Source organism: Halobacillus karajensis (genome assembly GCF_900108515.1).
Taxonomy (GTDB): Bacteria; Bacillota; Bacilli; order Bacillales; family Halobacillaceae; genus Halobacillus; species Halobacillus karajensis.
This window is the reverse complement of sequence record NZ_FNWW01000003.1, coordinates 172,006-287,348: the sequence shown is the minus strand read 5'-3', so window position 1 is coordinate 287,348 and position 115,343 is coordinate 172,006. Positions and strand designations below refer to the sequence as shown.

The following is a 115,343-nucleotide window of genomic DNA, read 5'->3' as shown; positions in this document are numbered from 1 at the left end:
TAATCCCGATTTTACATTCGTCCGGAGTAATAACTCCAGGACAGTTAGGTCCGACAAGACGAGTTTTCTTGCCTTCCATGTAACGTTTTACTTTTACCATATCGAGTACAGGAATATGCTCAGTGATACAGATGGCTAGGTCAAGTTCTGCATCCGTCGCTTCCAAAATGGCATCTGCAGCGAATGGTGCAGGCACATAAATGACTGAAGCATTGGCTCCTGTTTTCTCGACAGCTTCTGACACTGTATTGAAAACTGGGATCCCTTCTACTTCCGTACCGCCTTTACCTGGTGTTACACCACCAACGATTTGTGTACCGTATTCAATCATTTGTTTAGTATGGAACAATGCTGTAGATCCTGTAATTCCCTGTACAATGACTTTTGTATTCTTATCAATATATACACTCATCTGATTCCCCGCCTTTCTTACTTGACTAGTTCAACGATTTTTTGTGCGCCTTCTGCCATTGAATCTGCAGACGTAATATTTAAGCCCGAGTCATCAAGAATTTTCTTCCCATCGTCTACATTCGTGCCTTCAAGACGAACGACAAGTGGCAATGTCAGCCCGATTTGTTTTGTTGCTTCCACAACACCTTCAGCAATAACATCACATTTCATAATTCCACCGAAAATGTTAACGAAAATTCCTTTAACATTGTCATCGGATAGAATAATTTTGAAAGCTTCGGTAACTTTTTCCGTTGTCGCACCACCGCCGACATCAAGGAAGTTGGCAGGATCTCCATTATAATGTTTAATTGTATCCATCGTAGCCATGGCTAAGCCTGCTCCATTAACCATACAACCGATATTTCCATCAAGAGCGATATAACTAAGGTCATACTTAGAAGCTTCCACTTCTTTCGGATCTTCTTCTTCAAGATCACGAAGCTCAGCAATATCCTTCTGACGGAACAATGCGTTATCATCGAAGTTTAACTTCGAATCAAGTGCAAGCACGCCTCCATCTCCAGTTGTCACCAATGGATTAATTTCTGCTACTGAGCAATCCTTCTGTACAAAAACTTCATATAACCCAAGCATAAATTTAACTGCTTTTCCTAGGGATTCTTTCGGGATATTGATGTTAAAAGCAAGTCGACGAGCCTGGAACGGTGTGAGACCTGTTACAGGATCAATGACTTCTTTGAAGATTTTTTCGGGAGTCTTTTCAGCGACTTCCTCTATTTCTGTTCCACCTTCTTCAGATGCCATCATCGTCACACGGCTTGTTGCGCGATCGAGAACAAGACCAACATAGTATTCACTCTTAATATCGCAGCCTTCTTCAATAAGTAAGCGCTTTACTTCCTTGCCTTCTGGCCCAGTCTGATGGGTTACAAGTGTTTTTCCTAGTATTTCGTCAGCGTATGTACGCACCTCATCAAGATTTTTAGCGATCTTGACTCCACCGGCTTTCCCACGGCCGCCTGCATGGATCTGCGCTTTGACAACCGTAACATCACTACCTAATTTCTTGGCTGCTTCGACAGCTTCATCTACGGTATATGCCACGTGTCCGTTTGGCACAGATACGCCAAAATCACGCATGATTTCTTTTCCTTGATACTCGTGAATGTTCATGTTTCATCCTCCCATCAATTTTCACTGCATGTTCATTGTATAAAAAAACGCTATCAATTGTCCATACTAAGCTAGATTTCTGTCGAAAAATTCAATAGATTCACATGTATATTATTATGTAAACTAGAGTAGTAGAAGATAATATAATCCATATTTACGGTTGACTCTTCGTTAAACACTTGTTGCCATTATGTATTCAACTAATTGGCAGAAGCGTGTAAGGCCCCTTCCCAGATGTTTTATGGAACCGTTGTGCCCCTACAAAAGTAAAGTGGTCGTGCAGCGTCCTTCTCTCAAGGGAATCCCGCTGTTCCCCAATCGTGAGTGCAACCTGCCCTAAAGAGTGTAAGGATCCTTATGATAGCATGATCCGTTAAAAAAAGGCTCCCCCGTACCATAAAAAACATTCTGAGCTGGGGGCGGCTGACCCCAGCTGTGGATAAAATTTGCGGGGCGATGCCCTGATGTATGATGTTCAAGTCTCCTACACAATCCGTGAGACAAGTTCCAAATCAATGATTCTATTCCCCCTATAGTAAATCTTTAACAGGGGCAAACGACCGTCTATGGACAGGTGAAGCTCCATATCTTGCCAGAGCACTTAAGTGTTCCTTTGTTCCATATCCTTGATTGTTATGAAAATGATACATGGGATATTCAGTCGCCAGCTCTGCCATCATGCGATCTCTTGTTACTTTTGCCATAACACTCGCAGCAGCGATCGACACACTTCTTTCATCACCCTTGACAAGGCTTGTCTGAGCATACGATAGATTGTCCAGCTCCATAGCATCAATTAAAAGATGTTCCGGTTGATTGGAAAGCTGTTCAACTGCTCGTTTCATCGCCAACTTTGTAGCTTGAAAAATATTAATTTGATCGATTTCTTCATTTGTCACGATGCCAACGCCCCAATCAGCATCCCTTTTGATTCTTTCAAAATATTCTTCTCGTTTTTTAAAAGTTAATTTTTTGGAGTCGTTCAAACCTTCTAAATAATACTCGTGCGGCATGATCACAGCTCCTGCTACCACAGGCCCCGCGATGGGCCCTCTTCCCGCTTCGTCGATCCCTGCGATAGGAGAGAATCCATTCTGATATAACTCTTTTTCAAACTTCATCATTTCTTCATAGCGTTGTTTTCGTTCATATTTTAGTTGTTTCTCTTTTTCATAGCGGCGGATGAGCTGTTGAACCCCTTTTCTTTTATCTTCTTTAAACATGGATAGCTCATGCGGCGATAATGGTTCGTCAGCGTTCAGTTTTTCTTTCACTTGTGTAATGGTCAGTTGAGTCATAAAATCAAAGTACTCCGTTTCTTTCATATTCTAAATTCCAAGTGGTCTCTTATTACGCTTAACATAGTATGTTTGATCACAGAATTTTTTTAACTTTCAAGACAACAAATAAAGCGCAAGAGGCTCCTGCCACTTTGCGCTTCTAGTTACGAATCTGGGCGTTCAAGACTGATAGAACCAAGCTTCCCTGTTCGTAAATCCTGTAAAATAATATCGGCTACCTTATCAAAGTTCACTTGTCCTCCACTCTCGAGGCAGCCTCTTTTCTTACCAATGGATGCAAAGACCTCCATGATGTCATCCACATTCTGCAGTCCAAACCGTTCTTCTAACAAGTCTGGGTAAGTATGATTGAGAAAATCCAACACATAGGCAGCCACATCTTCCTTCGGCAGAATCTGATCTTTTATCGTACCGATGGAAGCCAGTCTGTAACCGACTTCTTCTTCCTCAAACTTCGGCCAAAGAATCCCGGGTGTATCAAGTAGCTCAAATTCTTTTTTTACTTTGATCCACTGCTGTTTTGTCGTGACACCTGGTTTATCACCTGTCTTCGCCATTTTCTTATTTGCCAGACGATTAATGAGTGTGGACTTCCCTACATTAGGTATTCCTATAATCATGGCTCGAGATGCTCTTGGGCGTATTCCTTTAGCTTTGAGTTTTTCTATTTTTTCTTTCCCTAGCTCTTTCGCTTTCTGAACAACTTTTTGAACATCCTGTTTCTGATTCGCTTCAATAGCCACAGCAGGTATGCCTTCGTTTTTGAAATGTTCAATCCACTCATTCGTAACCTGTGAATCAGCTAAGTCTTTTTTCATCAGTACAATTAATTTCGGTTTTTCCTGTAAAATACTCTGAAGCATAGGGTTTTGTGAAGAGCGTGGGGCCCGTGCGTCCACAAGTTCAATAACGAAGTCAACGAGCTTCAGTTTCTCCGCCACTTCCCTTTTTGCCTTGGCCATGTGGCCTGGAAACCATTGAATGGTCATTTACATCCTCCTAATTGACCAGCTGAATGCGGTTTAGCGGCCAGTAGGAAATAACCGCTTCCCCTACCATTTGGTCTTGATCGATCATGCCAAGCATCCGGCTGTCTGTCGAATTGTTCCGGTTGTCTCCCAGTACGAATAAATACCCTTCAGGAACTTCCTGATATTCTCCTGGTAATTCCTCCATTTTAAAATCTTCCGTTAATGGGCGATTGCCATTTAATTGTTGTTTTCGTTCTTCAAGAAAAGGTTCGTCAACAGCTTTCCCATTGACATAAAGCTGGTCGTCTTTGTAAGCAATATAGTCTCCGGGCAGACCGATGACTCGTTTAATATAGTCTTTGCGTTCTGTTGCGTGAAATACGACAATATCGAAACGTTCTGGTGAACCCAGCGTATAATTGAGTTTGCTGACAATTAGATGATCACCACTATGTAAAGTAGTCAACATTGAAGGGCCTTCAACTACAACTGGTGCAAACAAGAAAACCCGCACAACAATCGCGAGTACACCGGCGATAAGAAATGCCTTAATCCAGTCCAACCATTGCTGTTTCATATTTATCCTCTTCCCTTGCTTTCAAGGAGTCTGAGCGGCAAACCAGATCCCTCTCTACTTGCCTCAGGTTGTAAGAACAAGTCATAGCAGGGGCTGCTGCTGAACGGCTCACTTGTTTTCTATTTTTGTCTTAAAAGTATTAGCTATTATCTTATAATATCATAAAAAACTTCTTAAACTCAGGTTTTGTTTCATATAGATTCCTACAGAAAGAGCCGTTTAGGTGAGACCCTAAAGAGCTTTAACTCAAGGGGAAAGCGGGTCTTCCAGATAACGGCCATATCCTTTAATATTTTTCTTATCAGATCATAACATCTCATTGACCTAAAGCTTAAGTAGAAAAAAGGAGCTTGACTAGCAAGCTCCTTTCCACTGAAATTAGATAATTTCTTTAATACGTGCAGCTTTACCGCGAAGGTTACGCAAGTAGTAAAGTTTCGCACGACGTACTTTACCACGACGTGTACGCTCAATCTTAGCGATACGTGGGGAATGAACCGGGAATGTACGCTCCACACCAACACCGTAAGTAATTTTACGTACAGTGAATGTTTCGCTGATTCCGCCGTTCTGACGCTTAATGACAACACCTTCGAATACCTGAATACGCTCACGGCTGCCTTCAACAACCTTCACGTGTACTTTTACAGTATCACCAGGACGGAAGTCTGGGTGATCCGTACGAAGCTGTTCTTTTGTAATGTCATGAATCAATTGTTGCATGATTTTCACTCCTTTTTAACTAATGCTCATGTCTTCTAAGAGGCAGCGGAACATCGTTTTCCACTTAAACCGATCGTTTAAGCACAAGATTTAATATACCATATTGGTAGACAAACATCAACAGCTCTCAGCTATTTTTCCATTCTTGAACCCATGCCTCTTCCTTGGAGGACAATTTTCTCTCCTCAAGTAAATCAGGCCTTCGTTCAAACGTACGTTTTAGTGACTGATAATGTCTCCATTCATCAATTTTAGCATGATTTCCTGATAGAAGGACATTGGGGACTTTACGACCTCGGAAATCAGCTGGCCGTGTGTAATGGGGATGTTCCAATAATCCGCTTGAAAATGAATCCATCGGAGCCGACTGTTCATTCCCAAGGACTCCTGGAAGTAATCGCACCACAGAATCTATAACTACCATGGCCCCGAGTTCACCGCCAGTCAATACATAGTCACCGATTGAAATTTCATCTGTTACAAGTTCCTGTCTAATTCGTTCATCATACCCTTCATAATGGCCGCAAATGAACACAAGGTGATCTTCTTCTGCCAGCTCTTCAGCTTTTTTCTGAGAATACGGTTCCCCTTGAGGACAAAGCAATATCACACGCGGAGCTTTTTCCGCTTTTTGCTTTACTTTTTCAATACTATCGAAAATCGGTTGAGGAGACAGCACAAGCCCTGCTCCTCCCCCATATGGATAATCATCGACCTTGTTGTGTTTGTTCTCCGTAAAATCACGGAAATTGATGTATTGATAGGAGAAAGCCTTTTGATCCTGAGCCCGCTTCATAATGGAGTTTTGTAAAACGCCATCAAACATTTCTGGAAAAAGTGTCAAAATATCGATATGCATTAATCTAGCAGCCCCTCTATTGGATCGATGATGATTGCTTTTCGCTCTGTGTCTACTTCTTTCACCACAGGCTCTATATATGGAAGGAGAACATCAGACTGTTGTTTCCGCTTCACAACCCAGACATCATTGGCCCCCGGAGTAAGAATTTCTTTAACTTCTCCCAATTCTGCACCAGACTCGAGGAAAACTTTACATCCAATAATTTCATGGAAATAAAACTCATGATCATCAAGCTCTTCCTGCTCTTCTTCTGAAACCATAAGCATACCGTTTTTGTAAGGTTCCACATCATTAATGGAAGGATGTTCTTCAAAACTCACAAGATCGAACCCTTTATGCACCCTGTGTGTGCGTATGACAAGCGGCTTCGGTTTTTCCTGTTTATCATTTACCCAATACAAAAGCTGACCAGGTTCAAAGCGTTCATCAAAATCTGTGACACGATGAACTTTCACTTCTCCCTTGATTCCATGTGTGTTAATAATTTTACCGACATTGTATAACTGTTTTTCCATAAGTCCTATTACCTCGCTCGTATGACTTTTCCGTCTTTCACGACGATTTGACGATCCTGAATCGTTTGCTCCCAGTCGTCGCCTTCTTCGACTTCTATCAGCGCCTGAACCTCATCTGTTTCTAATTCACTTTCATCAGGAAGGATATCCAACTGTTGGCGTTGATATTCCAACCATCTCAACTGATCTTTGCGGCGGCTGATTTCTTTTGAAAAACGGCGTTCCACTTCTTGTTTCGAAACGCCAGGTTTGCGCTCCAGTTTCTTTTGTTCAAAAGACAGTTGGCTGCATTCCCGATCGAGTTGTTGACATCTTCGGTCAAATTTTTCTTTGATTTGCGCACGACTCGACTCTGTCAATATTTGTTTGACAGGCACTGTTCTGATGATTTGCATCTTCCGTCCGCCTCTCTTTGTCATTCATGTACATAGTAAAAAAGGGAAAAGGTTTCCCTTCTCCCTTCCTGCACCAATAAAATTAGTTCTTTACATGATATCCAAATAGATTCGTTTTTCAGAATCTGAGCCTGCCGCATAAACGACAGTTCGAATCGCTTTCGCTATCCGCCCGTTTTTTCCAATCACTTTCCCGAAATCATCCGGGTGGACGGAAAGATGATAGACCACTTTATGGCTTTCTTCCTTCACATCCACCACAATGTTGTCAGGGTGATCGACAAGCGGAGTGACGATCGTTTCGATTAAGGCTTTCATGGGATCACCACTACTTTATCATTTATTGGTTTTTCTTTTCGTGGAACTGCTTCATGATGCCTTCATTAGAGAAAAGGTTACGAACAGTGTCACTTGGCTTCGCACCGTTGGACATCCAGTCAATTGCTTTCTCAGCATCAAGCTTAACCTCTACAGGGTTAGCTACTGGGTTATATGTTCCGATTTGCTCGATGATACGTCCATCACGAGGAGAACGAGAATCAGCAACTACTACACGATAAAATGGGTTACGTTTAGATCCCATACGTTTTAGGCGAATTTTTACTGCCATTTTTAACAACCTCCAAATTTCTTTAATGTTTCACACAGATTTAGATTTTAGCAGAACTTCTAGGGTGTGTAAAGGATTTTTCCATTACATAAACGGAAATTTCATTCCTTTGCCTTTTTTCCCTTTCGTATTGCTCATTTGTTTCATCATTTTCTTCATTTCTTCAAACTGTTTTAACAATCGGTTAACCTCCGAAACAGAGGTACCTGAGCCTTTTGCGATCCGCTTCTTGCGACTCGCATTCATGACAGACGGGTCCTGGCGTTCATTCTTAGTCATCGACTGAATGATTGCTTCCACATGGACAATTTGTTTGTCATCAAACGATACGTTTTGAAGACCTTTCATCTTGTTCGCACCTGGAATCATATTTAAGATTTCATCGAGAGGCCCCATGTTTTTCACTTGCTCCATTTGTTCAAGAAAATCCTCGAATGTGAAGGAAGCATTACGCATTTTTGATTCAAGCTCTTTGGCCTGTTTTTCATCGACCTGTGTTTGAGCTTTCTCGATTAATGTCAGCATGTCTCCCATTCCAAGAATCCGCGAAGCCATACGCTCTGGGTGGAACGTTTCAAGCTGGTCAAGCTTCTCTCCCATACCAGCAAACTTAATTGGCTTGCCTGTAACGGCTTTGATCGATAAGGCGGCACCGCCACGTGTATCCCCGTCCAGTTTCGTCAAAAGAACACCAGAGATATCCAGTTGTTCATCGAAACTTTCCGCCACGTTTACAGCATCCTGACCTGTCATTGCATCGACAACCAAAAAGATTTCATCAGGATTCACTGCCTCTTTGATTTCTTGCAATTCTCCCATCAAATCTCCATCAATGTGCAAACGACCAGCGGTATCGACTAGAACATAGTCATAATGTTCCTCTTTCGCTTTAGCTACCGCATTTTTGGCAATTTCCACTGGATTCTCTTCCGTACCTTCTTCATGGACGGGCATATCCAGCTGTTTCCCGAGGGTCTGCAATTGTTGTATGGCTGCCGGGCGGTAAACATCCGCTGCAGCAAGCAACGGCTTACGGTTATAGTTTTTACGAAGCAGGTTTGCCAGTTTTCCTGTTGTCGTTGTTTTACCGGCACCTTGCAGACCGACCATCATGACGACGGTCGGAGGGCGTTTGGCCACAGCAATTTTACTTTCATCCCCGCCCATTAATTCGGTCAACTCTTCTTTAACCACTTTGATAACTTGTTGTCCTGGAGTCAGGCTTTCCATGACCTCCTGACCGATGGCCCGTTCACGGACACGCTTCACAAAATCTTTCACGACTTTAAAGTTAACATCGGCCTCGAGGAGGGCGAGACGAACCTCCCTGGTCATCTCTTTTACGTCTTGTTCGGTTACCTTCCCTTTGCCTTTGATTTTCTTGATCGTTTCCTGCAAACGGTCGGATAAACCTTCAAATGCCATCGAAGAAACCCTCCTATTCTAATTCTTGTAATTCGTAGAGCCAGCCTTCAAAAGGCTCAGGAAGCTGCCCTTTTTCATAAGCAGCTTCCATTTCCTTAATCACTTGCTGGCGTTTTTGGAACTTCTCATATAAATGAAGCTTTTTTTCATATTCTTCAAGCATCGTCTCTGTTCGGCGAATATTATCGTAAACCGCTTGACGCGAGACATCAAAGGTTTCTGATATTTCACCAAGAGAGTAATCTTCCAGGTAATACAACTCCATATAGTTTCTCTGCTTGGGAGTCAACAACGATTGATAGAAATCGAATAAATAATTGATCCGTGTTGTTTTTTCAAGCACGTTTGAAGCACTCCTTGTTAAGTGAAATACCTTTACACATAAATATTAACGGAACATGTCCCACCATGTCAAGGCTTATAAAGTTTCTTCTTCATCCTCATATTCCTCTATCATATCTGCAAACAGGCCGTAAACAAAGGCGTGGGCATCAAACGTTTCCAAATCGGTCACTTTCTCCCCAAGTCCTACAAGTTTAACAGGAATGTCCAATTCATTTCGGATGGCCAGGACGATACCGCCTTTAGCTGTACCGTCAAGTTTGGAGAGCACGATTCCAGACACATCTGTTGCCTCGGAAAACGTTTTTGCCTGACTCATAGCATTTTGGCCGGTAGTTGCGTCAAGAACAAGAAGAACCTCATGTGGAGCACCAGGGACCTCGCGCTCAATCACACGCTTCACCTTGGAAAGCTCATTCATTAAATTCACTTTGTTCTGCAGTCGCCCAGCTGTATCACAGATGAGCACATCTGCGTTTTTGGATTTAGCTGACTGGATGCCGTCATAAATTACAGCTGCAGGGTCACTGCCTTCGTTATGTTTCGTTACATTGACATCCACCCGTTTGCCCCACTCTTCCAGCTGCTCAATCGCACCTGCTCTAAATGTATCACCGGCAGCTAATGTCACATTTTTCCCTTCTGACTTCAGGCGATGGGCAAGCTTTCCGATAGTGGTTGTTTTCCCAACCCCGTTTACCCCCACGAATAAATAAATCGTGAGTCCATCCGGGTTTTCATTCAAACCTTCAATATCAGCTGCCTCATCATCCCCGTAGTAGATTTCAACAAGCTTTTCGGAAATAATTTCTTTTACTTTCTGTGGCTCCTGGACATTTCTCCGTTTCACTTCCATCTCGAGCTCTTCAATCATTTCCATCACTGTCGTAACCCCGACATCTGCAGAAATTAACACCTCTTCAAGCTCTTCAAAAAAGTCCTCGTCAACTGTTCGATACCGGGCAACCAAATCATTGATTTTACTGGAAAAAGAATCTCTCGTTTTCGCAAGGCCCATTTTGAATTTGGACGCAATCGAAACTTTCTCTTCTTCATCAGGTTCTTTTTGCAAACCTTCTAGATTTTCCTGCTCTTCTTCCCTCTCATCATCCCCAGGAATGATTTCCTTTTCTGCCTCTGATCTTTCTTCATCTACTGGCGGTTCTGCCACTTCATCAGTTCCCCATGCACCCGGTTGGTCAGTACCCGACATTTCATCTATAGGTCCTTCTGTTTCTCCATCCAAAGGCCTTTCCTCATCGGCAGACTCTCCCGCTTCCACATCTGATTGCAGGTTTTTCTGTTCTTCTTCTGACTCCTGATCTTTCACAAACTTCTCTTTCAGTTTCTTAAAAAAGCTCATCAACTCATCCTTCCTATGCTTCCAATAATTCCGGTGTTTCTTCCAGCCGTACGGAAACGAGTTTAGAAACCCCAGACTCTTGCATCGTGACACCGTAAAGAACATCCGACTCCTCCATTGTCCCTTTCCTATGAGTAATCACGATAAATTGGGTCTCCTCACTGAATTCTTTTAAGAACTTAGCAAATCGATCAACATTCGCTTCGTCCAGAGCTGCTTCCACTTCGTCCAAGACGCAGAAGGGGACCGGACGGACACGTAAGATGGAGAACAACAACGCGATAGCTGTTAACGCTCGTTCTCCCCCAGATAAGAGACTCATGTTTTGCAATTTCTTTCCTGGTGGCTGGGCTACAATATCGACTCCTGTTTCCAACATATTTCCAGGATCCGTCAATTTCAAGTCTGCTTTTCCCCCACCAAACAATGTACGGAATACCTCTCCAAATTCTGCCCGGATCTTCGTAAAGGTGTCCTCAAATTTCCGTTCCATTTCTCCATCCATCTCATTGATAACATTGTGGAGGGTTTGTTTTGCTTCAAGAAGGTCGTCCTGTTGCCCCTTCAGGAATTCGTACCGCTCTTTAATACGGTCATACTCATCAATCGCACCTAGATTAACGGTACCAAGTTCTTCGATGGATCTCTTGATCAACTTCACCTGCGTGGAAGCTTCTTCAATATCTTCCACATCAGGGTAGTCTCTTCTAGCTTTCTCAAAAGTCATCACATACTCTTCCTGCAGGTAATGGAGCATGTTTTCAAGCTCTACATCCAGACGATTGGCTTTAACTTCTTTTTGCTGCTGATCTTGAATATAATTTTGGTGTCTCCGTTTCCATTCTTTTAACGATTGTTCGGCGTGCTGAATTTTTTCACCTCGTTCCTGTCGTTCCTTTCGTTTCACTTGAATGGAGGAGGACGTTTTTTCCTTTTCCGCCTTTATAGCTTCTATTTGAGCCTGAATATCTGCTTCGGTTTGATTTGAATCTTTTACTTCCATTAACTGCTGATAAGAAGCACGATTCCCGCGCAATTCTTGCTCAATCAGATCTTTTTCCTGCTGATAACGATCCGCTTTTTCCTTTTGATTATGGACAGCTGACTCCTGCTCGGCCAGTTGGATCTGAAGCTTTTGTCTGTGTTCTTGTAAATTGGCTTCGTCTTCTTTCTGTTTCTCTTTCGTCACTGTGAGCTCTTCAATTTTAGTATTTACAGAGTCAAGCTGCTTTTCCAGTGATGCCAACGTATCATCAAGATCTTTTAATTGTTTATCTGCATGATGAGAATCTTGATCATACTGGGCTTGATCTTGATCAAATAAATGCAGCTGATCATTCAGATGATCGAGTTTCACTTGCATTTCCCGCCGATCGGATTGCTTTTCATATTCTTCTCTTTTCATTTCGGAAAGTTTAGCATTCCACTGTTCTCTTTCCTGTTCCTGCTCGGCTAAAATGTTTTTGAGCTGTTTCACTTTGCTTTCTACATCCAATGCTTTCGCATCATATTCCATGATTTTTTCACTTAATTCCTGCAGTTCTTTTTCCCTTGTGAACAAGGATTGCTTGGATTGTTTTTTCGCCCCCCCAGCCATAGATCCTCCAGGGTTAACGACATCCCCATCCAGGGTCACTATTCTGTATTTGCGGTTAAGTGCACGGGCTATCTGATTGGCACACTCTAAGTTCTCCGCTATGACGATGTGGCCAAGCAGATGCTTGATTGCTTTTGAGTGGATCTGATCATAATGAATCAAATCAGCTGCGATTCCAATATAACCGTCTTGTTGAGAAAGGGATGAGGTTCCATTTACAAAACGCGGTTGTATAGAAGTGAGCGGCAAGAATGTGGCGCGTCCTTTATTATTGTTCTTCAACCAATGGATCGCTTGCCTCCCTGTTCGCTCATCCTCCACCAAAATATGCTGTGCTTGGGCTCCGAGAGCCGTTTCAATGGCTGTAAGTAAATGTGACGGAATATCAATTAACTCAAGAACAGCCCCGTGGGTCCCGGGAATCTGCCCTTTTTGCGCTGCTTTTAATACTTCACGAACCCCTTGAAAATAACCAGAGAAATCTTCTTTCATTTCTTCGAGCATTTCTTTTTTTGAACGCATCTTTTCTAAATACTGATACCCTTTGTAAAGTTTCTCCTGCCATTCCTGATACGTTTGCTTGTTTTTTTCATATTCATCATTTAATGCTTGGGCCTGTTTTTCCAGCTCTTCGCGCTGAAGTGTAAGTTCTTCAGCTTCATGAGAGGCTTTGTTCAAATTTTCTTCTAGTTGGCTGCGTTCAACCCTTAAATCCTTGAATTTATCAATTTGACTGCCTTTTTTATAGTGCAATTGATTCAATTGTTTTTCAAGAAGCTGTTTCTCATTTCGTTTGGCTGCCTGGGCATTTAAAAGTTCAATATATTCACTCTTTAAGTCTTCGATTTTTTCTTCCATCAAGTGGATATCCTGCTTTAATGCTTGATTTGTTTGGTTAAGTTCACGTTTCGTTTGCTCTTTTTTCTCTTTTGCATCTTCTAATTTTTGGACTTCTTCTTCTGCAATGGTCTTTAAATGAAGAAGTTTTGCAGAAAGCTCTTCATAGGCTTCTTCTAATTTAGATTTATTTTCTTCAAAATGTTTATGACGTTCCTTCATAAGCTGCTTCTTCCCCTCGAGATTTTCGAGTTCGCGCGTAAGATCCAGCAATTTTGTTTGAAGATCCTCTAAGGATGCTTCCAAAGCTTCGACGTCATTCCTTTGGGCAGCTAAAGAAGATTCTTCTTTTTCTATTCTCCCTTTCACTTCCCTTTCCTGTGTTTTCACCTGCTCAAGCTCATTGAGAACGGCTTCCCATTGACTGTGGACTTGCTCAATTTGAGTGATTAATAAGGAAATTTCGATATTTTTCAGTTCATCTTTTTTCTCTAAGTAATCTTTTGCAATAGCCGCTTGTTCTTTAAGTGGCTCAAGCTGACCATCAATTTCATGTAGGATATCTTCCACACGATTTAGATTTTCCTGTGTTTCCGATAACTTGGATTCTGCTTTTTTCTTTCGTTGTTTGTATTTGAGGACACCCGCAGCTTCTTCAAAAATCGAACGCCGCTCCTCTGCTTTGGAACTAAGAATCTCCTCAACTTTTCCTTGACTTATAATAGAGAAAGCTTCTCTTCCAAGGCCGGAATCCATAAATAAATCTATGATATCTTTTAGCCGGCATGTCTGGTTATTAATATAAAATTCACTTTCCCCAGACCTGTAAACTCTCCTTGTCACACTGACTTCCTGATAATCGAGCGGCAGTGCCTGATCTGAATTATCTAAGGTTAACATTACTTCAGCCATATTCAACGGAGCGCGGCTGTCACTCCCCGCAAAGATGATATCTTCCATTTTACTTCCACGGAGCGAGCGTGCTGATTGTTCTCCCAATACCCAGCGGATGGCATCCGTTATATTACTTTTTCCACTTCCGTTAGGTCCCACTACAGATGTCACGCCTGACACAAAATCAACAGTGACCCTTTCGGCAAATGATTTAAATCCTATCGTATCTAATTGTTTGAGGAACATATTCATCCTCCTGTTTTTTCACAAATCTTTCATTCACTCAACTTGTTTATTTTATCATAAACCCTTGCCCTACGGTAGGAACGTCAGCGCTCTTTTCTTCCGACATAGGGTTTCAAAATTAGCCAAAGTCCTTTATCATATGTAATAGCCTACAAAAAGAGCCTTTGAAGGAGGATTCATTTTTGAGTTTACAAGAACCTAAACAAGAGAACCTAGAGGTCATCATTAACGACATGGCCGAGAAATTACAAGTAGTCAACCGATCTCTCATGGACCCGGAAGATTACGACCTCAATAAATATGAGGAGATCAAGTCACTCCATGACATTATTGAAATGAAAGGACAACTTAGCGTCTCTGAGATACAGGCTTTCGTTACTGAGCTCGGCCAATATAGAAAGTAACCGCTTTTATATGTTCCCTTAACAGCGACCGTTTCCAAAAAAGCAGGGAACGGTCGTTTTTTATCCGTTTTTTCATAGCAAAAGCCCAGAGTTGGACCTCTGGGCTTTTCATTATCGATGGCATTCATGTATAAAGATTGCTTTCCTCTTAGAGATGGGCCCCTTGGTTTTCTAAAGCTTGCTGGGCCGCTTTCTGCTCTGCTTCCTTTTTGGTACGGCCGATGCCAATCCCACCGATCTCATCCTGTATGAGAACATGAGCAATAAACTCGCGACTATGAGCTGGACCTCTTTCTTCAACGATTGCATATTCAATCTTACTATTCTTATCTCGCTGGATGAACTCTTGAAGTTGACTTTTGAAATCCATCGCATGAGAAAAAGCACCTTTTTTCACTTTTGGATACACATACGTTTTAAGAAACTGTATGACTGCATCATAACCCTGGTCCAGATAAAGAGCACCGATGAACGCTTCAAAAACATCAGCAAGCAAAGCTGGTCGATTGCGCCCCCCCGTTAACTCTTCTCCTTTACCGAGTAGAATCAGGTCTTGGAAATTCAACTCATTAGCAAACTCTACCAATGAGACTTCACACACGATCGAGGCCCTGAACTTTGTAAGCTCGCCTTCTGCCATATCCGGAAATTCCCGGTATAAATATTGAGAGACCCCTAGTTCTAAGACAGCATCCCCTAGAAACTCGAGTCTTTCATTATCTTCTCGATCGGTTTTCCGATGCTCATTCACATAAGATGAATGCGTGAAAGCCTGTTCCAGTAACGAGATATCATTAAACTGAACATCTATTTTTTTCTGGAAACTGGAAAAATCATCCATAAATCACCTTGTCCTTTACTATGAATTTCTTTTAAAATACAGGAAAGGCTGCCCGTAATTACGGACAGCAATCCTATCGTTTACGACTGGCTGCTTATGTAATTCACAGCGTCGCCTACTGTATTGATTTTTTCAGCTTCTTCATCAGAAATTTCCATATCAAACTCATCTTCAAGCTCCATTACAAGCTCTACTACATCAAGAGAGTCTGCTTCTAGATCTTCTTTGAAGGAAGCTTCCATAGTCACTTTAGACTCGTCAACATCTAGACGATCGACGATGATTTGTTTTACACGATCAAATGTTTCTGCCATTGGAACCTCACCTCCCTTCAGTAATTATAGTAAAAACCTTATAAAAAGCGCAATAGCTCTCATCAAAATAGAGATCTATTTCTATTCCCTTTCTTACATTACCATACCACCGTCGACATGCAAGGTCTGACCGGTCATATAAGCCGCATCTTCCGTAGCAAGAAAACGCACAACGCGTGCGACATCCGCCGCTTCTCCAAGACGCTTTAAAGGAATTAGACTGAGCATTTGCTCACGCTGTTCATCCGTCAGAGAATCTGTCATATCTGTAGAGATATACCCGGGTGCGACGGCGTTCACTTGAATATTTCGAGCGGCTAATTCTTTGGCGTTCGATTTAGTCATCCCAATGACTCCGGCTTTTGCAGCTACGTAGTTCGCCTGTCCAGGATTTCCAGAAACCCCAACGATTGACGCCACATTGATGATTCGTCCATATTTCTGCTTCATCATTTGTCGTGTTACGCCTTTAGTACAAAGGAAGACACCTTTTAAGTTCGTGTCTATGACATCATCGAACTCCTCTTCTTTCATTCTCATTAAGAGATTATCTTTAGTGATGCCGGCATTATTAACAAGAATATCTAGGCGACCAAATTCGTCGACTACTTTTTTTACCATCCTTTTTACATCAGCATCCTTAGAAACGTTGGCTTGAATTTTGATACCAACGCCCCCACGTTCTTTAATTTCTTGTACCACAGCCTCTGCTTTATCTTCACTGCCTGCATAATTAACGGCTACTTTCGCTCCCTGGGATGCCAGTTCAAGAGCAATCGCGCGACCAATGCCGCGTGAAGCTCCTGTTACGAGAGCCACTTGGTCTTGTAACATTAAGATTCCTCCTTATACCACTCAATGAACTCCTGCAGTGATTCAGGATCCTGTACACTGAAAGTTTTCATTCTACGTTTCACTTTCCTGACAAGCCCGCTTAATACTTTCCCTTGTCCGACTTCAACGATTGCATCCACCTCTTCGTCAACAAAAGCTTCTAAAATTTGCTGGAACTTTACGGGGGAGTATAATTGCTCGACTAAAAGTTTTTCGATTTCTTCTGCTTCTGTTACAGGGGAGGCAGTCACATTTGCGTAAACCGGAATCTCTGCGTCACGAATTTTTGTTTCGGCTAAATGGTTGGCAAAGTCATCACTAGCCGGTTTCATTAACCGGGAATGGAAAGGGCCGCTGACATTCAAAGGAAGCACCCGTTTGGCTCCTGCCTCAGATAATTTCTCAGAGGCCTTTTCCACCCCATCCTTTGTTCCAGATATTACAATTTGCCCAGGGCAGTTGATGTTTGCTAAATCAACTGCATAATCCCCATCAAAATCACGAAGCACTTCTTCGATCTCTTCTTGACTTAACCCTAATACAGCCGCCATTGTTCCTTTTCCTGTAGGGTACGCTTCTTCCATGAGTTTCCCTCGAACATGGACAAGTTGAACGGCTTCCATTGGATCTAAAGCACCAGAAGCCACTAAAGCACTATATTCTCCCAAGCTGTGACCGGCTGTCATTTCAGGCACAACGCCTTCTTCCTTAAGTACTTCTTGAATAGCCATACTGTTAAGAAGTAAAGCTGGCTGGGCATTTTCTGTCCTTGTCAATTCTTCAGCAGCCCCTTCAAACATAAGGGTTGTTAATGAATAACCAAGCGTTTCATCCGCAGCATCAAACAATTGTTTCACAGCAGGGTAAGCTTCATACATCCCTTTCCCCATTCCGACTTCCTGGGATCCTTGGCCAGGAAAAACACAGGCAATTCGCTTCATGATTCATCCTCCTCTTTATTCATTTCCATTAAAGTGTTCTTAATTGTGTTGGTTACATCAAGTTCTACCATCTGACACGCCTGGCGAATGGCATTCAAAACAGCACGGTCGTTCGATGAACCATGTGCTTTAATCACAGGTGCTGACAGACCAAATAGCCCGGCCCCGCCATACTCACTGTAATCTAATTGATCTTTTAATTTCCGCAGATCATTCTTTGCGAGTCCTGCGGCAATTTTCGTCTTGAAATTGCTCATGAATGTTTGCTTTATCATAGAAAACATCGTCATTGCAGTACCCTCGATTGTTTTTAAAGCTACGTTTCCAGTAAATCCATCTGTGACTACAACATCTGCCACACCTTCAAGCAAGTCACGAGCTTCTATATTTCCAACAAAATTAAGGGGTGCTTCCTGCATCATTTCAAAGGATTTCTTCGTTAGTTCGCTTCCTTTGCCGTCTTCCGTACCAACGTTTAGCAGACCGATACGTGGATTTTTGATTTGACGGACATTTTTAGCATAAATACTTCCAATTACTGCATACTGGAGAAGATGTGCTGGTTTAGCATCCACATTCGCTCCTACATCCAGCATTAGAAAGCCTTTGCCATCAGATGTTGGAAGGGTGGGGCTAAGTGCAGGTCTGTCTACCCCTTTCATCCGTCCAACCACGAACAATCCCGCGCTCATCAATGCTCCCGTATTACCAGCAGATATACAGCCATCCGCACGTCCTTCTTTCACCTCATTGGCTGTAAGCACCATGGAAGACTGTTTTTTTCTCCTAACAGCTCGAACTGGTTCATCTTCTGCTGTTATAACTTCCGTTGTATGTAAAATGGATACGTTCGACTGCCCTTTCAAATAAGGCTTAATTTTTGCCTCATCCCCTACAAGGGTGATTTCCAGTCCGTCGATGGTATCTGCGGCTTGAACAGCCCCTTTAACAATCGCTTCAGGAGCGTTGTCACCGCCCATGGCATCAATGGCTAGTTTCATACTCAATCCATCTCCTTCTATTGATTCGAGCGATACATTTCAAATGTCCCTGCGAACACTTCTTCGTTATCCACAAAACTATGTACATTCACAAGGGTACGGCCTTTTTCGTCTTGCCCTCTGACCATCGCTTTGGCTACCACACGTTCTCCAAGTTTCACAGGCCGAGTAAAAGATATGGTGGAATGGGCTGTAAGAGCAAGCTCATCGTTAATAAGAGCCACAGCTAGTGAATTAGCCTGGGCAAACAAATAATGCCCTCTTGCTATATGATTCCTTGAGAATACGTGCTCTGGCCGGATATCTAATATGGAAATCGCCCTATCATCAAGTTCCAGATCCACCACTTCCCCGATGATTTCTTCTACAGGTAAAGCTTTCACCGTCTCATTCCATTCTTGTGTGGCTACGGACTTAATACGTTCCCGTAATTCTGGAATGCCGAGCTCCATTCTGTCCAATCTTATCGTTTGAATGCTGACCCCGAATGATTTTGCTAGTTCTTCGTCTGTAATGAAGGGGGTATGGTCTATTTTCGTTTTCAGTTCCTCTTGACGTACTTTTTTAGACTTTTTCATACTGATTCCACCGTTCATTTAATCATAAGCGCTGCCTTTATGACTAGGTACTAATAGTAATATATAATACCACATTCATTTACGCAAGGATTAGCTAAAATTCTCTTCCACCATTCCTCTCCATTAGCATTCACCGAAACTCCCATAACAACAAAGAATAATCGAAAAAATAAGTGATTACCCTTAAGGAAAAGGCAAAGGCCCTCAAATAATGAGGGCCTTTGCCTTAGTAATGGTCTTGGAGATATAAAATCCAACCCAAATATTTCTATGACAAACCATCCCGATCATGCTTGGCTATACGCATGATCGGGTGAACGCAGCGCTATTATAAGCTTTTAGCCTTAATCCAACACATTTCCAAGCAAATGTTTATCCCTATATACGTATTCTCTAAGCGTTTTGTATCGTTCATCTTCCTCAAGAGTATTTTCCATAATCATCTCGGCTGCGTCTTTTCTGGCGGTTTCAAGAGCACGATAATCATGAACCATATCTCCTACTTTAAAATCCGGAAGTCCACTTTGCTTTTTCCCAAAAAAGTCTCCTGGGCCACGCAACTTCAAGTCTTGTTCCGAGAGTTCAAAACCATCATTTGTTTCTGTCATGATTCTCATCCGTTCTTTTCCAACATCACCTTGTGGGTCACCAAGCAAGATACAATAGCTTTGATCCGCTCCACGACCCACACGGCCCCTGAGCTGGTGTAACTGAGAGAGACCAAATCTTTGCGCGTCATAAATAACCATGACGGTAGCATTGGGAACATTCACTCCCACTTCTACAACGGTCGTCGAAACGAGAATATTCAGATCATTGGCGGCAAACTGCTGCATGACCTCCTCTTTTTCTTCATTAGGGAGTCGTCCATGCATGAGCCCGACGGATACTTTTGGCTCAAATACTGCGCTCAATTGATTATAGAGTTCAATTGCATTTTGAATATCCAATTGATCGGACTCTTCAATGAGTGGACAGATCACATAGGCCTGGTGTCCTTGATCAATTTCTTTTTGGATAAAACTAAGAACCCTGTTCGTCATTTCTCCTTTGACCCAATAGGTATCGACAGGTTTTCTCCCTGCCGGCATTTCATCGATGACACTTACATCCATATCCCCGAAAGCTGTAATGGCCAGTGTTCTTGGAATGGGTGTGGCTGTCATAAATAAAACATCCGGAGAAAGCCCCTTGTCTCTAAGTCCACGTCTTTGCTGAACACCAAAGCGATGCTGTTCATCGACGATGACGAACCCAAGACTTTGAAACACCACTTCATCTTGTATTAAAGCATGTGTACCGACCAAAATATCGATTTCCTTTTGCTCAACGGCTTCGAGAATTTCTCGACGGCGCTTCCCTTTAATGGAACCAGTCAATAAAGCAACATTAGCTCGTCCTTCAAACATTTCTGCCAGCGAGTGGTAATGTTGTTCGGCAAGAATTTCTGTTGGAACCATCAGCGCTCCTTGATAACCAGCCGTAATTGAGGCATAGAGGGCAATAGCAGCCACTGCGGTTTTACCTGATCCTACATCTCCTTGCAGCAAACGATTCATCCGATGCGGGCTCTTCATATCTTTCAGTATTTCTGCCAGTGAACGCTTCTGCGCAGATGTCAATTCAAAAGGTAAAGACTGGACGAAGGAAGTTAATTCATTATTATTGTATTCCTGTATATGGCCTTTTGTAGATTCACGGTTGTGTTTTCTCAACAATTGCATCTTCAATTGGAAAATCAAAAACTCTTCATATATGAACCGTCGTTTCGCATGCTTAAGCATTACCCTCGTTTCAGGGTAATGCATTTGATGTAAGGCTTGCGTCCGACCGGGGAGTTTATAGGCTAAGGCAAGGTCTTCCGGGAGAATCTCCGGGACTTCCCCGCCGAATTCCTCAAGAGCTGTTTTGATCACTTTTCTTAACGTATGAAGGTTAACCCCTTCTTTTAAAGTGTAGACAGGCTGGATAGGCTCCTGACTTTTGGACTCCCCTTTTTTAAACTGGCTGACTGTCATCTGCAGGCGTTGTTGATCCCACTTTCCAGTAACCGTTACTGTATCCCCTTGATTCAGCTGTTTTTTTGCAAACGCACGATTGAACATCACAGCTTTTACAGCAAAATGGTCGACTTGCAAGGTAAACGTTAAGCGTGATTTTTTCCTCCCATAGAAACTGAGCACTGGTTCTGATGCTACTTCCCCTTCGATGGTAGCTTTTTCATTATGTGTCAATTCTGTAAGCGGTTTGACTTCGTAGGAATCATAGCGATGTGGAAAATAAAAAAGCAAATCCTCCACGGTGAAAAGCCCAAGATCATTTAGTTGGGATTGGAGTTTCTCCCCTACTCCTTTGACATCACTGATCGATCGATGTAACACGTCATTCACTCTTTCTTTAACGAAATTCCGTACACTTTTGCTTCCAGCTCCCGGCCTGTCGGGGTAGCTGCGAGCCCGCCCTGAGCGGTTTCTCTAAAGGCAGAAGGCATGCGTTGTCCGACCTTGTACATGGCATCAATAACTTCATCACATGGAATACGGCTGGTCACTCCTGCAAGAGCCATATCTGCTGCAACAACCGCATTGGATGACCCCATGGCGTTCCTTTTCACACAAGGTACTTCGACAAGTCCAGCAACCGGATCACAAATAAGCCCGAGCATATTTTTTAGTGTAATGGCCATAGCTTCAGCCGATTGTGACGGTGTGCCCCCAGCCATTTCCACAATCGCTGCTGCGGCCATCCCTGCTGCCGAACCTACTTCAGCCTGACAGCCGCCAGCTGCCCCAGAAATGGATGCGTTATTAGCGACGACAAAACCAAATGCCCCCGAAGTGAAAAGATATCGTACCATTTGCTCCCTGGTCGGGTTCAATTGGTTTTTTACCGCAAAAAGTGTTCCAGGTACACATCCCGCGCTCCCGGCAGTCGGAGTGGCACAAATCGTCCCCATCGCTGCATTCACTTCATTGGTAGCCACAGCTTTGCTGACAGCATCCATGAGGAGATGTCCAGATAAGGGGGTGTGGTTTTTCATATAATTTTGAATAAGGACTGCGTCTCCTCCGGTCAATCCACTATGGGATTTAACCCCCTTCAATCCGTCCTCCACGGCTTTTTCCATCACATCGAGGTTCCGCTCCATTTGGGAAAAAACTTGTTCTCTCGACAGTTGTTTTACTTCCATCTCCTGACGAATCATAACTTCGGAAATTTGTATATTTTCACTTTCTGCTAATTCTACGAGTTCTGCAACATTACGAAACATGCGCTCTCTCCTTTCTTCCCATTCAATCAATCTGATATTTTTGCTACTTGAGTAATATGATCTGCACGTTCTAACTCACCCAAAATGGCGTCATCAATATTCTGATCTACTTCAATGACCATCAAGGCTTGTTCCCCTTCTGCCTTTCTGGAGACTTCCATACGCCCAATGTTAATTTGATTCTTTGCTAGAATAGCAGTCGCAGAGGCGATAGCCCCATAACGATCATTGTGGATGAGAAGAATGGCTGGATGACTTCCTGATAGCTTGAGCTCAAAGCCATTCAATTCCGTTATTTCTGCTTTTCCTCCCCCAATGGATATTCCAACGAGTTCGAGTTCCCCATTGTCATCTCCAATTTTCACCCTTGCTGTATTGGGGTGATCTGAATGGGCATCTTCTTCATGAAAACGTATTTTCATTCCATTTTCACGGGCAGTATGGAGTGATTGACTGATGCGTTCATCGTAAGTATCATAGTCCAGCAGTCCTCCGATAATCGCTACATCTGTTCCATGCCCTTTATAAGTTTTAGCAAAAGATCCATATAAATGGATATGAGCATATTTCGGTTCTCTTCCAAACAAGTGACGGGCAGCACGCCCGATCCTGGCCGCACCTGCGGTATGTGAACTTGATGGTCCTATCATGACAGGACCAATAATATCGAATACAGAACGGTATTTCATTAGGATCACCTTCCCCTTTTATCTATATATCAAGAAAGAAAACGCTTTCTATTCTATTATAATCCTATCTTATCTTAACACAAACTGTTGTTCTACACTTCATTTTATCGGAAAATTACTAGATTAACTTGATAGTTTTTTCATTTGAGAGTAAAATAAACGTTTGTGGGTTACTCGGTAACCGGGCGGGAGAGGGATAAATTTCATAGAGGAGATTAAAATGCTCAATCAGCAAAATCAAAAAGTGAGCTGGAAGAAAGAAGGGTTAGCTGGGTTGATCGGTTATTTCACGACGGTTTACATCGTTGCGGTCAACAGTCAAATTCTCGAAAGTGCCGGTCTACCGCTTGAAAGCGGGATGATCGCTACCATTCTTGCCAGTGCACTAGGCTGTTTGATCATGGCCATTTACGCAAATGCGCCTATGGTTCTCATTCCAGGCATGGGTGTGAATGCATTGTTCGCCTACTCTATCGTGGAAGGATCAGGTTTGAGCTTTCAGGAAGGATTAGCTGTCGTACTTGTGGCGTCATTGATTTTTCTAACCACTGCTTTCACGAAACTAGGAGATTGGTTAAAACATGCAATTCCATCATCCTTAAAGCACGCGATTACGGTTGGACTAGGGTTGTTTTTGACCCTCATCGGATTGGAGAAAGGCGGCCTTGTTGTCAAAGGCGAGCACTCATTGATTACACTTGGCAACCCATCTTCAGCCATTGTCATCACTAGCATCCTGACATTGTTTATTGGAATTTTCCTATTCACGAAGAATGTTCCTGGGAACTTTCTGATAACCATGATTGCCGGGACAATCATAGCTCATTTCACAGGTGTACTCGGGGAACGCGGAGATGCTCTGACTCTAAGTGAGCAGTCCTGGGTTTTCCTACCAGATTTCAGCAGTGTGACCCAATTTGGTTTTTGGATGGCTGTTTTCCCACTTGCCATTGTGCTCATTTTCGAGAATATGGGGCTTATTCATGGACAGTTGGATATGCTGGATCAACAAAGTAAATTCAAACGGTCCTATCAAGCCTCCGCATTTTCAGCCCTAACCACAGGATTCCTTGGCACATCACCAACCGTTTCCTCTGCTGAAAGTGCAGCCGTTATTGCTTCTGGCGGGAAGTCAGGAAAAGCAGCTCTTACAATGGCTGTTTTGTTTCTTGGTACCCTCTTTTTTGTCCCTTGGATCTCATTGGTCCCTTCCACAGCGATTGCACCAATCCTTATTATTGTTGGTGCCTTGATGGTTCAAAATATCAAAGAGATTCCATTGGATCAATTGTCTGAAACAATGCCGGCATTCTTGATTATTGTGATGATTCCGTTCACTTATTCCATAGCCGATGGAATGGCATTCGGATTTATCGCTTACCCGATTGTAAAGTTTGCCATTGGAAAGCAACGAGAACTATCGACGCCCGTCGTTCTTATCGCCATGGTCTTTCTCATTGAATTTATCATGCGTACGCTTGGCCATTAAATAAACGGCCCCTCTTAAAGCTCGACACTAAAAAAAGCCCCGGACATCCAAACGTCCGGGGCTTTTTTATCTCCACCTTAAAACCACTACCAATTGACAACACTCCACCTGTTCGTAAGACGAAGTGAGTTGAAGCCTTAAACGATCGGGATTATACTCTGCTTTAAAAGGGGACTCTAATCCAGTACTTTGGATTAAAGTATCGATTTTCGTTTGATCTGCTTCTTGAGCTGCCCCCATAACCTCGTTGGCAAACTCATGGGAATGGCTGATTCTTTCCACAACCTTCCGAGCATCATCCATCAAGCGTTCCATCGATGAAGCAGATTGAACAAACAGATCCTCATCCACCTCAGGATATATTCGATTATACGGCTGCGGATAAGGATGTAAGTACTGACTTGGATTTACAACAGGGATATAATAGGGCACCCATAAAACATACATTTTACCCCTCCCGGAAATTTCCCGTACAAACCCTGGGATTGAATCACCACTCTCCAGACCGTCCCCATTACACATAACTTTTACTAATATATGAGGAAAACGGTAAAAAAGAAGGACCAAACGGGAACATTACTACAAAAATCGGTCTACAGCCCTTTTCCGACCAGCCAACCTCCTTTTTACAGACAAAAAACACCCAGAGCGGATACCCTGGATGTTTTGCTAGACTATTAATGATCATCCACATCAATAACATCAATAGATGACTGGCGTTTCGGAAAGACAATGGTTAAAACATCATCGTTTAACGATGCACTACTCGCTGTGTCTGCAACAGCAAAAGGAAGTGTAAGGACTCTTTCCTTCTGACTGATTGAGTGGGAACGGTTATAGTAATGGGCTTCGTCATCCTTAACCTCATGCAGATATCGGTCTTCCACACGAATTCTTAATTGATTACCCGAGCGGTCAATCCGAATCTGCTCCCGCTTTACATTTGGAAGATAAGATTCAATCGTAACCTCTTTATCCGACTCAAATACTTCCACTGGTATAGTGGATTGTTGAAAAAAATGGTTGACTTGCTTTATGGATTCATCAAAAAAAGAATCCACAGCTTTGACCATTTCCCTAAAACGTTGATCGAACAGGTCCGGTAAATGTTTATGTTTATCATCCATTCCAATTGCACCTCTTTAGCATAAAGTCTCCATTACAACTTATGCACGGTGCCTAGTTTGGTGACACTTCAACTATGGAAGTCCTCTCCAGATTCTACAGCCTTTACATATCCTTTTCGTATCACAAAATCACCAAACTTTTCTTTCGTCTCTCTTTCCTTAGCATAATGAAGGAAAAGAGGTTTTAATTCCTGCAAGATTTCTTCTTCTCCTATGTTCTCACGATAGAGTTTATTCAATCGGTCCCCTGCAAAACCTGCTCCTAAATACATGTTGTATTTGCCGGGTGCTTTGCCTATAAAGCCGATTTCTCCCAGGGCTGGTCTTGAGCAGCTGTTTGGACAACCTGACATCCGAATAACAATTTCTTCTTCCGACAACCCTGTCTCATCAAGGATTTCCTCTATTTTATCAATCAATGAAGGAAGATAACGTTCTGATTCAGCCATCGCTAATCCGCATGTAGGAAGGGCGACACACGCCATAGAGTTTCTTCTTAATGCCGAATTATGGCGTCCATCAGTCATTCCATACGCTTCAATAATCGCCTCAACATCCGCTTTATTTTTTTCACTTACTTTTGAAATGATGACATTTTGATTCGGGGTCAGCCTGAATTCTCCTTCGTGGATTTCAGCAATTTTTCTAAGCCCTTCTTTCAAACGATAATCTTCGCTGTCTTTAATTCTCCCATTCTGAATGAAAAGGGTATGATGCCAATCGCCATCTTCACCTTTGACCCAGCCATAATGATCACCGTTGTGATCAAAAGTGAAAGGTTCCGCTTCCTCTAATGACCATCCAAGTCTTTGATTCAATTCTTGTAAAATCCAATCAGGACCTAATCGGTCCACGGTATATTTAAATCGGGCATTCTTTCGGTCAGACCTATTGCCATAATCACGTTGAATGGTCAGCACCTTTTCCGCTACTTCAGTGATCCGGTCGGCCGGACAAAAGCCAATCACACGCCCAAGTTGAGGATACGTATTGGTGTTCCCATGGGTCATCCCCATTCCCCCACCAATAGAAACGTTAAATCCGAGAAGTTCTCCCCCTTTAATAATCGCAATAAAACCAAGATCCTGAGAGAAAACATCGACATCATTGGAAGGTGGAACAGCCAAGCCGATCTTAAATTTACGTGGTAAGTAATGAGGTCCATAAATCGGCTCCTCTTCTTTCCCATCCACGATTTTTTCTTCGTCCAGCCAGATTTCATGATAAGCCCTTGTTTTCGGGAGGAGGTGTTCACTCACTCTCTTGGCCCAATCATGAACTTCTGCATGAATAGCGGATTGATCTGGATTGACATTGGACATCACGTTCCGATTCACATCACCACATGCGGCTATGGAATCCATTAACGCTTCATCCATCGCCTGGATACTTTTCTTCATATTCCACTTTAGAATACCGTGTAATTGAAATGTCTGCCGTGTTGTCAATTTTATTGTACCGTTTCCATACGCATCAGCAAGCGAATCCATTGTCAACCACTGTTCTGGGGTAGCAACCCCTCCTGGGAGACGAACGCGGACCATAAATTGATAGGCAGCTTCGAGCTTTTGTTTCTTTCTTTCTGTCCTTAAATCTCGATCATCTTGCATATAACTACCATGGAATTTTAATAGCTTGGTATCTTCTTCCGGGATACTCGCACTAATAGGGTCTTGAAAACTTTCTACAAGGGTCCCCCTCAAATAGCGACTATTTTCCTTAATTCTTTCCATTTCATCCGGTGGACCTTCCGGCCGTAATGTTTTTGGATTGCTCATCGTTTTCCCCTCCTTCGATCAATATACATCCCTTTGATATCGTTTTGTTTGGCGTAATTCCGCCACATAACTTTCGGCTTGATCAGGAGACATATTTCCTTCCTTTTCTACTATAGAGACAAGTGTCTCGTGGACATCTTTTGCCATATATTGCTCATCCCCGCAAACATATACATGCGCCCCTGATTCCATCCATTCAAAAAGCTCTTTGCTATTTTCATGAAGGCGGTGCTGCACATAAACTTTTTCTGAGGTATCTCTTGAAAAGGCGACATCCATTTTGGTCAGTACACCTTCCTTCAACCATCTCTGCCATTCTATTTGGTAAAGGAAATCTGTGACAAAGTGCTGTTCACCGAAGAAAAGCCATGCCTTTCCCGAACTCTCTGTCTCTTCCCTCTCCTCAAGAAAGGAGCGGTAAGGAGCGACACCTGTTCCGGCTCCGATCATAATAATCGGTACGGAAGGATCTTCTGGCAGCTTAAAGTTCTGATTCTTTTGGACAAACACGGAAAGCTGATCACCTATTTCTGTTCGCTCGGCACACTGTCCTGAACAGACGCCTGTTCTTTTACGTCCGTGTGAATCATATCTCACTGTACCAATCGTTAAATGAACTTCATCAGGGTTTGATTTCAGACTGCTGGCAATAGAATAAAGCCGGGCGGGAATTTTTCGCAAGGCCGCCAACAAGTCTTCCGCTCGGGCTTCCCATGGACCATAATCCCTGATTAGATCAAGCAAATCTCTCCCATATATATAGTTGCTTACTTTTTCTTTGGATTGGAGAAGGTTATGGAATTCTTGGTTTTGTGTAAAAGCAGCAAACTTCTCTAATAATGGTTTGGTCAAAACGGTGATTTCAAAATGAGAGATTAAGGCTTCTCGTAATGCACGGACTTCTCCATCTTTGTTGACGATAATAGATAAATCCGGGTCCCATCCCATCTCTTCAATAATGGCATCGACAAGAGCTTCGTCATTTTTAGGAAATACGCCTAAACTATCTCCGGGTTCGAATTTTAAGTTTGAGCCTTCAAGATCGAGTTCTATATGACGGGTTTCCTTATTGGACCCTCGGCCATTTAAATTAATGTTTTCTAAAACTTCGGCTTGAAAAGGATTCTTCTTAGAAAAAACCGGTTGATCTGTAACAGTCGCAGCCACCTGACTCAAGGCAGGTGATTCTTTTTGAGATTGATCAAGCTGATTGAACACAGCCTCCCACCATGCTTCGGCATCCTCTTCGAAATCCAAATCACAGTCCACTCGAGGATGAATGCGCTCAGCTCCAAGTTCAGCTAAACGTTCGTCTATTTCTTTACCTGTTTGACAGAAGAATTCGTAAGAACTATCCCCAAGTGCGAGAACTGAATAACGAACTCCGTCTAACTTAGGTGCGCGCTTACTGTATAGAAATTCATAAAAAGTTAAGGCATTATCGGGTGGATCTCCATCTCCATGCGTACTCGTCAAAATGATAAGATCTTCTTCATTTTTCAATGATTTTGTTTTGTAATCATCCATGTCTGATAGTTTAACCGTAAACCCTTTATCCTTTAAATGTTGGGTGAATTCTTCGGCCAACCCCTGACAATTACCCGTGTGTGACCCATATAATATGGTTACTTGCCGGGAAGCTGTGGATTTCTCCGTTGTCTGGACGGAGTTACCTGCAGGTACAGATGGCGCCTGAGCGGCTGCTAAGTAACCACTTAACCAAATTTTCTGTCGATCATCCAGGGTCAAGAGCAGCTGGTTTAATAATTCCGTTTGCTCTTGATTAAAAGGACTGTTCATCACTTGCAATTCCATTCTAAACACCTCCATGTTTTTTATTTATCACAACTGAGTAGAGGGCTGAAAGTAACGATCAAGTTCTACAACCATCGCCCCCATTTTTGACTTTGCAGGCTGGAGAACTTTTTGCACTCCTATATTTTCCAGCTCCTGAGCGGTGACTTTTCCAACAGCGACCGCTAGAACATCCTGATTAAAGGATTCTGCTAATTTTTCCTTATCGATCCCTGAATCCACCAAATTCCTTACTTGAGTTTTACTCGTGAACACGACTGCATCGAGTTGAGAAGAAACAACCTCATTGAATAAACCCTTTACAACGTCAGGTGATGGAGCATGGAAGGCATATGGATTGGAAATATAAACAGCATAGCCTTTGCGCTCGAGCAATTCTCTCAGCAGTACCTGATCTTCGTTATAGGTTTGCATAAAGACACAGGATACCCCTTGTTGTTCGGCGGGGGGCATTTGATGCAACAAGTCATCCATTGTTCCATCATCGGCCATTAAGTCTGCTTTCAGCTGATTGCCCCTCAACCAATCCATTGTTTTCGAGCCACGAACGGCAAGTTTCTCCTTCTTTAGTTTTTTTATAAAATCATTCCTCATCTCGTGGTCCAGACAAGCATTTTCCAGGGTGTTCACGCCTATGCCTGTAGTCAAAACCACCCAATCGAAAGGTTCATTTAAATAATGCGTCACATTCCTTAATGAGATATCTTCATTCAATACTTGCTTTCCTTGGATCGGAAAGGAAAATGGTTTTCCTTCCATATTTCGAATCAGTTGTGCAATCGCTTCTCCCCTGCGGTCTGCTGCAATTCCAATTCGTTTGTTTTTTAAATTTCCCACACTCTCCCACCTTCCTTATGTATTTTACAAATAATTTCACGTTGTCTTTCCGGTTGTTGGTAGGAAGGATCGAGCACTTCTTCCAAGTAAGCCTGTTTACGTTCCTTACTCATATCCGTGTGCTTGACTATTTGTCTGCACTCATATAAAAAATCAATATACTGTTCGTACTGAGAAGGAAAATATTCCTCGAACTGTTTTTTTAAGCGTGAAACAAGCTTTGGACTCGCACCGTGGGTTGTGATAGCTATCGAAAGCCTCCCTCTTGAGACTTGCGCAGGAAAATGGATATTTCCTCCCTCTCCCCCATCGGCTCTATTCACCAACGGCACATGAGAAGCACAGGCTGTAATCCGATCGTTTTCTTTTCGATTATCGGTCGCAATGACAAGAAGAAATACACCGTCTAAATCAGTTGGAACAAATTTTCGTCGAACCCAAGAAATGTGCCCTTCTTCTTTCATCTGTCTTAATTCATTCGTCAGAGTGGGGCTGATCACCGTTATATCTGCTTTTTGTTCATGTAAAACTGCTGCCCTTTTGGTCGAAACGCGACCTCCCCCGACGATCGCCACCTTTCTATCATCGAGTTGAAAAGAAAAAGGGATCATCTCCTAATCCACTCCTTCTAAATAGGAAGCTTTTCTCATACCTTCCAGCACCCGATCGGCCACCGCGTGAATCATGTTCGGATGGTCCTTTAAATAAGAGGTCAAATAAACGTTATTCCCCTGGCTGCAAGCTTCTTGAACAACGGTTTTCATCGATTCATAGAGCACACCAGTGAAAAGCAAATAGGGAACGACCAATGTTTTTTCATTTATTTTCATAGATTTCTCCAAAGCATCCTGAAAACGTGGAGATATTGCAGCTAGATAGGAAGTTTCTATTTTTTTAAAATGGAGCTTTTCTTTTAAAAGTACTGCTATCGACTCAATTGACTTTTTGGTGTCCGGGTGACGACTTCCCCTGCCGACAAGGATGATATTCACCGTCTCATCCAGCTCTTGAGGAATGGCGTCAATACGATCCACCAACACGTCAACGATCCTATCTTGGATTCCCAACGGTTGACCATAGGTAAAGGAAACATGGGGGTATTTTTCCTTCGCCTTATGAATCTCCTCAGGAATATCCTGATAGTAATGGCCCGCGCTTAAGAGTAAAACAGGAAGGATGACAATCTTTGTGGCTCCCTTTTGCACAAGCCTGTGAATGCCTTCCAAGACATCAGGATCAGCTAATTCCAGGAAACAAATCTCATACGTTTCAATAAACACGTTTTTTTGGACGTTCGTAAGGAATTGTACAGCCTCACTCTCCGTCTCCTTCCATCGACTTCCATGACTGATATATAAAACTGCTTCCATCTCGATACCTCCTATCCAACATCAGATCTTACTTCGACACATTCTTCCCTGATGGAGGATTCAAACCACTGCAGCTTATCCCTCAATTGAACGACATCTCCCACAACAATCATGGCCGGGTTTTGAATCGATTCTGCCTTTGTCATAATCGTTTCAATCGTACCGGTAACAGTCTTTTGCTGTTCCGTTGTTCCCCATTGGATCAAGGCGATTGGAGTTTTTTGTGAACGTCCATATTTAACGAGACGTTCACAAATATCAGGTAACTTCTTCACTCCCATATAGATACACAATGTATCCATACTTTTCACCACACGCTCCCAATATTCTTCTTCATCCTCCCCCTGTTTGTTCACCCCTGAAATGAAAGCAACAGAGGAGCTATAGTCTCTATGAGTGACTGGGATTCCTGCATAGGCAGGCGCTGCGATTCCTGATGTTACACCAGGAACAATTTCGAATGGAATGCTCCGTTTAGCCAATTCTTCCGCTTCTTCTCCCCCCCTGCCAAATACAAAGGGATCCCCGCCTTTCAAACGAGTCACCGTTTTACCTTGCAGGGCATATTTGCAGAGCAAGTGATTAATTGTCGTCTGGGAAAGGGCGTGATGATTCGGTTGCTTCCCACAGAACACAAGTTCCGCCCCTTCCTTCGCTTCATCCAGCAGTTCCTGATTAATTAAACGGTCATATAAAATGACGTCTGCTTCTTGGATAGCTTTTAACCCCTTGATGGTAATCAATTCATAATCTCCTGGACCAGCACCGACAATATAAACTTTTGACATCATCTATATCTCCTTTAGTCCACCCATTTTTTATCTTGTAACAGCTTTACTAACTGATCGACACAACTTGTCACTTCTAAATCGCCAGAGTTTATGACAATTTCAGGATTCTTTGGAGCCTCATACGGTGCATCAATCCCTGTAAACCCTTTAATTTCCCCATTCCGAGCTTTTTGGTATAAGCCTTTAGGGTCACGTGCTTCACATTCTTCCAAAGGACAATCCACATAAACTTCTATAAAATCTCCTTTTGGAAGGGAAGCTCTTATTTTATCCCGATCCTTCTGATAAGGAGAAATAAATGCGACAAGCACAATGGTGCCGCTATTCGCAAATAATTTTGCCGTTTCGCCTATACGACGAATGTTTTCCTCTCTATCCGCTTCAGAAAAGCCAAGGTCTGCATTCAGACCATGGCGGACATTGTCGCCATCGAGCACATATGTTTGCAAGCCTTTTTCATGCAACCGTTGATTTAAAAGATTAGCAATGCTTGATTTTCCAGATCCGGAGAGTCCTGTTAACCACAGCACCCCACTATGATGTCCATTCATTTTTCGATAATCTTCGGTTTTTACCGCTTCTTCATGCCAGGTAATATTGGTGGCCATCTCTTCATCCCCTCGCTTCTACCGGTTTTTTTTGCAAACCTTCAATTAACACCTCGACAACTTCCGGACGACTGAATGTTTTTGGTGGTTTTTCTCCATTTCGGAGCAGCTCTCTTACTTTTGTACCCGATAAAATCATGTGGTGTTCCTTATCATGAGGGCACGTTTTGTGTGACGCCATCGCTTCACATGCCTTGCAATAAAAACTGTGTTCAAAAAACATAGGGGTAATTTCAAGTTCCCCTTCTTCATAGTGACTGAAGATTTTTTGGGCATCGTAGGTTCCATAATAATCTCCTACACCGGCATGATCACGCCCAACGATGAAATGAGAACAACCAAAATTCTTTCTTACGATCGCATGAAAGATCGCTTCCCTCGGACCTGCATAACGCATAGCCGCATTGAAAACGGCCAGTGTCACCCTGTCTTTCGGATAATAGTGATCTAAAAGAACTTGGTAGCTTTTCATCCTCACATCGCTTGGGATATCATCACTTTTAGTTTCACCGACGAGTGGATTCAAGAATAAACCGTCAACGGTTTCAAGGGCTGCTTTTTGAATGTATTCATGAGCGCGATGGACAGGATTCCTCGTCTGAAAGCCCACAACCTTCTTCCATCCACGCTCTTGAAAGAGTTCCCTGGATTCAACAGGGTCTAAATAAAATTGCTTCCCGTGTTCATACGCTGGCTTTTGGTAAACTTCAATTTCTCCAGCAACATACCAATCTGGACGGTCAAACAATTTCTTGACCCCTGGATGGGCACGTTCTGTTGTTAAATACACCTTTTCGGCTTCTTTTTCTTTATCTGGTTTATAAATCTCTGTAATTTTAATCAAACCGTAGACGGTCCCATCCTTGACAAGCTGTGCTGCTTCACCGAGGGTTTGTGCCTGCTGTTCCGGCACTGGAAGGGTTATCGGAATGCTCCAGGGCGTATGATCCGCCAAACGAAGATCGTTAACCACTGACTCATAATCTTCTTTGTTTAAAAAACCTGTGAGAGGACTGTAGGCCCCATTCGCTATTAATCCAATATCGCTCAAGGCCATCGCATCCAGTTCAATTTGATCCTCTGGTAAAACTGCTGGTTGTTCATTGCTCCATCTATTAATCAACTTTCCTCCGTGTGGTGAAATGATAGTCATATCAAACGCCTCCTTAACATTATTCACTTGCAGTGTTTGTCGTGTGTAAACCACATTCGGTTTTGTTTAAACCTTTCCACCTTCCAGATCGGTCTCCATCTGCTGCCTGGGCCGTACATGGAATACAACCGACACTTGGATAATTTTGATCGTGCAATTCATTGTAATCCAAGCTATTTAGTCGGATATAAGACCATACGTCTTCCCATGTCCAGTAAATAAGAGGGCATACCTTGATGGACTTAAACCTTTCATCTTTATTAACAAAATTTGTTTTACTTCGGCTAGGCGATTGCTCTCGTCTCAAACCAGAAAGCCAAGCCGTGGATCCAGAAATAACCTCTTCGAGCGGTTTTATCTTCCGAATATAGCAACATTGATCTGGGTTCCTCTTCCAAAGAGCCGATCCATACTGCTCTGCCTGCTCTTCCACAGTGATTGGTGGTTTTTTCATTGTGATTTGTAGTTTCGGATACCTTTGTTTCACTTTTTCAATTAATTGATAGGTCTCCTCAAAGTGTAGACCTGTATCCAGAAAAACAACTCTTGCTTCCGGGGCTGCTTTTGAAATCAGATCAATGAGAACGATTCCTTCAGCACCAAAACTACAAGCATAGACGATGTCCTCATATTGTCCATAGGCCCATTGAATGACTTCCTGAGCACCCTTTGTTTCATCTTCCGGTTGAAAATCCTCAAATGGATCTTTCGTGAAACGCTCATAAGTGGGAGCTTGTTGACCCATAAGTTCCTCCTTCCTAAACAAAAATGCCTCTCTTCTGTGATAAGAAGAAAGGCATTCACTTGTTTAAAGTAAATGAACATTCTCCTTATCTTTCCAAGTGATCAACACTTGCTGGAATTGGCACAGTATCTGTTTTCATCAAACCCGTTGCCGAGGTTTCTAAGGGCCAGTCCCTCCACCTCTCTAGATAAGAAAAAGGTATAAAGTTTTTTAAAAATAGTATTGATTAAAATCTTATGCTCCTTTTTAGAATATGTCAATGCTATTTTGAAAAATTACAATTTTTCTGTTTATTTCATTTGAAAGTATTGACAAATAAGGTAGCTTCCTTTAGCTTTGAAAGTATTCTTCACACAAATTAAACATCCTTATAAAGAGACGGGGGAAGAAACTGGTCTAATGATCCCGCAGCAACCTTCCGTAAGGTGCTCAATCCAGCAGATGCAAATCTGAAAGATAAGGAGAGGACAGTGGACACCTCTTCTCTATGGAAGGGGTATTTATTTTGGAATAAAAAATTTTTGTACATAAAACCAAGTAAGTCTATATGATTAATTAAAGGCAAGGATTGAAGAGCCTTTTACAAAAAAAGGAGAGGTACCATGCAAAAATTATTAACATTCGCTTTGATTGCTTTTTTGACACAAATGATGGACGGAGCTCTCGGAATGGGATTTGGTCTGACCTCTTCCTCTATTCTACTCGCCTATGGTCTTGCGCCAGCTGTTGCATCGGCATCTATTCATATGTCACAAATCGCAACAACAGCCGCCTCAGGATATTCTCATTATAGGTTTGGAAATGTAGATTTGCGTCTTGTCGTCTTGTTGGCTGTGCCAGGAGCCCTAAGTGCTTTTTGCGGCGCTGCATTTCTTAGTCATATCTCTGGAGAAATCATCCGACCTTATATCTCTATTTTTCTCCTAGGACTAGGGGTCTATATTCTGGTACGTTTTTTAATGATGAATCAACAAACCAAAAAAACTACACCCACTCGTAAATTAAAAAAAGTTTTCTTAGTGCCACTTGGCATGATCGGAGGTTTTTTGGATAGTGTCGGCGGCGGAGGATGGGGACCTGTGAATACCCCCGTTCTTCTCTCCAGGTCGGGGATGGCTCCAAGAAAAGTAATCGGAACGGTTGATACTAGTGAATTTCTGGTAACGGTTTCAGCAACTCTCGGTTTTCTCATTTTCCTAGGATGGGAGCAGCTTAGCTGGCTTTTAGTGTGGTCCTTCATAATCGGAGGTGTAGTGGCAGCCCCCATCGCTGCCTGGCTTGTCAAACTGCTTCCTTCTACTATTCTGGGCGTGCTGGCTGGTGGCTTTATTATCCTTACGAATGCACGTACCCTTTTACATTCGCTCCATTTAGAAGATACGACGACAGCCTTGGTTTACACAGTCCTCATTAGCAGCTACATCCTTGTCATTCTGCATTCTACGAAAAAGCATTTGAAATTCAAACAAACCTTTGTGCGAAAACAAGCATAAAAAAAGCGCAGCATGGAGCTGCGCTTTTTGACATGTTATTCAATTGAAAAAATGTAGGAATAAATCGGCTGGCCACCATTATGAATTTCTACTTCTACATCCTCAAAGTTTTCTTCCATATAGGCTTCAAGATCAGCTACTTCTTTTTCATCAACCTCTTCACCTGTCAATATAGTCAGGATTTCGTCCTCATCTTCGTCGATCATTTGATCTAACAACGTTTTTGCTGTTGTCAAGACATCTTTGTCTGTTACAGAAATTTTACCATCCGCAATTCCCATAAAATGATCTTTTTCAATATTTAATCCATCAATTTGCGTATCTCTGACAGCATAGGTGATTTGACCCGTCTTTACTTCAGCCATCAGACTACCCATTTCCTGTTTATTCGTTTCAATATCCGCTTCTGGGTTGAAGCCTAACATGGCACTCATCCCTTGAGGAATAGTTTTTGAAGGAATAACCGCAACTTCTACATCTGCGATTTCAGCCGCTTGTTCCGCAGCCATGACGATATTTTTGTTATTCGGCAAAACGAGCACGCGCTTCGCGGAAGCTTCTTTAATGGCTTCAGATAAATCCTGGGTGCTAGGGTTCATTGTCTGTCCCCCCTGAATGACAACCGTGGCCCCAAGACTTTCAAACAATTTCTTAATGCCATCTCCCATGCTTACCGTAACGATTCCGTATTCTGCTTTCTTTTGAGATTGAGGCTTGGCTTTCTTTTTCTCACTGACGATGGATGTATGCTGTTCACGCATATTCTCAATCTTCATATTGACCAAACTGCCATACTTTTGGCCAAGCGTCATTGCCTCACCAGGATACTCAGCATGAACATGAACCTTAATCAACTCTTCATCCGATACCACAAGTAAAGAATCCCCGATCTGACTTAAATCACGACGGAAGGCTTCTTCATCATACGGATTCTCGGCAAGTTTCTCTTCTTCGAATTTGACCATGAATTCTGTACAGTACCCAAATTCGATGTCTTCTGTATTCATGAAATCCTGATTAAGTTTATGGTGTTCCGCATTAACCATATCATCCATAGAAACCGTCTCTTCTAAATCAGGAAGCTCTTCTCCTTTTAAATTAGCAAGAAACCCTTCATAAATAGTGACAAGGCCTTGTCCACCACTATCAACAACACCTACTTCTTTTAATACAGGCAGAAGTTCAGGCGTTCCTTTCAATGATTCTTTGGCGATCTTGACCACACCTTCCATAAATGGAAGGAAGTCAGGTTCATTCTCTGCTATTTCAACGGAAGCTTCAGCAGCTTCTCTGGCTACAGTGAGAATGGTTCCTTCTACGGGTTTCATCACAGCCTTATAAGCTGTTGTCACACCACCTTGAAGGCCTTCTGCGAAACCCTTGGTTGTCAGGACTTCTTTCTCTTCTACTGCTTTGGAGAAGCCCCGGAAAATCTGAGAAAGAATCACACCTGAATTTCCACGAGCCCCCATTAATAAACCTTTAGATAGAGACTTCGAAACAGTTCCAGCATGATTCTTATCAACCGAGCGTACCTCTTCGGCTCCAGAAGTCATGGACAAATTCATATTCGTCCCTGTATCACCATCCGGAACAGGGAAAACGTTCAAAGCGTCAATCATTTGAGAGTTCTGCTTCAGGTGCTGAGCCCCTTGCAAAATCATTTCGGCAAGCGTTTTGCCGTCTAACTTTTGTAACGTCACACTTACTTCCTCCTTTGACTACAACCGATATCTATTCAGTTGTCACACGGACTCCCTGAATAAAGATATTCACAGAGTCTACGGACAATCCGACTGTTTTGTTTAGTGTATATTTCACTTGTGATTGAACATTATGAGCCACTTCCGAAATTTTTGTTCCATAGCTCACAATAATGTACATATCTATGTGGAGGCGATCTTCATCCTGTCTCACAACGACCCCTTTAGAAAAATTCTCTTTACGGAGCATTTCAGATAAACCGTCACGGATCTGATTTTTGGATGCCATCCCGACAATCCCATAACATTCTACAGCCGCTCCTCCGGCAATCGTTGAAATGACTTCATTGCTAATAGTAATATGACCATATTGGTTATTTAAATCAACGGACATATAGATCCTCCTTTATAATCCTCATTATTCCTACCCTATTATAACACAAACTTGTTTAATGAATTTGTGTTCAAAAGCAAGAAAATGACGTGGATTTCCCTACTATACTTTGTAACAATTCATTAGTTCTGTCAAGAAAAAATTCTTGATATAATTCTTACTAGATTATTGCAAAGCATTTTTCTATATGATAAAGTTACTAAGTATCTGATGATTTATGTATGTAACAGGAGGGATTTTCATGGCACGCAGAAGTGTTTTATCTGGTAAAGGTACACGTTCAGGTAACCACCGTTCACACGCGATGAACGCTAATAAACGTAAATTCAAAGCAAATGTACAAAAAGTTCGTATCCTTGTGGATGGCAAGCCGCAAAAGGTTTACGTTACCGCACGTGAACTTAAATCCGGCAAAGTACAACGCGTATAATCGCCTTTTCGCTTAGCGGAAACGGCTCACAAAAAAAGCACCCGGGACCGGGTGCTTTTTTGTGTGTACATTAGGGAAACGGGCCATCATCGAACAGTTCCGAGGCTCAGCCCATGGTTACATCGGAACTCCTGCATTCACATACGATCTCTTCAGCTTTAGTGGCCAGCTAAAGCGATGTTCATAAGCTATCCGTCCACACAAGACACCGATAAAAAAGTCGACTTAAGCCAGCCCCACTTCCGCTATTGATCCTAATCTTTTTTAAATGTACTTATGACTGCGCGCACGAGACCCCCAACAAATCGTGGGAGTTTGATGGTATAAAATTTCAAAGAGCCCCCTCCTCCTATATGAACTAATGCGAACTCCCTTTTTCACCCTCTAATAGGCAAGTCTGTACTTCTTATTACTAAGAGTATGCCTGACTCAAATGAAAAAGTACCTGTATCTTCAATCAGTCTGTTTGAGATGCATAAGGTGGACCCAAAAGGAACATAAGCTTTTTCCAGTGGATAATAAAAGCCTTGAAGAGTGAGATCCTCTACTTCAAGTGTGACTGGTAAAAAGGAAATGTAGGGATAACGCTTATCCGATACCAGTTTATGCATGCCCGCGGATACTAATTCCACCTGATTCTGTCTGTCTATCAGTGTACTTTTTATATTCCTTTGCATGAGGGGGTATAGAAGCTGAATGTTCGCCTGGGAATGATCCATTCGTCCACCGGTCACTCCGAATAATAGAATATGCTCAGGCTGCTCTTTAAGTGCTTCATTTATGGCAAGCTCTAAGTCTGTCTCATCTTTTTCATTTGGATAAATGTGAATACGATGGGACCTATTTTTAATTTCCTTTAAAGATTCTTCTGTTACTGAATCAAAATCCCCTATGGCTATATCCGGGGTGATCCCCTGTTCCACGAGGACCTCTGCCCCTTGATCAGCTCCAATCCAAATACAGTCTGTACAAGAGAATTCCTGCAAATCAGGGATATAAGATTTTGGACCTCCACCAACAATGACAACTCTTTTCATCATCCTTCATCCTTCCTGCATAACAACTACACCATTTCTCACATTCTCTCCGCTCGATTCCCGAAAAAAGCGATTTCTAGTGGATATTTGATGCTTTTTAATGGGATGTACGCTTATTTTTAGAATAAATGAGACACTAATAAAAAAGGGACACTGCTCTTTTCTCCATCATAACGAGACAATGAAAAAGCTCAAAGGAATCTCTATCCTCTGAGCTTGCTTTCCGTTATTGCCTGATTGCATCAATGGCTTCTTTACGATCCTCTTGATTGAAGATGGCACTACCAGCGACAAGAACATCGGCTCCCGCTTCTGTACATAGCCTTGCTGTTTGTGCTTTCACACCTCCATCGACTTCGATTTCAAAGGTTAACCCTTCTTCTTTACGCCACTTATCAATCTGGCTAATTTTCGGTACGACGGAATGGATGAAGGACTGACCACCGAAGCCAGGATTCACAGTCATCAATAACACCAGATCCACATCCTTTAGAATAGGTCGAATCAATTCTGCAGGTGTGGCGGGATTAATGACGACTCCTGCTTTCACCCCATAACTTTTGATTAATTGAATGGTCCGGTGCAGATGCGGGCAGGCTTCCTGATGAACGGTAATAATATCAGATCCTGCTTTTGCAAAAGCCTCTATATATTGATCTGGGTTTTCAATCATCAAGTGAACATCTAAGGGTAAGTCTGTGATAGGGCGAATGCTATCCACAATCAATGGGCCGATCGTGATGTTCGGAACAAAATGGCCGTCCATCACATCTATATGGATATAATCGGCTCCGCCATTTTCCACGTCCTTAATTTCTTCACCTAACTTTGCAAAATCAGAAGCTAGAATAGATGGTGCAACTTTAGTCATAATTAATACCTCGGCTTTCTGTTCTGTATTTCATTTAAAAAATGTACATAATGATCATAGCGCTGTTTGGAAATTTCACCAGTATCAACCGCTGCTTTCACCGCACATTTAGGCTCTTTAAAATGAAGACACCCGCGGAATTTACAATCATTTTGTACTTCCACAAACTCAGGGAAGCATTCAGCGAGCTGGTCTGTTTCTAGTTCCCCAAACTCTAGCGAACTAAAACCAGGAGTATCCGCCACTAGGCCTTTGGAAATTTCATAAAGTTCCACATGCCTTGTTGTATGCTTCCCACGTCCTAAACTTTCGGATATTTCATCCGTATCAATGCAAAGTCTCGAATCAATGGAATTAAGCAGCGATGATTTCCCGACACCAGACTGCCCTGCAATTACCGTGGTGCGATTAGCAAGATGAGATTGGATCAATTCCATGGCTTCGGTATCGTTAACAGCTGATAAGATGACAGGATAGCCTATCCTTTCATAAAGAGTTTTGTAGTTTTCCATCATCTCCATTTGTGCATGATCCAACTGATCCATTTTGGAAATGACGATAAACGGCTCGATCCGTTTTTCTTCCACAAGTACCAGAAAACGATCCAATAATAAGGCGTTGAAGTCAGGGTGAACAGCAGAAGTGACGATCAATGCTTGGTCGACATTCGCAATCGGAGGCCTGATCAACTCGTTTTTTCGTTCATTAATCGAAAGGATATATCCTTCCTGACGGTTTTCAGCCTTAAATTCGACGATATCCCCAACGAGGGGGGTCACTTTCTTCTTGCGAAAGTTCCCGCGGCCTCTGCATTGGTACACCTCTCCGTCAGACAACACGTAATAGAAGCCGCTTAAAGATTTGATTATTTTTCCTACTGGCATTTTTTCACCTCTTAATACGATACTTCACCTTCATCAATGACTTCATCATCTTTCATCACTCTATATGTGGCCACTTCTCCAGGCTCGATAGTCATGGTTATCTCATACGTCTTCGTCTCCGTAATTGTTTCATCAATCACTGGTGTCGAATCATCTCTTTCTGCATCATTGACATAAATCAACACGTGCTGACCTTCAGGCTCTTCTGCCTCTTCTGCTCCTTGTTCTCCCTGTCCTTCATCCCTTTGTTCTTCATCCTCAGGTGCCTCGTATGGCACTTCTATCTGTACAGTTTCATCACGAGGAGGCTGAGGTTTAGGTCCTTGTGAAACGACGAGCGCCACCGTATCTCCTTCTTTTACTTCTGTAAATGCTGCGGGTTCCTGGCTAATAACATTCCCATTTTTTATCTCTGACGAATACTCATGATTTACTTCGACATGAAGTCCACGCCTTTCCAAATAGTCCGTTGCATTTTGCTGACTGACCCCTTCTAAACTACTAAGTTCGAAAGTAGGCGGGCCGCCACTGACTTGAAAGGTAACATTCGTTTCTTCGGGGATCACGCTTTCGCCTGGACTTGGAGTCACATGTTCGAGAATTTCCCCTGGTGGACGATCACTTGATTGAGTGAAAGAGCGAATTTCTCCGAATCCTTTACTTTCTAATTCTTCTTTCACTTTTTCATAATCTTCTCCCGAGTAATCCGGAAACTCTGTCCGTTCTTTCCCATTACTAAGGTAAACCGTTACTTCTGAACCTTCTTTAACTGTCATGCCTGCTTCTGGATCTGTACCAATAACGTCTCCTTCTTCCACATCCTCCGAGAAACGCGTCTCCCTCTTGACACTTAATTTTAAATCACTAAGTTCACTGTACGCTGTTTCATATTCTTCACCGGAAAGATCAGGGATTTCCACATTCGCCGGTTGTATAATGCCAGGGATAAGAAATAAAGCCGCTACCCCTCCAATGATTAAAAACAAAACGAGGGTAAGGATCCATGGCCAAACTTTTCGTTTTTTCTTTTTCTTCCCTTTTACTGGCTCGTCATTCTCAGGTTCTTGATCAGTGTTCGTTGGCGTCGATGAAGACTGATGAAGAGGCTTATGATCATTCGTGTTAATAATCGTGTCTTGATCTTTAGAATCTTCATAGGCTTCATTAGTAATGACCGGGATCGCTTTGGTCTTTTCATCATCATCGTCATCTGGAAGAGTAAAAACAGGCTCATCGGATCGGTAAGGTTCAAGACTCGTTTCGATATCATTCTCCATTTCCAATACAGAACTATATCTATGAAAAGGATCCTTGGCGGTTGATTTCAGCACAATATTCTCAACACTTTGCGGTAAATCAGCATTCCAACGCCTTAAAGAAGGAGTTTCATGCTGGAGATGCTTTAATGCAATCGACACGGGGGATTCTCCGGAAAAAGGCAACCTTCCTGTTAATAGCTCGAAAAAAACGATACCCAATGAATAAACATCGGATTTTTTCGTCGCCATTCCCCCTCTGGCCTGTTCTGGTGATAAGTAATGGACAGAACCTAAAACAGAGTTTGTTTGAGTTAAAGCTGTAGCACTCAGCGCCATAGCGATTCCAAAGTCTGTCACTTTCACATGACCATAATGATCAATTAGAATATTTTGGGGTTTAATGTCTCTATGAACAATTTCATTGTCATGGGCATGGGCAATAGCGGAAGCAATCTGTTTCATTATATCTACTGCTTCTGTTACATCTACGGGACTATGCTGCTGAATATATTGCTTCAACGTCATTCCATCGACATACTCCATGACCATAAAATAAATGTCCTCTTCTTCACCGACATCATAGATGTTCACAATATTCGGATGAGATAAACTTGTAGCTGACTGTGCCTCTCTATGAAAGCGAGCAATGAATTCTTCATCATTGCCATGCTCCAACCGCAATACCTTTATGGCGACTTCTCTATCTAAAATCGTGTCGTGAGCCAGGTAGACATTCGCCATACCGCCGCCACCGATCATCTCTTGTACACGATAACGGTCGTTAAGGAGACGGTTATTCAACATTATTCTGCACCTTCTTTCTCATCAGAAGGCAGTTGGCAATGATGGACCACAGCAAGTGTGATATTATCTTCGCCACCCCGTTCATTGGCAAGGTCTACCATTTTTTGCGTGAAGTCTGCCCAGTCCCCTTGATGGTTTTGCAGTTCACGAAGCTCTTCATCCGTGACTTTATTCGTCAGACCATCCGTACATAAAAGAAGGCGGTCATCTTCTTCAAATTCCAATGTTTTTACGTCTGCCGTCAAGTCATATTCTGTTCCAATGGCTTTCAGCAACACATTCTTCCGTGGATGGTGTTCGGCTTGTTCCTCCGTAATTTGACCTGATCGAACAAGTTCATTAACGAGAGAATGATCTTCTGTAATCGCATTAAAGCCATAAGCGTTTGCGAAATAGCAACGGCTGTCCCCAATATGACCGATCGTTGCAAACTGTTCTGTACATAAAGCGACGACAACAGTCGTCCCCATTCCAGCACATTCATCATGTTCATTTGCATACGTTTTAATTTCGTTATTCGCAGCAAGGACCGTTTCTTTGATCCATTTTTCAGCATCATCAGGGGTTTCAATTTTTTCAATCTCCTGCCATTTCGTATGTAAATGGGAAGTCGTCATCTGGCTTGCCACATCACCGGCTTGGTGCCCCCCCATCCCATCAGCTACGATAGCAAGCGTTTGACCTGCATCGTTATGAAAGACGCCACCGGCATCTTCATTATGAACCCTTACTTTTCCCTGGTCTGTCTGATAATAACCGATCATGGTCTCACCTACCTCTTTTCTTATGACACATCCCCCAACCTTGGATATGCCGTTTTTTGAGTGGCTCTATTTTTTGCCCAGCTTCAGCTCTAATTAGAAAGAAAACAGGAAGTCTGCACAAACTTCCTATAACTAAAACAGACTTCCCGGTTCCTTATAAGAACTGAGCGATCATGTGAGGATTACTTTTTTGTAAAGCGGGTCAAGAAAAAACCATCGGTATCCCATTCATGCGGAAACAATTGGAGACCCTTATCGGAAATCCCCGTCCCATTTTGAAGCGGTTCCGGCAGTTCTTTAAAGAAAGTTTCATCCACCTCAAAGTCCGGATGTTTGTTTAAAAAATGTTGGACGGCTTCTTCATTTTCGTGCTGGTCAACCGTGCATGTACTATAAACAAGTTTCCCGTTGGATTTTAATAATGGAGCTACTTCATTCAAAAGTTCATCCTGAATCTTTCTTAATGTGAAAATATCTTCTTCTTTTTTATGGTATTTAATATCTGGCTTGCCTCGTAATACGCCAAGACCAGAACAAGGAGCATCAAGCAATATTCTGTCAAAGGATCCAGTAGGATGCTTTTCGCTAAGTTCTCTAGAATCAGCCTGGTTTGCCGTAATAGAAGTCAACTGAAGTTGTTCCGCTTTCTTACTCACAAGTTTAGCCTTTTTTTCATGTAAATCATACGCAATAACTTCCCCGCGGTCTGACATTTTCTCAGCCATATGGGTCGTTTTCCCTCCCGGTGCACTGCACGCATCAAGAACCTTCATCTTTTCTTGAAGGTCCATCATCTCAGCCACCAGCATGGAACTCTGATCCTGAACGGTGAGATACCCTTCATGAAAAAGAGGATGAGCGAGCACCGCGCCTTCTAATACAATGAATCCTTGAGGAGACAGGACGCTTTCTTCTACCTTAAACCCATCCTTACGCAACTGGTTCATTGCATCCTTCCGAGTGATCCTAAGGGGCTGCACACGGAGGGACAATGGTAAATGATGATTATTCGCCTCACACATGGCTTTTGTTGTATCCACGCCATACTGCTTCACCCAGCGGTCGACCAACCACTTCGGATGACTTGTTTCTATGATCAGACGCTCAACAGGATCCTCGATTTTCTCAAGAGATTGGACCCCTTTCCGTTGTACATTACGAAGCACTCCATTAATGAAAGAGGAGATGCCTTTATGTCCACGTTTTTTGGAAATCTCTACGGCCTCATGAATAATCGCATGATCCGGAACTCTTTCAAGAAAAGTCATTTGATAAACAGACATATAGAGAAGCCAACGCACCCACGGCTTAATTTTTTTCTGTTTTGCTATATAGGGCTGAATATAGAAGTCGATGAGGTCCCTCCGTTGTAATGTCCCATATACAATTTCAGTTAGCAACGCACCGTCCTGGCGAGAGAGCTTTTGTTTTGAAATTTCACGATCAAGTAAAACATGACTGAACCCACCTTGTTCACCAATCCTGGTTAAAAGCTCTAAGGCGGCTTCTCTTAACGTATATTTAGTCATTTTTCTCCCCCAGACGGTCACCGACTTGCAAGGACTGGCCAGCTCCGTTTATAAACGACTGCCCATCCATTTTCTTTTTCCCCGAAGGCTGCAAAGATACGACCTTCACGCCCTGACGATCTCCTGTTGTTACAACGAATCCATCTTCGTCAATACGTGCGACCGTTCCCGGGGGCTCTGTAAACCATCCTTCTACCTTTTCTACCCACCAGACTTTCATAGGTTTTCCACTCCAAAATGTGTAAGCCACAGGCCACGGGTGGAGTCCACGCACATGGTTATAAACCGTTTGCTGGTCTTTATTCCAATCGATGAGTTCTTGTTCCCTTTTTATGTTAGAGGCAAATGTCACTTTAGTCTCGTCCTGAGCCTCAGGAGTAATTTCCCCAGCTAATAACCGGGGCAGGGTGTCAGCAAGCAGATCGGCCCCAGCTACGGAAAGTTTGTCATGGAGCGTCCCGACATGGTCGCTATCTTCAATGGGAACATTCACTTTGGCCAGCATATCTCCGGCGTCGAGTTGCTTGACCATATACATTATGGTGACTCCCGTTTCCTTTTTCCCTTCAAGAATGCTGTAATGAATAGGTGCTCCCCCGCGAAATTCTGGAAGCAGAGAAGCATGAACATTAATACATCCGTGTTCAGGCTCCTTTAGTAAAGCCTCCGGTAAAATTTGTCCGAACGCAGCGGTTACGATCAGATCTGGATCATAAGCAAGGACTTCTTTATATTCATCTTTGATTTTTTGTGGCTGGAATACAGGGATTCCGTGTTTTTCTGCCGCTACTTTAACAGGAGGAGGGGTCAGCGTCTTCTTTCTCCCCTTTGGTCGATCCGGCTGGGTAATAACGAGGACGACTTCATACCCCTCTTCAATAATCCGGTCAAGGACGGGCACGGCAAAATCCGGTGTACCCATGAATGCGATTCGTGTCATGACTTGTTGCTCCCTTCTTGCTTACATCAGCTGATACGGTTGAAAATCAACCGTGATCTGCAATCCATTTTCTTGTTTCATTTCATCTTCATAGTAGTGTAATATCCGTTCAACGAATGTTCGCTGCTCAGGTTCATTCTTATATTTTATCATGCATTGATAGCGATATCTATTATTGATCCGAGTTAAAGCAGAGGGGGTAGGTCCGAGCACATAGGCTTTATCGGAAAGTCTCTGCTGCATAAACATCGTTATTTTTTGAGTGACTTCCTGTACTTTTAACTGATTAGGATGAGAGATTGTAAATAATGTCAGATAAAAATAGGGAGGGTAGCGAAAGGCTTTTCTAAGTTTCATTTCTTCTTTAAAGAATTGTTCATAATCATATTGGCTGGCAAGCTCTATGCTGTAATGCTCCGGGGAATAGGTCTGTACAACCACTTCCCCTGCTTTTTCATGTCTGCCCGCCCTTCCACTGACTTGTGTTAACAATTGAAACGTTTTTTCGGAAGCACGAAAATCCGGTAAGTTAAGCAGGGCGTCAGCTGCAAGCACTCCTACCAAAGTGACATTTCCAAAGTCCAGCCCTTTCGCAATCATCTGTGTTCCAAGCAATATATCTGCTTTCCCATCACCAAACTTTTTTAAATGCTGTTCATGTGCCCCTTTACGACGAGTCGTATCTACATCCATACGGATGACCCTCGCTTCGGGTATCAATTCTTGCAAGGCTTCTTCCACTTTTTGTGTACCTGTACCGAAGTAACGGATCGTTTTACTTTCACATTCTGGACATTCGCTTGGCATTGGCTCTTCGTGTGAACAGTAATGGCATTTTAAGCGATTCTGTCTCTTATGATAAGTCAAGGCAATATCACAGTGTGGACATTCACTCACATGCCCACAGTCTCTGCACATCACAAATGTTGAATAACCGCGGCGGTTAAGAAACAGGACCACTTGTTCTCCACGGGCGATCCTTTCTTCTATCTTTTCCTTTAATACAATGGAAAACATCGAACGATTGCCGCTGTGCAACTCTTCACGCATATCGACGAGTTCAACTTCAGGCATGACGGATTCATTCATCCGCTTGCTCATCGTCAAGAGTTTATAATTCCCCTTCACAGCACGCGCATAACTCTCAAGTGCCGGGGTGGCACTCCCGAGAACCACCGGACATTGGTGAGTTTTTCCCCTCTTAATGGCTACGTCTCTGGCATGATACCTCGTTCGATCTTCTTGTTTATAACTGGTCTCATGTTCTTCATCAATAATAATTAATCCTATTCTCGTAAAGGGGGCAAAAATAGCTGATCTTGCGCCCACAACCACTTGTACTTCCCGGCGCTGAATTTTGCGCCATTCATCATACTTTTCCCCCGCAGATAAAGCACTGTGAAGCACGGCTACTTTGGAGCCAAATCTTCCCTTGAACCGTTCAACCATTTGTGGGGTAAGTGCGATTTCCGGGACGAGCATAATCGCTTCTTCCCCTTTATCAATAACTTGCTGAATCGATTGTAGATAGACTTCGGTTTTTCCACTCCCTGTAACCCCATGCAGCAGGAAGACATCATGTGTCTGATCTTCAATATTCTGAAGGATCGGTTCAATGGCTGTTTCCTGCTCGTTCGTAAGGGGGAATGGTTCTGTCCGTTCGAATTCCCGATCACCATAGGGATCTCTGAAGACTTCCTTTTTGAATTCCCGAAGGATTCCCTGATTCACTAAAGGTTTCAATGAAGCACTGGTCGTCGACAGCTCTTCCAGCAACCGTTTTTTTTCAATCGTTTCCGGGTATTCAAGGAAATATTCTATAATCTTCCGCTGTTTCTTCGCTTGGGGAGAGAGATCGACAAGCTTCTCCTCAAGTTCCATACTACTTAAAACAGGCTCGACATTGGTTACTGTCTTTTTTGTTTCCCTGCTTTTCACTTCATAGTGGACATCTAAAACTCCGTCATCCATATGTTTTCGCAGGGTGTGATAGCTGATGCCGGATTGTTCAAACTCTTCAAAGTCCACAACCGCCCGCCCATCAAAAAAAGCATCAAGCTCTGAATTTAACGGCTCTTCTGTCAACTTCCAAAGTTCTTTTCGATACTTAGCCTTCATCACTTGAGGAAGCATGACCTGCAGGCAGGAAATGTAATAGCTGAGGGTATTACGAGAAAGCCATTTACCTAACTGTAGAAGTTCGTCTGTTAACGTAGGAATAACATCCAGAACGTCCGTGATTTTTTTAACAGATGAAAAAGCACTCGTTTCTGAGAGAGTAATGACATATCCTAAAATCTTACGCGGACCAAATGGAACAATCACTCGGACACCCGGTTGAACGATCCCTTCAAATTTTTCAGGTATTTCATAATCGAACAATCGATTGGTATTTTGGGAGGGTACATCAACGATGACGTTCGCAATCAACGATTCTCACTCTCCATCTCTTGGATGGCTGCAAGTAAAATGTTTTCTGCAAGCTCCTGCTTGCTCATTAATGGATAGGCCATCTCCTGGCCTTTCTTCGTGATGAGCAAGGAAGCGTTCGTTTCTGTACCGAACCCGGAACCTTCTTCTGAAACATTATTAATAACGACAGCGTCCAGGTTCTTCTTCGCGAGTTTTTCTCTTCCGTACCTCTCCATATCCATTGTTTCCGCAGCGAAACCAATTAAGTATTGGTGTTCTTTGCGTTGCCCGAGTTCCATTAAAATATCCTTTGTCCGTTCCATTTCCACTACATACTCCCCAGGCGTTTTTTTCATCTTTTGTTCATAGGTTACTTTTGGCCGGTAATCTGCTACGGCAGCCGACTTGATGACGATATCCTGTTCCGAATACGCCCGCATCACTTCCTCGTACATTTCCTGGGCTGTTGTTATCGGGATGACATCAACACCCACCGGGGGTTCTAATGTTACCTTTCCTGAGACGAGGGTCACTTCTGCTCCCATTTGCTGAGCTTTTTGTGCTAAGGCATATCCCATCCTACCTGTCGACGGATTTGTAAAATAACGGACCGGATCGATTTTTTCGCGGGTGGGTCCTGCTGTAATCAGGACTTTTCTTCCTGTAAGGGACAAAGGACGATCCTCTTCCCCCTGGAGAACCTCTACAATCGTTTCAGGCTCTTCAAGACGTCCTTTCCCTACATAACCGCAAGCAAGATACCCCTCTCCGGGTTCAATAAACCGAAAGCCCCATTCATCCAGCTGTTTCATGTTTTTCATGACCGCTGGATGTTTGTACATATGGACGTTCATTGCTGGAGCAATATAAACCGGGGCTTCAGTGGCAAGTAATGTTGTTGATAACATATCATCAGCAAGCCCACCGGCAAGTTTCCCTATTACGTTGGCGGTCGCTGGAGCAATTAAAAACAGATCGGCCCAATCAGCAACATCAATATGTTGGATTTGTGTGGAATCCTCTTCCTCAAAAGTATCTGTATAGACTGGTTGTCTTGACAAGGCTTGAAACGTTGTCGGCGCCACAAACTTTTGGGCGCTATGTGTCATAATCACTTTGACTTCTGCTCCTGCCTGGACCAGCTTGCTGGTCAACGCAGCTGCTTTATAGGCGGCTATCCCGCCGGACACTCCGAGTACAATCTTTTTTCCATTCAACATCTGACGGACCCCTTTACTGAAAAAATGTTATCCCTAAAACACGTAGGAAAAGCCGCGCTGTTTCTATAAAGAAGCGCGGCTTTTCCTACGTCGTTTGATCTCTTATGTGGTTTCTGTTCGTTCTTGGATTTCGTCCGCTTCAATATAGGTTAATTTCCCATCGCGGATCTCCTCAAGCGCGACACCCACCTGCTGATGGGAAGTCGAGTGACTGATCATTGGTGCGCTTCCTTGTTTTAGTTCACGTGCTCTTCTTGCAGAAAGAGTCACAAGTGTATATTTGGATTTGATTTGTTTCTGCAAGGAATCAATGGATGGTTCTAACATCATGATTATTCATCCTCCAATGCTTTTTTATATTGATGGGCAACGCGCTCACGTTTGCAGTGTTCACTGGCAACGATCGCTTTCACTTTTGATACAGCGTTATCGATTTGATCGTTCACGACTACATAATCATAGGCATCCATCATATCAATTTCTTCTTTGGCTGCCTTCAGACGGTTCTTCACTTTTTCTTCTGTTTCAGTACCGCGATTTACGATACGATCCTTCAGTTCTTCCAAAGAAGGAGGAATCAAAAAGATAAATACACCTTCCGGGAAATTCTCCCTTACTTTAAGAGCCCCTTGAACTTCAATTTCTAAAAAGACATCTTTCCCTTCATTAAGCGTCTGTTCTACATATTGACGAGGCGTTCCGTAGTAATTCCCTACATATTCGGCATGTTCAATCAATTGACCTTCGCTAATCAACTTTTCGAATTCATCCCTCGATTTAAAAAAGTAATCAACACCATCCACTTCTCCTTCCCTCGGGTCACGAGTAGTCATGGATATGGAATAGCGTAAATCTGTCGATTGCTCGAATAAAGCTTTCCGTACTGTTCCTTTTCCGACACCAGATGGCCCGGAAAGAATGAATAAAATCCCTTTCTGATCAATCACTGCAAAAAGTCCTCCTAGTTTTCATCTGAGATCTCGTCATTACTAATCACACGCTGGCCGACCGTTTCCGGCTGTACAGCTGATAGGACGACATGATCACTATCTGTAATAATGACCGCACGCGTACGACGGCCATATGTAGCATCTACTAATTTATTATTGTCACGGGCGACCGTGATGATACGTTTGATCGGAGCGGATTCAGGTGAAACGATCGAAATGATCCGATTCGCAGACACGACGTTTCCAAAACCGATATTGATTAACTTCAAACTCAAAGCTGACTCCTCCTTCTTCTGACCAGACACATGAATGACTATCTCTATTATATGAAAAAACTAGGCGTAAACACAATTGTTATTCGACATTTTGCACTTGTTCTTTCATCTTTTCAACCTCACTCTTCACATTCACAACCATTTCAGTCACCTGTCCGTCATTGGATTTCGATCCGATGGTATTCACTTCACGATGCATTTCCTGTACGATGAAATCAAGCCTCCGTCCTATAGGCTCATCAAGGGTGAGCGCCTCTTCAAATTGGGATAAATGAGACTCTAATCTTGTCAACTCTTCAGTAACGTCCCCTTTTTCAGCTAGTAAAGCGACTTCCTGGAGAACTTTTATTTCATCAGGTTGGATCTGTTCTGCCGTGAATTCTTCTATTCGGGAACGAATCCTTTCTTTATACTCTTCGATCACCACAGGACGTCTCTCATGAAGGCGGCTGAGAAATGACCGGACTTGGTCGACACGCCTGACTAGATCTTCCACAAGCCCGCTTCCTTCATTTGTGCGCATATGTACAAGTTGTGTTACAGCATCTTTAACAGCCTTCAATAAAGCCATTTTTAGTGCATCAGAATCGTTTTTCATTTCTTTTTCTAAAAAAACATCATCTAACTTGGATACCATATCAATAGATATATCACCAGTCAAATCATAACGACGTTGCAAATCCTTCAATTTGTTCACGTATTGATCGACAATCTTCCAATTCACTTCAATCTTTTTATCAAAGAGATCTTCTCCATCTATGGTAACAAAAATATCGATCCGCCCGCGGGATAACTGTTCCTTCACTACCTGTTTTAATCTTTCCTCAAGAAACAATAGCGTTCGGGGAATCTTAGTGGAGATATCTAAAAAACGATGATTCACAGACCTTATCTCTACATGAATCTGTGTTTCACCAACTTCTACCGATTGCTTTCCATACCCTGTCATGCTTTTCACCATATGATCATCCACCTATATGTAAAAATGAATAACATCCTTTATTTTAGCAAAATTCCAGGGGATGATGCGAGAGATTGACTTTTCATAACTAAAATTCTTAGAAACCCCCTCGATAATCATGCTATACTTCTAACAGTAGAGAGGTGAAGACCAATGTCTTTTGACGGAATTGTAACCCGGGCGATCACAAATGAATTGAATGAAACGATCCAATCCGGGCGTATTATGAAAATTTATCAACCTACAGAAACAGAACTTGTATTGACGGTCCGTTTTCAGCGAAAAAAGCACACGCTTTTGTTATCCGCACACCCAAGCTATGCTAGGTTCCATTTGACGGACGACAACTACCATAATCCTAAGGAGCCACCGATGCTATGTATGCTGCTCAGAAAGCATTTGGTAGGAGGATTTATTGAAAATATTGAACAAGTGGGGATGGAAAGGATTGTGAAATTTCACATCCGTACACGGAACGAAGTTGGGGATGAAACGATGAAAACCCTTGTGATTGAAGTCATGGGTAAACACTCCAACATCCTGCTCATAGACGAAGAAGAAGGACACATGCTCGATAGCATCAAGCATTTACCCCCTTCCCAGAACCGCCACAGAACCATTATGCCAGGTCAACCTTATAAGCTTCCACCAGAACAAGGAAAAACCAGCCCAGTGGATTTAGATCCAGATTCATTTATTAAGAAATTGGATTTCAACGCTGGAAGGATGGATAAGCAAATTCTGAATGTTGTGATGGGCTTCTCACCATTGATGACGAAAGAAATTGTTCATCAGGCTGGTCTTGGTGGTCCGAATGCTTACAAAGAAGCTTACAAGTCGATCAGGGATCGCATTTTAAACCATCAGTATGAGCCACAAATACATCGGACGGAGAAAGAACAGTTTTATGTCCTTCCGTTACATGCATTCTCTGAGAATATAGAAACATTTGAGACCGTAAGCAGAATGCTGGATGATTACTATTCAGGAAAAGCCGAGCGTGACCGCGTCAAACAACAGGCCGGGGACCTCCACCGTTTCTTAAAAAACGAACGTGATAAAAACAAACGAAAAATTAAAAAGCATGAAGATACATTGAAAAAATCAGAAGCTGCAGACGATTATCAACGGCTCGGGGAGCTCTTAACCGCCCATATGCATATGGTGAAAACGGGAGATGAGGCTGTAACAGTTATCGATTATTATGACCCTGACCAATCTGAAGTGACGATTGAACTGAACCCTAATAAAACACCAAGCGAAAATGCCCAAAGTTTTTTCCAAACGTACACCAAGTTAAAAAAATCAAAAGAAGTGGTCCAACAAGAGATAAAAAAAGCAGAGGATGAAATCCTCTACTTTGAAAGGCTGATTCAACAAGTGGAGTCGGCACGGGAAGAGGATATTGAAGAAATCCGTGAAGAGCTTCGGGAACAAGGGTATTTAAAGAAAAAGCCCACTCCCAAAGGCAACCGCAAAAATAAAGCGAAGAAACCGACACCGGAAACCTTCGAGTCCAGTGACGGCACCTTAATTTACGTAGGTCGAAACAATAAACAGAACGAATATTTGACCAACCGGTTGGCCCACAAAATGGATGTCTGGCTTCATGCTAAAGATATCCCAGGCTCCCATGTGGTCATACGACATGATGATCCTAGCGAAGATACGCTGCTGGAAGCCGCCCAGCTTGCGGCAAACTTCAGCAAATCCAATCAGTCTTCTTCTGTGCCCGTGGACTATACACGAATCCGCCACGTAAAAAAACCATCAGGAGCAAAACCTGGCTTTGTAACCTATGATCAACAACAGACCTTATTTGTCACTCCTGATGCGAGCTTTGTAAAGAGATTAAGAAAACAGGACTGAAAGAAACATCTCCGGTCAATATTTTGGTACGGGGATGTTTACATACTCTGCTATTCAATCAGGCATAATAATGAAAACTTAATCATTTCGAGGAGGTTCTTTTATGCCGAAAAATTCCAAATCTAAGCGTAATCCTAAGAAAAGCCGTGATGCGGTTCAGCCGGCTACAGGAGAAAAGAGAACAACAATCTCCAAAGCTGGAGAAGCTCTCGATGAACCAAATCGCTAGAACTCAGAACGTCCATGCTCCACTCCCCAAAGTTAAACCAAGCAGAACATAATGCACGGGTTGAGAAGCGTTATCTGGACGATCTTCATAAATTTTGTACAAATATATCAGCGGGGACTTCTATGGAAGGTCCCGCTTTTTTTCTAGACTTATTACCTCAAGGCCCATTCTTTCGCCAAGGGCAAGTAGCGCCTGATTTATTTTCCACACATAGAACAAATGATGAACAATATCTCCCTGTTTTTCTTTATGACTCGGGGCCAATCGTTCAATGATCTCTCGCTCCTCCTGGATATTATATAATTGACTGGTTAGGCTTTTATGATGAATCACATCCATCAATGCACGAATATTATGTTGAAACATTTTTTCTGCACGTTCAATTGCTTCCTTGATTTCATCTGAATAATGGAATTCCTTCTGATAAGTGGAAGCAACTAATTGCTTGGCATAGTAGTTGATGGCTGTAAAAGTGGTAAGCAGCCGGGGAATACCGGAATACTTTCGTCCTCCAGGTCTTTGCAGGGCAGGCTTGGCTTCCTCTTCGAGCCCTTGAATCTTTTCATCCATCTGGAAAGCAAGATCTGCCATTCCTTTCATACTTTCTGAATGTTTGAACTTATGAATGTATTCGATGACGTACGCATCCAGATCTTCCAGGTATTCGATTAAATGGTCATCAATCTTGTCCATCATTTTTGTTGGAAAGATAAAAGCTGCCACCACCAGAGCAATTCCTGCACCTGCAAAAGTATCCACCACCCTCGCTAGGAGCAAAGAATAACTGATACCACCTAACATAAGGTCATACATAAAAGCGATCAACATCGTAATGAAAATACTCATGACTGTGTAGGATACGGGAAGCATGTAAAAGGCCAAAAAGATCACACCAAAGATCAACACCACTTCCAGTTCAGATTGCCCGGATACGAATCGTGCCAGTACGAATCCGATGACCGCTCCAATGACTGTTCCAACCGTTCTTTCCAAACCTTTCAAATAAGTACGCCCAACCGTACCAGTCCCTAATTGAACGATAAAGGTGGTGAGTAACACCCAGTATGGCTGAAAAGGGGAAATCATATGTCCAACAATCACTGCGATCGATCCAGCAATCACCGATTGAATCGCTTTCTTCGTTGTGGGTTCCATACCTTCTGTTTGTTGATCTTCTTGCTGATTTCCTTCATCATCTGCTGGGGATTCTAAAATGATGGGTTCGCTGCTGTGTTTAATGACTCGTGCCCCTTCCGTCACATGGGAAGCAATGGCTTCAATACGACGAAGCAGGTAAAGCCAGCCATCGGGTCTTGTTTCGTATTCTCCAAATCTCTGGTCAATCATTTTCTGTAGAGTTGCTATTACACGTTCGGCCTCACCAAGATGCTTCTCTTCCTTTTCCACTTTAAGTACTTCCATTTGCTGCAACGTCCGAATCAGAGAGGTCAATACATTCCGAAGGTCTTCTGTCTGTAACGCGCCACTCTCTTTAAGCTTTTTTAAACTATCAGAGAATGTCATGATGAACATCGCCGTGTCAAATACATAAAGCCGGAATTGTTCCTGCCGGATTCCCGGCCATACTTCTCTAATATCCTGGGCATTTAGGTCAGTAGAAACATGATTCGCATAATCCCTCAGGATCTTTACGTTATAGGTGAGCTTTTTTGAGCGAACTTGATTCATGTCCGGATCTTCAATTAATTCGATCAGTAATTGGAACGTCAGATTGGCTTGTCTGTGAAAGGATTGAACACTACGACGAAGCTGCTGTGCTGAATCCCTAAAGATCACAAAATTATATAAAAAAGCAAAACCTACGCCGATACAGATGGCCCCATAAAACCAAGGAAATTGCGGTGGTGGTAGTTTTAGAAAAGAAGAAAAATAAACCGTAATAAAACCAATCATTCCTAATGAGAAGAAACGACTTCCAAACTTCGAGAAATAAAAACTGCTGAAAATAATTAGAATCATCAATATGGAGACGAACACGGCACTCCATGATAGCAAGGAACCTAAGGTAACCCCTGAAATTCCAGATAGAGGAAGCAGCCATGTCGTTACTTTCTTCTCTTGTTTCGTCTCGTCCATCACGGCCATGATCCCAAGCAAGCCGCATACGCCTGATATTATTGATGGAAGGAGTGGTTCATGACCAAGTAAAAGCAGAAGAAACATGGTTGTAAATACGGAAGAGATTACGCTGATTGTTGCTTTACCTGCTTGCTGTAAACGTTTATGGCCTGGATCAGAAGCAAGCATTCGTCTAAGCCAATAGGATTGTGTGAAAGGAACCTTCATTTATTTATCTATCCCTCCTTTTTTTCTTATCTACTCCGTTACAAAGAACATCAGAGGATATCTTTCATGAAAGATAACTAACTTCAAGGGAAAAAGGTTTTACGTACGGCCATCTGAATGAAAGGGAGATAAGGATAAATTATAGGGGGCTCGCGGCCCCCTGTCAAAGATGAGAGCGATGGATAAGCCGAACGATAAAAATCTAATGCTGCTTTGCCCCCTCTTTAAGACAAAACTATAATTTTTTCACAGGGACACAGACTGTAAGGCCTGCCCATGATTTAAGTTTCCCTGTAGACATTGAAGTTTGACATCCCAAGACAAAAAGAAAAGCCACGAATGCATCGTGGCTTCAGGTTAGAAAATAGGCAAACACGGCTATTGAAGCTAGATAAGAAAAAACCGCTTGTGCCCAGTATCGTTTGCTTTCCCGCTTTAACATGTAGATATTCCACATCACAAAAAGCCCAAGAGAAGCGACTAAACTTACTAATGGTTCAAGCGTCCACATGGATTCCATAAAAGCAAAGGCCACCCATGTATACAAATAAACAAAACATGTCAGCAAACCAAGGGAAGCATTCATAAGAATGAAAAAAGAATGTTTTTTTGATTTCATTTTCATCACCAATACGCTTTTGATGATTTCATCCTACTAGGACACAAAAGAAATAGCAACTCTTCTAGCCGTTAAGTTTTCGTAAAAATGTAAGGATTCTCTCGCCACTCTCTTAATTTAATTTCTTCCTTTGCTTCTAATTGATGATCTTCCACCAACTGATGAATCAACTCTTCATAGCTTGTTAATGCTTGATAGGAATAATTTTTATCTCGAAATGATTCCTTTGCTTGGGAAAGGTCATAAGTGAAAATAGATATCACTTTGATAACCTCCACCCCTTCTTGCTGAAGCGCGTCTGCGGCCTCGATGGAAGATTTCCCGGTCGATATTAAATCCTCGATGACAACCGCCTTTTGCCCTTTTTCTATATGGCCTTCGATTTGGTTTCCTTTGCCATGTTTCTTAGCCGATGATCTTACATATACCATTGGCAGATTCATTAAATCTGCCACCCAGGCAGCATGGGGAATGCCTGCCGTTGCACACCCCGCAATCACATCGACCTCTTGATCAAGGGCTTCTATTCTTTTCACAAAAGCCTTAGCGATATTCTTTCGGATCGTGGGATAGGACATCGTTAAACGGTTGTCACAGTAAATAGGGGATTTCAAACCAGATGTCCATGTGTAATAGTCTTCGGTTTCAATTTTGACTGCTCCAATTTCCAGCAAATCACGAATGATGGACGGACTTTGCATGTTGGAAGGCCTCCTTTATTTGTTGATACGTCTTCTCTGGTTGCCGTGCATCTCTAATAGCACGTCCGACGACAATCGAATCACTCCCTTTTTCTTCTGCAACGGCAGGGGTAGCGACCCGTTTTTGATCATGTTTCTCTCCACCGGAAAGTCGGATGCCAGGTGTTAAAGCAGCCAGATTTGTTTCCTTCTTAATAATAGCTGCTTCACTGACCGAACAAACAACGCCATCCACTCTACACTTTTCCGCCAACTGGCCATAATGTTTGACGACATCCGATAACGAGTGGTTGACGAGCACCTCTTCGTTCAGCATTTTCTGATCGGAAGAGGTAAGAACCGTTACAGCTAATAAGAGAGGTACCTCTCCAGCTGCTCCTTCTTCTAGTCCTCTTTTGGCTGCCTGCATCATCTCAGCTCCACCTTGGGCATGAACATTTATAACCTCAATATCAAGCCCTGCAAGGCTTCTCATTGAACGGCTGACGGTTTCAGGTATATCGTGGAGCTTCAAATCGAGAAAGATCGAATGTCCGTTTTTCTTCAAAGCATGAATAATGGAAGCTCCTTCTTTGTAATATAGCTCCATCCCCACTTTTACGGGGATTCCTTCAAGGGAATGCTCATTTAAAAAGGAAAGCGCCTCTTTTCCTGATTCAAAATCAAGAGCGAAGTAAATGGGATCCAGCTTTTTCATGGTGGACACCTCCTATGGCTTGTTCAACACTTGAAAACCCGTACCGTTCCAGAGTCTTAGGCAAGTGGTCAATCACTTCTTTACAAATAAATGGATTTTTAAAATTGGCACTTCCGATCGCGACGGCACTGGCTCCAGCCAGTAAATACTCCAACACATCTTCAGCTGATTCAATCCCGCCCATACCAATGATAGGAAGGTCAACCGCCTGATAGACCTGATGAATCATTCGAATACTGATTGGTTTAATAGCTGCGCCAGACAATCCACCTGTCCCATTTGCGATCACAGGCGTACGCGTTTTGGGATCAATTTTCATTCCTGTCAACGTGTTAATCATCGATAATCCGGAAGCTCCTGCTTGTGACGCGGCTATAGCCATCTCCACGATATCAGTAACATTAGGGGAAAGCTTTACATAAACCGGAACGTGACTGACTTGAACCACCTGTTCAATCACTTCCCCTGCTAACTGTGGATGGGTCCCGAACTGGACGCCCCCTTCCTTTACATTTGGACAGGAAATATTCAGCTCGATGGCGTCGACATAGGGGGAGATTCTTTCCGTAACGCACACATACTCTTCCACTGTACGACCAGCTACGTTCGCCATAATCGGAACTCCTTTTTCTTTTAAAAAAGGAATTTCATCCCTGATGATACTTTCCACCCCAGGGTTTTGCAGCCCAATCGCGTTCAGCATACCACTCGCCGTTTCAGCCACCCGTGGTGTTCCGTTCCCGAACCGTTTTTCTTTTGTAGCTGCTTTCATAATGACAGCTCCTAATTCAGAAAGATCATAGCATTGGGAGAATTCTTTCCCAAATGCAAAGCACCCGGAAGCAGGCATGATTGGATTTTTTATACTCAATCCTGGAAGTTTAATAGAAAGATTCATAGTACCACCTCTTCTGCACGGAATACGGGTCCATCACAGCAAATTCTCTTATACCCTTTCTCATCTTTGGATGGCACCACACAGGCAAAACATGCCCCAATGCCGCATCCCATTCGCTCCTCCATCGATAAAAAACCAGGGGTATCCGGAAGATCGTTTGCCACTGCTTTCAGCATAGCGGTAGGACCGCAGGTAAAGTACATATCACAATTTCCCGCCATCTCAGAGAGTACATCGGTGACACGGCCACACCTTCCGAGTGTTCCATTTTCAGTGGTGATATGGACATCACCTAATGCTTCGAAATCTTCAAGCAAAAATGCCTCTTCTTTTGATCTGAACCCGAGAATGCTCGTTACCGAGACACCTTTCCTCCTTAATTGTTTAGCAAGGCTGTATAAAGGAGGTACCCCAACACCGCCTCCAATGAGGAGCGCATGATTGGCATGGATTTGATCGATAGGAAAACCTTGCCCCAGAGGTCCGAGGACCTCCAGGGAATGGTTCTGTTTCGTTAAGGCTTCTGTTCCATCCCCCATCACTTTATAAATAAGGGTGATCGTCTCGTTCAGAGGGTCATAATCAGAAATGGATACAGGGCGGCGTAAATAGAAACCATCCATGCGGATATGAACGAATTGTCCCGGTTCTTTAATCTCATGAACCATCTTCCCGTGTAAAACAAGACGGTACGTATCTTCAGCCAATGGTTCATGGGAAAGAATACTCATTAATTCATTGATCATTGAGGCACTCCTTCCATAGGTGTGATGGCTCGAGCGGAAAAGGACATGGCATTAATGACTTCGACAATGGTCTTAGCTGTATCCAGACTCGTTAAACAAGCAAGCCCATGTTCTACAGCTTCTCTGCGGATTCTAAAGCCATCCGATCTTGCCCGCATCCCTTTATTCAGAGTATTGACAACAAACTGAACTTCCCCATTTTGAATCAAGTCGATCACATCCCGCTGGTGAGATCCTACTTTGCCTACCGCTTCAACAGGAATGTCCGCTTCCTGGATGACCGACGCCGTTCCTTCTGTAGCAAAAAGACGGAAACCGAGTTCGAAGAAGGTTTTCGCAATTTCCACCATTTCGGATTTATCCTTATCTGCAACTGTTAACAAGACAGAGCCTTGGGTAGGGATTTTCAATCCTGCAGAAGTCATCCCTTTGTAAAGCGCCTTTTCCAATGTCTGATCATACCCGATGACTTCACCGGTTGATTTCATCTCAGGCCCAAGCGTCGTATCGACACTTCTCAGTTTTTCAAAAGAGAAGACAGGCACTTTGACATATACACCCGTTGGTTTTTCCGCAATTCCTGATGTGTACCCATGATCACTTAGACGCTCGCCTAAGAGGACATTCGTAGCAAGCCGGGCCATAGGAACCCCTGTGATTTTGCTAAGAAAAGGTACCGTACGGCTTGCCCGTGGATTCACCTCAAGCACGTAAGCTTTATCTCCAAATACGACGAACTGGATGTTGATGAGACCTTTCATATTTAATTCTCTGGCTATTTTCATGGTGGCATCAATGCATTGTTGTTCGACCTCTTTTGTCAGTCTCTGTGTTGGATAAACAGCCATGGAATCCCCTGAGTGGACACCTGCACGTTCGATGTGTTCCATAATGCCAGGAATAAAGACATCTTCCCCATCTGAAATAGCATCGACCTCAATTTCCATCCCCGTCATATATTTATCGATTAAAATCGGATGGCCATTATGCACCGTAACATTGGCTTCTAAATAGGAAGAAAGTTCTTCTTCTGAATAGACAATTGCCATAGCCCGGCCTCCCAAGACATAGGAAGGTCTGACGACAAGAGGATAACCGATTTTTTCAGCTGCCCGAAAAGCTTCTTCTTCACTTGTCACACTCTCTCCGCCAGGTTTTGCAATGTCTAAGTCGTTGAGCAGTTGTTCAAACAAATCCCGGTCTTCCGTTTTATCAATCGACTCCATTGTTGTTCCTAATATTTGAATCCCTTCCCTCGTCAACTCCTCAACAAGGTTAATCGCTGTCTGTCCCCCAAACTGCACAATGACACCTTCGGGTTGCTCGAGGTCAATGACGTTCATCACATCCTCGATCGTGAGCGGCTCAAAGTAAAGCTTGTCGGAAACGCTAAAGTCTGTAGAGACAGTTTCTGGATTGTTGTTCATGATGATGGCCTCGTAACCCATTTCCTTCAAAGCAAGTACGGAGTGAACGGTAGCGTAGTCAAATTCTACTCCCTGCCCAATCCGAATCGGGCCGGAACCGATGACAAGCACTTTTTTGTTCTTTGTTGGAATCGCTTCATTTTCATCCTCATAACTACTATAAAAATAAGGAGTTTCCGACTCAAATTCGCCAGCACATGTGTCCACCATTTTATAAACAGGAAGGAGATGATGTTGTCTGCGCATATCCCTCACATCTGCTTTGCTCTTCTCTGTTAAGCGAGCAATTTGCTGATCAGAGAAACCGAGCTTTTTACTTTTTTCCAATAAAGATAGCGAAAGAGTTTCGCTGGCCATTTCTTTTTCAAACTGGATCATTCGTTCAAGCTTATAAAGAAAGAACAAATCAATGCCGCCTGTGGTTTCATGTAAACTTTCAATCGAATACCCTCTTCGCAGAGCTTCTGCAAGTAAGAAGATTCTTTCATCATCCGCTTTGTTTAATCGCTCTGTTAATTCTTCGTCCTTCAAGCGGGCGGCATAAGATAAATACAGCTCTTCCGTATCTCCTTCCAAGGATCGTATCCCTTTAAGGAGCGATTCTTCCCAACTTCGCCCTATACTCATCACTTCTCCCGTTGCCTTCATCTGCGTACCCAGCTTTCGATTCCCTTTGGCAAATTTATCGAATGGCCAGCGTGGGATTTTCGTTACCACATAATCGAGCGCCGGTTCAAAACAGGCATAGGTGGTGCCTGTGATCGGATTTTGAATTTCATCCAATGTCATACCGATAGCAATTTTCGCTGCTAGTTTCGCTATCGGATATCCTGTTGCTTTCGATGCCAGAGCAGAAGAACGACTGACCCGAGGATTCACTTCAATGACATAGTATTGAAAGCTATCAGGATCAAGAGCGAGCTGGACATTACATCCGCCTTCGATTTGAAGCGCTTGGATAATTTCCAATGAAGCATTTCTGAGCATTTGATATTCCCGGTCGCTCAGTGTCTGAGAAGGAGCTACAACAATGGAGTCTCCTGTGTGAATGCCCACCGGATCAAAATTTTCCATGTTACAAACAACAATTTTATTGTCTGCCCCATCACGCATAACTTCATACTCGACTTCTTTAAAACCAGCGATATTTTTTTCAATTAAGCATTGCCCTACAGGGGACATGGACAGGCCATTTCTAGCCGTTTCTCTCAGCTGCCCTTCATCGTCACACATGCCTCCGCCTGCTCCTCCCATCGTATAAGCAGGACGGACGATGACAGGATAGCCTATCTCAGAAGCGAATTCCAGCGCCTCATCAACTGTACTGACAATTTCACTTTCTGGGACCGGTTGATCCAATTCATGCATCAAGGAACGAAATTTCTCACGGTCTTCTGCCCGCTGGATCGCATCAAGCGGTGTTCCTAATAACTCCACATTATAGTCTTCTAGAATCCCAGATTCGCTCAACTCCACAGCTAGATTCAAACCGGTCTGCCCTCCAAGTGTTGGAAGTATCGCGTCAGGGGTTTCTTTGCGAATGATTTTTTGTAAAAACTCAAGAGTCAATGGTTCCATATATACTTGATCAGCAAAGGTATGATCAGTCATGATTGTAGCCGGATTCGAATTGGCCAATACCACTTCATATCCTTCTTCTTTCAAAGACTGACAAGCTTGCGTGCCGGAATAATCAAATTCTGCCGCCTGACCGATCACGATCGGTCCAGACCCTATCACAAGGATTTTTGTTAAATTTGTACGCTTAGGCATTTGGAGTCCTCCTTTGTCTTCTTCTGCTCGGTGTTAATCATCGTAATGAATTCATCAAATAAATGGGATGTATCTTCTGGCCCAGGAGAACTTTCAGGGTGGTACTGAACGGAAAAAAGCGGGAATTGTGCATGCCTGACTCCTTCCACAGAATCGTCATTCAATGAGACTTGCGTGAGACGCAAATCTGTCTGTTCCAATGAATGGGTGTTGACTGCATATCCATGATTTTGCGATGTGATATAGGTTCTTCCAGTTTCCAGGTCCTTAACCGGTTGGTTGATTCCTCTGTGACCGAATTTCATTTTTGATGTATCCGCACCTGAAGCAAGTGCGATAAGCTGATGTCCGAGACAAATGCCGAACACAGGTACTTGTCCTATGAGTTTTCGAATCGTAGCAATAGCTTCAGGGACATCCTTTGGATCTCCGGGACCATTGGAAAGCATAACCCCATCCGGCTTTAATCGTAGGATTTCTTCAGCCGTCGTATGATAAGGAACTACCGTTACGTGACAATGGCGTTTCGTAAATTCTCTTAAAATCCCGTGTTTCATTCCAAAATCCATCAGTACGATCCGCTCTCCTCGTCCTGGGACGACGTATGGTTTAACGGTCGACACTTGTTGTACTTGATCTCGGGCTAACGGTGTTGATTCAAGTTCCCTTAACACGTCAGAAATCGAGCGGTCTGCTGATGTGATCATAGCTTTCATTGTTCCATGCTTTCGAATGATCTTTGTTAATTTTCTTGTGTCCACCCCGCTGATCCCAGGGATATTCTTAGCTTGCAAAAATTCATCGATGGTTTCTTCATTCCTAAAATTGGATGGGAATGTGCAGTGTTCTTTAACAATCACTCCGAGTGCAGCCGGGTTTACTGTTTCAAAATCATCACGGTTGACTCCATAATTTCCAACAAGCGGGTAGGTAAATGTAATCATCTGTCCACAATAGGATGGGTCAGAAATCACTTCCTGATATCCTGTCATTCCTGTGTTGAAAACAACCTCCCCAATGGTTTGACAATCACTCCCAAACCCTTCTCCTACAAATACGGTTCCATCTTCAAGTACGAGCTGCTTCATTTGTTTTCTCCTCCCATACGATTTTTCCTTCAACCATCGTTCGTTCCGGCCAGCCTTTTACCAGCCATCCCTGGAATGGGGTATTTTTCCCTTTGGATATAAATTGTTCTCGGTCAATTAGCTTCTCTGTATGGACATCAACGAAGGTTAGATCTGCGAAACCTCCTATTTCTAATGTTCCATATGAAAGTCCAAACGTTTCAGCTGGCTTCCTGGTCAACCATTCAATCAACTGCTCTAGGGTCTGCTCCCCTCTTTCTACCAAGTGTGTATATAAAAGCGGAAAGGCTGTTTCAAGACCAGTAATCCCAAATGGTGAATATAAGAACCCTTGCTGTTTATCCTCTTCCGTGTGAGGGGCATGATCGGTCGCAATAAAATCGATGGTTCCATCGATCAACCCTTCTATTAAAGCTTTCTGATCGGCTTCTGAACGAAGCGGCGGGTTCATTTTAAAGAACGCATCATCTTCCAAGATATCTGTTTCATTAAGGATCAAGTGGTGCGGCGTTACTTCTGCAGACACAGGAATCCCAGCCCTTTTCGCGTCACGAATGACACGAACAGATTCCTTTGTTGACACATGACATACATGATAATGGCATCCTGTGGCTTCAGCCAAAAGGACATCTCTTGCAATTTGTACAGATTCCGCTACATTTGCGATTCCAGGAAGGTTTAAACGTTCACTCACCTCTCCAAGATGGGAGACCCCTTTGTAAACAAGCGAGTTGTCTTCACAGTGGGCGACAATCGCTTTATTTAAGCGGCTGGCTTCCTTCATCGCTTCATACATCATACCAGCGGTTTGAACCCCGACCCCATCATCTGTAAAAGCAAAAGCGCCTAAAGCTGAGAGGGTTTCCATATCAACTAATTCTTTACCCAGCTGACGAGTAGTAATGGACGCATAAGGTAACACTCGTACGGAAGCCTGCTTCTTCACTTTTTCCAACAGGTGGTTCATCGTTTCTTTGGAATCTGGGACAGGCTTCGTATTCGGCATGGCACATACCGTAGTAAATCCTCCTCGCGCTGCTGCTTGTGTACCTGTTTGGATCGTTTCTTTTTCTTCATCCCCTGGCTCGCGCAAGTGGATATGGACATCTACAAACCCAGGGAGGACAAGACGGTTGTTTGCATTGATCACTTCATCTGCTTCCCCTACGTGACTGGATATATTTAAAACCTTTCCTTTTTCAATCAGGATTTCCGCTTCCTGAAAGCCATCCTTTGTGTACACGTTCCCATTAATAATTTTCGTTTTCATTTAAAGCTCCCCTTTCATTACTGCCTCAATGATAGCCATACGCATCGTTACCCCGTTCGTCATTTGCCTGAAGATCCTTGATTTGTCGCATTCAACAAGCGCACTATCGATTTCCACCCCTCGATTGACAGGGGCGGGATGAAGAATGATGCTGTGATCCATCATTCGGGCTTCCCTTTCCTGTGTCAGCCCGAACGCTTCCAGGTAGCCCCCTGTCTTCTCATACGTGCTATGTCTTTCATGCTGAATACGAAGTAGCATAAGAACATCACAACTCTCTACCGCTTCATCCATCGGGATGTAGACCCCCGCCATTGAAGTATCCTGCCACTGGGGTTTACTCACGAAAGAAACCTTTGCTCCTAGCTGCCGGAGAGCATAAGCATTCGACCTTGCAACACGGCTATGTTTAACATCACCGGCGATACATACATGCAATTCTTTAAACGTTTGAAACTGTTCATAAATGGTGTATATATCAAGCAGTGATTGAGTAGGGTGTTCTCCACACCCATCTCCGGCGTTTATAAGCTTCATGTCCAGACCATCCATACAGCCGCGTAGCCCACCTACTTGGGATTGCCGGACAACCGCAAGATCAACCCCAACCGCCGCAAGAGTTTTCAGCGTGTCCTGTAAACTTTCTCCTTTGGTTAAACTCGAATCCATTCCGGCAAGCTCTACAACATCGAAGCCAAGTTTCCTTTCAGCCATGTGGAAACTTGTTTTTGTCCGAGTGCTTGGTTCAAGAAAAAGATTAGCAGCAAAACGACCGGAGAAGGATGGCCGTTCTTCTGGAATTTCCATTCTTTTTGCCAATGAAAGCAGTTGATAAATCTGGTCATTGTTCAACTGTTGAATGGAAAGTAAGTGCTGGTTTCGTGGAATAGTTGTCATGAATCATCTCTCCGTTCTTTTTTATTCGGCACTAAAGAGAAAAAAAGCACCCCCAGGTGTCTGGGGGTGCTTGACTCGCTGCATGACAAACGAGCCAATCCCTAGTACACCTTTTCGAGCCTCTCTGGACTCATTTAAAACGTAGTATCTAGCGTTGGTTAAGCGACCTGATTATTTTTTTCATCCTCTTCAACCGCTGGCTCTTCAAACATGCGGCCGTTTCCATAACCTTTTTCCTTGCCAGGAAGAACGAGGTTCAGAAGAATTCCGACGATGGCGGCAAGGGCCATCCCTGCAATCTGCACCTCTTCCGTTACCTGAACAAAGGCTCCTCCTACACCAATGACAAGAATGACAGAGGCAATGATCAAGTTTCTCTTTTCTCCAAAGTCAATCTGGTTATCAATCAACATTCGCAATCCACTGGAAGCGATAATCCCGAACAGGAGGATAGAAACCCCTCCCATGACAGCTGTTGGAATAGAACCGATTATTGCTGTCACCATTCCAATGAACCCAAAAATGATGGCGATCACTGCCGCTCCTCCGATGACAAACACACTGAAGACCCGAGTAATAGCAAGAACCCCAATATTCTCTCCATAAGTCGTATTTGGAGGTCCGCCAAGACAGGAAGCAATAAATGTGGCAACTCCATCTCCAAGAATCGATTTATCAAGCCCTGGTTCTTTTAAGAAGTTCTTGCCTACGACCTTGGATAGTACCATTTGATCCCCTGTATGCTCCGTAATTGTGACAAGGGCAAAAGGAACCATCAGAAAGGCGATTTCCCAACTGACCACCTCCAATGGGGAGAAGTCGACAAAAGGGACAACAAATTCAGGCATTTGAAAAATGGCAGCGAGCACACCCATGAAGGATCCTGCACTTGTGATGGCCGTCCATTCTTCCTGTATCCCACTCGTGTCCACAATACCTTGAGTAAGTGCAAACACATACCCGCCAATAATCCCGAATAAGATCGGAAGCAGAGCAAAGAATCCTTTAAAATAAATCGACGCTATAATGGTAATCGCAAGCGTCACAAGTGCAACCATCAAGTGTTTTCCACTGTATATGTTTTCCTCCTGACCTGGCAAATACATGGCCATATCCACCGCTGTTGACGCAAGACCGAGGCCGATCACAATAATGACCGGGCCGACGACAATCGGTGGTAGAAGGGCCATCAGCCATTTTGTTCCAAACATAGAGATGAGCAGGGCAACGACTCCATAAACAAGCCCCGCCAAGAAACTTCCCACCATGGCACCTGCCACGCCGCTCGATTGGGATACCTCAATGATGGGAGCAATGAAAGCAAAACTTGAGCCTAGGTAAGCGGGTACTTTTCCACGTGTAATCAGCAGGTAGGCAAGCGTCCCAAAACCACTGGAAACCAGGGCGACCGATGGGGGCAATCCCGTTAAAAACGGGACAAGGATGGTTGCCCCAAACATGGCGAATAAGTGTTGCAGGCTCAAGACAAGCCATTTATTCATGGCGGGTACTTCATTAACATCTAATGCTGCTTTACGTTGTTTCATTGTGATGTCCTCCTTTGGTGTCGAAAAAACTTATCGGTAACAATGAGCCCATAAAAAAACCTCTTTGCGCTTAAAAAGTACGCAAAGAGGTAGACGTGTGGCTATCACACGTTTATCCATTACGAACCTTTTAAGCCTCACGGGACTTCCTTTAAAGGTTTCTATTCATTCACTTTTCGTAAATGTTCACTTCATCCTTTTGATCTGTTTCCGATAAAGTAACCGTAATTATTTCTTCTTGTGATGTCGGGACGTTCTTCCCAACATAATCCGCCCTAATCGGAAGTTCTCGATGCCCCCGATCCACTAAAACCGCGAGTTGTATTTCTTTCGGCCTTCCGAGATCGATCAATGCATCCATCGCGGCACGCACAGTTCGTCCGGTATAGAGCACATCATCTACTAGTATAACTTTCTTTCCATCAATATCTGCTTCTATATTCGTTTCTTTTAACTGAGGTTCGGCTCCATTATCCTGAAGAGTCAGGTCATCCCGGTAGAGGGTGATATCCAACTCGCCATCCGGCAGGTCCTCCCCTTCAATCTCCTGAATTTTTTGTTTCAAGCGCTGAGCTATTGGAACTCCACGTGTTTTTATTCCTACAAGGACCAGATCCTCGATCCCTTTATTCTTTTCAATGATTTCGTGGGAAACTCGCGTTAATGCTCTGCGAATAGCTGCCTCATCAAGCACCGTTGCTTTTGCATTCATGGATAGGTCCTCCCTTGACAAACGTTTATGGTTTACACAAAAAACCCCTTTCCCGCATAAAGGCAGAAAAGGGGTTCCTATACACATCACCTGTGTATAAACCGTCACCTTTTCAGCCTCACGGGACTGTTTTTAAAGGTCTTTATATTCTATAAGGAATTATGACAAACCCCGCGGCGTTTGTCAACCATTCTTTTGCAAGTTCAGCCTTCTCTCGTTTCCAAATAGCGTAATGTATCCGTAAATTCCTGTGGTGCTTCCACCTCGAATTTTTTCCATTCCCCTGTTCTTGGATGTTCGAAGCCAAGAGATTTAGCATGCAACGCCTGCCCTTCTAGATCCAACGTTTTGCGGGGGCCATATTTTGGATCACCCGCAAGTGGATGATCTATGTACCGCATATGAACACGGATTTGGTGGGTACGGCCTGTTTCAAGAGTACACTCCACTAATGTAAAGGCATCAAAATGGCGAAGGACACGGAAATGGGTAACCGCTTCTCTCCCGTCCTCAACAACGGCCATACGCTGCCGATCTTTTGGATCGCGCCCTATAGGTGCATCGATTGTCCCATATTCATGTGGGATTTCTCCATGAACAATAGCTTCATATTTCCGCTCGACTGTTTTTTTTGATAGCTGTTCAGCCAGGGACTTATGGGCAAGGTCATTTTTGGCAACCATTAAAAGCCCGCTTGTATCTTTATCAATCCGATGAACAATACCTGGACGTTCAACACCGTTGATTCCGGAGAGGTCTTTCACATGATATAAAAGAGCATTAACGAGAGTTCCCGAATAATGTCCGGCTGCTGGATGAATAACCATACCTGATGGTTTATTGACTACAATTACATCTTGGTCTTCGTAAACGATATCAAGATCGATGTCTTCCGGAAGAATATCCATCGGTTCTGGTTCTGGTACCCTCCATGTGATCGTTTCCCCTGCCTGAACTTTGTAATTACTTTTTACTGCTTTGCCATCGACAAGAACCACATCATCCTTCAACCACCCTTGGATTTGGGATCTAGAAGCATCTGCGATAACATCTGATAACAATTTATCAATCCGTTTTGATTGATCTTGTTCTGTTACATTATAGTGTTCACTCAAGACTCCATACTTCCTTTCTTATTCCGTTCATCGACGAAAGTAGCAATCATAACAAATATCACGCCAATGACAAGAGACGAATCGGCAACATTAAAAATTGGAAAATTATAAGAGAAAATATACGTGTTGGCAAAATCGACGACTTCTTTTCTAAAAACACGATCAATAAAATTCCCTGCGGCTCCGGCCAGGATTAACGCGAGAGCAAAACCAACGACCTTGCTTTCTTTTCCGTATTGGTGTAAGTAATAAATCACAAATCCAATGACCACCACCGTAATAATATAAAAGAACCACATTTGTCCCTGAAGAATTCCCCAAGCGGCTCCTTGATTACGATGGGAGGTTAAATAAAAAAAGTTTTCGATAATCGGGATGCTTTGCCCGATATCCATTTTTGTGACAACCAGCCATTTTGTCCATTGATCAAGAATAAGGATAACAATGGCGATCATATAATACAAAATCATAAGCGGCCTCCAAGATTCTTATTCCTAGCCTATTGTACCACAAAACCGCTTCTACCAATAAAAAATCCTTAGCCAAAGCCCTTGTACAAAAGAGGTTTTTTGCGATTGGCATGATGGAACGAAGGATCAACATTCTTTTAATGTTTCATGGTAAGAAAAAGAGCGCTATAAAAAAAGTGCCGCTCTAGTGAACGGCACCTGGGACAGGTGTATGTACAATCCAGTTTTAAGTTTGGGAACTGTACTCTTCCTCCATCTTACGCTCCACTTCTTTCTCATCATCCAATTCAGTATCGAATAAATGATCCCAATCATCATTGTCGATCATATCGATTTGAGCTTCTACAAGCATACGCAGACGGGTTTTGAATACTTTGGCCTGTTTTTTCATGTCTTCCACTTCAATATTTATTCGGCGTGACTTCTCAAGTGCTTCATTGATGATACGGTCCGCGTTTTTCTCCGCCTCTTTAATGATTAGCTTCGATTCTTTATTCGCACTGTTTTTAACATCTTCTGCCGTTTCCTGTGCGACTAGAATCGATTTGTTCAGCGTCGTTTCAATATCATTAAAATGACCGAGACGTTCATTCAGTTGACTTACTTCACGCTCAAGCTCCTTCTTTTGGCGAATGACAATCTCATAATCTTTAATCACTTGATCAAGAAATTCATTGACTTCATCTTCATCATAGCCTCTGAAACCGCGCGTAAATTCTTTATTATGAATATCCAGTGGTGTTAATGGCACACCATCCACCTCCTAAACACTTCTATATACTTTATGAATTCGACAGGAACCTACTTTATCCTGCTTCTATTATTCATTAATTTAATTTTGCTGTCATGACTTTATATTTGTCTTTCTTTGTCTGTCCAAAGATTTCATCCAGACGGCTTCTCCCTTTTCCTCTCAAAGAAATAAGGTCTCCTTCTTCCAGAGAAAAAGAAGGGTCTTCCACAGTACGGAAATTGACCTTTACATGTCCACCTTCAATAAACATGGAGGCTTTATTTCGCGACATACCGTAGATCTCTTTCACCATCACATCAAGACGTAAAGATGATACAGTAGTCTCTCGAGTGGACCATGTTTCTTTACTTTCCATTTTCAAGGAAAGAGGCTTTTCCTCAAACTGCACATTGGAACGCTTAATACCCGTGAGGTTCATTTTGATATAATCACTAATTTCTGAAGCAGCTATCATTTGTATGATTCCATCTTGAACAATTAGATCGCCTATTTTTTCCCGGCGAATCCCGAGGGACATAAAGGCTCCAAGCACGTCTCTATGTTCAAGGTTTACAAATTTCTGTGGATAAGAAGCTTCTAGTAAGGTTAATTGGTAATCATCTTTTTCAATTCTTTCATATTCAGGGGCAAGAATAGCACGTTTACGTTCACTAGCGTCCGCCCCTCCTTGAAGCCCATAGATAAGATCAGCATCGCTCCCCATAATGGCCTTCAAGATCATTTGCTCCCGAGGATCCAGAAAGTCTGTGAGTTTCCGCTGATATTTTAAAGCCACATCCTCCCGCCAAGATAGTACCTGGTCAATGAACGGCTGTTCTTCCTTACGAAAATGCTGATAAATGTCCAACTAAAAACCCTCCATAACTACCAAAGGAACAGATGTGAGAGCATACGAAGGTGCTCTATGATCTGTTCCTCGTCTTATAGTCCCATAATCATATAATATAACTCTCCTAAACCAGCACGCGCAAAATTAAGGACAAGAATGGCCACAATTGGAGAGATATCAATCATGCCAAGAGGAGGGATAATCTTTCGGAACGGCTCTAAAAATGGTTCAGCCAATCGTGAAAATACTTCCCCAAATCTGGATTCTCTTGCACCCGGGAACCAGGACATCAAGATATAAATGATGAGAATCCAACTGTAAATTTGTAAAGCTGTCATTAAAATCTGAAACAAAAACGTCATGTCTTACCACCTTCTATTCATGTCATCGTCTTCTTGTGCCATCATTTCCGATATCGAACCTGATATTTCTACATTATCCGGAGTACATAGGAAGGTTTGCGTCCCAAGCTTCTGAATATCTCCACCTATAGCATATACGGTTCCACTTAAAAAATCTACAATGCGCTTCGCCTGATGATGATCCACACGCTGTAAATTAATCACAACAGCCCTGCGGCTTACGAGCTGATCTGCGATATTTTGAGCTTCATTATAACTGCTTGGCTCACTCAGCACCATCTTAGACGAAGATTTCGCACTTTTCAGGCTCACAACGTTTCCCTGATCCTGTCTCTTCGTACTCCGTTGTCTTTGGGCCGGTTCCTCTTCCAACTCGTCCTCCACTTCTTCTTCAATATACTCATATTCATCATCTAACGTGAAAAAAGAACGAAATTTATTCTTCATGCTCATTTTCATCACCTCTGATTTTATATTTTATTCACCGACAAGACTGGAACCTAAGCGGATATGAGTCGCACCTTCTTCAATCGCCAGAACGTAGTCATTGCTCATTCCCATAGATAAATATTCACAAGGGGCATGTGGGTACCGTTTATCTCTTATTCTGTCTCTTAAGGCCCTCAGCTGACGGAAAACACCACGGAGTTTTTCCTCGTCCTCTGTATGAGGCGCCATTGTCATCAAACCCACTATTTTAACATTTTCATAGGTACTCATCATTTCTATAAAACCTTCCACTTCTGAAGCGTCCAGCCCATGTTTGGACTCTTCCTCGCTGATGTTCACCTGGACGAAACAAGGAACTGGTGAAGGGGCTCTTTTGTTAATCTCCTTTGCCAAAGACTTTCGATCAAGAGAGTGTATCATGGACACTTGTCCAACAATATCCTTCACTTTCCGGGATTGTAATGTTCCGATGAAGTGCCAATCAGCTTCAACCCCAATCGTTTCATATTTTTCAAGCAATCCCTCTTTCCGATTTTCACCTAAATGAGTAAGACCTGCCTGAACGGCTTCCTGCGCGCGTTCAGTGGATACATATTTCGTAACGGCTATGATTGTAATGTCATTTCTTGATCGTCCACTGGTTTTACAAGCTTGTTCGATTTGTTTTTCGATTTTTGCTAAATTGTCTGCAACCGACATGTCTGAACTCCTTCCCGCCTCATCAAGTACGGAGCGTAATAAAACCCAGCATCCGCCCTGTCTTCCCTTGATCGCGCCGATGGGAATAAAATAATTCATTTTCCTCGTATGTACAAAAGTCTGATCGTTGAATATTTTCTTCTTTTAACCCTTTATCTATCATTAACTGGTAGTGAAGACTTTTCAAGGCTAGTTGATATTTCCCGTTTTCGTGTTCAACCACACATTGATTTTTATAAACAGCCGGGATATGGTTGATGACATGTTCATCGACTTCATAATGATTCATCCCTATCGATGGTCCGATGACCACTTTAATATTCTCAAGCTGAGAGCCCTTTTCTTGAAGAGCTTCAATCATCTTCGGGCCCATTCCGTTCACCGTACCTCTCCAACCCGCATGAGCGATACCAATCCACTTTGTTTTCGGATCATAAAAGTATAGTGGAACACAATCAGCGAAAAAAGCACCGAGCACTAGATTGTTGTCGTTGGTAATTAAACCATCCACCCCCTGCAAGGCTGAAGCCATCGATACAGCACCTGCACCAGCATGGGTATGATCGACGGTTTCAACCTTCGTCCCGTGCACCTGTTCTCCAATTACCCACTGTTCTAAAGGAACTCCCAGTTCTTTGGCCAGTAAACGTCTATTTTGTATAACCGTATTTTTGTTATCAGATACATGGAGCCCCATATTCAATGTATCGAAAGGGGCTTCACTCTTTCCACCCTGGCGTGTCGTCAAACCAGCAGTCACTCTCAGGTGGGGATCGAAACAGGACATCTGCCTGATGGTATGCTTTATAAAAGGTTCCATTTCAACACCACCTCAATTTCCCTCCATTTTAACACATTTTTCATCTAATTTCTTGTCTTATTCGTCTGAATCTGTCTTTTGGGAGGTGGAAATCCCTTTATATGCTGATTTCTTCACAAGGATTACATCTGCCCCGATATTAATAATTTGATCCCAAGGAATGGTCATCTCTTCTTCTTTTCCAAAAAAACCCATTGCTTTTCCTTTCAACGTGAGGACGACCCCTTTTAAACGGCCTTTTTGTGTATCAATATCAAGGTCACTGATATAGCCAAGTCGCTCCCCAGTTTCCATAGCGATGACATCTTTCATTTGTAGTTCAGTGATTTTCATTTTCCTCACACTCCTTACCCCACTATATGCACAGAAACTCCATTTTAGAAAAAGCTGAATGGGAAAGCTACATTGGCCTTCAGAAAATATCCTTCTGCAACACGTCCATAGAAGGAGAGGCGATCCCCAAACTTTCGTTTCATCAAATCCTTTCTTATCCTCCTATTCCTCTGCCGTACTCTTTAGAAGACTTTGAACATAAAAAAACGCTCCTGCTAAAGCAGAAGCGCTCATCTTTTATTGGAACATCGATGAATTCATTTCTTTAATGGCTGCTTTTTCTAACCGGGACACTTGAGCCTGAGAGATCCCAATCTCTTCTGCGACTTCCATTTGCGTTTTTCCTTGGAAGAATCGCTTCGTCAAAATCATATTTTCCCGGTCGTTCAGTTTCTTCATTCCTTCTCTCAGCGATAGTTCATCTAACCAGACAGAATCCTTTTCACGATCATCCTTCAATTGGTCGACAACGAAAATAGGATCGCCGCCATCATTATAAATAGGCTCAAAAAGCGACACAGGATCCTGAATGGCATCCATCGCAAAGACTACATCTTCGTGCGGGACTCCCATACGTTCCGCAATTTCATGTGGAGCTGGATCTTTGTTTGTTTCACTGATCATCTTCTCTCGCATTTGCAAAGCCTTATAGGCCGTATCTCTTAAAGAACGTGACACTCGTATCGGATTATTATCTCTTAGGTATCTGCGGATTTCTCCAATGATCATGGGTACAGCGTAAGTAGAAAATTTCACATTATGGCTTAAATCAAAATTGTCGATGGATTTCATAAGGCCGATGCATCCCACTTGGAACAAATCATCGCCATATTCACCACGGTTGTTAAAACGCTGAATGACCGACAGGACTAAGCGGAGGTTGCCATTCACTAGTTGTTCCCTTGCCTCAATCTCACCGCTTTGCAAGCGTTCAAACAGGTCTCTCATTTCTGCATTTTTTAGTACCGGAAGTTTTGATGTATCTACGCCGCATATCTCTACTTTATGTCGTGTCAATGTAAGACCCTCCCAGGAAGCTGTAATCAGTCCTCAGTATCTCCCTGGGAGGGAAAATTATGCATTCACAATTTGTCGTCTGTTAGACCATTTTGTCGAATTCGCGTTGCAAACGACGGATGATTTTCTTTTCAAGCCTTGATATATAAGACTGTGAAATCCCCATCATGTCTGCCACATCTTTTTGTGTTTTTTCTTTTTTTCCAATCAATCCGAAACGCAGTTCCATGATTTGTTTCTCACGGTCGTTCAACTGTTCAAGGGCTGATTTGAGAAGTTTCTTATCAATTTTCTTTTCGATTCCTTTGGTAATCAAATCCTCATCCGTCCCTAGAATATCAGACAAAAGAAGTTCGTTGCCATCCCAGTCGACGTTCAAGGGTTCATCAAAAGATACTTCTGTCTTCAGCTTATTGCTTTTTCGAAGGTGCATGAGGATTTCATTTTCAATACAACGGGAAGCATAAGTTGCCAGTTTTATTTTCTTCTCTGGATCAAACGTATTCACAGCTTTAATCAGCCCGATGGTTCCGATACTGATTAAATCTTCGATATTCAACCCTGTGTTTTCAAACTTTCGGGCTATATAGACCACCAAGCGTAAATTACGCTCAATTAACATTGCCCGAGCTGCTTTATCCCCTTTAGGAAGACGCTCAAGCAATTCTCTCTCTTCTTCTCTCGACAATGGCGGAGGCAGCGCCTCACTTCCGCCAATATAATAGATTTCATCTTGTTTAATGCCGAGTTTCATAAGTAATCGATAATACCACAGCCGCGCCTTAAAGAACCATCTGAACATTGAATCCCCCTCCTGGATCAAGCTGTTTTCCCTTTTACCATCAAATGTGGATGAATAAGCATTTGATATAGACGATCCTGTGTCAAATCCTGATGCTGCACACCTAAAAGCGGTGATTTCATTTCTAAGTCCCCATTTTCAGTTTTGACCGTAATTTTGTCTACAAGGATGGTGACAAGCAGCTGACCACTGACACCAGCGGCCTGATAGGGGACCAGTCGAATAGATGACTGAACTTCATCAGGCAAATCCCCGAGCGCTGTCATAATATTATCTACATTCAATTGTTCCAGCTGTTCTTCTGAAAAAAAGTGGGCCCATACAAAAGAATCAGCGAGAAACACCATTTTGCGGCTGACTGGATCAATCAGTTGGTTTCCACTATCCACCAGCCCTTTGCAACGAGCCGTACGACCATTCCATTCCACAGTCACATCATAAATGTCCTCCAATTTCATCTTATGGACACTAACCTGGTTCAACCGCCACTTTGTGAAAAAGTAAGAACAAGGAAATCCTATAATTACAAACAACCAACTGACCGGGTCTCCATAACCTCCACTAAATGTTACGACCGAACCCCCTTGTAAGCTGATTTCTGTAGCCAGGAAATAATGAACTCCCATCATGCTTCCACCGATGGTGAAGGTGATGAAGTAAAAGCTAATCCACTGAACAAAAAAGGCACGGAGAGAGGTGTACGAAAAAGTTACCCAAATGATAAACATGGAGAAAATAATTTTGCCAAGACTCCCAACCAGCCATGAATCCGGCATATAGATGGTAATTGGCACAATTGTCGAAGCGACAAATGCTCCGGATAGCATCCTCCACTTTGATGATTTCGCTCTTGTAATCCCCTGTGTAAGCGATAAAATCATGGCATCCATCAAAAGGTTGAGCATCCAGACAGCATCAAGGTAAATGATCCTCTCTCCCCTCCCTCTATAAACTGCTGTACTGAAAGTATAAGCCCGTCCGGATGAAAAGTCTGTCACAATCTGAACTAGACATTAGCAAGTTTTGTAGAAGCGTGGAAAGAACATTTCATCTTACTTGGCAATAATGCGCCCTTATCAAAGTCTAAGTTTCGAAAAAGGAGAAGAATTCCGGTAGAGATAATGGGAGGAAACAATAAAAAACCGCCACACTTTGCGTGCGGCGGTTGGTAATAAGCCTGAATTATCGACGACGATTGCGATTACGCAAGAATGTCGGAATATCCAGTGTATCTTCTTCCTGATTCGGTTTATGTTGTGGTTGTTGTGGAGCTGGACGACGAGGAGGCTGTTCTTCTCGTACGTTGTTACGCTCCGGTTGTTGTTCCACTTGCTTTTGTGTGTTGACAGTGTTCATACTAGGACGCTTTTTCTGCTGACCTTGAGCAAGCTGGGCTTCGTCAAATCCTGTTGCGATAACTGTTACAACGATTTCGTCTTTTAAGTTTTCATTGATTACAGAACCAAAGATGACGTTTACTTCCTGATCTGCTGCAGATGTTACGATATCAGCCGCTTCCTGAACTTCATAAAGACTTAAGTTCGCTCCTCCACTGATATTCATTAGGACACCATGTGCACCGTCAATGGACGTTTCAAGAAGAGGAGAGGAAATCGCCTTTTTCGCTGCTTCAGCTGCACGATTTTCTCCTGTTGCAATTCCAATCCCCATAAGGGCAGATCCTTTATCAACCATAATCGTCTTCACGTCTGCGAAGTCTACGTTGATCAATCCTGGAACAGCAATTAGATCTGAAATACCTTGTACACCTTGTCGAAGAACATTATCCGCTTCACGGAATGCTTCAAGCATCGGCGTGTTCTTGTCAACAATCTCTAGAAGACGATCGTTAGGAATAACGATTAACGTATCGACAGCGCCTTTAAGGCTCTCTGTACCTCCACTCGCTTGTGTTGAACGTTTACGTCCCTCAAAAGTAAATGGACGAGTGACGACACCTACAGTAAGAGCTCCCAGTTCTTTTGCAACTTGAGCAATTACTGGAGCTGCTCCCGTTCCTGTTCCACCGCCCATTCCGGCAGTTACGAAAACCATATCTGCACCTTGAAGGGCTTCTTCGATTTGTTCTTTGCTCTCTTCGGCAGCTTTACGTCCGACTTCCGGATTCGCTCCTGCACCAAGTCCGCGTGTCAGTTTGCCACCGATCTGCATTTTCACTTCTGCTTTTGAAAGATTAAGAGCTTGGGCATCAGTATTGACGGCGATAAACTCTACACCCTGAACACCATGCTCAATCATACGGTTGACCGCGTTACTTCCGCCGCCACCTACTCCAATTACTTTAATAGTTGCCAATTGGTCCATGCTTGTATCAAAATCTAACATCTTACGTTCCTCCTAATACACGAGATTACAAGATTTATTGGTTCGTCCGTCCACCGACCGACTCAAACTTGTTCATTAATCAAAGAAATACTTCAAAAGGTTGCTGAAGCCTGATTCTTTTTTCTTTTCGGGCTTTTCTGTTTCTTCTTTCGGTTGCTGTTTTGTCGAACGTTTTTGTTTTTTAGGTTGAGGTTTTTCCTGAAAATCTTCTGTTACAGATGGAAAGATCTCTTTTCCTTGTATTTTCGCATTACGATAGGCGAATTGCAAGATTCCAACTCCACTCGTAAACTGTGGTTCTCTTACACCAATATAATCCGGTATGGCCAATCTTACATTTGCGTGGAAGACATCTTGCGCTAATTCAAGGACACCCGGCATATTCATTGTGCCTCCTGTGAGGACAAATCCACCAGGCAGTTCACGAACACCCATTCGCTGGATTTCCTGGGCAGCAAAGACAAAAATTTCTTCTAGTCTAGCTTCAATCATATCAGAGATTTGCAATTGATTGAATGCCTGTTGACGATTACTTCCAATAATCGTAACAGAAAAATTTTCCTCTTCATTGGCGTCATCAAAAAACGCATGTCCGTGTTCTAACTTCACCTGCTCCGCTTCTTCTGTGGACGTCCTTAGACCGATGGACAAGTCTTTGGTTAAATTGTCCCCTCCGAAAGGAACCATACTTGTCCCTTTCAAGTGGCCTTCTTCAAAGACGGAGATCGTTGTTGAGCCGCCTCCCACATCAATAAGAGCCACACCTAGATTCGTTTCATCACCAGATAACGAGACAGTCCCGGAAGCTAACGGCTGCAAGCAAACATCCAATACTTCCAAACCTGCTCGTTCTACACATTTCAATGTATTATGTAAAACGGTTTTTGCACAGGTAATAATCATGCCTTCCATTTCAAGACGGACACCGATCATTCCACGAGGATCTGTGATTTCGTCCTGGCCATCCACTATGAATTGACGTGGAATGACATCAATGATTTCACGTTCTGGAGGAATCGATACGACCTGGGCAGCATCAATGACTCGGGTAATATCTTCGTTTCCAATTTCACGGCTTTCACTGGAAACAGCTACGACCCCATGACACGGCTGCAATTGAATATGGTTTCCATTGACACCCACAACAACACGATCAATTTTCATATCGACCATCCGCTCAGCCTGTTCTACAGCAGAACGAATCGATTGAACCGTTTGATCAATGTCTACAATTGCGCCTTTCTTCATTCCGTTCGATTTTGCTGTCCCTACCCCAATGATATTGAGGTTATCATTCATAATTTCTCCTATAATCACTTTAATTCGACTTGTGCCTATATCTAAACTCACTAAAATTTCATTTTGATTCACCAGTGACGCACCTCCTGTAGCAAGCCATATAAGTAGTTCAAAGCATATCGAATTCACGCTTAAAATACAATCTTTGAAATATAAACGTAAACGAAATGATATATTCCAAGGTTACACCTAAGAAAGGAATGTGAAAAACTCTTCCTAATGTTGTTTTCCACAGTGTTTCGTGATTTTCCTCTTAAATACGCTTATTTTTTTCGGAATTTCGTTAGCAATTTCTGGTCGATGACCATTCGTCTGATCATTGCAAGGTTTCTAAACAAACGTACGCCGAAAGCAAAGACAGCCGCAAGGTAGAGGTCAACCCCTAATTGAACACCAATGAAAGCAAGCACGGCCGCCAGCGTAATGTTAAAAAAGAAACCTGTCAGAAAGACGGTATCGTCAAAGTTTTTTTCTAACTGTGCCCTAATTCCACCAAGGAGTGTATCAAAGGCGGCGAGCACAGCGATCGATAAATAATCGGAGTAAGCATCTGGGATACGGATATCAGTCAAGATGCCAAGGGTCACGCCGATGATCAGAAATAAGAGCGGCAACCACATATTAACCACCAGCTTCTTCTAAAGTTTCTAAGTGGAGAGGTTCATCGAACTTTGGAAGAACCAACTGTTCTTTTCTTTCGAATATAATCTCCATATTATCAATATTGAAAATGTCCTGAATCGGACTTGCCTCCATATAATCCTGCAACTTTTCAGCATCATTCGCAAGCACTTTGATGCTCATTGGCAAAGAACCGATGGGACGGTTATTCACATAGGTCGCCCCGTTTACATCCCTTATCGGCGATAAAGTCGTAAAACGTTCGTTGCCGATACTAACATCTTCCGCCCCGTATGTGTTCAGTTCATTTAAAAGACGACTCAACAGATGGGGAGATATTTTGGGGTATTCTTGCCCTATGGCCTCCTCATCAAAAATGGGACGGATGGTCATTTCTAACCCTTTGCCCTCTTTTTCTCTAAGACCAATTTTATTTTCAAGGGATTCAATGGATTCTTTCAATGTCTCCAGCTGATCCCTTGATGAAGAGCGGTCGTAATCTTCAATGGTTTGATCAGCAATAGCAATCTTATCCAACAATTCTTGCTGCTGTTCCTGTTGGCGTTTCAATTCTTCACGCACTTCCCATACATCTCTCGTCTCTCTAACCTGAGCCTCATGGGAGGTCGTCTGAAATTGGACAGCCACCATAAATCCAATCACTAGAAAAACAATGGCTACAAGCCACTGTGTACTTCTTTTCATGTTGTTCACCCTTCAGCGGAAAGTCTTGCCTTCATTTCTAATTGATTTTCCTTTGACAGTTCCACGTCTACATTATCACTGCGAAGCTGATCCACAACCCCTTGCGTCAGGTTCAGACTAGAATACAATACTTCCGCATCCCCTATAGCTGTGATAACAAATGGTGCGGGGTGCTGGACTCCATCCACTGTAATGACCGGACCAGTACAAGCGATATAACTATCCTTCATATAACGCTGGCCATTGATGGCAACAGCTTTCGCACCTGCACTTAACAGTTCATTAACAACACTGTGGATATGGCTTTCATGGACAATATATTGATTGACCTGCTCCTCATCAGGAATATACTCTGCATCCCTGAGAACGATCTCCACGCCTTCCCCCTGAATAGGAACCTCCCCATTCAACATTTGAAGTTTTTTCTTTCGCTCAACAAAATCAGCTACCACTTGTTCGCGATCAGCCATTTCATTTTCAATGTCCTGAATGTTCTTTCGTTTTTCCTTTAACTCCTCACGAAGCTGCTTATTTTTCTTCTCCATATCCAACAATTGCTGCTGATAGAAGTATTCTTTTTCCCACTGGGAATCATTGAGTTGAATCATTTCCGGAGAGCTCTTTGTCAACTGATAGCTGTAACTCACAAGGAAACCAGAAACAAGCAGTACAAGGGAAAGGATAATTGATTTCCCTTTACGTCTCTTCATCGGTTGTCCCCTCTTCCTCCCCTTCTACCGTGCCCTCTCCTTCGACAGGCTCTTCAGTAGATTCTTCTGACTCTCCTCCCGCAGCTTCTCCTTCGACAGGCTCTTCTCCAGCTTCTTCTGACTCAGGAATTTCCTCAAAATAAGCCCCTACATCAATATGTATGATCCCTTCAGCCTCTTCATCAAGCTGTGAAACAATTGAAGGATAGGCAGGCATTTTTTCAGAAAAACTGCGGATCGAAGCTTGTACCTGAAACCCATCATTCATATAAAGAAGAATTTGATACGGATTCCCATCACGAGGGTCCCAATGAATTTCTGAAATAAGGCTGCTCACACTTGATGGTAGTTCCTTCAATTCCTGGGAAATCTCTTTCAAATAAGTTTCTTTAGTAAAACCAACAAGAATAGGCGCATCCCCTCCTGGAAGAGCGGTTTGGCCTTCTAGTCTTGAACCATCCTCGAGAATGGCATGGAACGATCCATCCTTTTTGATATAGCCGATTCTTTCAGCTTCGTTCACTTCAATTCGGACCGTATTCGGAAAAGATCGGTCGATGGAAGCAAAGGTGATTTCTTGATGCGACTCGATCTGCTGTTTCATCTCCTCTTCATCGACTCTCCAATAATTCGTAGATGTCGTTACACCAGCAAGCTCCTGAATTTCTTCTTCCGAGACATGATACTCGCCATCAACGACTATATGACGAACATTGCTGAGCGGCGACTGGAGATATATGACCGTCGCGATCAGCAAAAAAAGAATAGTCAAATACAAGATCAAGCGACGATTCGCTTTTTTACGTCTCGTCTGCTTCAATTTCGGTATGCGATCTTCTATGGAAACCACTTTTCTCTCTTCCATAACGGGCATTTCTCCTTATTGCTAGACACCCTCTCGCTGTTTGTTCTAGCTGTTTGAAAGAATGATATTCCTCTTAGAGATGCCGAGCCTGGACTCTACATCTATTCGTATCTCATTATATCATAAAAATGTGCTGAGATATTGATAGAGTTTTACTAGTTTCTCTACTATTTTTTACAAGAAAAAGCGTACTTCGAGGGAGACTAAGTGATTTCGCTAGATTCATTTACCCATTACAGTCACGTGTTAAACTCTCACTCGCACGATTATTTTTAGGTTTTTATTTCCAACCTGCATCATAGCTCGCTTATCCTACAGGTTATATCCTTTATTTTCCACTCTTCCTATAAAAAAGGAGAGTCGAGAAATCACGAGACTCATAACACGCCCCCATAGGATATCTCGCCGCTGTATGTTATGGATAAAGGAGCTTATAAAAAAAGAAGCCGATCCTCGTACGTTTCAGAGGATTCGGCTTCCTTTTCATTCCATCTATCTCCCTATTTTGTAGAAAAACGACTAACACTGAGGAGTAACCCAAGCGAGGCGAGGGTTAACGTAAGGGAAGAACCCCCATAACTAACAAGAGGGAGCGTGATCCCCGTGACGGGGATCAACCCTGTCACCACACTCACATTAATCATGACCTGAATACTGATCATACCTACAATTCCCAAGGCAAGAAGGGATCCGAACAAATCCGGAGCAAGCAAACTTGCTCTTATCCCTCTCCACAGCAAAATAAAGAAAAGTCCTAAAACGAGCACCCCTCCAAAGAATCCAAGTTCTTCAGCGAGGACAGCAAATATAAAGTCGGTCTGAGGTTCAGGAAGATAGAAAAACTTCTGCATGCTATTTCCAAGACCAAGCCCCAAAAGGCCTCCTGGCCCAATCGCATACAAGGATTGGATGATCTGGAACCCTGCTCCTAAAGGGTCTTCCCAAGGATGTAAAAAGGCGGTAATCCGCTGAATGCGATAGGGTGCGGATGCTATGAGCCCAATCATTCCGGCAACTCCAGCGCCTGCAATCCACATAAAATGAGCAATCCGAGCTCCAGCTGTAAACATCATGACAAGGCATGTCCCGACCATGACAACACCCGTTCCTAAATCAGGCTGCAACATGATGAGAGCGAACGGAAAAAGGATTAAGGCAAGTCCTGGAAGGAAGCCTTGTTGAAAGGAATTCATTCTCTTCTGCCGTTCGGATAGGAAACGTGCCAAAAAGAGAATCAATCCAAGTTTCATAAATTCTGAAGGCTGGATACTGAACATCCCTACACCAATCCAGCTTCGTGCCCCTCCGCGAACCATACCGACTCCTGGGATGAGAACAAGCACAAGAAAAACAAGACAAATAATCAGGATTATTTTTGAATGAGCATGCCAGACATAATAAGGAATTCTAGATAAAACAAACATGGCTACTAAACCGGCAGCAGCAAATAAAATTTGTCTCTTTGCATAGAACCATGGATCATCAAATTTATAATCCGACCATATGCTTGAAGAGCTGTACACCATCACAATTCCAATAATAAGGATTCCCAGTATGGCAACGACCAACCATAAATCCGGCTTTTTTTCTTCCATAAAAAAAGCCCTACCTCCCATCTAAGTGGAAAACAGGGCTTAAGCTTGTCGCATAAAGCCCTTATTAGAGCTTATGCACAGCTTGGATAAACATGTGACCTCTTTCTTCAAAAGTACGATACTGATCCCAGCTTGCACACGCCGGTGATAGCAGGATGACATCCTCTTCCTCAGAACGCTTATAAGCTTCCTGGACAGCTTCATTCATCGTTTCTACTTTCACCATATCCTGGATACCTGCTTTGTTCGCTGTTTCGATTAGGAGATCAGCGGTTTCTCCGAACACGACCAGGGATTTAACTCCATTCAGGTAAGGGATCAGGGAATCAAATTCGGTTCCACGATCCAACCCTCCTGCCAGTAAAATCACAGGGTTTTCAAAAGATTTCAGGGCATAGGAAGTAGCCAGGATATTCGTTGCTTTTGAATCGTTGTAGAACAAGCGATCATTTTTCTTTGTCACAAACTGTAGACGGTGCTCAACACCGGCAAAAGTCTTCAACACGTCCTGTATGGCTTCGTTACGAATGCCATTCACTTTTACAGTTGCTACGGCTGCAAGGATATTCTGCAAGTTCTGCTCCCCTACTAGTAAGATATCCTGCTTATCCATGATCCGCTCATTCTCAAAATAAATAGATGTCTCATCAGACCAGGCGCCTTCTCCTTTTTTATGGATGGAAAAAGGAACAAGTTTTGCTTTTACATCTGGTAGAAACTTCACTATATTTTCATCATCCGCATTGTACACTAATGTATCTGCAGGAGTCTGATTGGCCGTAATTTGCGCTTTCGCTTGATGATAATTCTCCAGCGTATGATGATAATCCAGATGGGCTTCATAAAGATTGAGCCATACGGATATATCCGGACGGAACTTCTCCGTCCCTAACAGTTGGAACGAAGATAATTCTGTAACCATTGTTTCATCTTCACCCGTATTTCGTGCCACTTCACAAGAAACATGCCCGATATTTCCTGCAAGCGATACTTTCTGATGATCCGATTTGATCATTTCATGAATCAATGTCGTTGTGGTTGTCTTTCCATTCGAACCTGTCACGGCAACCAGCGGGCCTTCATGAAGAAGTCCAGCGAGCTCGACCTCTGTAACAACTGGGATGTTACGCTTTTCCGCTTCAGATATGATGGGATTATCATACGGAATTCCCGGATTTTTCACAAGGTAATCTACTTGGTCTAACACCGATAAAGGATGGCCGCCAGTAATGACCTCGGCACCTTGTTTCATAAGTTCGCGGACTTCAGGCGTTTCTTTATCTGCCTTCAAATCATTGATTCTTACATTAACCCCGCTATCAAGAAGCAGCTGGGCTGCTGCTGTTCCACTTTTGGCAAGCCCTAGTACAAGAACATGATGATAAGAAAAGTTAGTTAAAGTCTTCATCCAAACATCACCTCAATATAAATCCCAATCACAGCAAATACAAGACCTACCGTCCAGAATGTCGTCACAACACGCCACTCAGACCAGCCTTTCAGTTCATAGTGGTGATGAAGTGGGCTCATTTTGAAGACACGTTTTCCTGTAGTCTTGAAAGAAATAACCTGAATAATGACCGAGAGTGTTTCCAGTACAAACACCCCGCCAATAATAACAAGAATGAGTTCTAACTTAGTTAAAATCGCAATAATAGCAATGGCTCCACCTAATGCAAGTGATCCTGTATCCCCCATAAACACTTTTGCCGGATGGGCGTTAAAGACAAGAAACCCTAGCAATGCGCCAACGATAGCCAGCGCAAAGATGGTTATCTCGATGTTCATATCCCCCGTCCAGGAGAGTATAGCGAAAGCTCCAAATGCGATGGCCGCTGTTCCTGCCAAAAGTCCGTCAAGACCATCCGTTAAGTTCACTGCATTGGATGCTCCAACAAGCATAAATAAAATCAGGAGCGCATACCCCCAGCCAAGGTCAAACTCCAAAGATGTCCCTGGAATTGCAAGGTACGTAGGGAAATCTGAGTTTCTGAGAATAAAATAAACAACAAGGGCTATAATGATTTGGCCAAGCATTTTTTGCTTTGACGTTAGTCCCAAATTCCTTTTTAAAGCTACTTTAATATAATCATCCAAAAAGCCTAATAATCCATAACCCACTAACACAAATAACACAAGGAACAAGTGTGTGTTCCCAGTGCCAGGGTTAAACCAATAAGATGCGGCAATCGTGGTTATGACGACAGCTACAATAATCATCACACCGCCCATTGTTGGTGTACCTGATTTTTTCTGGTGGGATTCTGGCCCTTCATCCCTGATGGCTTGTCCAAACTTCAATCGTCTTAAAAAAGGAATGATCATCGGCGAGATCAAAACAGTAATTACGAATGAAATAGCCATAGTAATTAGTAGTATGTATTCGTTCATGATTAGTTCTCCTCCTTTTGCACCTTCATCGCCTATTGATCAATCCACAAGATCCTTAAGTATTTCTTCTAACTTCATTCCTCTGGAAGCTTTGATCAGTACGACGGTGTCCGCTGCCAACTCATTACGGACGTGATGACCTAATGTTTGTTTATCTGTAAAATGACGTGTTTTAATAGCAGGGGAATGAGCAGCCACTGCCTCTGAGATTCTGTTTGAGTGATTTCCAATCGTATATACCGCCTGAATTTTTTCATTAATGGCAGTTGCCACACTTTCATGGAGGGTTTCAGATTGCTCTCCCAGCTCAAACATATCACCTAATATTAACACTTTCCTGCTTTTGGATGTCAATTGACTGACAACTTCAATGATAGCTTTCATAGATGTTGGAGAAGCATTATAGGCATCATTAATAATCAACGCCCCGTTATGTCCTTCATGCTTTTCAAAACGCATGGCCGACATCTCCAACTCACGGAAACCTTGTTGAATCTCTTCTGCGGATAACCCTAACTTTTCAGCCAGGGCAATGACAAATGTGGCATTTTTCACATTATGCTTTCCAGGCATTGGAAGTTCATAAACCTGCTCCCCAATTTTGAATCGACTGCTCTCATCTGTCAATGAAAGAATGGTGACCTGATAATCTAAATGTTGTCCAAACCCGCAGGACACCGTCCATTTTTCCGCTTGCTGATCTTTAAGCAGCGCTTCATCTCCATCTATAATCAGAGCTCCGTCTCTGTTTAGCCCCTCGGTAATTTCAAGTTTTGCATTCGCTATTCCTTCTCTGGAACCCAGGTTTTCGATGTGAGATTCACCAATGTTTGTAATGATTGCATAATCAGGTTCAGCGAGAGAGGATAAAACGGAAATTTCCCCCGCACGATCCATTCCCATTTCCAACACGACAGCTTCCGTACTTGGATCCATGGAAAGAACGGTGAGAGGGAGTCCGATATGATTATTAAAATTCCCGGCTGTTTTATGTGTCCGGTATTTTGTTTTGAGCACAGAGGCCACTAAATCCTTTGTCGTAGTCTTGCCATTAGACCCTGTAATCCCGACGACTATGGGATCGACTTTCTTTAAGTAATAGGAAGCCGCTTGCTGAAGAGCTTTGGTCGTATCCTTAACAAAGAACACAGGGAAGTCTGTCGGAGTGAGTCTGGGCAAGGGTTTATCCTCCTGCCACAATGCTGCCACAGCGCCTTGTTTGATAGCCTCTCCAAGGAAATCATGGGCATCAAAATTTTCTCCTACAATAGGGACGAACAAACTTTGCTTTGCTGTCTTTCGACTGTCCGTCATGACTGAGTGGATGCGTATATGATCTTCTGTTGCTCCTTGATGCTTTGTAAATAACTTTGTTAATTCCTTTACTTCTAAAATCATGGTGGATGCTCCTTCATTTCTTTTAATATCGCACGCGCCACCTCGCAATCATCAAAATGATAACGGGTGCCTTTAATTTCCTGATAAGTTTCATGACCTTTTCCCGCAATAAGAACGATGTCCCCGCTTTTCGCCTGCTTTAGCGCATAAGCGATGGCTGCTCTTCGATCCTCGATAATTTGGTACTTTCCTTTAATTGGTGTAGTCATATCTCTGAAAATCTGCCTTGGCTCTTCCGATCGCGGGTTATCATTGGTGAAAATGGCAAGGTCTGCATAATCAATGCTCATTTGTGCCATAAGAGGACGTTTGCTTCTGTCCCGGTCCCCTCCGCAGCCAACCACTACTGTAATGGAACCTTTACAAAGATCGCGAAGAGTCTGCAACACGTTTTTCAGGGAATCAGGAGTGTGGGCGTAATCGATAACCACACCAAAGCCCTGCCCTTCCCTTACAGGTTCAAAGCGCCCCTTTACCCCACTCGTCTGCTGAAAAGAACGCTGAATGGTCTCTAAAGGAACGCCGGACAAAATGGCCGCACTTGCTGCAGCCAGCATGTTGTAAATACTAAACATTCCCATAAGAGGACTCTCTATAGAAACCGCCCCGATGGGGGTGGTCATTATGAAAGTGGTACCTGTTTCCGTCATGGTATATTCCTCAGCTTTTACGTCCGCTTGTTCATGAATACCATAAGTAAGCAGCCCTTGAGATGTCGAACGGATAAATTTCTTCGCAAGAGGAGAGTCGATATTAATGACGGCAAATTTCTCACGTTCCTTATTATACCCATTTCCCAATTGAGCGAACAATAGGGACTTTGCACGAAGATAATCGTCGAAATTGTCGTGATAATCGAGGTGATCCTGAGTTAAGTTCGTAAAGACGGCGATATCAAAATCACACCCGTACACTCTTCCTTGATCCAAAGCGTGTGAAGAAACTTCCATGATGGCTTTTTCAACTTTTGCCCCGCGCATTTTATGGAAGTAACGCTGCAATGTTAGAGCATCCGGCGTGGTGTTTTTTACAGGGAATGTTTCCCCTGCAATATTTACTTGGATCGTTCCGATAATTCCTGTCCGCTTCTTATGCTCATGAAAGATTTCCTCTAATAAATACGTAATGCTCGTCTTTCCGTTAGTACCTGTTACTCCTATGACATGAAGGTGTTCAGACGGGCTCCCATAATAAGCCGATGCAGCCATAGCAAGAGCGCGTGAAGTGTCGTTGACCAAAACAACAGGAACTGTTACATCTACGGTTTCTTCCGCAATCACAGCCACAGCCCCTTTTTTAACCGCCTCCCGAGCAAAACGGTGACCATCCACATCTACGCCGCGAAGGCAGACAAACACATCCCCTGGTCCTGTGGTCCTTGAATCCATCGAAAGTCCAGTTATAGTTAAATCGGTAATGGATTGTGTCACTTTATAAAAAGGAATGAAACGCAAGAGTTTTTTCATTTTCATCATGTGTCACCCTTACCTTCAAGCATGTTTTATTATACCAAACAGCCATTAATCCCCTAAATAGACTCGAATAGTCGAGCCACTAGGCACTTTCACCCCGGCCTTAGGGGCTTGTGTGATGACTTTAGATCCGCTGCCGCTCACTTCCACCTCTAAATTCATTAACATTTGACTCAATTCCTTTTTCTCCATTCCTATAACTTTCGGAACTTCTACCAGTGGTTCATCCGGCCAGGAGTATTCTTTTTCAAGGCCATCTTTCCGTGGTTTTACTCCAAGGGCACGCAAGCTGTCCCCCATAATATTTCCAACAATCGGTGCAGCTACAACCCCACCGAACTGGACAGTATTTTTTGGATTATCAATGGCGAGATACACGACGAGCTCAGGGTCATCAGCAGGGGCAAATCCAATAAAGGAAACGATATGGTTGTTTTCCATATACTTGCCGTCTGGGCCAACTTTTTGGGCTGTACCCGTTTTTCCTCCTACCCGATACCCTTCCACATAGGCTCCACGCCCTGTTCCTTTTGCAACAACACTTTCCAGGGAACGTCGAATTTCAGCAGAGGTTTCTTCTGAAATCACTCTTTCTTTCAATTGAGGTTCGTTTTTCTCTATTGTATCGCCACTGATAGGATCAAGCCATGCCTCTTGTATATAAGGTTTATAGTAATATCCCCCGTTCACAGCAGCTGCAACAGCCATCACTTGCTGGATTGGCGTAACAGATACCCCTTGACCAAAAGCTGTAGTGGCTTGTTCTACAGGTCCCACATTTTCAGGTTTGAATAAGATCCCTTTCCCTTCACCTTCTAAATCAATGCCCGTCTTTTCTCCAAAACCGAAGCGGTCAATATACTCAAACAACTTTTCTTTACCCAGGCGCTGCCCTAGGGTAACAAACCCAGGGTTACACGAGTTTTGTACGACTTCTAAAAAGGTCTGGTCCCCATGGCCGCCTCTCTTCCAGCAATGCAGCGTCGCTCCATCCACCTTGATAGAGCCAGAATCATGGAAGTGTTCTTCCTCAAGATCGACAAGGTCTTCTTCCAGCGCGGCCGCTAACGTTATAATTTTAAATGTGGAACCAGGCTCGTACGTACTCCAAACTGGTAAATTCCTGTTATAAACTTCCGGTTTCACTTCTTGGTAATTGGCAGGGTTAAAATTAGGGCGGCTCGCCATCCCGACAACTTTTCCCGTGTCTGGATCAACAGCTAATGCGACAGCCCCGTCCGGGTTATATTTCGCCTGGGCAATATCCAGTTCTCTTTCCATAATGGATTGGACCTTATAATCGATTGTCAGTTGCAGATCCTTCCCATCCACAGGCGCTTTATAAATATCTGCCATATCCGGCATTCGTTTCCCCTTTGCATCAGAGAAGAAAGATAACGCCCCTTTTTCACCTTTTAATTCTTCATCATAATAGGCTTCCAGTCCTAACAGCCCCTGGTTATCAATTCCGCTGAACCCAAGAACATGGGAGAGAAAAGATCCATGAGGGTAATACCTCTCAGAGTCCTCAGCAATATAAACCCCGGGCATTTGCAAAGATTGTATGGCTTCTGCCTGCTCTTCACTGATTTTACGTCCCTCCGGGTGAATTCTTTCAATGGAAGTCACTTTCGTCACATGAGAGTAGGCCTTCTCTTCACTCATGTCCAATATTTGAGCAAGGTTCCGGGCTGTCTTATCTGCGTCCTTTACCTGCCGTGGAACAACCATCACTGTGGGGGCAGACTGGTTGCCCACGAGTACTTCACCATTTGAATCCAGAATCTTCCCGCGTTCTGGTTCAAACGTGATATCCCTGCTCCATGACTCTTCCGCCTTTGAGATTAGAAAGTCACTAAGGAAGAACTGCACATACCCAAGTCTTCCAGCAATGACAAAAAAAATAACCATTCCAACTAGAAAAACAGCGACTAACCGTTTCTTTACGATTACTTGTGATACTCGTCTCATCTAAATTAACTCCTTTTTTGAAGTCGATAGAGTCAGCTTGTATCACTATATGCAATCCAGAAACGATTAGAACACTGCTTGGAATGGTGTTATTCGCTTTGAGGCGGTGCTAATTCTACAACTAAATATCCGCCCTCTTTAATATTGGATCCTGCCGGGATGCTTTGTTTTTCAACAAAACCATTTCCCGTACTTTCAATATTCAAATTAAAGTGTTTCACGAGCCTGTGTACGTCTCTAGCAGAATAACCTGTTAAATCAGGCATTGTCGGTTGATCCGTAACAATCATAATGCGTTGATTTTCAACAACTTTTGTACCAGGAGCAGGGAGGATCGCTGATACCTCTTCTCCATCCCCTATGACTTCCACGTTATCGAAGGTTTGTTTTAATTCCTTCTCCGCTTCCGAGGTACTCTTATCCGTAAGATCTGGAAGGGTTAACGGGGATAATGATTCGTCTGTTTCTTTATCCGGCTGGATATCCATGTAATGAAGGCTGTTTTCCATCACTGTCCGTATAATGTAGGAAACCGGTTCAGAACCAAGTTCCGTTGCTTCCAATTCAGGTTGTTGAACAGCTACATACATAAGGAGCTCAGGATCTTCTTTTGGTGCCATTCCTACAAAAGAAAACACATAATTGTCACGTCCGGTCAAATATTTTCCATTTTGGCTGATTTGGGCTGTCCCTGTTTTCCCTGCTAATGTATAATCATCCAATTTGAACGATTGACCCGTTCCTTGTTCAGATGTAACTACGGTCCCCATTAAATCCCGAACCTTCTTAGCTGTACTTTCTGATATCGGATTCCCGATTTCCTCAGGCTTATTTTCTTTTAATACTTCACCCGTTTCACTGGATGTAATTTTAGAAAGCATATACGGCCGCATAATTTTTCCGTCATTAGCTATAGAAGTAGCGGCGGTCATCAATTGAATCGCTGTAACCGTCGAGCCTTGGCCGAAAGAAGTGGTTGCCTGTTCGGACGGCTTATCAAAAACAAACCGGCCGTTCTTTTCGTTCGGAAGGTCGATGCCTGTTTTCTCATCAAAGTTAAAGGCCGTCAAATATTTACGCAGTTTCGTAGGACCAAGTACTTCTAAGGCAAGTTTAGAAGAGGCTACGTTTGAGGAACGCTGAAATCCTTCATCATAGGAAATCTTTCCCCATCCTTTAGCATTATTGTGGTCGCCAATCGTATGGCCGGGTACTTTATACGTTCCCGATTTAAACATGTCACTTCCGTTATATACCCCTTCTTCAATCGCTGCCGCCCAGGTGAACATTTTCATTGTCGAGCCTGGCTCAAAAGTGTGGGAAACCATGTCATTATACCAATTTTCAACATCGTTAATGTTATTCGGGTTGTAGCTGGGCCGGTTACTCATCGCCAAGATTTCACCCGTATCCGGATCCATTACAGCAGCCATGACTTTCTTAGGGTTATACTCTTCCTGCACCTGTGTTAAAGCATCTTCCAGAAATGTCTGGATTTTTTGGTCAAGTGTCAAGTATACATCTTTCCCATCTTCAGGTTCTGTCATGACTTCATTTGGGTCTAAGAGTTTGGTTCCATATTTGTCCCGCTCGTAACTGATTTTCCCTTTTTCTTCCTGAAGGTGTTCTTCCATTTGCTTTTCGATTCCTGTCACGCCGTTAATGTTTCCGTCTTGGCTCCTTGCAAAACCAATGACGTGAGAAGCGAACTGTCCATTCGGGTAATAGCGTTTGGATTCTTGCTTGAACTCAATTCCATTCAATTCAAGTTCCTCGATTTCTTCTTTTGTTTCTTGAGATATCGAGCGTCCCTCAGCCCCGAACTCTACTTGGAATCGATCATTTTCTTGTCCCTCTTCGATTGTTTTTTGGATTTCACTTGCTTCCATATCCAGCAAAGGAGCGAGTTTTGCAGCCGTTTCTTCCGGTTCAGTCACATGCCCCGGTGGATTCATATTAGCCGCATACGCTTCATCTACTATGGCGTAAATGCGGTATGTTGGGCGGTCATACGCCAGTACCATTCCGTTTTTGTCAAAGATTTTACCTCTGTCTGCATCTATTTCGTAGGAGCTTGTCCTAATATCTTCTGCCCATTTCTGAAGGTCGACTCCTTCGACCGTCTCAGCCGTCTCGATGTAAATAAAACGCCCCGCAATGATGAAAAACATAATCCCGAAGATCAGGATCAACAAAGCGGAGCTCCGATTGTTGTTTCGACTTTTCATTGTCTCATCACCAGCCGTTATTCGTTATTAATTTTACCGGCTTGTTTCACTTGGGCATTTTGAATATTCAATCCGTTTTCTTTCGCAATGCTTAAAATGCGATCAGGGTTACTTAGTTCTTTTACCTGATAGGCAAGGTTTTCATTCTGTGACTGCTGCTGTTGAATGTCTTGTTCCAAGCTGCGTATATCACGATTGATCGCATCGGTTTCTGCAGAAGTATGAACTAGGAAAACAGACGCAGCTAGGACAGCTGCTGTTGAAAAGGAATAGAGGAATTTCTCTCCGGTACTGATCCATTTCTTTTTATGTACCTTTACTTTCACCTGCTTCTGTTTCTCAGGCTGCTGTAAAGGCTGCTGTTTTCTGATCTTTTCAGCACTCATGTTTGTTTCCACCCTTCTTTAAATTCAAATTCTTTATTCCAAGGTTTGACTTTCTCGACAATCCTCAACTTCGCAGAACGTGAACGACGATTTTCCTCAAGCTCTGATTTTTCGGCAATAATAGGCTTTCGGCTTAGTAATCGAAAAGGTGGCTGTTTGTCTTCCGGGATAACAGGAATGTTCCTCGGAAGGGGAGGATTTGTACTCCACTTTTTAAAGGCTTGTTTACAAAGGCGGTCTTCCAGCGAGTGGAAAGTAATAACCGCAACACGACCGCCGATTCCTACGACACGAGCGGCCTGATGAAGGCTATCCTGGAAAGCTCCAAGCTCATCATTCACAGCAATACGGATAGCCTGAAAAATTCGTTTCGCCGGGTGTCCCCCTTTTCTCCTTGCAGGAGCTGGAATTCCTTCTTTGATTAATTCAACAAGTTCTCCTGTCGTTTCGATCGGTTTCTCGGTCCGTGCCGCTTCTATTTTCCTTGCGATTTGCTTCGAAAATTTCTCTTCGCCATATTTGAAGAAAATACGGACGAGATCTTCGTAGGACCATTCATTGATGACTTCTTTCGCACTTAACTCATCTTCCTGATTCATCCGCATGTCCAGCAGAGCATCCTGATGATAGCTGAATCCCCGCTCTTCTACATCCAACTGGGGGCTGGAAACACCGAGGTCATAAATCACACCATCGACATCCGTTACCTCAAGCTCTGCCAATTTCTCTTCCAGCTGACGGAAGTTTGCATGGACAAAGGTTACTCGGTCTCCATATTCCTTAAGCCGCTCTTTTGCAGCACGAAGCGCAACCTCATCCTGGTCAAAAGAAATCAGCCGTCCCTTTCCGGTCAAAACAGCGGCGATGGCTTCTGAATGCCCGCCGCCTCCTAATGTACAATCCACGTAAATACCCTCTGGGTCTACGTCTAAATGCTGTATGGTTTCCTTTTTTAATACACTATAATGCTCAAACATAAGTTTCACTCGTTTCTGCCTATCAGATATCAAAATCTAACATATTTTCTGCAATCTCTGAGAAGGATTCTTCTGATGCCGCAAAATAGCTTTCCCATTCATCATGACTCCAAAACTCAATCCTGTTGGATACACCAATGACAACACATTCTTTTTCTAACGATGCGTACTTCCTCAGTGGCTGGGGGATGTTGATTCTCCCCTGTTTGTCCACTTCACATTCAACAGCACCAGAAAAGAAGAAGCGGGTAAAAGCACGGGCGTCTTTTTTAGTAAGGGGGAGTTTTTTCAGCTTCTCTTCGAGCAGTTTCCATTCATTCATAGGATAAGCAAACAGACACTGATCTAATCCTCGCGTCAGAACAAAGCTGTCACCAAGATCCGGGCGGAACTTCGAGGGTACGATGATCCGTCCTTTGGCATCAATGTTGTGTTGAAATTCACCCATGAACATAGAGTCTCCCCACCTTCTATTTTCACCTTACCACATCGCCCCACTTTTCTCCACTTACTTTTTAATCATTCTCTTTCCATGAAAAAAATCCTGCCCGTGAAGGCAAGATTTTAGAGGGGTTTAACTATTTATTTCGTGGTGGGGGATGGTGGGGGACCTTCCCTACAAATATACGACATAATGATCGTTTTCAAAGCTCAGATGGTGTCTGTTTATCTGTTCAAATACTGTTCTGCCATAATGGTTCACCCATGGGACGATACTCCACATGCGCTCCTGTAGTCCGCCTGCCGGGTGGAGCGTCACTTCTATATTATCAAACTGTTCCATTTCATGCTGGTGCCGCTCTTCCATAGAACGCTGCAGACGTTTCTCAAGAAAATCAATGTGACCAAGCAGGTATTCTAAGTTCTTCTCAGCCAGCTCGCCCAAATCTGTACTTAAAGACGCAGATTTTTCTCTTAAAGGGGCGTGTACACGGTCAATCTCATTCTTGACTTGTTCTGTCAGCCGACTAATAGGCGGAGTACTTTGGGATGCAATCCAATTGAGCTTCTGCTCTCTTACACCGCCACGGATCACTTCCTTTGTTGATAGTTGCAATCTTTCAAGCTGCTGGCCTGTTTTCCTGTCAATCATCGTAAATGATAAACGAGGAAAGACAGGCGGCATACATAAGCCAGTAGCTTCAAAAGCAGGTTTCAATGCAGACCAATAGTTAATTTCGCCAGGCCCCCCTATAAAAGCAAGAACTGGAAAAAGAGCCTCTTGCATCAATGGTCTTGTGACTACGTTATTACTAAGAAATTCAGGGCTTTCTTCTGCTATCTTTAACATTTCTTCTTTGGTTAGAACAACTTCATTGTTCTTTCCTACGAATCGCCCTTGTTCATCTCGCACAAGTAAGATTCTCTCTCCTTCCTTGTGATAGAAAAGGTGGGCATCACTCCACTCGCTATCCAGCATGGTTTCGTACCCTTCTTGACGATTTTTTTGCAGCATAGCGTAAACCCCGCGAGCAATTTCATCGTTCTGATGAATCATTGTAGTAAAGTATGGGGATTCAAGTCGGCGGATATCCGGGTGATGAGCATCCATCAACACAAGACCTTCGTCAGGAAATAAATAATAGACGACTTTTGCAAAAAAATCCGTATAGGTTTTGGACGCCCTCAATAATCTATCCATTTTTTTATAAAAGTCCTGGGTATGCTCTGTCTCTTTAACCAACTGGAAAACTTGTTTGAGCCAGTCGGAAGCTTTGGTCTGATCGATGGCAATATCAGAAACAGATGCTTTCGATTCAGGCGTGTGAGCAATTGTTCTTTTTCTCATTTCCCCGCCCTGATTCATCATGACATGGTGAATTTCATCAAAGTCATGGTCTTCCCCTGCGATCCAGAATACAGGTATGACCGGCTTTCCAAGGTCTCTTTCTTTCTCTTTAGCCAACTGAAGCACAGAAATAATCTTATGAACAGAATAGAGAGGGCCTGTAAGCAAACCTGCCTGCTGCCCAGCAATAATGACAACACTTTCTTCATCTTTAAGCTTATCGACACTTTCCAGAGTTTTCTCGGGCGCTCCCCAACGACGGTTCATCGTAAGTAGAACCTCAGATAATGCAGTTCTCTGATAGGTCTGCTCTTTTAACTCAGACAAGCGATGATTCCACATCTTTTTATCAAAAGGTGCATGGCCGAACCTATCGGCGATTTTTTCAAAGTTTTTTTTATAATCACGAAACAACGTTTGTTTCGGTTCCAATTCAATCGGATCGATACGCATATCTATACGGCTCCTTTATAGGCATAAGTTACATGGTTTAGTATGTATCTATTGTATTGTACAAAAAACAAACACAAACTTCACATTATCTGTTTATAAGTGATGAAAAAGATGGATGATCCCTTTAAAAGTTGAACAAAAGTTTGAAGCACAGCCTTTTTGTAAAGCTGTGCTTCAACTCTATGTGTTATTTTGTGTGGATTATATAAAAACATGTCCCCTGCACTGCACATGCCCTTTTTCTTTCAGACGAAAACGACTCGGCTCAATAGCCCGTAAGCACTTAACCCGACGTAAACCAGTATAAATAAGAGAAAGCTGACGCGCCAAAAACCTTTCAAGGCGCGGAACAATTGAACCTCTTCCTTCAATTTATACTGTGCGATCATAGACAAACCTAGGAGAAAGAGTAAGAAGATAATAATATAAGGGAAGAAACTTCGGTTAAACAAAACGACAAGCAGCACGTGGACCGCTAATATAAAAACAGGCGCCGTGAAATTAGCGGTACGGTGTAAAGCTTTTAATTTATGTTTACTCCATTTTCGGGCGCAAAGGTAGAAGATGACCAGGAATGGGATCGGTAAGGTGATGAGGATCGCAATGGTATAAATAAGGAGATCACCCATAGCGTCTTAACCCCCTTTCATATTCGAGCGCATGGATGGCCCTTACTACGAATTGATGATAGGGCAGCGGACCTTTACTTTTACGTAGGACATAACCACTGATACTATCAATTTCAGTGAGACGGTTTTCTAGGAGATCCTTCAACATGGACGATTGGTTTTCCCCAGTTATCTCAGCGATCTTCTTCACCCTCTCCCATTCCTTCTCTATGGACATCCCCAATACGGTGCAAGCTTCCTCACATAAGGAATAGGCAAGTTCTCTCATCGATGGGTTGGTTAATATGGAGTGGTTCGGTTGAAAGAATAAGGCGGTAAGAGAATTGATAACTGTATTGATGACGATTTTATTTTTTAGCATGCGCTCATAATCTTCCTGTGGAATGAACGGGAAGTCTCTTCTATGTAATGTCTCCGCAAGGGGTTGGACACCGTGTTCTTCCACATGCGTAAACGCCGCCAATTGGATATTCCCTTTTCCAGTGTGAGAGACCTTATTATCTGCTGTTGCCAAGGCTCCGTGCTCTACGACACCGACATAGCTGCTTAGGTTTGTTTCTTGAATTTTTGCTAAGTGCCCCATACCATTTTGAAGAAACAAATAGGGCGCATCCTTCGGCAGTTGTTCAGCAAGAAGAGCTGGGAGGCTGTGTTGTTTAACTGTAACAATCCATAAATCAAAGCCTTCATGGACCGTTGTGTGCATGTGGGCATGGACGGATGTGGGGCTTGGAAGACCATCACAAACAATTCCTTCTGTTTTAAGGATTTGCTTTTGTCTTTCATTTCTAACAAACATATGAATCTCATGATTTTCCCCAAGATAGGCCCCTGTCAATAATCCTATGGAACCCGCTCCAATGATTCCAATTTTCATCTGTCTCTCCTCATTTCTTACGAATCTGCTTACCCATTGTAGCAGATTCTCGAACAATAATGCAGTCGATTTTTGTCCAATGTATTATTATTCATTTCATTCTGAAAATTTTTATATTATAATAAGGATATATACAGATAATTGAAAGGGGATTCTGATATGATGACAAAAACAAAAGTTCAACCTTTGTTGGTCAATTATAAGACGCTCGAGGAATTTAAGCGCTTCAAAGAATACGGAAACCAGGAACTTGCCATGTTGGAAGACTTAGAAAGCAATATCGTTGAAAACGACAGTGAATCACCTTTTTACGGGATCTATTATGGAAGCGCTTTAGTGGCGCGGATGAGCCTGTACCGTGTGAAGGCAAAATATGATCATTACTTCGAACCCCCTCAGGACTATTTAGAATTGTGGAAACTCGAAGTACTGCCTGACTACCGAGGGCTTGGCTATGGGAAAGATTTAGTAGAATTTGCAAAAAGTTTCGATCTGCCGATCAAAACAAATCCTCGCATCAATTCTCACGGTTTTTGGGAGCATATGGGCTTCCAGAAAGCTAATTATGATGTAGAGCGCGATTTAGGGGAGAACCCTCTGATCTGGATGCCATCAGGTGTCGAGGAAAGAGATGTGTAAATAAAAAACAAGAATGAGGCCACTACACTTGTTGTAGGGGCCTTTTTTTATGATAGTAATTAATATAAAGGGCATGAGGAACGAGGAAAATTAAACACCACTTTCACTTTTTCGTTTTTCTCTCACCCAGTGTACGAGTCGATCCATTTCGTTCCATGCCGCTTCCCACTGTTTCAATTCTTTACGGAGTTTTTCATTATCCTCGTTAAGCTTTTTCAGTTTACTTTCCAAGTTTTCTTTCCCCTGCTCTTCGAACTGCTTACTTTTCATCTCTTTTAAAAAGGAAATGGCCGCATCAAGAGACATCGGGGCTTCATCGGATGATGCAGGTGGTGCATAGAACGTTCGCGTCGATTTTCTGCTATTTTTAGCTTCCTGAATTTCTTTCTGATATTTTTTCCGGACGGTCGCATTCCATCGGAATCCACACGCTGCCGGAGTTCTGTGCAGCTGTTCAGCGACTTCCTGGAAGGCTTCCAGCTGCGTTTTCCCTTCACGAATATGTTTTAACACAGTCGTTGCCAGTAAAAGATCCTCTTCTTCCTTCCAGGCATCTTGTCTTGGGGCATCCATAGCATCCCTCCTCTATCGTTTGCTTATAGTTATGCATGAGGGATGATTGATAGAATCGCATTTCTCATTTCTTACCTTTTTCTCTTAGCTGCAAAGTTCCGAACTGCTTCTTTATGTTCATCCGATTCCCATAATAAGGAGCATTGATACACTTCTTTGTCCATTTGCTCCGATAGATACGGAAGATCTAAATGTTCCATATACTGGCGTTTAAAGACCCTCATCTGTTCATTTGTTTTTCTTAAAAAGGAAGCAAACAATTTTTCATTCCAGTTTACCATAATGATCTTATGTAACCACCCAATTCGATAGACTTGCTCTGCTGTGTACATTTCAGCATCCATTAGCCAATGAGCAGCAAAGTCGTTTTGTATTCGATGGTATAGAAGCGTCCCTCCTCCCCAACCAGGTGTGATCCCTAAGTTCCCTTGAACGAACCCATAAGAGGCCTGTTCCGCCCCATACCTAAAGTCACAGGCTGTTGCAATTTCGCATCCCCCTCCTCTGGCTTGCCCATTTAGAACGGCAATTGTAGGGACTGGGAATGTAGCTAATTCATACAGCACTTCCTTCATAGGATGTAAGATTTGATAGGCTTGTTCAGCATTCATTTCCCCGTGAAGTTCATTAAGGTCTCCACCGGCACAAAATGCTCGATGACCTGCGCCAGTGACGATAAGGAATTTCAAATCTTCCTGCTTCAAATCTATAATCGCTTTGTACATTTCTTTTGTTAGCTGTTTCGTAACCGCATTCATTTTTTCCGATCGATTCAAGGTTATAACGGCATACCCTTCTTTTTTCTCTAGTAATACTTGCTTCTCCATTCATTCCACCCCTTTCTACCCTAATGTACCAGAAAAGTGATCAGAAGTATTCAACTATATGGCGGTTCTCTGGAAACTTGATTCCGGGAAATCGGGTGCGGATCGGAGCGGCGAGGAATGGATCGCCGTGCCTTGCATAATGGACTTCTCAAAAATCTCTTCCAAGAATAGTGATCTTTATGAAAGGGAGACCCCAGAGCCGTCTCAAGTATTTCGGAAATCGTCCTCCATACAATCTACCAGTGGATGAAAACTCGATGATGACGTTACTGTAGATCCGTCTCCATAAAAGACTCCTGCGGGAAAGGATGGGTTTGCCGTCTTCCCTGTGGAAAGCGAGTAGCTTCCCCTCCCCCATTCACACATACAATGTCTCAAAACTGAGTGTTCTGGATAAGGGAGCTTTTGCGGGAAAAGAGTAGATATATAAAAAAGGCCTGACCGAAGTCAGACCTTTTTTTAATGAACTTAGTCGTTCACCACTTGTTTTCCATTATATTGTCCACAAGATTTGCAAACATGGTGTGGTTTTGAGTACTCGCCACAGTTATCACACTGAACCATTCCTGGTGCATGAAGTTTCTTGTGAGTACGACGTTGGTTTTTTACTTTTTTAGACGTTTTACGCTTAGGTACTGCCATGTTGTACACCTCCTTTAAGGAATTGTGAGAACCATAAATGTTTTATTATTCGTTCTCTTCTTCATTTAATAATGATTGCAGTTTAGCCATTCGAGGATCCACTTTCTTTTCCTCTGGTTCCTCTGTAACCACCTGCCAGCCTTTCCCTTCCTGGGGGGCTGCTTCATGAGCCTCATCATCATTAGAAAAAACACGAGTTGGAATCTCCAACTGTACATTTTCCTTGATATAAGGCGTTAAGTCAAGCACTTCTCCATTCACGGAATGAACTTCAGAGTCATCTTCTTCTGTATGGTACGGTGACAGATTAAATGCCTCCAGAGCCTCAATGTGAAATGGATAAGTCACATCGACTAATGTCCGGGCACAAGGCAACACCATTTCTCCATCAATTGAAAAAGTTACCGTTATATCATTTCCTCGTGTCATTGCCTGACCTTTGACATGAACAGGGGAGATCCTGCGAATGTCATTGTTCAACTTTTCTAATTCGCGAATATCTACGTCATCCTCAAAATAGAAAGGCTCATCGCCTGCCTGTTTGAGTTTTTGTAGAGGAAATTTCATAGTTATCACCTCATGGCAACAAAAGTTATTGTAAAAGGATTTCGCTGATTTGTCAATATTTTTTCTTTACAGCACGTTCTTGTATTAGCGCTGTTTATACCAAAAATCCCACATTTTCCGAATAGGAAGCGAATTTTCCCTACTATCATGATAAAATAAACCAAACACTTGTTCAATAGTAAAGAAACGGACAGGAGGATCATAATGAAATCTTGTGGAGTAGTTGTCGAATATAACCCCTTTCATAATGGACATCTTTATCATCTGGAACAATCCAAAAAACATGCAGAAGCCGACTGTATGATTGCGATTATGAGTGGAAACTTTCTACAACGCGGCGAGCCGGCGATCATTGATAAGTGGCACCGAACAGAGGCAGCTCTTCACGGGGGGGCAGACCTGGTTATCGAACTTCCATTTCTATATGCCGTGCAACATAGTGATTTTTTTAGTCAAGGTGCGGTTCAAACATTGGCTGAAATGGGAGTGGACAGTATTTGTTTCGGAAGTGAAAACGGCCGTATCGAAAGTTTTTTAGAAGCCTTTGACCATATGAACAAACACCAGGAAGAATTTAATGCCACCGTACGCATGTATTTAAATGAAGGGTATGCTTACCCTGAAGCATCCCGCCTTGGGTATGAAGCGATCTCCTTTCCCTCAGGGTCGATTGACCTCACTCAACCAAATAACATTCTGGGTTATAGTTATGTGAAACAGCTTCTTACTTATGCCCCTGAGGTAGAGCCACTAACTGTATTGAGAAAGAACAATCACTATCATGATGAAGAAATGTCGGGCCAGATCTCTAGTGCCACAAGTATAAGAAAAGAACTCTTGCAGGCAGAAGCAATGACAGAGAAATCGGAACTCTGTCTTCCTCCTCAAACGGTTAAGGTATTGCAGCACTATCAGATCCACCAAGGTCGCTGGCACAACTGGGAGGATTATTTCCATTTATTGCAATACAAAATCATGACAATGGAAGAAAGTACGCTCCGATGTTTCCATGGAGTGGATGAAGGATTAGAATACCGTTTGAAAAGAATGATTAAAGCATCTGCTACCTTTCATGAGTTTCTATCTTCCCTAAAGACCAAACGTTACACTTGGACACGTCTTCAGCGCACACTTGCCCATATTCTCGTAGGCACGGATAAGGAAGAAGCTCGTATCCTCTTGAGAGAAACACCCCCTCCATATGCGCGAGTCCTTGGCCTATCGGAAACAGGAAAGAGATACCTGCGTTCAATTAAAAAAGAAGCAGATATTCCGATCATCACCCAGCCACAACAGTTCACTCATGACATGCTCGACCTGGAAGCAAGAGCAGCTGCCGCTTATTACAGTGTATTAAGTCCAAAGCAAAGAGTTAACAAACTAAAGAGAGAATACGAGGCTCCTGTCATCCTTTAAGTCAGCTGAGCTGTTTGGAAGCGTGACAGCTGCCATAATAGCTAAAAAAGCAGCCGTCCCTTAGCGGAACGGCTGCTTTTCAGGCTTCTTGCTGAGGTTTTAAATTTTGTAAATATTCTAATGCATCATTAAATGTATCTACAGGTACAACCTTCATGTTTGTATCAATTTCCTCGGCTGCCTTTTTGGCAATTTGGTAATTGGATCCTTCTCTTCCCTCTTCATTCGGGGCAAAAAAGACATCGGCTCCATGTTCAGAAGCGGCTACCACTTTCTTATCAATTCCTCCAATCCGGCCCACTTGCCCTTCATAATTGATCTCCCCTGTACCGGCGATTTCATACCCTTTCGTAAGGTCCGATTCTGTTAATTGATCGTAGATTTCTAGTGAAAACATTAACCCGGCACTTGGTCCGCCAATTTGACCGCTTTTCACATTCACTTCCGGGCTGACTTTTACAGACCGGTCTGTGACAAGCGAAATGCCGACCCCCACTTTATCCGGGTTATCCGGGAATGGGGCAAGTTCAAGATCTCGTTCAATTTCCTTATCTTTTCTAACGATAGACAAGGTGACAGACTCGCCTGCTTCCATGTTCGTAACATAGTTAATCAAGTCACTCGTTTCTTTAATTTCCTGCCCATCCACTTTGACGATTTGATCCCCTGTTTCCAGGATCTCCTCAGCAGGCATACCTTCAATGACATTCATTACATAGACACCTTCATAGGTAATATCGATCTCTTTTTCTGCTGCTTGATAGGCGACGACTTTCGAAGCCTCTTGAGAGGATTCCATCATCTGGAGTTGCGCATGGAAATATTCCTCTTCTGTGACCCCTTCCGGTCGGATCTCTTCTAATGGATAAATTTGATGGAAAGGGCGAATTTTAGCAAGCATCCATTGCAATGGAGTTGCCTGCCCGCCCCTGACTGTCACAAGGTGCATATCTCCTTCACTTTCATACCCCCCGGTGACCTCTACAATATCGTTCAGTGGATCAGCCGTTCCCGGTTTATAAATGTAATAGGGGAGCCTGAATGCTCCTAAAAAAGCTACGATAAGGATAGTTATAATTCCTGTAATAATCAGTCTTCGATTTGCCCTCATTCTTCCGTAGACCCCTTCCACGCAGCGAGTTTCTTTTTGATATCCTCAATGATACTTTCCGCTGCTTTCTCACCCGCCCCGACAATTTCTGGAATATTGGTAAATGCACGGGAACTAAAATTGGATACATCTGGTCTAATCATCACATCTGCATCTGTTGATACACCGACAGCTGTCACAAGCTCATCCTGCATAATATCAATACTCTGGGTGATGACATCATAGATGGAATTGATATTCGGATCGGCATCAAAATGAGCACAATCCACAGCGATGATGAACTCCGCCCCCATTCCCTTGGCCACAGAAACAGGAACGCGATCAATCACGCCACCATCAATATAGAGGCGATCATTAATTTTTTCTGGAACAAATATACCAGGAATAGCGATACTGGCTCGAACGGCTTCACTTGCTGGACCTTTGGTGAAGGTTTTTTTCTCACCAGCATAAAGGTCTGTAGCTACTATCGACATTGGAATATTGAAATCCTCTATATTTTTCCCAAAAGTGAACAGCCGGATATACTCTTTAATTCGTTTCCCTTGTACAAAACCCATTTTCGGGACAGTAAAATCCAAATAGTACTTTCGTTTAAATGTAAAAGCGAGTTTATACATGTCTTCAATATTTTGGCCCGCAGCAAAAAAAGAGCCGACAAGAGCCCCCATACTGCTGCCCGCAACCAAATCCACGGGAATGTTATGTTCGCGAAGGACTTTCAGAACACCCAAGTGTGCAAAACCACGCGCACCCCCAGAACCTAATGCCAAGCCTATTTGCGGTCTGCTCACGAGCCATTCCTCCTTCGTCGATACGGTTTATTTTATGGAATAAACCCTTCCCTTATGAGCGTACACATGGAATATAGACAACCTGTGAACGCGGAGAAATCTATTCCCATTCTACTATTCCTATTATAAGAAGTACAGAAAACTGCCATACCAAGGAGGCGTTCTCCATTTCCAAATTAAAAACCGTCGCATTAACACTGCTTGCTTCAGCGCTTGCGATATCATTGATCTTGTACCCACGTGATGCTCTTTCTGCGAGTTTACGCGGACTTGACCTTTGGTGGGAAGTTGTCTTTCCATCTCTTCTCCCTTTTTTCATTACAGCTGAATTACTTATCGGCTTTGGTGTCGTGCATGGACTCGGGGCTCTTAGTGAGAGATTAATGAGACCATTGTTTAATGTACCCGGCTGCGGTGGATTCGTTTGGGTCATGGGGATGGCCAGTGGCTATCCCTCTGGTGCGAAATGGACGGCAGACCTAAGAAAAAAAGGACAAGTTACCCGTATAGAAGCTGAGCGTTTAGTGGCCTTTACGAATGCCTCCAGCCCACTGTTCATTTTTGGTGCGATTGCTGTCGGATTCTTTCATGACGCAAGCCTCGGAATCCTTATTGCGGCTGCCCACTATGGAGGAAATTTCTTAGTCGGAATGGCCATGCGTTTTTATAAAAAGCATGAGGAAGAATCCCCGATGGACCGAAAGTCTTCTACCTGGAGGGATGCCTTTCATAAAATGCATCAGTCGCGCCTGGAGGATGGTCGGACGCTGGGAAAATTGATGGGAGATGCCGTCACTCGTTCTGTAGACACCCTGCTCATGGTCGGTGGCTTCATCATGTTATTTTCGGTCCTTACAGAATTATTAAAACAAACAGGAGCCATTCATATTTTTTCTCACCTGCTTTTTTATACGGGGATTCCCGAAAGCTTTCATGTCCCCTTTACAGCCGGTATGCTCGAATTAACCACGGGAATAGGGGCGATTACGGAAACTCATGAACCCCTGCTTTCGCAATTGGTAATTGTCAGCTTCATCCTCGGATTTCACGGGTTTTCCATTCAGGCTCAAATTGCAAGCATCCTTGCTGAGACAGATATCCGCTTCAAACCTTACGCGCTTGCACGGATAGCCCATGGCTTCACAGCTGCAAGTCTGGTCTTTGTTTTATATCACCTTTTCCGGCCCTACCAGCAGCAAAGTATGCCTATATGGAATCCAAATGAGAATTTCACCACGCCGATTATTGAATTCTTCACCCACTATGGCCCTCCCATCACTTTGCTAATGATTATGCTCATGATTGCCGTAAAGTGGAACAGTCAGCGAAGAATAAAAAACGATCCCTACGAATATGATGCGTAGGGATCGTTTGCCTTTATATGAAGGATTAAAACTTTTCGGAAAGCGCCTTTTCTACCGGAGGCGGAACAAGATCACTAATGTTTGCCCGATATTTAGCTACTTCTTTGACAATACTCGAGCTTAAAAATGAGTATTGGTTATTCGTCATAACAAAAAAGGTTTCGATATCTTCATTTAACTTACGATTCATCGAAGTAATTTGCATTTCATATTCAAAATCACTGACAGCCCGCAATCCGCGAATAATAGCCTGTGCTCCTTTTTCTTCCGCGTAGTCCATTAAAAGACCACTGCATGCATCAACAGATACATTATCCATATCCTTTGTTACTTCCTCTAATAACTTCGTCCGCTCATCTACATCGAACAAAGGAGCTTTGCTTTGGTTATTAAAAACGGCCACAATTACGTGGTCGAACACCTTCGCTCCCCGGCGGATGATATCTAAATGTCCATATGTAACGGGATCAAAGCTTCCCGGGCAAATCGCTAGACGTGTCATACTTTTCTCTCCTTACTCAAAAATCGATACACCAATATTACTCCCATAATGATCTGTTTTCATTCGTTTCAGACGCCCCACTTCTTCAGGGATCTTTTCAGATGCATCGTGTTCACACACAATTATGGCTCCATCAGCCACAAGTTCGTGATCTAAAAGCGCTTCCATCAATTCCTTATAAGAAAACTTTTTATAAGGGGGATCCAGAAAAATATAATCAAAGGTTAAGCTCCGTTTCCCTGCGGCCTTAATCGCCCGATTCGCATCTGTTTTAAAAACTTCGGTTCGATCATTCACATGAAGAAGCTTAATATTTTCATAAATGGTCTGGATCGCCTTTTGCTGTTGATCAACGAAAACACACGAATCCACCCCTCGACTAAGAGCTTCTATTCCAAGACCACCGCTTCCCGCGAATAAATCTAAGGCTTTTCCACCTTCAAAGAAGGGGCCAATCGCGTGGAAGACAGCTTCCTTCACCTTATCGGTCGTTGGGCGTGTTTTATGTGTAGGGACAGATTTCAACGGTCGTCCCTTAAATTCACCAGCAATTACTCGCATCCTGTACACCTCACTTGTCAGCATTCCCCATAATCCTACCATAAAACAAAGCTTCCAGGGAAGCTATTGGCTGTGGAAGTAGCATTTAAGGTACTAAAAAGAAAAACAACCTGTCATTTGCGTGATTCAGGCTAAGGTAGAAATTTGTTTTGTTCCCATCTCCATGTATCCTTTTGCGGGATCCAACAGGTGATCTATAAATTTTTTTACTATGGAATGAATAATAAGAATGAACAACGTACATACTAGCATTTGAAGCGGATGATACTGCTTCTGAAAACGGAGAAGGCTTACATCCCCATAAGCTCTTCCTCCGGTTTCTCCTCTCCCTTTACTTTTTTGTTTCATCTCGTATGATTCAAAAAAGCGGGGCCGCCCCTATGGGTGGCCCTATTTTTTTGCATTCCTTTGGATAAGAATGTGCTTTAAGCCTATCCTTTCGTTTCTTATTTCCGATAAGGTTTCATTCCGATATTATAGAAACTGGACCTAGCTAAAAGGATCCCTCTTCTCGATGCCCTCTCCTTTTCCCAATTTACATGGACATGGTTTCATGCTACGTTTAATTTGATTGCTTTTTAGAAAGGACGTACATAAATTATGATACAAAAATTCATTGAACTTGGCGAAGGGTATGCAGACATTTATGAATTAATTGATCTTGGTCATCGTATGCCGGATCGTATTCAGCATGCCATCGCTTTCTATAGTGAAAAAAATGGCCAGCCTGTAGCCTCTCTTTCACTTGTCATGAAGCCTGCCTATAATGACAAATTCCAGCCGATTTATATTTGTCGGGAAGGCATCCCAAATCCACACGAAAAGCCGAACCAACGTTTTGATTTGTATAAACAAATGGCGGAAAATGCCGGAAAAGAGGTTACGGAATTCACCATTAAGCCTTCCCACCTTTTTCCGGAAACGGAACTATTCTACCAACACTTGATCGGCATTCTCCGAATGAATAAATTCATTGCCCCGTTAACGTAAAAAGCTTTCCTGTGTTACGAAAAAGTTCATCCCGACCATTTCTGGATACAGAAAAAAAGCGTCCGCATGGTAGGCGGGCGCTTTTTCGTAAGGTCTAGGACTTTTAAATCCCCATCTTGTAGTCGTACTGTTTAGCTTTATCCGGTTTTGCACCTTCATACTCCGTACGTATGTCTGGTTTATAGGAAGGGATGACGCGGGAAACGAATGGTAGACGCTCTAGTTTTTCCATTTTATATTCGACATCCTCCTGATTAACATACAATAAAGCATACTTCATTTTCTTCGATGCATGAATCAGGTGCCCATGCTTCTTAATTTGTCTTATATTTTTCATATGTTGAAAATATACAATAATGCCTTGTCGTTTCGTCCTGTTCATCGTCTCTACTCCCCATAGAACATAGTATATTATCGTCAGTTTATCAAAAGTCGACAGATACAGCAATGAGGAAAGGTGTGTGGTCATGGTGACTGATCATGAACGGGCGTCCCTTCTATTTGAAGACCTCTTAGAAAAATCCATTGCCATAAAGGAAGTCGAATTAAAAAAAATCGCCGGCATCCCTTTTGTCTATTTAATGCCTGCAGAAGGAGTTACCAAACGTGAGTTGGAAGATATTTTAAAGTGGTGTGCTTCCAAAGCCATGAAAGGAAAACGCCTGACCCTTGCGATGAGCTATGTCCGCAAGAACCAGGCGTTCTATGTGTATCGTGTCCGCTTCTTAGTTCCCCAGCGGAAAATGTTCTGCTGTGGGAATTTATGCGATGATTGTATACGGTTTACTGAACCTTAAAACCTATGAAGCACATCCACAGCTTCCGCCACTTCCACATCCTCCGCTGCAGCCGGTATCCGTAAGCGCCATGCCGTTCTTCGGCACTTTAATTTGTTCGCTTACACTGAAAGCTACACTTTCGCTGATTTCATCCAGAAGCTTTTGGATATTACGTTCCGCTCTTTTGAACTGGGCTACCGTCTCATGCATATCCATCTCTCTTTTTACGGAGCGGACTTTTTTCATGATGGTATTGTAATCCGGATGGTAGCGGCCGAATCGTTGCACGTCCTCATAGTGTTCCTTCATATTTGCAAAATTTTTTATGAGCTTTTGCGCCTCTTTATCATTCTCAAGGGCTCTTTTAGCCTCCTGGTACTGTTGCATCGTTTCTGATTCCAAGATCATACGGCCAATCGATTCAGAACGGTCCAGCAGATCGACAATCTCCATTGTTGCTAGCATATCACATGTCCACCTCCATCTCCTATCTTATCAAATAGGAAAGCAGATGGAAAATAAGAGATGTCTTCCACCTGCCGAAATTCCTAGTAATAAGGGTATTCGATCTCTTTATTCTTTCCTGACTCCTTCTTGACGTTGGTGATCAATTGTTGAAAGTGACCGATCGCACCATTCAGTTCATCAATCTGCCTGGAAACTTCCTCCCAATTAATTTCTTCCATTAATCCCCCCAACTGTTTGATCCAGTCCATTTTGGCTGGAGAGGTTTCCTTTTTATTGTTGGAAGGAAGGGAATCCCAGAAAGGGTCGTCTTCACCGAGGATCATATATTTTTCATAATAGCTTTGAATTAATTTATGATTCTTCCTCAACTGCCCTTTCACTTTCGGGTGTCTGTCAACAAAGGATTTGAACTGCTGGACGCTCGGGTGCAATTCATTTGTACTCATACCTTCTACACCTCACAGTTAGAACTACAGTATAGCCTATGCAAGAGGAAAGTGGGCGTTCATGGTAAAGTTAAGAAATTCTGAGTGTAATATTTTTGATGAACCCCTACACCCAGGTGGGTATATTTGGGGTCAAGCAATGCCTTCCGGTGACCTGGACTGTTCAACCATCCATGAACAGCAGCCGTTGCATCAACATATTGGGAAGCGATATTCTCTCCTGCTCGGACATACATGACATCAGATAAACGTTCCCTCAGTCCTTCGCCGTCCTGGGAATAATGAGAAAAATAATTATTTATATCCATATCCTGGCTATGTAAATAGGCTACATTAGCGGCTTCCTCGTGTTCTTTAAGACTTCCCGCTTTATGATGCTTACGTACACCATTCGTGATGGAAAAGATTTGGGCCTTCATTCCAGCTTCGATCCCCCGCCAATCTTCATCTGTCAAAATTTCCTTTTGTGGCAAAGATCCACGGTAAACCACCTTATACGGCTGCTGTTTAAGTAAAATGTCATTCCGCAGCATTCGAATGGCGAACACTTTCCGGGTGACGTTGTCAAAATATACTTGGGCCGACCAATCGTCCCCAAGCGAAATGACGGGTCGTTCGGCGATATCCTGCTCTGTTAACTTCATCGTATAGGCCCCTTCACTATCAAGGCGATAAGAATCCTCAAATGAAAACCTATCTGTCAGAGCTTCGTAAGAATCATGGACTTGGATGCTCCCTTCTTCTTCTTGAAAAAGCACCCCTGTCACCACCTTATCTTCCTGTATACCGAGCTGTAGTTCCGTTTCTTTATCTGTCCCATATACCCACCATTTATACCCGTATTCACTGGGATCCATCCTTAAAGGTTCGCCTAACTCCTTTAACACTTCTTCAGATGTCAACCCACGTAAAGAAAAGAAAGGCAGAGACGAGTGTTTTTCTGGTTGGGCGACGGTTTCGATCGAAGGTTTTGAGGTGTGAGGAACCTCTGTTTGATTTTGTGAAATAGTAAACCACAATATCAATAATCCGCCAAAAACAAAGAAGCTAAAGAAAAGAACACGTAATTTTGTATTCATTATCCGACTCCTCGTAAGACCGTTTACTTTATGTATAAGCTTTTTCCTATAAGCTATGATTAGAATAGTAAGGAGTAACGATAGACCTTTGTGTTTAGGCCTTTGATCAAAAAACCAATAAGAAAACCTGCTTGACTATTCAAGCAGGTTTTCAAGCTTAGTGAAGCTCTGGACGCTCAGAGATATCCTGTAAAGCCACACCAGCTGCATGATCAGACATCTCTTCTGTGGACAAATCGCCCAAAGAGAGAATGCCGGAAAGTTTTCCGTTTTCCACAACAGGCAGTCGACGCACTTGGTGTTCGGCCATGATTTTGCTTGCTTCTTCTAATGAAGTGTCCGGCGAACAACTGTACATATGGTCACTCATCACCTGCTGGATGGGTGTGGAATCAGGTTTTTTCGCAGCATATCCACGGATGACGAGGTCACGGTCTGTTACCATACCCATAAGGTTCCCTTGATCATCACAAACAGGAATGGCACCAACATTTTTTTCTTTCATCATAGAAGCTGCGTCACTCAACTGGTCATTAGTATGACAGATGGAGACATCGCTTGTCATGATATCTTTTACAGTTTTCATGAAAGATCCTCCTCAATAATCATGATCAATGTTTATTGTCCCCGATTTCCCAAATTTATTACATGCATCACGTATCCATTTATAGTATAATGATGTGGTAAAGACAGATATTAAACATAAGCATGAACATCATCATGCCAAAACGGCAAGCCTTACCTTTTCATATTAAATAAGGTAACTTACATAACAATTGCGAGGTGGAATAAATGAAATTAGAAGGCACTGGGATTGAAGGTCTCGTTGTTGACCTTAAACCATTGACAGAAATCATGGAAAGTAATGGATTCATCCTCGGAGGATCGTGGGACTACGAGCGTGTAACCTACGATTATAAACTCCCCGCGCCAGAAAAAAATATTACCTATTATATTCGAATCCAGGGTTTTGCGCTTGAAGGTGATATCGACAGTGGCGATGCCGTTGTACGCTTAATGAAACCGCTTCTAGGACGTCATTATTATCCTCATGGTGTGGAATATGGTCATGAGGAAGGCTTTACTGACAGCATTATTTCTAAAGCCAAATCGCTTGTATCCAAAGTGGGTGAACCTGCGAAAAAATACCACAGCCAAGTGCCCGAGCATGTTGTCTTGGACAAGCTGAAAAAGTGGGCAGAAGAAAATGAAAACGAAGAAGTTCTCAAAAAAGTGGAAGAGCTTTCCAGCGATTCCGAGCACCGCTAATAATCATTCCGCCTCCTTCTTTGAGGCTGAATACCACAGTCGCACATCATAGTATGGTGAGCGACTTTTTTAAAAGGATGAATATTGAAGTCATGTCAGGCCAATGGGAGAAAGGAGACCTATACATAAATTGTTCCGAATACTTTCAAAAAAACAGTGGATTTTAATACTTCTATCCGCTTTACTCATCATAGCAAGCTATTTTATTTTACCCGTCTCTATTCCATTAATCTTAGCTTTTGTAACCGCGCTTTTTCTGAACCCGGCTATAAGGTGGATTCAATTTAGATTCCGGATCAATCGAAAAATGTCTGTCACTATTGTATTTTTATTGTTCCTTGTATTCCTCGGTTTGCTGGGGTCATTTGCCGTTACACGAGCTGTTACACAAATTGTCCAGCTTGCTGATAATGCACCACAGTATATTAATCAGATCAACGACGTCCTGCTGGACTGGGAAGATCACATGGCCAGCTTCTCACAAACGCTGCCAAAAGAATTCGTTGATAAAGTAACCACTGAAATTATGAATGCGGTCGACCGTACGACAACGGCCATCACGGAAAAATTACAACTTTCCAATATAGCTGCCATTGCTGCCAAGATTCCAGAGCTGCTCGTCAGCTTTCTCGTCTATTTGATCGCCTTGTTCTTGTTCATGCTTGAACTGCCTCGTTTAAGAGATAAAATGCATGAGCATTTTACAGAGGCGACTTCCGAGAAGGTGAAGTTTATGAATGCGCGTCTTTCTTACGTTGTATTTGGGTTTTTAAAAGCTCAATTTCTGGTGAGTATTGTTATTTTCGTTATATCATTGGCCGGTTTATTATGGATCGCTCCTGATGTTGCCTTAATCATGTCCTTAATTATTTGGGCCATTGATTTCATTCCTATTATCGGCTCGATTGTCATATTAGGTCCATGGTCTATTTATATGCTTCTCACGGGTGATATTGCCATGGGAACACAGCTTGGTTTACTGGCGATTGTATTGCTTGCCATTAGGCGTACAGTAGAACCTAAAGTGATGGGGCGCCATATCGGCCTTTCCCCTCTCGCTACATTAATTGCCATGTACTTAGGGTTACAACTTATCGGGTTATTAGGATTCATTCTTGGACCGCTCCTTGTAATAGCATTCAACTCTGCCAAAGAAGCTGGGATTATCCGGTGGAACTACAAATTATAGAAGAAACCAACATCTATACATGAAACCCAGACCAATTAAAAAACCTGAAGCCATCGCTTCAGGTTTTTTAAAATTCTTTGTTACAAGTATTTTCTTGATGGTAGATCTTTTTTTCTTTTCTAAAAACCAGGATATCCTGATTTCTACCGGTGTGGGTAAAACCATTATTGATCAATACTTTTTGTGATGGGATGTTGTCTTTATCACATTGGGCTTCGATTCCT

Annotated in this window: 121 protein-coding genes and 2 riboswitches (2 of these 123 only partly in view); of the genes, 13 read left to right on the top strand and 108 right to left on the bottom strand. The window is 43.0% G+C overall.

The genetic code is table 11. The features are described 5' to 3' along the window. The 15 genes from sucD to smc all read right to left on the bottom strand — a co-directional run. Positions 1 to 412: the 5' portion of a succinate--CoA ligase subunit alpha gene (sucD, locus tag BLW54_RS08665; RefSeq protein ID WP_035505362.1), read on the bottom strand. 491 nt of this gene lie to the left of the window's left edge; 412 of the gene's 903 nt are visible here — the first part of the coding sequence; its start codon is at positions 410 to 412; the stop codon falls past the left edge of the window. Between the two features lie 17 nt (positions 413 to 429). Then, positions 430 to 1,590: an ADP-forming succinate--CoA ligase subunit beta gene (sucC, locus tag BLW54_RS08660; RefSeq protein WP_074734007.1), complete on the bottom strand. Its 1,161-nt coding sequence runs from the start codon at positions 1,588 to 1,590 to the stop codon at positions 430 to 432. Positions 1,591 to 2,120: 530 nt separating this feature from the next. Further along, positions 2,121 to 2,915 carry a ribonuclease HII gene (gene rnhB, locus BLW54_RS08655; protein ID WP_231622324.1) on the bottom strand — a complete coding sequence of 265 codons (795 nt, stop codon included), beginning with the start codon at positions 2,913 to 2,915 and terminating at the stop codon, positions 2,121 to 2,123. 119 nt (positions 2,916 to 3,034) lie between these two features. Continuing rightward, on the bottom strand, positions 3,035 to 3,880 hold the full coding sequence (ylqF, locus tag BLW54_RS08650) for a ribosome biogenesis GTPase YlqF (RefSeq protein ID WP_074734005.1): 846 nt from the start codon (positions 3,878 to 3,880) through the stop codon (positions 3,035 to 3,037). A gap of 10 nt (positions 3,881 to 3,890) precedes the next feature. Then, positions 3,891 to 4,439: a signal peptidase I gene (gene lepB / locus BLW54_RS08645; protein WP_035505369.1), complete on the bottom strand. Its 549-nt coding sequence runs from the start codon at positions 4,437 to 4,439 to the stop codon at positions 3,891 to 3,893. A gap of 378 nt (positions 4,440 to 4,817) precedes the next feature. Then, a complete protein-coding gene (gene rplS / locus BLW54_RS08640; protein ID WP_035505372.1) occupies positions 4,818 to 5,162 on the bottom strand; it encodes a 50S ribosomal protein L19 in 345 nt (114 codons plus the stop codon). 127 nt (positions 5,163 to 5,289) lie between these two features. Continuing rightward, the gene (gene trmD / locus BLW54_RS08635) at positions 5,290 to 6,021 is read right to left on the bottom strand and encodes a tRNA (guanosine(37)-N1)-methyltransferase TrmD (protein WP_074734003.1); all 732 of its coding nucleotides are present in this window, start codon (positions 6,019 to 6,021) and stop codon (positions 5,290 to 5,292) included. Further along, a complete protein-coding gene (gene rimM / locus BLW54_RS08630) occupies positions 6,021 to 6,539 on the bottom strand; it encodes a ribosome maturation factor RimM (RefSeq protein ID WP_035505375.1) in 519 nt (172 codons plus the stop codon). The genes trmD and rimM overlap by 1 nt, the downstream gene beginning before the upstream one ends. An 8-nt stretch (positions 6,540 to 6,547) precedes the next feature. Beyond that, positions 6,548 to 6,934, bottom strand: coding sequence for a YlqD family protein (locus tag BLW54_RS08625; RefSeq protein WP_074734001.1), 387 nt, complete (start codon positions 6,932 to 6,934; stop codon positions 6,548 to 6,550). A gap of 90 nt (positions 6,935 to 7,024) precedes the next feature. After that, the gene (locus tag BLW54_RS08620; protein WP_035505379.1) at positions 7,025 to 7,252 is read right to left on the bottom strand and encodes a KH domain-containing protein; all 228 of its coding nucleotides are present in this window, start codon (positions 7,250 to 7,252) and stop codon (positions 7,025 to 7,027) included. A 22-nt stretch (positions 7,253 to 7,274) separates the two neighbouring features. After that, a complete protein-coding gene (gene rpsP, locus BLW54_RS08615) occupies positions 7,275 to 7,544 on the bottom strand; it encodes a 30S ribosomal protein S16 (RefSeq protein WP_035505381.1) in 270 nt (89 codons plus the stop codon). A gap of 84 nt (positions 7,545 to 7,628) precedes the next feature. After that, complete coding sequence (gene ffh, locus BLW54_RS08610) at positions 7,629 to 8,969, bottom strand: signal recognition particle protein (RefSeq protein ID WP_035505382.1); 1,341 nt, start codon at positions 8,967 to 8,969, stop codon at positions 7,629 to 7,631. A 13-nt stretch (positions 8,970 to 8,982) separates the two neighbouring features. After that, positions 8,983 to 9,312 (bottom strand): putative DNA-binding protein, encoded by a 330-nt coding sequence (locus tag BLW54_RS08605; protein ID WP_035505385.1) that lies wholly within the window; start codon positions 9,310 to 9,312, stop codon positions 8,983 to 8,985. Between the two features lie 75 nt (positions 9,313 to 9,387). Beyond that, the gene (gene ftsY / locus BLW54_RS08600; protein WP_035507501.1) at positions 9,388 to 10,383 is read right to left on the bottom strand and encodes a signal recognition particle-docking protein FtsY; all 996 of its coding nucleotides are present in this window, start codon (positions 10,381 to 10,383) and stop codon (positions 9,388 to 9,390) included. A gap of 304 nt (positions 10,384 to 10,687) precedes the next feature. Continuing rightward, positions 10,688 to 14,248 (bottom strand): chromosome segregation protein SMC, encoded by a 3,561-nt coding sequence (smc, locus tag BLW54_RS08595; protein WP_074733997.1) that lies wholly within the window; start codon positions 14,246 to 14,248, stop codon positions 10,688 to 10,690. 182 nt (positions 14,249 to 14,430) lie between these two features. Between smc and BLW54_RS08590 the strand changes: the two genes are divergently transcribed. Further along, positions 14,431 to 14,652, top strand: coding sequence for a DUF1128 domain-containing protein (locus BLW54_RS08590; RefSeq protein WP_035505389.1), 222 nt, complete (start codon positions 14,431 to 14,433; stop codon positions 14,650 to 14,652). A 148-nt stretch (positions 14,653 to 14,800) separates the two neighbouring features. On the opposite strand, the gene rnc is transcribed toward BLW54_RS08590, so the two are convergent. The 9 genes from rnc to sdaAB all read right to left on the bottom strand — a co-directional run bounded on the left by rnc (position 14,801) and on the right by sdaAB (position 23,121). After that, positions 14,801 to 15,493 carry a ribonuclease III gene (gene rnc / locus BLW54_RS08585; protein ID WP_035505391.1) on the bottom strand — a complete coding sequence of 231 codons (693 nt, stop codon included), beginning with the start codon at positions 15,491 to 15,493 and terminating at the stop codon, positions 14,801 to 14,803. An 80-nt stretch (positions 15,494 to 15,573) separates the two neighbouring features. Continuing rightward, the gene (acpP, locus tag BLW54_RS08580; RefSeq protein WP_035505393.1) at positions 15,574 to 15,807 is read right to left on the bottom strand and encodes an acyl carrier protein; all 234 of its coding nucleotides are present in this window, start codon (positions 15,805 to 15,807) and stop codon (positions 15,574 to 15,576) included. A gap of 93 nt (positions 15,808 to 15,900) precedes the next feature. Continuing rightward, a complete protein-coding gene (gene fabG, locus BLW54_RS08575; protein ID WP_035505395.1) occupies positions 15,901 to 16,641 on the bottom strand; it encodes a 3-oxoacyl-[acyl-carrier-protein] reductase in 741 nt (246 codons plus the stop codon). Beyond that, positions 16,641 to 17,582, bottom strand: coding sequence for an ACP S-malonyltransferase (fabD, locus tag BLW54_RS08570; RefSeq protein WP_035505399.1), 942 nt, complete (start codon positions 17,580 to 17,582; stop codon positions 16,641 to 16,643). The genes fabG and fabD overlap by 1 nt, the downstream gene beginning before the upstream one ends. Further along, the gene (gene plsX, locus BLW54_RS08565) at positions 17,579 to 18,583 is read right to left on the bottom strand and encodes a phosphate acyltransferase PlsX (protein WP_074733995.1); all 1,005 of its coding nucleotides are present in this window, start codon (positions 18,581 to 18,583) and stop codon (positions 17,579 to 17,581) included. Before plsX ends, fabD begins: the two co-directional genes overlap by 4 nt. Positions 18,584 to 18,600: 17 nt before the next feature. Continuing rightward, positions 18,601 to 19,161, bottom strand: a complete 561-nt coding sequence (gene fapR / locus BLW54_RS08560) for a transcription factor FapR (RefSeq protein ID WP_035505403.1) — start codon at positions 19,159 to 19,161, stop codon at positions 18,601 to 18,603. A gap of 344 nt (positions 19,162 to 19,505) precedes the next feature. After that, entirely contained in the window at positions 19,506 to 21,542 is a 2,037-nt protein-coding gene (gene recG, locus BLW54_RS08555; RefSeq protein WP_074733993.1) for an ATP-dependent DNA helicase RecG, read from the bottom strand. Between the two features lie 5 nt (positions 21,543 to 21,547). Continuing rightward, positions 21,548 to 22,432, bottom strand: a complete 885-nt coding sequence (gene sdaAA / locus BLW54_RS08550) for an L-serine ammonia-lyase, iron-sulfur-dependent, subunit alpha (RefSeq protein ID WP_035505407.1) — start codon at positions 22,430 to 22,432, stop codon at positions 21,548 to 21,550. A 26-nt stretch (positions 22,433 to 22,458) separates the two neighbouring features. Beyond that, complete coding sequence (sdaAB, locus tag BLW54_RS08545; protein ID WP_035505409.1) at positions 22,459 to 23,121, bottom strand: L-serine ammonia-lyase, iron-sulfur-dependent subunit beta; 663 nt, start codon at positions 23,119 to 23,121, stop codon at positions 22,459 to 22,461. Positions 23,122 to 23,341: 220 nt separating this feature from the next. Here sdaAB and BLW54_RS08540 point away from each other — a divergent pair, with 220 nt between their 5' ends. Next, a complete protein-coding gene (locus BLW54_RS08540) occupies positions 23,342 to 24,610 on the top strand; it encodes an NCS2 family permease (protein ID WP_074733991.1) in 1,269 nt (422 codons plus the stop codon). Positions 24,611 to 24,676: 66 nt separating this feature from the next. Here BLW54_RS08540 and BLW54_RS08535 read toward each other — a convergent pair whose 3' ends face one another. From BLW54_RS08535 to BLW54_RS08485, 11 genes are all read right to left on the bottom strand, one after another. Next, positions 24,677 to 25,057, bottom strand: coding sequence for a YuzC family spore coat inner layer protein (locus tag BLW54_RS08535; protein ID WP_051744172.1), 381 nt, complete (start codon positions 25,055 to 25,057; stop codon positions 24,677 to 24,679). Between the two features lie 230 nt (positions 25,058 to 25,287). Beyond that, positions 25,288 to 25,737: an Hsp20/alpha crystallin family protein gene (locus BLW54_RS08530; protein WP_074733989.1), complete on the bottom strand. Its 450-nt coding sequence runs from the start codon at positions 25,735 to 25,737 to the stop codon at positions 25,288 to 25,290. Positions 25,738 to 25,805: 68 nt separating this feature from the next. Further along, entirely contained in the window at positions 25,806 to 27,515 is a 1,710-nt protein-coding gene (cysI, locus tag BLW54_RS08525; RefSeq protein WP_074733987.1) for an assimilatory sulfite reductase (NADPH) hemoprotein subunit, read from the bottom strand. Between the two features lie 18 nt (positions 27,516 to 27,533). Then, positions 27,534 to 29,330, bottom strand: coding sequence for an assimilatory sulfite reductase (NADPH) flavoprotein subunit (locus tag BLW54_RS08520; protein WP_035505415.1), 1,797 nt, complete (start codon positions 29,328 to 29,330; stop codon positions 27,534 to 27,536). Positions 29,331 to 29,357: 27 nt separating this feature from the next. Further along, the gene (locus tag BLW54_RS08515; protein WP_074733985.1) at positions 29,358 to 30,167 is read right to left on the bottom strand and encodes a uroporphyrinogen-III synthase; all 810 of its coding nucleotides are present in this window, start codon (positions 30,165 to 30,167) and stop codon (positions 29,358 to 29,360) included. Beyond that, positions 30,155 to 30,778 (bottom strand): NAD(P)-binding protein, encoded by a 624-nt coding sequence (locus BLW54_RS08510; protein ID WP_074733982.1) that lies wholly within the window; start codon positions 30,776 to 30,778, stop codon positions 30,155 to 30,157. Before BLW54_RS08510 ends, BLW54_RS08515 begins: the two co-directional genes overlap by 13 nt. A 3-nt stretch (positions 30,779 to 30,781) precedes the next feature. Next, positions 30,782 to 31,537 carry a sirohydrochlorin chelatase gene (locus BLW54_RS08505; protein WP_074733980.1) on the bottom strand — a complete coding sequence of 252 codons (756 nt, stop codon included), beginning with the start codon at positions 31,535 to 31,537 and terminating at the stop codon, positions 30,782 to 30,784. A gap of 11 nt (positions 31,538 to 31,548) precedes the next feature. After that, positions 31,549 to 32,325: a uroporphyrinogen-III C-methyltransferase gene (cobA, locus tag BLW54_RS08500; RefSeq protein ID WP_074733978.1), complete on the bottom strand. Its 777-nt coding sequence runs from the start codon at positions 32,323 to 32,325 to the stop codon at positions 31,549 to 31,551. Between the two features lie 14 nt (positions 32,326 to 32,339). Then, positions 32,340 to 32,936, bottom strand: a complete 597-nt coding sequence (gene cysC / locus BLW54_RS08495; RefSeq protein ID WP_074733976.1) for an adenylyl-sulfate kinase — start codon at positions 32,934 to 32,936, stop codon at positions 32,340 to 32,342. A 4-nt stretch (positions 32,937 to 32,940) separates the two neighbouring features. After that, on the bottom strand, positions 32,941 to 34,089 hold the full coding sequence (gene sat / locus BLW54_RS08490) for a sulfate adenylyltransferase (RefSeq protein ID WP_035505427.1): 1,149 nt from the start codon (positions 34,087 to 34,089) through the stop codon (positions 32,941 to 32,943). A 19-nt stretch (positions 34,090 to 34,108) separates the two neighbouring features. Next, on the bottom strand, positions 34,109 to 34,834 hold the full coding sequence (locus BLW54_RS08485; RefSeq protein ID WP_074733974.1) for a phosphoadenylyl-sulfate reductase: 726 nt from the start codon (positions 34,832 to 34,834) through the stop codon (positions 34,109 to 34,111). Positions 34,835 to 34,916: 82 nt separating this feature from the next. Further along, a riboswitch (SAM riboswitch) is annotated at positions 34,917 to 35,028 on the bottom strand. A 171-nt stretch (positions 35,029 to 35,199) separates the two neighbouring features. After that, a riboswitch (SAM riboswitch) is annotated at positions 35,200 to 35,297 on the top strand. A 139-nt stretch (positions 35,298 to 35,436) separates the two neighbouring features. Here BLW54_RS08485 and BLW54_RS08480 point away from each other — a divergent pair. Further along, positions 35,437 to 36,327, top strand: a complete 891-nt coding sequence (locus tag BLW54_RS08480) for a sulfite exporter TauE/SafE family protein (RefSeq protein ID WP_074733972.1) — start codon at positions 35,437 to 35,439, stop codon at positions 36,325 to 36,327. Positions 36,328 to 36,362: 35 nt separating this feature from the next. On the opposite strand, the gene BLW54_RS08475 is transcribed toward BLW54_RS08480, so the two are convergent. Together BLW54_RS08475 and BLW54_RS08470 are read right to left on the bottom strand one after the other, a co-directional pair. Continuing rightward, on the bottom strand, positions 36,363 to 38,030 hold the full coding sequence (locus BLW54_RS08475) for a DAK2 domain-containing protein (RefSeq protein ID WP_074733970.1): 1,668 nt from the start codon (positions 38,028 to 38,030) through the stop codon (positions 36,363 to 36,365). A gap of 31 nt (positions 38,031 to 38,061) precedes the next feature. Further along, positions 38,062 to 38,424 (bottom strand): Asp23/Gls24 family envelope stress response protein, encoded by a 363-nt coding sequence (locus tag BLW54_RS08470; RefSeq protein WP_035505436.1) that lies wholly within the window; start codon positions 38,422 to 38,424, stop codon positions 38,062 to 38,064. 241 nt (positions 38,425 to 38,665) lie between these two features. On the opposite strand from BLW54_RS08470, the gene rpmB reads away from it, so the two are divergent. Continuing rightward, on the top strand, positions 38,666 to 38,854 hold the full coding sequence (gene rpmB, locus BLW54_RS08465; RefSeq protein ID WP_035505437.1) for a 50S ribosomal protein L28: 189 nt from the start codon (positions 38,666 to 38,668) through the stop codon (positions 38,852 to 38,854). Positions 38,855 to 39,108: 254 nt separating this feature from the next. Here the strand turns inward: rpmB and spoVM are convergent, their stop codons facing one another. The 14 genes from spoVM to BLW54_RS08395 form a co-directional block, all read right to left on the bottom strand. Beyond that, on the bottom strand, positions 39,109 to 39,189 hold the full coding sequence (gene spoVM / locus BLW54_RS08460; RefSeq protein WP_035505439.1) for a stage V sporulation protein SpoVM: 81 nt from the start codon (positions 39,187 to 39,189) through the stop codon (positions 39,109 to 39,111). Between the two features lie 42 nt (positions 39,190 to 39,231). Then, positions 39,232 to 39,891, bottom strand: a complete 660-nt coding sequence (locus BLW54_RS08455) for a thiamine diphosphokinase (RefSeq protein ID WP_035507504.1) — start codon at positions 39,889 to 39,891, stop codon at positions 39,232 to 39,234. 226 nt (positions 39,892 to 40,117) lie between these two features. Beyond that, positions 40,118 to 40,762 (bottom strand): ribulose-phosphate 3-epimerase, encoded by a 645-nt coding sequence (rpe, locus tag BLW54_RS08450; protein ID WP_035505441.1) that lies wholly within the window; start codon positions 40,760 to 40,762, stop codon positions 40,118 to 40,120. Between the two features lie 2 nt (positions 40,763 to 40,764). Beyond that, positions 40,765 to 41,646: a ribosome small subunit-dependent GTPase A gene (rsgA, locus tag BLW54_RS08445; RefSeq protein ID WP_074733963.1), complete on the bottom strand. Its 882-nt coding sequence runs from the start codon at positions 41,644 to 41,646 to the stop codon at positions 40,765 to 40,767. A gap of 11 nt (positions 41,647 to 41,657) precedes the next feature. Beyond that, positions 41,658 to 43,709: a Stk1 family PASTA domain-containing Ser/Thr kinase gene (gene pknB / locus BLW54_RS08440; RefSeq protein ID WP_074733961.1), complete on the bottom strand. Its 2,052-nt coding sequence runs from the start codon at positions 43,707 to 43,709 to the stop codon at positions 41,658 to 41,660. After that, the gene (locus BLW54_RS08435) at positions 43,709 to 44,473 is read right to left on the bottom strand and encodes a Stp1/IreP family PP2C-type Ser/Thr phosphatase (RefSeq protein ID WP_074733959.1); all 765 of its coding nucleotides are present in this window, start codon (positions 44,471 to 44,473) and stop codon (positions 43,709 to 43,711) included. Before BLW54_RS08435 ends, pknB begins: the two co-directional genes overlap by 1 nt. A 182-nt stretch (positions 44,474 to 44,655) precedes the next feature. Next, entirely contained in the window at positions 44,656 to 46,002 is a 1,347-nt protein-coding gene (gene rsmB, locus BLW54_RS08430; protein WP_074733957.1) for a 16S rRNA (cytosine(967)-C(5))-methyltransferase RsmB, read from the bottom strand. Continuing rightward, a complete protein-coding gene (fmt, locus tag BLW54_RS08425; RefSeq protein ID WP_074733955.1) occupies positions 45,995 to 46,942 on the bottom strand; it encodes a methionyl-tRNA formyltransferase in 948 nt (315 codons plus the stop codon). The genes rsmB and fmt overlap by 8 nt, the downstream gene beginning before the upstream one ends. A gap of 21 nt (positions 46,943 to 46,963) precedes the next feature. After that, positions 46,964 to 49,372 (bottom strand): primosomal protein N', encoded by a 2,409-nt coding sequence (gene priA / locus BLW54_RS08420; RefSeq protein ID WP_074733953.1) that lies wholly within the window; start codon positions 49,370 to 49,372, stop codon positions 46,964 to 46,966. After that, complete coding sequence (gene coaBC / locus BLW54_RS08415) at positions 49,369 to 50,574, bottom strand: bifunctional phosphopantothenoylcysteine decarboxylase/phosphopantothenate--cysteine ligase CoaBC (protein ID WP_074733950.1); 1,206 nt, start codon at positions 50,572 to 50,574, stop codon at positions 49,369 to 49,371. Before coaBC ends, priA begins: the two co-directional genes overlap by 4 nt. Before the next feature lie 102 nt (positions 50,575 to 50,676). Further along, positions 50,677 to 50,904: a DNA-directed RNA polymerase subunit omega gene (gene rpoZ / locus BLW54_RS08410; RefSeq protein ID WP_074733947.1), complete on the bottom strand. Its 228-nt coding sequence runs from the start codon at positions 50,902 to 50,904 to the stop codon at positions 50,677 to 50,679. 2 nt (positions 50,905 to 50,906) lie between these two features. Further along, on the bottom strand, positions 50,907 to 51,521 hold the full coding sequence (gmk, locus tag BLW54_RS08405; RefSeq protein ID WP_035505457.1) for a guanylate kinase: 615 nt from the start codon (positions 51,519 to 51,521) through the stop codon (positions 50,907 to 50,909). Between the two features lie 14 nt (positions 51,522 to 51,535). Beyond that, entirely contained in the window at positions 51,536 to 51,799 is a 264-nt protein-coding gene (gene remA, locus BLW54_RS08400) for an extracellular matrix/biofilm regulator RemA (RefSeq protein ID WP_027954142.1), read from the bottom strand. A 79-nt stretch (positions 51,800 to 51,878) separates the two neighbouring features. Further along, a complete protein-coding gene (locus BLW54_RS08395) occupies positions 51,879 to 52,760 on the bottom strand; it encodes a YicC/YloC family endoribonuclease (RefSeq protein WP_074733945.1) in 882 nt (293 codons plus the stop codon). Between the two features lie 153 nt (positions 52,761 to 52,913). Here BLW54_RS08395 and BLW54_RS08390 point away from each other — a divergent pair, with 153 nt between their 5' ends. Together BLW54_RS08390 and BLW54_RS21155 are read left to right on the top strand one after the other, a co-directional pair. Then, the gene (locus tag BLW54_RS08390; protein WP_035505461.1) at positions 52,914 to 54,629 is read left to right on the top strand and encodes an Rqc2 family fibronectin-binding protein; all 1,716 of its coding nucleotides are present in this window, start codon (positions 52,914 to 52,916) and stop codon (positions 54,627 to 54,629) included. A 103-nt stretch (positions 54,630 to 54,732) separates the two neighbouring features. Further along, the gene (locus BLW54_RS21155) at positions 54,733 to 54,858 is read left to right on the top strand and encodes a hypothetical protein (RefSeq protein WP_262365314.1); all 126 of its coding nucleotides are present in this window, start codon (positions 54,733 to 54,735) and stop codon (positions 54,856 to 54,858) included. 120 nt (positions 54,859 to 54,978) lie between these two features. Here BLW54_RS21155 and BLW54_RS08385 read toward each other — a convergent pair whose 3' ends face one another. From BLW54_RS08385 to BLW54_RS08175, 43 genes are all read right to left on the bottom strand, one after another. Then, positions 54,979 to 57,165 carry an FUSC family protein gene (locus BLW54_RS08385; protein WP_074733942.1) on the bottom strand — a complete coding sequence of 729 codons (2,187 nt, stop codon included), beginning with the start codon at positions 57,163 to 57,165 and terminating at the stop codon, positions 54,979 to 54,981. A 352-nt stretch (positions 57,166 to 57,517) separates the two neighbouring features. Further along, positions 57,518 to 57,784: a hypothetical protein gene (locus BLW54_RS08380; protein WP_231622326.1), complete on the bottom strand. Its 267-nt coding sequence runs from the start codon at positions 57,782 to 57,784 to the stop codon at positions 57,518 to 57,520. A 71-nt stretch (positions 57,785 to 57,855) separates the two neighbouring features. Next, on the bottom strand, positions 57,856 to 58,485 hold the full coding sequence (gene pyrE, locus BLW54_RS08375; protein WP_035505467.1) for an orotate phosphoribosyltransferase: 630 nt from the start codon (positions 58,483 to 58,485) through the stop codon (positions 57,856 to 57,858). Continuing rightward, on the bottom strand, positions 58,460 to 59,182 hold the full coding sequence (gene pyrF / locus BLW54_RS08370) for an orotidine-5'-phosphate decarboxylase (protein ID WP_074733940.1): 723 nt from the start codon (positions 59,180 to 59,182) through the stop codon (positions 58,460 to 58,462). Before pyrF ends, pyrE begins: the two co-directional genes overlap by 26 nt. Continuing rightward, positions 59,148 to 60,080: a dihydroorotate dehydrogenase gene (locus BLW54_RS08365; RefSeq protein WP_035505471.1), complete on the bottom strand. Its 933-nt coding sequence runs from the start codon at positions 60,078 to 60,080 to the stop codon at positions 59,148 to 59,150. The genes pyrF and BLW54_RS08365 overlap by 35 nt, the downstream gene beginning before the upstream one ends. After that, positions 60,077 to 60,826, bottom strand: a complete 750-nt coding sequence (locus BLW54_RS08360) for a dihydroorotate dehydrogenase electron transfer subunit (RefSeq protein WP_074733938.1) — start codon at positions 60,824 to 60,826, stop codon at positions 60,077 to 60,079. The genes BLW54_RS08365 and BLW54_RS08360 overlap by 4 nt, the downstream gene beginning before the upstream one ends. Further along, complete coding sequence (carB, locus tag BLW54_RS08355) at positions 60,823 to 64,026, bottom strand: carbamoyl-phosphate synthase large subunit (RefSeq protein WP_074733936.1); 3,204 nt, start codon at positions 64,024 to 64,026, stop codon at positions 60,823 to 60,825. The genes BLW54_RS08360 and carB overlap by 4 nt, the downstream gene beginning before the upstream one ends. After that, entirely contained in the window at positions 64,005 to 65,114 is a 1,110-nt protein-coding gene (locus tag BLW54_RS08350; protein WP_035505478.1) for a carbamoyl phosphate synthase small subunit, read from the bottom strand. The genes carB and BLW54_RS08350 overlap by 22 nt, the downstream gene beginning before the upstream one ends. Continuing rightward, entirely contained in the window at positions 65,095 to 66,384 is a 1,290-nt protein-coding gene (gene pyrC / locus BLW54_RS08345) for a dihydroorotase (protein WP_074733934.1), read from the bottom strand. The genes BLW54_RS08350 and pyrC overlap by 20 nt, the downstream gene beginning before the upstream one ends. After that, positions 66,385 to 67,281, bottom strand: a complete 897-nt coding sequence (locus BLW54_RS08340; protein ID WP_074733932.1) for an aspartate carbamoyltransferase catalytic subunit — start codon at positions 67,279 to 67,281, stop codon at positions 66,385 to 66,387. A 158-nt stretch (positions 67,282 to 67,439) separates the two neighbouring features. Beyond that, positions 67,440 to 68,828 (bottom strand): solute carrier family 23 protein, encoded by a 1,389-nt coding sequence (locus BLW54_RS08335; protein ID WP_035505484.1) that lies wholly within the window; start codon positions 68,826 to 68,828, stop codon positions 67,440 to 67,442. 169 nt (positions 68,829 to 68,997) lie between these two features. Beyond that, entirely contained in the window at positions 68,998 to 69,540 is a 543-nt protein-coding gene (pyrR, locus tag BLW54_RS08330) for a bifunctional pyr operon transcriptional regulator/uracil phosphoribosyltransferase PyrR (protein ID WP_035505486.1), read from the bottom strand. 203 nt (positions 69,541 to 69,743) lie between these two features. Further along, positions 69,744 to 70,655 (bottom strand): RluA family pseudouridine synthase, encoded by a 912-nt coding sequence (locus tag BLW54_RS08325; protein WP_074733930.1) that lies wholly within the window; start codon positions 70,653 to 70,655, stop codon positions 69,744 to 69,746. After that, positions 70,652 to 71,125 carry a signal peptidase II gene (lspA, locus tag BLW54_RS08320; protein ID WP_035505489.1) on the bottom strand — a complete coding sequence of 158 codons (474 nt, stop codon included), beginning with the start codon at positions 71,123 to 71,125 and terminating at the stop codon, positions 70,652 to 70,654. The genes BLW54_RS08325 and lspA overlap by 4 nt, the downstream gene beginning before the upstream one ends. A 226-nt stretch (positions 71,126 to 71,351) precedes the next feature. Then, positions 71,352 to 71,876, bottom strand: a complete 525-nt coding sequence (locus BLW54_RS08315) for a DivIVA domain-containing protein (protein ID WP_035505490.1) — start codon at positions 71,874 to 71,876, stop codon at positions 71,352 to 71,354. Positions 71,877 to 71,952: 76 nt separating this feature from the next. Beyond that, positions 71,953 to 72,726, bottom strand: a complete 774-nt coding sequence (locus BLW54_RS08310) for a YlmH family RNA-binding protein (protein ID WP_074733928.1) — start codon at positions 72,724 to 72,726, stop codon at positions 71,953 to 71,955. Between the two features lie 74 nt (positions 72,727 to 72,800). After that, a complete protein-coding gene (locus tag BLW54_RS08305; protein WP_035505494.1) occupies positions 72,801 to 73,070 on the bottom strand; it encodes a YggT family protein in 270 nt (89 codons plus the stop codon). A 3-nt stretch (positions 73,071 to 73,073) separates the two neighbouring features. Continuing rightward, a complete protein-coding gene (locus BLW54_RS08300) occupies positions 73,074 to 73,523 on the bottom strand; it encodes a cell division protein SepF (protein ID WP_035505496.1) in 450 nt (149 codons plus the stop codon). A gap of 24 nt (positions 73,524 to 73,547) precedes the next feature. Next, positions 73,548 to 74,219: a YggS family pyridoxal phosphate-dependent enzyme gene (locus BLW54_RS08295; RefSeq protein WP_074733926.1), complete on the bottom strand. Its 672-nt coding sequence runs from the start codon at positions 74,217 to 74,219 to the stop codon at positions 73,548 to 73,550. A 22-nt stretch (positions 74,220 to 74,241) separates the two neighbouring features. Beyond that, positions 74,242 to 75,039, bottom strand: coding sequence for a peptidoglycan editing factor PgeF (gene pgeF / locus BLW54_RS08290; protein WP_074733924.1), 798 nt, complete (start codon positions 75,037 to 75,039; stop codon positions 74,242 to 74,244). Between the two features lie 57 nt (positions 75,040 to 75,096). Next, complete coding sequence (locus tag BLW54_RS08285) at positions 75,097 to 75,372, bottom strand: YlmC/YmxH family sporulation protein (RefSeq protein ID WP_035505500.1); 276 nt, start codon at positions 75,370 to 75,372, stop codon at positions 75,097 to 75,099. 237 nt (positions 75,373 to 75,609) lie between these two features. Further along, positions 75,610 to 76,389 (bottom strand): RNA polymerase sporulation sigma factor SigG, encoded by a 780-nt coding sequence (sigG, locus tag BLW54_RS08280; RefSeq protein ID WP_035505501.1) that lies wholly within the window; start codon positions 76,387 to 76,389, stop codon positions 75,610 to 75,612. A gap of 82 nt (positions 76,390 to 76,471) precedes the next feature. Continuing rightward, entirely contained in the window at positions 76,472 to 77,191 is a 720-nt protein-coding gene (gene sigE, locus BLW54_RS08275; protein ID WP_035505503.1) for an RNA polymerase sporulation sigma factor SigE, read from the bottom strand. A 17-nt stretch (positions 77,192 to 77,208) separates the two neighbouring features. Continuing rightward, positions 77,209 to 78,189: a sigma-E processing peptidase SpoIIGA gene (gene spoIIGA, locus BLW54_RS08270; protein WP_279626541.1), complete on the bottom strand. Its 981-nt coding sequence runs from the start codon at positions 78,187 to 78,189 to the stop codon at positions 77,209 to 77,211. A gap of 184 nt (positions 78,190 to 78,373) precedes the next feature. Then, positions 78,374 to 79,537, bottom strand: a complete 1,164-nt coding sequence (gene ftsZ, locus BLW54_RS08265; protein ID WP_035505505.1) for a cell division protein FtsZ — start codon at positions 79,535 to 79,537, stop codon at positions 78,374 to 78,376. A gap of 75 nt (positions 79,538 to 79,612) precedes the next feature. Then, a complete protein-coding gene (ftsA, locus tag BLW54_RS08260; protein ID WP_074733920.1) occupies positions 79,613 to 80,908 on the bottom strand; it encodes a cell division protein FtsA in 1,296 nt (431 codons plus the stop codon). Positions 80,909 to 81,099: 191 nt separating this feature from the next. Then, positions 81,100 to 81,456, bottom strand: coding sequence for a small basic family protein (locus BLW54_RS08255; RefSeq protein WP_074733918.1), 357 nt, complete (start codon positions 81,454 to 81,456; stop codon positions 81,100 to 81,102). 1 nt (position 81,457) lies between these two features. After that, positions 81,458 to 82,162 carry a DUF881 domain-containing protein gene (locus tag BLW54_RS08250; RefSeq protein ID WP_074733916.1) on the bottom strand — a complete coding sequence of 235 codons (705 nt, stop codon included), beginning with the start codon at positions 82,160 to 82,162 and terminating at the stop codon, positions 81,458 to 81,460. A 5-nt stretch (positions 82,163 to 82,167) separates the two neighbouring features. Further along, positions 82,168 to 82,872 carry a DUF881 domain-containing protein gene (locus BLW54_RS08245; RefSeq protein WP_035505512.1) on the bottom strand — a complete coding sequence of 235 codons (705 nt, stop codon included), beginning with the start codon at positions 82,870 to 82,872 and terminating at the stop codon, positions 82,168 to 82,170. After that, on the bottom strand, positions 82,859 to 83,737 hold the full coding sequence (locus tag BLW54_RS08240) for a cell division protein FtsQ/DivIB (RefSeq protein WP_074733914.1): 879 nt from the start codon (positions 83,735 to 83,737) through the stop codon (positions 82,859 to 82,861). The genes BLW54_RS08245 and BLW54_RS08240 overlap by 14 nt, the downstream gene beginning before the upstream one ends. A gap of 500 nt (positions 83,738 to 84,237) precedes the next feature. Continuing rightward, positions 84,238 to 85,332: a stage V sporulation protein E gene (gene spoVE / locus BLW54_RS08235; RefSeq protein ID WP_074733912.1), complete on the bottom strand. Its 1,095-nt coding sequence runs from the start codon at positions 85,330 to 85,332 to the stop codon at positions 84,238 to 84,240. A gap of 64 nt (positions 85,333 to 85,396) precedes the next feature. Next, positions 85,397 to 86,740 carry a UDP-N-acetylmuramoyl-L-alanine--D-glutamate ligase gene (murD, locus tag BLW54_RS08230; RefSeq protein WP_074733910.1) on the bottom strand — a complete coding sequence of 448 codons (1,344 nt, stop codon included), beginning with the start codon at positions 86,738 to 86,740 and terminating at the stop codon, positions 85,397 to 85,399. After that, positions 86,737 to 87,723: a phospho-N-acetylmuramoyl-pentapeptide-transferase gene (mraY, locus tag BLW54_RS08225; RefSeq protein ID WP_035505524.1), complete on the bottom strand. Its 987-nt coding sequence runs from the start codon at positions 87,721 to 87,723 to the stop codon at positions 86,737 to 86,739. Before mraY ends, murD begins: the two co-directional genes overlap by 4 nt. Before the next feature lie 39 nt (positions 87,724 to 87,762). Continuing rightward, positions 87,763 to 89,121: a UDP-N-acetylmuramoyl-tripeptide--D-alanyl-D-alanine ligase gene (locus BLW54_RS08220; RefSeq protein ID WP_035505526.1), complete on the bottom strand. Its 1,359-nt coding sequence runs from the start codon at positions 89,119 to 89,121 to the stop codon at positions 87,763 to 87,765. Continuing rightward, positions 89,118 to 90,593: a UDP-N-acetylmuramoyl-L-alanyl-D-glutamate--2,6-diaminopimelate ligase gene (locus BLW54_RS08215; protein ID WP_074733908.1), complete on the bottom strand. Its 1,476-nt coding sequence runs from the start codon at positions 90,591 to 90,593 to the stop codon at positions 89,118 to 89,120. Before BLW54_RS08215 ends, BLW54_RS08220 begins: the two co-directional genes overlap by 4 nt. 48 nt (positions 90,594 to 90,641) lie before the next feature. Further along, positions 90,642 to 92,564, bottom strand: a complete 1,923-nt coding sequence (locus BLW54_RS08210) for a stage V sporulation protein D (RefSeq protein WP_035505532.1) — start codon at positions 92,562 to 92,564, stop codon at positions 90,642 to 90,644. Between the two features lie 89 nt (positions 92,565 to 92,653). Further along, a complete protein-coding gene (locus BLW54_RS08205) occupies positions 92,654 to 94,792 on the bottom strand; it encodes a penicillin-binding protein (RefSeq protein ID WP_035505534.1) in 2,139 nt (712 codons plus the stop codon). A 17-nt stretch (positions 94,793 to 94,809) separates the two neighbouring features. Beyond that, a complete protein-coding gene (gene ftsL / locus BLW54_RS08200; RefSeq protein WP_035505536.1) occupies positions 94,810 to 95,178 on the bottom strand; it encodes a cell division protein FtsL in 369 nt (122 codons plus the stop codon). After that, a complete protein-coding gene (gene rsmH / locus BLW54_RS08195) occupies positions 95,175 to 96,155 on the bottom strand; it encodes a 16S rRNA (cytosine(1402)-N(4))-methyltransferase RsmH (RefSeq protein WP_074733905.1) in 981 nt (326 codons plus the stop codon). Before rsmH ends, ftsL begins: the two co-directional genes overlap by 4 nt. A 22-nt stretch (positions 96,156 to 96,177) precedes the next feature. Continuing rightward, positions 96,178 to 96,609 carry a division/cell wall cluster transcriptional repressor MraZ gene (gene mraZ, locus BLW54_RS08190; RefSeq protein ID WP_074733903.1) on the bottom strand — a complete coding sequence of 144 codons (432 nt, stop codon included), beginning with the start codon at positions 96,607 to 96,609 and terminating at the stop codon, positions 96,178 to 96,180. A 162-nt stretch (positions 96,610 to 96,771) separates the two neighbouring features. Then, positions 96,772 to 98,397 (bottom strand): bacillithiol biosynthesis cysteine-adding enzyme BshC, encoded by a 1,626-nt coding sequence (gene bshC / locus BLW54_RS08185; protein WP_074733901.1) that lies wholly within the window; start codon positions 98,395 to 98,397, stop codon positions 96,772 to 96,774. A 245-nt stretch (positions 98,398 to 98,642) separates the two neighbouring features. Then, a complete protein-coding gene (locus tag BLW54_RS08180) occupies positions 98,643 to 99,026 on the bottom strand; it encodes a DUF3397 domain-containing protein (RefSeq protein ID WP_074733899.1) in 384 nt (127 codons plus the stop codon). Beyond that, positions 99,019 to 99,903: a 2-dehydropantoate 2-reductase gene (locus BLW54_RS08175; RefSeq protein WP_074733897.1), complete on the bottom strand. Its 885-nt coding sequence runs from the start codon at positions 99,901 to 99,903 to the stop codon at positions 99,019 to 99,021. The genes BLW54_RS08180 and BLW54_RS08175 overlap by 8 nt, the downstream gene beginning before the upstream one ends. A gap of 159 nt (positions 99,904 to 100,062) precedes the next feature. On the opposite strand from BLW54_RS08175, the gene BLW54_RS08170 reads away from it, so the two are divergent. Continuing rightward, the gene (locus tag BLW54_RS08170; protein ID WP_083391494.1) at positions 100,063 to 100,542 is read left to right on the top strand and encodes an N-acetyltransferase; all 480 of its coding nucleotides are present in this window, start codon (positions 100,063 to 100,065) and stop codon (positions 100,540 to 100,542) included. Between the two features lie 90 nt (positions 100,543 to 100,632). On the opposite strand, the gene BLW54_RS08165 is transcribed toward BLW54_RS08170, so the two are convergent. From BLW54_RS08165 to BLW54_RS08150, 4 genes are all read right to left on the bottom strand, one after another. Next, complete coding sequence (locus BLW54_RS08165; protein WP_035505548.1) at positions 100,633 to 101,115, bottom strand: RsfA family transcriptional regulator; 483 nt, start codon at positions 101,113 to 101,115, stop codon at positions 100,633 to 100,635. Positions 101,116 to 101,186: 71 nt separating this feature from the next. Then, positions 101,187 to 101,942, bottom strand: coding sequence for an enoyl-CoA hydratase/isomerase family protein (locus tag BLW54_RS08160; RefSeq protein ID WP_074733895.1), 756 nt, complete (start codon positions 101,940 to 101,942; stop codon positions 101,187 to 101,189). Between the two features lie 468 nt (positions 101,943 to 102,410). Continuing rightward, a complete protein-coding gene (rpmF, locus tag BLW54_RS08155; protein WP_035505553.1) occupies positions 102,411 to 102,584 on the bottom strand; it encodes a 50S ribosomal protein L32 in 174 nt (57 codons plus the stop codon). A gap of 45 nt (positions 102,585 to 102,629) precedes the next feature. Then, the gene (locus BLW54_RS08150; protein ID WP_035505555.1) at positions 102,630 to 103,151 is read right to left on the bottom strand and encodes a YceD family protein; all 522 of its coding nucleotides are present in this window, start codon (positions 103,149 to 103,151) and stop codon (positions 102,630 to 102,632) included. 204 nt (positions 103,152 to 103,355) lie between these two features. Between BLW54_RS08150 and BLW54_RS08145 the strand changes: the two genes are divergently transcribed. Next, complete coding sequence (locus BLW54_RS08145) at positions 103,356 to 104,567, top strand: nucleotidyltransferase (protein WP_074733893.1); 1,212 nt, start codon at positions 103,356 to 103,358, stop codon at positions 104,565 to 104,567. Positions 104,568 to 104,646: 79 nt separating this feature from the next. Here the strand turns inward: BLW54_RS08145 and BLW54_RS08140 are convergent, their stop codons facing one another. Together BLW54_RS08140 and BLW54_RS08135 are read right to left on the bottom strand one after the other, a co-directional pair. Further along, complete coding sequence (locus tag BLW54_RS08140; protein ID WP_035505558.1) at positions 104,647 to 105,678, bottom strand: SepM family pheromone-processing serine protease; 1,032 nt, start codon at positions 105,676 to 105,678, stop codon at positions 104,647 to 104,649. Next, positions 105,675 to 106,472, bottom strand: coding sequence for a patatin-like phospholipase family protein (locus tag BLW54_RS08135; protein WP_035505561.1), 798 nt, complete (start codon positions 106,470 to 106,472; stop codon positions 105,675 to 105,677). Before BLW54_RS08135 ends, BLW54_RS08140 begins: the two co-directional genes overlap by 4 nt. Before the next feature lie 167 nt (positions 106,473 to 106,639). On the opposite strand from BLW54_RS08135, the gene spoVV reads away from it, so the two are divergent. After that, the gene (gene spoVV / locus BLW54_RS08130) at positions 106,640 to 107,836 is read left to right on the top strand and encodes a dipicolinic acid transporter SpoVV (protein ID WP_035505563.1); all 1,197 of its coding nucleotides are present in this window, start codon (positions 106,640 to 106,642) and stop codon (positions 107,834 to 107,836) included. Between the two features lie 25 nt (positions 107,837 to 107,861). On the opposite strand, the gene coaD is transcribed toward spoVV, so the two are convergent. Further along, positions 107,862 to 108,338: a pantetheine-phosphate adenylyltransferase gene (gene coaD, locus BLW54_RS08125; protein ID WP_035505565.1), complete on the bottom strand. Its 477-nt coding sequence runs from the start codon at positions 108,336 to 108,338 to the stop codon at positions 107,862 to 107,864. A 12-nt stretch (positions 108,339 to 108,350) separates the two neighbouring features. Further along, the gene (rsmD, locus tag BLW54_RS08120) at positions 108,351 to 108,941 is read right to left on the bottom strand and encodes a 16S rRNA (guanine(966)-N(2))-methyltransferase RsmD (protein WP_279626540.1); all 591 of its coding nucleotides are present in this window, start codon (positions 108,939 to 108,941) and stop codon (positions 108,351 to 108,353) included. Between the two features lie 558 nt (positions 108,942 to 109,499). Between rsmD and BLW54_RS08110 the strand changes: the two genes are divergently transcribed. Continuing rightward, complete coding sequence (locus BLW54_RS08110) at positions 109,500 to 109,889, top strand: DUF7147 family protein (protein ID WP_035505569.1); 390 nt, start codon at positions 109,500 to 109,502, stop codon at positions 109,887 to 109,889. A gap of 103 nt (positions 109,890 to 109,992) precedes the next feature. Here BLW54_RS08110 and BLW54_RS08105 read toward each other — a convergent pair whose 3' ends face one another. Continuing rightward, on the bottom strand, positions 109,993 to 110,271 hold the full coding sequence (locus BLW54_RS08105) for a YlbG family protein (RefSeq protein WP_035505571.1): 279 nt from the start codon (positions 110,269 to 110,271) through the stop codon (positions 109,993 to 109,995). An 85-nt stretch (positions 110,272 to 110,356) separates the two neighbouring features. Here BLW54_RS08105 and BLW54_RS08100 point away from each other — a divergent pair, with 85 nt between their 5' ends. Continuing rightward, complete coding sequence (locus BLW54_RS08100; RefSeq protein ID WP_074733889.1) at positions 110,357 to 110,686, top strand: hypothetical protein; 330 nt, start codon at positions 110,357 to 110,359, stop codon at positions 110,684 to 110,686. 3 nt (positions 110,687 to 110,689) lie between these two features. On the opposite strand, the gene BLW54_RS08095 is transcribed toward BLW54_RS08100, so the two are convergent. The 4 genes from BLW54_RS08095 to BLW54_RS08080 all read right to left on the bottom strand — a co-directional run bounded on the left by BLW54_RS08095 (position 110,690) and on the right by BLW54_RS08080 (position 113,247). After that, positions 110,690 to 111,133 (bottom strand): YlbF/YmcA family competence regulator, encoded by a 444-nt coding sequence (locus tag BLW54_RS08095; protein WP_035505574.1) that lies wholly within the window; start codon positions 111,131 to 111,133, stop codon positions 110,690 to 110,692. Positions 111,134 to 111,216: 83 nt separating this feature from the next. Then, positions 111,217 to 111,582, bottom strand: a complete 366-nt coding sequence (gene ylbD, locus BLW54_RS08090; protein WP_035505577.1) for a spore coat protein YlbD — start codon at positions 111,580 to 111,582, stop codon at positions 111,217 to 111,219. A gap of 59 nt (positions 111,583 to 111,641) precedes the next feature. Then, positions 111,642 to 112,661, bottom strand: coding sequence for a CAP domain-containing protein (locus BLW54_RS08085; RefSeq protein WP_035505579.1), 1,020 nt, complete (start codon positions 112,659 to 112,661; stop codon positions 111,642 to 111,644). Between the two features lie 157 nt (positions 112,662 to 112,818). Continuing rightward, positions 112,819 to 113,247 carry a CBS domain-containing protein gene (locus BLW54_RS08080; protein WP_035505582.1) on the bottom strand — a complete coding sequence of 143 codons (429 nt, stop codon included), beginning with the start codon at positions 113,245 to 113,247 and terminating at the stop codon, positions 112,819 to 112,821. Positions 113,248 to 113,453: 206 nt separating this feature from the next. On the opposite strand from BLW54_RS08080, the gene BLW54_RS08075 reads away from it, so the two are divergent. Continuing rightward, positions 113,454 to 113,930: a YugN family protein gene (locus BLW54_RS08075; RefSeq protein ID WP_035505583.1), complete on the top strand. Its 477-nt coding sequence runs from the start codon at positions 113,454 to 113,456 to the stop codon at positions 113,928 to 113,930. A gap of 130 nt (positions 113,931 to 114,060) precedes the next feature. Next, complete coding sequence (ytvI, locus tag BLW54_RS08070) at positions 114,061 to 115,119, top strand: sporulation integral membrane protein YtvI (RefSeq protein ID WP_208598916.1); 1,059 nt, start codon at positions 114,061 to 114,063, stop codon at positions 115,117 to 115,119. A 67-nt stretch (positions 115,120 to 115,186) separates the two neighbouring features. Here the strand turns inward: ytvI and BLW54_RS08065 are convergent, their stop codons facing one another. Then, positions 115,187 to 115,343, bottom strand: the 3' end of a protein-coding gene (locus BLW54_RS08065; RefSeq protein WP_074733885.1) for a GNAT family N-acetyltransferase. The gene runs 383 nt beyond the window's last position; only the last 157 of its 540 coding nucleotides appear in the window; its start codon lies off the right edge, out of view; the stop codon is at positions 115,187 to 115,189.

Excerpts from the sequence above, each read along its gene's own strand:
- sucC (WP_074734007.1), bottom strand. The coding sequence starts at position 1,590 with ATGAACATTCACGAGTATCAAGGAAAAGAAATCATGCGTGATTTTGGC.
- rnhB (WP_231622324.1), bottom strand. The coding sequence starts at position 2,915 with ATGAAAGAAACGGAGTACTTTGATTTTATGACTCAACTGACCATTACA.
- ylqF (WP_074734005.1), bottom strand. The coding sequence starts at position 3,880 with ATGACCATTCAATGGTTTCCAGGCCACATGGCCAAGGCAAAAAGGGAA.
- lepB (WP_035505369.1), bottom strand. The coding sequence starts at position 4,439 with ATGAAACAGCAATGGTTGGACTGGATTAAGGCATTTCTTATCGCCGGT.
- rplS (WP_035505372.1), bottom strand. The coding sequence starts at position 5,162 with ATGCAACAATTGATTCATGACATTACAAAAGAACAGCTTCGTACGGAT.
- trmD (WP_074734003.1), bottom strand. The coding sequence starts at position 6,021 with ATGCATATCGATATTTTGACACTTTTTCCAGAAATGTTTGATGGCGTT.
- rimM (WP_035505375.1), bottom strand. The coding sequence starts at position 6,539 with ATGGAAAAACAGTTATACAATGTCGGTAAAATTATTAACACACATGGA.
- BLW54_RS08625 (WP_074734001.1), bottom strand. The coding sequence starts at position 6,934 with ATGCAAATCATCAGAACAGTGCCTGTCAAACAAATATTGACAGAGTCG.
- BLW54_RS08620 (WP_035505379.1), bottom strand. The coding sequence starts at position 7,252 with ATGAAAGCCTTAATCGAAACGATCGTCACTCCGCTTGTCGATCACCCT.
- rpsP (WP_035505381.1), bottom strand. The coding sequence starts at position 7,544 with ATGGCAGTAAAAATTCGCCTAAAACGTATGGGATCTAAACGTAACCCA.
- ffh (WP_035505382.1), bottom strand. The coding sequence starts at position 8,969 with ATGGCATTTGAAGGTTTATCCGACCGTTTGCAGGAAACGATCAAGAAA.
- smc (WP_074733997.1), bottom strand. The coding sequence starts at position 14,248 with ATGTTCCTCAAACAATTAGATACGATAGGATTTAAATCATTTGCCGAA.
- rnc (WP_035505391.1), bottom strand. The coding sequence starts at position 15,493 with ATGGATGATTTTTCCAGTTTCCAGAAAAAAATAGATGTTCAGTTTAAT.
- acpP (WP_035505393.1), bottom strand. The coding sequence starts at position 15,807 with ATGGCAGAAACATTTGATCGTGTAAAACAAATCATCGTCGATCGTCTA.
- fabG (WP_035505395.1), bottom strand. The coding sequence starts at position 16,641 with ATGTTACAAGACCAAGTGGCTCTCGTAACAGGAGCTTCACGCGGCATT.
- fabD (WP_035505399.1), bottom strand. The coding sequence starts at position 17,582 with ATGAAGCGAATTGCCTGTGTTTTTCCTGGCCAAGGATCCCAGGAAGTC.
- plsX (WP_074733995.1), bottom strand. The coding sequence starts at position 18,583 with ATGAAACTAGCCATTGATGCCATGGGCGGTGACAACGCTCCTGAAGCG.
- fapR (WP_035505403.1), bottom strand. The coding sequence starts at position 19,161 with ATGAAAAAGTCTAAAAAAGTACGTCAAGAGGAACTGAAAACGAAAATA.
- sdaAA (WP_035505407.1), bottom strand. The coding sequence starts at position 22,432 with ATGTTTCGTAATGTTGCAGAACTCGTAGAATTAGCAGAAAGTGAAAAT.
- sdaAB (WP_035505409.1), bottom strand. The coding sequence starts at position 23,121 with ATGAAATACCGTTCTGTATTCGATATTATTGGTCCTGTCATGATAGGA.
- BLW54_RS08540 (WP_074733991.1), top strand. The coding sequence starts at position 23,342 with ATGCTCAATCAGCAAAATCAAAAAGTGAGCTGGAAGAAAGAAGGGTTA.
- BLW54_RS08535 (WP_051744172.1), bottom strand. The coding sequence starts at position 25,057 with ATGTATGTTTTATGGGTGCCCTATTATATCCCTGTTGTAAATCCAAGT.
- BLW54_RS08530 (WP_074733989.1), bottom strand. The coding sequence starts at position 25,737 with ATGGATGATAAACATAAACATTTACCGGACCTGTTCGATCAACGTTTT.
- cysI (WP_074733987.1), bottom strand. The coding sequence starts at position 27,515 with ATGAGCAATCCAAAAACATTACGGCCGGAAGGTCCACCGGATGAAATG.
- BLW54_RS08520 (WP_035505415.1), bottom strand. The coding sequence starts at position 29,330 with ATGGAATTGCAAGTGATGAACAGTCCTTTTAATCAAGAGCAAACGGAA.
- BLW54_RS08510 (WP_074733982.1), bottom strand. The coding sequence starts at position 30,778 with ATGATCCCTTTTTCTTTTCAACTCGATGATAGAAAGGTGGCGATCGTC.
- BLW54_RS08505 (WP_074733980.1), bottom strand. The coding sequence starts at position 31,537 with ATGGAAGCAGTTTTATATATCAGTCATGGAAGTCGATGGAAGGAGACG.
- cobA (WP_074733978.1), bottom strand. The coding sequence starts at position 32,325 with ATGTCAAAAGTTTATATTGTCGGTGCTGGTCCAGGAGATTATGAATTG.
- cysC (WP_074733976.1), bottom strand. The coding sequence starts at position 32,936 with ATGGCCACCAATATTACCTGGCATGAAGAAGCGGTAAAAACCGAAGAT.
- sat (WP_035505427.1), bottom strand. The coding sequence starts at position 34,089 with ATGACTATCATTTCACCACACGGAGGAAAGTTGATTAATAGATGGAGC.
- BLW54_RS08485 (WP_074733974.1), bottom strand. The coding sequence starts at position 34,834 with ATGGGTCAACAAGCTCCCACTTATGAGCGTTTCACGAAAGATCCATTT.
- BLW54_RS08480 (WP_074733972.1), top strand. The coding sequence starts at position 35,437 with ATGCAAAAATTATTAACATTCGCTTTGATTGCTTTTTTGACACAAATG.
- BLW54_RS08470 (WP_035505436.1), bottom strand. The coding sequence starts at position 38,424 with ATGTCCGTTGATTTAAATAACCAATATGGTCATATTACTATTAGCAAT.
- rpmB (WP_035505437.1), top strand. The coding sequence starts at position 38,666 with ATGGCACGCAGAAGTGTTTTATCTGGTAAAGGTACACGTTCAGGTAAC.
- BLW54_RS08455 (WP_035507504.1), bottom strand. The coding sequence starts at position 39,891 with ATGAAAAGAGTTGTCATTGTTGGTGGAGGTCCAAAATCTTATATCCCT.
- rpe (WP_035505441.1), bottom strand. The coding sequence starts at position 40,762 with ATGACTAAAGTTGCACCATCTATTCTAGCTTCTGATTTTGCAAAGTTA.
- rsgA (WP_074733963.1), bottom strand. The coding sequence starts at position 41,646 with ATGCCAGTAGGAAAAATAATCAAATCTTTAAGCGGCTTCTATTACGTG.
- pknB (WP_074733961.1), bottom strand. The coding sequence starts at position 43,709 with ATGTTGAATAACCGTCTCCTTAACGACCGTTATCGTGTACAAGAGATG.
- BLW54_RS08435 (WP_074733959.1), bottom strand. The coding sequence starts at position 44,473 with ATGATCGGTTATTATCAGACAGACCAGGGAAAAGTAAGGGTTCATAAT.
- rsmB (WP_074733957.1), bottom strand. The coding sequence starts at position 46,002 with ATGACTAAATATACGTTAAGAGAAGCCGCCTTAGAGCTTTTAACCAGG.
- fmt (WP_074733955.1), bottom strand. The coding sequence starts at position 46,942 with ATGACACGAATCGCATTCATGGGTACACCGGATTTTGCCGTGCCCGTC.
- coaBC (WP_074733950.1), bottom strand. The coding sequence starts at position 50,574 with ATGTTGAATGGAAAAAAGATTGTACTCGGAGTGTCCGGCGGGATAGCC.
- rpoZ (WP_074733947.1), bottom strand. The coding sequence starts at position 50,904 with ATGATGTTAGAACCATCCATTGATTCCTTGCAGAAACAAATCAAATCC.
- BLW54_RS08395 (WP_074733945.1), bottom strand. The coding sequence starts at position 52,760 with ATGGTGAAAAGCATGACAGGGTATGGAAAGCAATCGGTAGAAGTTGGT.
- BLW54_RS08390 (WP_035505461.1), top strand. The coding sequence starts at position 52,914 with ATGTCTTTTGACGGAATTGTAACCCGGGCGATCACAAATGAATTGAAT.
- BLW54_RS21155 (WP_262365314.1), top strand. The coding sequence starts at position 54,733 with ATGCCGAAAAATTCCAAATCTAAGCGTAATCCTAAGAAAAGCCGTGAT.
- BLW54_RS08385 (WP_074733942.1), bottom strand. The coding sequence starts at position 57,165 with ATGAAGGTTCCTTTCACACAATCCTATTGGCTTAGACGAATGCTTGCT.
- BLW54_RS08380 (WP_231622326.1), bottom strand. The coding sequence starts at position 57,784 with ATGAAATCAAAAAAACATTCTTTTTTCATTCTTATGAATGCTTCCCTT.
- pyrE (WP_035505467.1), bottom strand. The coding sequence starts at position 58,485 with ATGCAAAGTCCGTCCATCATTCGTGATTTGCTGGAAATTGGAGCAGTC.
- pyrF (WP_074733940.1), bottom strand. The coding sequence starts at position 59,182 with ATGAAAAAGCTGGATCCCATTTACTTCGCTCTTGATTTTGAATCAGGA.
- BLW54_RS08365 (WP_035505471.1), bottom strand. The coding sequence starts at position 60,080 with ATGAATCTTTCTATTAAACTTCCAGGATTGAGTATAAAAAATCCAATC.
- BLW54_RS08360 (WP_074733938.1), bottom strand. The coding sequence starts at position 60,826 with ATGATCAATGAATTAATGAGTATTCTTTCCCATGAACCATTGGCTGAA.
- carB (WP_074733936.1), bottom strand. The coding sequence starts at position 64,026 with ATGCCTAAGCGTACAAATTTAACAAAAATCCTTGTGATAGGGTCTGGA.
- BLW54_RS08350 (WP_035505478.1), bottom strand. The coding sequence starts at position 65,114 with ATGAAGCAGCTCGTACTTGAAGATGGAACCGTATTTGTAGGAGAAGGG.
- pyrC (WP_074733934.1), bottom strand. The coding sequence starts at position 66,384 with ATGAAAACGAAAATTATTAATGGGAACGTGTACACAAAGGATGGCTTT.
- BLW54_RS08340 (WP_074733932.1), bottom strand. The coding sequence starts at position 67,281 with ATGACAACTATTCCACGAAACCAGCACTTACTTTCCATTCAACAGTTG.
- BLW54_RS08335 (WP_035505484.1), bottom strand. The coding sequence starts at position 68,828 with ATGAAACAACGTAAAGCAGCATTAGATGTTAATGAAGTACCCGCCATG.
- pyrR (WP_035505486.1), bottom strand. The coding sequence starts at position 69,540 with ATGAATGCAAAAGCAACGGTGCTTGATGAGGCAGCTATTCGCAGAGCA.
- lspA (WP_035505489.1), bottom strand. The coding sequence starts at position 71,125 with ATGATTTTGTATTATATGATCGCCATTGTTATCCTTATTCTTGATCAA.
- BLW54_RS08305 (WP_035505494.1), bottom strand. The coding sequence starts at position 73,070 with ATGACGTTTTTGTTTCAGATTTTAATGACAGCTTTACAAATTTACAGT.
- BLW54_RS08300 (WP_035505496.1), bottom strand. The coding sequence starts at position 73,523 with ATGAGCATGAAGAATAAATTTCGTTCTTTTTTCACGTTAGATGATGAA.
- BLW54_RS08295 (WP_074733926.1), bottom strand. The coding sequence starts at position 74,219 with ATGTCGGTTGCAGACAATTTAGCAAAAATCGAAAAACAAATCGAACAA.
- pgeF (WP_074733924.1), bottom strand. The coding sequence starts at position 75,039 with ATGGAACCTTTTATAAAGCATACCATCAGGCAGATGTCCTGTTTCGAT.
- BLW54_RS08285 (WP_035505500.1), bottom strand. The coding sequence starts at position 75,372 with ATGAAAATCACTGAACTACAAATGAAAGATGTCATCGCTATGGAAACT.
- sigE (WP_035505503.1), bottom strand. The coding sequence starts at position 77,191 with ATGTTCAGATGGTTCTTTAAGGCGCGGCTGTGGTATTATCGATTACTT.
- ftsZ (WP_035505505.1), bottom strand. The coding sequence starts at position 79,537 with ATGTTAGATTTTGATACAAGCATGGACCAATTGGCAACTATTAAAGTA.
- BLW54_RS08255 (WP_074733918.1), bottom strand. The coding sequence starts at position 81,456 with ATGTGGTTGCCGCTCTTATTTCTGATCATCGGCGTGACCCTTGGCATC.
- BLW54_RS08250 (WP_074733916.1), bottom strand. The coding sequence starts at position 82,162 with ATGAAAAGAAGTACACAGTGGCTTGTAGCCATTGTTTTTCTAGTGATT.
- BLW54_RS08245 (WP_035505512.1), bottom strand. The coding sequence starts at position 82,872 with ATGAAGAGACGTAAAGGGAAATCAATTATCCTTTCCCTTGTACTGCTT.
- BLW54_RS08240 (WP_074733914.1), bottom strand. The coding sequence starts at position 83,737 with ATGGAAGAGAGAAAAGTGGTTTCCATAGAAGATCGCATACCGAAATTG.
- spoVE (WP_074733912.1), bottom strand. The coding sequence starts at position 85,332 with ATGGAAGAAAAAAAGCCGGATTTATGGTTGGTCGTTGCCATACTGGGA.
- murD (WP_074733910.1), bottom strand. The coding sequence starts at position 86,740 with ATGAAGACTTTAACTAACTTTTCTTATCATCATGTTCTTGTACTAGGG.
- mraY (WP_035505524.1), bottom strand. The coding sequence starts at position 87,723 with ATGAACGAATACATACTACTAATTACTATGGCTATTTCATTCGTAATT.
- BLW54_RS08220 (WP_035505526.1), bottom strand. The coding sequence starts at position 89,121 with ATGATTTTAGAAGTAAAGGAATTAACAAAGTTATTTACAAAGCATCAA.
- BLW54_RS08215 (WP_074733908.1), bottom strand. The coding sequence starts at position 90,593 with ATGAAAATGAAAAAACTCTTGCGTTTCATTCCTTTTTATAAAGTGACA.
- BLW54_RS08210 (WP_035505532.1), bottom strand. The coding sequence starts at position 92,564 with ATGAGACGAGTATCACAAGTAATCGTAAAGAAACGGTTAGTCGCTGTT.
- BLW54_RS08205 (WP_035505534.1), bottom strand. The coding sequence starts at position 94,792 with ATGAAAAGTCGAAACAACAATCGGAGCTCCGCTTTGTTGATCCTGATC.
- ftsL (WP_035505536.1), bottom strand. The coding sequence starts at position 95,178 with ATGAGTGCTGAAAAGATCAGAAAACAGCAGCCTTTACAGCAGCCTGAG.
- rsmH (WP_074733905.1), bottom strand. The coding sequence starts at position 96,155 with ATGTTTGAGCATTATAGTGTATTAAAAAAGGAAACCATACAGCATTTA.
- mraZ (WP_074733903.1), bottom strand. The coding sequence starts at position 96,609 with ATGTTCATGGGTGAATTTCAACACAACATTGATGCCAAAGGACGGATC.
- bshC (WP_074733901.1), bottom strand. The coding sequence starts at position 98,397 with ATGCGTATCGATCCGATTGAATTGGAACCGAAACAAACGTTGTTTCGT.
- BLW54_RS08180 (WP_074733899.1), bottom strand. The coding sequence starts at position 99,026 with ATGGGTGATCTCCTTATTTATACCATTGCGATCCTCATCACCTTACCG.
- BLW54_RS08175 (WP_074733897.1), bottom strand. The coding sequence starts at position 99,903 with ATGAAAATTGGAATCATTGGAGCGGGTTCCATAGGATTATTGACAGGG.
- BLW54_RS08170 (WP_083391494.1), top strand. The coding sequence starts at position 100,063 with ATGATGACAAAAACAAAAGTTCAACCTTTGTTGGTCAATTATAAGACG.
- BLW54_RS08165 (WP_035505548.1), bottom strand. The coding sequence starts at position 101,115 with ATGGATGCCCCAAGACAAGATGCCTGGAAGGAAGAAGAGGATCTTTTA.
- BLW54_RS08160 (WP_074733895.1), bottom strand. The coding sequence starts at position 101,942 with ATGGAGAAGCAAGTATTACTAGAGAAAAAAGAAGGGTATGCCGTTATA.
- rpmF (WP_035505553.1), bottom strand. The coding sequence starts at position 102,584 with ATGGCAGTACCTAAGCGTAAAACGTCTAAAAAAGTAAAAAACCAACGT.
- BLW54_RS08150 (WP_035505555.1), bottom strand. The coding sequence starts at position 103,151 with ATGAAATTTCCTCTACAAAAACTCAAACAGGCAGGCGATGAGCCTTTC.
- BLW54_RS08145 (WP_074733893.1), top strand. The coding sequence starts at position 103,356 with ATGAAATCTTGTGGAGTAGTTGTCGAATATAACCCCTTTCATAATGGA.
- BLW54_RS08140 (WP_035505558.1), bottom strand. The coding sequence starts at position 105,678 with ATGAGGGCAAATCGAAGACTGATTATTACAGGAATTATAACTATCCTT.
- coaD (WP_035505565.1), bottom strand. The coding sequence starts at position 108,338 with ATGACACGTCTAGCGATTTGCCCGGGAAGCTTTGATCCCGTTACATAT.
- rsmD (WP_279626540.1), bottom strand. The coding sequence starts at position 108,941 with ATGGTAGGATTATGGGGAATGCTGACAAGTGAGGTGTACAGGATGCGA.
- BLW54_RS08110 (WP_035505569.1), top strand. The coding sequence starts at position 109,500 with ATGATACAAAAATTCATTGAACTTGGCGAAGGGTATGCAGACATTTAT.
- BLW54_RS08105 (WP_035505571.1), bottom strand. The coding sequence starts at position 110,271 with ATGAACAGGACGAAACGACAAGGCATTATTGTATATTTTCAACATATG.
- BLW54_RS08100 (WP_074733889.1), top strand. The coding sequence starts at position 110,357 with ATGGTGACTGATCATGAACGGGCGTCCCTTCTATTTGAAGACCTCTTA.
- BLW54_RS08095 (WP_035505574.1), bottom strand. The coding sequence starts at position 111,133 with ATGCTAGCAACAATGGAGATTGTCGATCTGCTGGACCGTTCTGAATCG.
- ylbD (WP_035505577.1), bottom strand. The coding sequence starts at position 111,582 with ATGAGTACAAATGAATTGCACCCGAGCGTCCAGCAGTTCAAATCCTTT.
- BLW54_RS08085 (WP_035505579.1), bottom strand. The coding sequence starts at position 112,661 with ATGAATACAAAATTACGTGTTCTTTTCTTTAGCTTCTTTGTTTTTGGC.
- BLW54_RS08080 (WP_035505582.1), bottom strand. The coding sequence starts at position 113,247 with ATGAAAACTGTAAAAGATATCATGACAAGCGATGTCTCCATCTGTCAT.
- BLW54_RS08075 (WP_035505583.1), top strand. The coding sequence starts at position 113,454 with ATGAAATTAGAAGGCACTGGGATTGAAGGTCTCGTTGTTGACCTTAAA.